At 61.9% G+C, this 115,343-nt stretch carries 96 protein-coding genes, 1 tRNA gene and 1 pseudogene (2 of these 98 cut by a window edge); 62 read left to right on the top strand and 36 right to left on the bottom strand.

The window, feature by feature from the left end:
* Positions 1 to 40: the final stretch of a multidrug transporter subunit MdtD gene (gene mdtD / locus PPN31114_RS08795; RefSeq protein ID WP_150679000.1), read on the top strand. It extends 1,373 nt beyond the left edge of the window; 40 of the gene's 1,413 nt are visible here — the last part of the coding sequence; the start codon falls outside the window, past its left edge; its stop codon occupies positions 38 to 40.
* 24 nt (positions 41 to 64) lie between these two features.
* Here the strand turns inward: mdtD and PPN31114_RS08790 are convergent, their stop codons facing one another.
* Positions 65 to 1,312: an ABC transporter substrate-binding protein gene (locus tag PPN31114_RS08790; RefSeq protein WP_150678999.1), complete on the bottom strand. Its 1,248-nt coding sequence runs from the start codon at positions 1,310 to 1,312 to the stop codon at positions 65 to 67.
* Between the two features lie 206 nt (positions 1,313 to 1,518).
* On the opposite strand from PPN31114_RS08790, the gene PPN31114_RS08785 reads away from it, so the two are divergent.
* A complete protein-coding gene (locus PPN31114_RS08785) occupies positions 1,519 to 2,472 on the top strand; it encodes a M14 family metallopeptidase (RefSeq protein ID WP_150678998.1) in 954 nt (317 codons plus the stop codon).
* Positions 2,473 to 2,482: 10 nt separating this feature from the next.
* Here the strand turns inward: PPN31114_RS08785 and PPN31114_RS08780 are convergent, their stop codons facing one another.
* Genes PPN31114_RS08780 through PPN31114_RS08765 form a run of 4 tightly spaced genes read right to left on the bottom strand, consistent with a single transcriptional unit; the run spans position 2,483 to position 6,111 of the window.
* Positions 2,483 to 3,184 (bottom strand): PqiC family protein, encoded by a 702-nt coding sequence (locus tag PPN31114_RS08780; RefSeq protein WP_150678997.1) that lies wholly within the window; start codon positions 3,182 to 3,184, stop codon positions 2,483 to 2,485.
* On the bottom strand, positions 3,181 to 4,851 hold the full coding sequence (locus PPN31114_RS08775; protein WP_150678996.1) for a PqiB family protein: 1,671 nt from the start codon (positions 4,849 to 4,851) through the stop codon (positions 3,181 to 3,183). Before PPN31114_RS08775 ends, PPN31114_RS08780 begins: the two co-directional genes overlap by 4 nt.
* Positions 4,844 to 5,488, bottom strand: a complete 645-nt coding sequence (locus PPN31114_RS08770) for a paraquat-inducible protein A (RefSeq protein WP_150678995.1) — start codon at positions 5,486 to 5,488, stop codon at positions 4,844 to 4,846. The genes PPN31114_RS08775 and PPN31114_RS08770 overlap by 8 nt, the downstream gene beginning before the upstream one ends.
* Positions 5,485 to 6,111 (bottom strand): paraquat-inducible protein A, encoded by a 627-nt coding sequence (locus PPN31114_RS08765; RefSeq protein WP_246182442.1) that lies wholly within the window; start codon positions 6,109 to 6,111, stop codon positions 5,485 to 5,487. The genes PPN31114_RS08770 and PPN31114_RS08765 overlap by 4 nt, the downstream gene beginning before the upstream one ends.
* Positions 6,112 to 6,372: 261 nt before the next feature.
* On the opposite strand from PPN31114_RS08765, the gene fdnG reads away from it, so the two are divergent.
* The 7 genes from fdnG (at position 6,373) to PPN31114_RS08730 (ending at position 15,672) form a co-directional block, all read left to right on the top strand.
* Positions 6,373 to 9,441: a formate dehydrogenase-N subunit alpha gene (fdnG, locus tag PPN31114_RS08760; protein ID WP_150678994.1), complete on the top strand. Its 3,069-nt coding sequence runs from the start codon at positions 6,373 to 6,375 to the stop codon at positions 9,439 to 9,441.
* A 10-nt stretch (positions 9,442 to 9,451) separates the two neighbouring features.
* Positions 9,452 to 10,396: a formate dehydrogenase subunit beta gene (gene fdxH / locus PPN31114_RS08755; RefSeq protein ID WP_150678993.1), complete on the top strand. Its 945-nt coding sequence runs from the start codon at positions 9,452 to 9,454 to the stop codon at positions 10,394 to 10,396.
* Positions 10,397 to 10,398: 2 nt separating this feature from the next.
* Positions 10,399 to 11,037 (top strand): formate dehydrogenase subunit gamma, encoded by a 639-nt coding sequence (locus PPN31114_RS08750; RefSeq protein ID WP_150678992.1) that lies wholly within the window; start codon positions 10,399 to 10,401, stop codon positions 11,035 to 11,037.
* 51 nt (positions 11,038 to 11,088) lie between these two features.
* Positions 11,089 to 12,150, top strand: coding sequence for a formate dehydrogenase accessory protein FdhE (fdhE, locus tag PPN31114_RS08745; protein WP_150679229.1), 1,062 nt, complete (start codon positions 11,089 to 11,091; stop codon positions 12,148 to 12,150).
* Positions 12,151 to 12,154: 4 nt separating this feature from the next.
* Complete coding sequence (selA, locus tag PPN31114_RS08740) at positions 12,155 to 13,585, top strand: L-seryl-tRNA(Sec) selenium transferase (protein WP_150678991.1); 1,431 nt, start codon at positions 12,155 to 12,157, stop codon at positions 13,583 to 13,585.
* Entirely contained in the window at positions 13,582 to 15,492 is a 1,911-nt protein-coding gene (gene selB / locus PPN31114_RS08735) for a selenocysteine-specific translation elongation factor (RefSeq protein WP_150678990.1), read from the top strand. Before selA ends, selB begins: the two co-directional genes overlap by 4 nt.
* 84 nt (positions 15,493 to 15,576) lie before the next feature.
* Positions 15,577 to 15,672 (top strand) — tRNA-Sec (locus tag PPN31114_RS08730).
* 86 nt (positions 15,673 to 15,758) lie between these two features.
* On the opposite strand, the gene PPN31114_RS08725 is transcribed toward PPN31114_RS08730, so the two are convergent.
* Positions 15,759 to 16,712: a LysR family transcriptional regulator gene (locus tag PPN31114_RS08725; protein ID WP_150678989.1), complete on the bottom strand. Its 954-nt coding sequence runs from the start codon at positions 16,710 to 16,712 to the stop codon at positions 15,759 to 15,761.
* A gap of 135 nt (positions 16,713 to 16,847) precedes the next feature.
* Here PPN31114_RS08725 and PPN31114_RS08720 point away from each other — a divergent pair, with 135 nt between their 5' ends.
* From PPN31114_RS08720 to PPN31114_RS08695, 6 genes are all read left to right on the top strand, one after another.
* Positions 16,848 to 17,636 (top strand): HpcH/HpaI aldolase family protein, encoded by a 789-nt coding sequence (locus PPN31114_RS08720; RefSeq protein WP_150678988.1) that lies wholly within the window; start codon positions 16,848 to 16,850, stop codon positions 17,634 to 17,636.
* 77 nt (positions 17,637 to 17,713) lie between these two features.
* Positions 17,714 to 18,604, top strand: coding sequence for an amidohydrolase family protein (locus PPN31114_RS08715; protein ID WP_217426924.1), 891 nt, complete (start codon positions 17,714 to 17,716; stop codon positions 18,602 to 18,604).
* Positions 18,605 to 18,623: 19 nt separating this feature from the next.
* Positions 18,624 to 19,799 (top strand): DUF5624 domain-containing protein, encoded by a 1,176-nt coding sequence (locus PPN31114_RS08710; protein WP_150678987.1) that lies wholly within the window; start codon positions 18,624 to 18,626, stop codon positions 19,797 to 19,799.
* Positions 19,800 to 19,906: 107 nt separating this feature from the next.
* Entirely contained in the window at positions 19,907 to 21,265 is a 1,359-nt protein-coding gene (locus tag PPN31114_RS08705; RefSeq protein WP_150678986.1) for an MFS transporter, read from the top strand.
* Positions 21,255 to 22,442: a hypothetical protein gene (locus tag PPN31114_RS08700; protein ID WP_150678985.1), complete on the top strand. Its 1,188-nt coding sequence runs from the start codon at positions 21,255 to 21,257 to the stop codon at positions 22,440 to 22,442. The genes PPN31114_RS08705 and PPN31114_RS08700 overlap by 11 nt, the downstream gene beginning before the upstream one ends.
* Positions 22,443 to 22,583: 141 nt before the next feature.
* Positions 22,584 to 23,720 carry a porin gene (locus PPN31114_RS08695; protein ID WP_174987805.1) on the top strand — a complete coding sequence of 379 codons (1,137 nt, stop codon included), beginning with the start codon at positions 22,584 to 22,586 and terminating at the stop codon, positions 23,718 to 23,720.
* 34 nt (positions 23,721 to 23,754) lie between these two features.
* On the opposite strand, the gene PPN31114_RS08690 is transcribed toward PPN31114_RS08695, so the two are convergent.
* From PPN31114_RS08690 to PPN31114_RS08675, 4 genes are all read right to left on the bottom strand, one after another.
* Complete coding sequence (locus PPN31114_RS08690; protein WP_174987801.1) at positions 23,755 to 24,399, bottom strand: LysE family translocator; 645 nt, start codon at positions 24,397 to 24,399, stop codon at positions 23,755 to 23,757.
* Between the two features lie 224 nt (positions 24,400 to 24,623).
* Positions 24,624 to 26,123 (bottom strand): efflux transporter outer membrane subunit, encoded by a 1,500-nt coding sequence (locus PPN31114_RS08685; RefSeq protein ID WP_150678982.1) that lies wholly within the window; start codon positions 26,121 to 26,123, stop codon positions 24,624 to 24,626.
* A gap of 88 nt (positions 26,124 to 26,211) precedes the next feature.
* A complete protein-coding gene (locus tag PPN31114_RS08680; protein WP_150678981.1) occupies positions 26,212 to 29,319 on the bottom strand; it encodes an efflux RND transporter permease subunit in 3,108 nt (1,035 codons plus the stop codon).
* A complete protein-coding gene (locus PPN31114_RS08675) occupies positions 29,312 to 30,475 on the bottom strand; it encodes an efflux RND transporter periplasmic adaptor subunit (RefSeq protein ID WP_150678980.1) in 1,164 nt (387 codons plus the stop codon). The genes PPN31114_RS08680 and PPN31114_RS08675 overlap by 8 nt, the downstream gene beginning before the upstream one ends.
* Positions 30,476 to 31,380: 905 nt before the next feature.
* Between PPN31114_RS08675 and PPN31114_RS08670 the strand changes: the two genes are divergently transcribed.
* From PPN31114_RS08670 to PPN31114_RS08660, 3 genes are all read left to right on the top strand, one after another.
* Complete coding sequence (locus PPN31114_RS08670) at positions 31,381 to 32,070, top strand: GntR family transcriptional regulator (protein ID WP_150678979.1); 690 nt, start codon at positions 31,381 to 31,383, stop codon at positions 32,068 to 32,070.
* Positions 32,071 to 32,152: 82 nt separating this feature from the next.
* A complete protein-coding gene (locus PPN31114_RS08665; protein WP_217426923.1) occupies positions 32,153 to 33,460 on the top strand; it encodes a dicarboxylate/amino acid:cation symporter in 1,308 nt (435 codons plus the stop codon).
* On the top strand, positions 33,457 to 34,551 hold the full coding sequence (locus tag PPN31114_RS08660) for a GntG family PLP-dependent aldolase (protein WP_150678978.1): 1,095 nt from the start codon (positions 33,457 to 33,459) through the stop codon (positions 34,549 to 34,551). The genes PPN31114_RS08665 and PPN31114_RS08660 overlap by 4 nt, the downstream gene beginning before the upstream one ends.
* Before the next feature lie 13 nt (positions 34,552 to 34,564).
* Here PPN31114_RS08660 and PPN31114_RS08655 read toward each other — a convergent pair whose 3' ends face one another.
* Positions 34,565 to 35,356: an AraC family transcriptional regulator gene (locus PPN31114_RS08655; RefSeq protein ID WP_150678977.1), complete on the bottom strand. Its 792-nt coding sequence runs from the start codon at positions 35,354 to 35,356 to the stop codon at positions 34,565 to 34,567.
* A 299-nt stretch (positions 35,357 to 35,655) separates the two neighbouring features.
* Between PPN31114_RS08655 and PPN31114_RS08650 the strand changes: the two genes are divergently transcribed.
* From PPN31114_RS08650 to PPN31114_RS08630, 5 genes are read left to right on the top strand one after another with little or no spacing between them, the layout of a single operon-like run.
* Positions 35,656 to 37,806, top strand: a complete 2,151-nt coding sequence (locus PPN31114_RS08650; RefSeq protein ID WP_150678976.1) for a TonB-dependent siderophore receptor — start codon at positions 35,656 to 35,658, stop codon at positions 37,804 to 37,806.
* Positions 37,800 to 38,717 (top strand): ABC transporter substrate-binding protein, encoded by a 918-nt coding sequence (locus PPN31114_RS08645; protein ID WP_150678975.1) that lies wholly within the window; start codon positions 37,800 to 37,802, stop codon positions 38,715 to 38,717. Before PPN31114_RS08650 ends, PPN31114_RS08645 begins: the two co-directional genes overlap by 7 nt.
* Positions 38,714 to 40,801 carry a Fe(3+)-hydroxamate ABC transporter permease FhuB gene (gene fhuB / locus PPN31114_RS08640; RefSeq protein WP_246182440.1) on the top strand — a complete coding sequence of 696 codons (2,088 nt, stop codon included), beginning with the start codon at positions 38,714 to 38,716 and terminating at the stop codon, positions 40,799 to 40,801. The genes PPN31114_RS08645 and fhuB overlap by 4 nt, the downstream gene beginning before the upstream one ends.
* 43 nt (positions 40,802 to 40,844) lie before the next feature.
* Positions 40,845 to 42,506, top strand: coding sequence for a cyclic peptide export ABC transporter (locus PPN31114_RS08635; RefSeq protein ID WP_150678974.1), 1,662 nt, complete (start codon positions 40,845 to 40,847; stop codon positions 42,504 to 42,506).
* A gap of 6 nt (positions 42,507 to 42,512) precedes the next feature.
* Positions 42,513 to 43,295, top strand: coding sequence for an ATP-binding cassette domain-containing protein (locus tag PPN31114_RS08630; RefSeq protein ID WP_246182439.1), 783 nt, complete (start codon positions 42,513 to 42,515; stop codon positions 43,293 to 43,295).
* A gap of 43 nt (positions 43,296 to 43,338) precedes the next feature.
* On the opposite strand, the gene PPN31114_RS08625 is transcribed toward PPN31114_RS08630, so the two are convergent.
* Positions 43,339 to 44,124, bottom strand: a complete 786-nt coding sequence (locus PPN31114_RS08625; RefSeq protein ID WP_150678972.1) for an AraC family transcriptional regulator — start codon at positions 44,122 to 44,124, stop codon at positions 43,339 to 43,341.
* Between the two features lie 406 nt (positions 44,125 to 44,530).
* Here PPN31114_RS08625 and PPN31114_RS08620 point away from each other — a divergent pair, with 406 nt between their 5' ends.
* Both PPN31114_RS08620 and ribA read left to right on the top strand, forming a co-directional pair.
* Positions 44,531 to 46,615 (top strand): TonB-dependent siderophore receptor, encoded by a 2,085-nt coding sequence (locus tag PPN31114_RS08620; protein WP_246182438.1) that lies wholly within the window; start codon positions 44,531 to 44,533, stop codon positions 46,613 to 46,615.
* A gap of 141 nt (positions 46,616 to 46,756) precedes the next feature.
* Complete coding sequence (ribA, locus tag PPN31114_RS08615) at positions 46,757 to 47,404, top strand: GTP cyclohydrolase II (protein ID WP_150678970.1); 648 nt, start codon at positions 46,757 to 46,759, stop codon at positions 47,402 to 47,404.
* 44 nt (positions 47,405 to 47,448) lie between these two features.
* On the opposite strand, the gene PPN31114_RS08610 is transcribed toward ribA, so the two are convergent.
* The 7 genes from PPN31114_RS08610 to PPN31114_RS08580 form a co-directional block, all read right to left on the bottom strand.
* Positions 47,449 to 47,727 carry a DUF3325 domain-containing protein gene (locus PPN31114_RS08610; RefSeq protein WP_150678969.1) on the bottom strand — a complete coding sequence of 93 codons (279 nt, stop codon included), beginning with the start codon at positions 47,725 to 47,727 and terminating at the stop codon, positions 47,449 to 47,451.
* On the bottom strand, positions 47,727 to 49,373 hold the full coding sequence (locus tag PPN31114_RS08605; protein WP_370865844.1) for a PepSY-associated TM helix domain-containing protein: 1,647 nt from the start codon (positions 49,371 to 49,373) through the stop codon (positions 47,727 to 47,729). Before PPN31114_RS08605 ends, PPN31114_RS08610 begins: the two co-directional genes overlap by 1 nt.
* A gap of 56 nt (positions 49,374 to 49,429) precedes the next feature.
* Positions 49,430 to 49,759: a DUF3649 domain-containing protein gene (locus tag PPN31114_RS08600; RefSeq protein ID WP_150678968.1), complete on the bottom strand. Its 330-nt coding sequence runs from the start codon at positions 49,757 to 49,759 to the stop codon at positions 49,430 to 49,432.
* Between the two features lie 12 nt (positions 49,760 to 49,771).
* Positions 49,772 to 50,518, bottom strand: coding sequence for a DUF4198 domain-containing protein (locus PPN31114_RS08595; protein ID WP_150678967.1), 747 nt, complete (start codon positions 50,516 to 50,518; stop codon positions 49,772 to 49,774).
* A 46-nt stretch (positions 50,519 to 50,564) separates the two neighbouring features.
* Positions 50,565 to 52,892, bottom strand: coding sequence for a TonB-dependent receptor (locus tag PPN31114_RS08590; protein WP_246182437.1), 2,328 nt, complete (start codon positions 52,890 to 52,892; stop codon positions 50,565 to 50,567).
* Positions 52,893 to 53,190: 298 nt separating this feature from the next.
* Positions 53,191 to 54,210 carry a FecR domain-containing protein gene (locus PPN31114_RS08585; RefSeq protein WP_246182436.1) on the bottom strand — a complete coding sequence of 340 codons (1,020 nt, stop codon included), beginning with the start codon at positions 54,208 to 54,210 and terminating at the stop codon, positions 53,191 to 53,193.
* A gap of 7 nt (positions 54,211 to 54,217) precedes the next feature.
* The gene (locus PPN31114_RS08580; RefSeq protein ID WP_150678965.1) at positions 54,218 to 54,739 is read right to left on the bottom strand and encodes a sigma-70 family RNA polymerase sigma factor; all 522 of its coding nucleotides are present in this window, start codon (positions 54,737 to 54,739) and stop codon (positions 54,218 to 54,220) included.
* Positions 54,740 to 55,338: 599 nt separating this feature from the next.
* On the opposite strand from PPN31114_RS08580, the gene PPN31114_RS08575 reads away from it, so the two are divergent.
* The 8 genes from PPN31114_RS08575 (at position 55,339) to PPN31114_RS08540 (ending at position 64,696) form a co-directional block, all read left to right on the top strand.
* Positions 55,339 to 55,686: a hypothetical protein gene (locus PPN31114_RS08575; RefSeq protein ID WP_150678964.1), complete on the top strand. Its 348-nt coding sequence runs from the start codon at positions 55,339 to 55,341 to the stop codon at positions 55,684 to 55,686.
* Between the two features lie 314 nt (positions 55,687 to 56,000).
* Entirely contained in the window at positions 56,001 to 58,766 is a 2,766-nt protein-coding gene (gene mgtA, locus PPN31114_RS08570; RefSeq protein WP_150678963.1) for a magnesium-translocating P-type ATPase, read from the top strand.
* A 45-nt stretch (positions 58,767 to 58,811) separates the two neighbouring features.
* Positions 58,812 to 59,546: a transporter gene (locus tag PPN31114_RS08565; protein ID WP_150678962.1), complete on the top strand. Its 735-nt coding sequence runs from the start codon at positions 58,812 to 58,814 to the stop codon at positions 59,544 to 59,546.
* Positions 59,547 to 59,825: 279 nt separating this feature from the next.
* Positions 59,826 to 60,461, top strand: a complete 636-nt coding sequence (locus PPN31114_RS08560; protein ID WP_150678961.1) for a PepSY-associated TM helix domain-containing protein — start codon at positions 59,826 to 59,828, stop codon at positions 60,459 to 60,461.
* 92 nt (positions 60,462 to 60,553) lie between these two features.
* Positions 60,554 to 61,078, top strand: coding sequence for a DUF2271 domain-containing protein (locus tag PPN31114_RS08555; protein ID WP_150678960.1), 525 nt, complete (start codon positions 60,554 to 60,556; stop codon positions 61,076 to 61,078).
* Between the two features lie 84 nt (positions 61,079 to 61,162).
* Complete coding sequence (locus tag PPN31114_RS08550; protein ID WP_150678959.1) at positions 61,163 to 61,984, top strand: DUF4198 domain-containing protein; 822 nt, start codon at positions 61,163 to 61,165, stop codon at positions 61,982 to 61,984.
* 10 nt (positions 61,985 to 61,994) lie between these two features.
* Positions 61,995 to 63,056, top strand: coding sequence for an FAD:protein FMN transferase (locus PPN31114_RS08545; protein WP_150678958.1), 1,062 nt, complete (start codon positions 61,995 to 61,997; stop codon positions 63,054 to 63,056).
* On the top strand, positions 63,053 to 64,696 hold the full coding sequence (locus PPN31114_RS08540) for a sulfite reductase subunit alpha (protein WP_150678957.1): 1,644 nt from the start codon (positions 63,053 to 63,055) through the stop codon (positions 64,694 to 64,696). The genes PPN31114_RS08545 and PPN31114_RS08540 overlap by 4 nt, the downstream gene beginning before the upstream one ends.
* Before the next feature lie 21 nt (positions 64,697 to 64,717).
* On the opposite strand, the gene PPN31114_RS08535 is transcribed toward PPN31114_RS08540, so the two are convergent.
* Positions 64,718 to 65,638 (bottom strand): LysR family transcriptional regulator, encoded by a 921-nt coding sequence (locus PPN31114_RS08535; protein ID WP_150678956.1) that lies wholly within the window; start codon positions 65,636 to 65,638, stop codon positions 64,718 to 64,720.
* A gap of 126 nt (positions 65,639 to 65,764) precedes the next feature.
* Between PPN31114_RS08535 and leuC the strand changes: the two genes are divergently transcribed.
* The 6 genes from leuC to PPN31114_RS08505 all read left to right on the top strand — a co-directional run bounded on the left by leuC (position 65,765) and on the right by PPN31114_RS08505 (position 71,486).
* Positions 65,765 to 67,183, top strand: a complete 1,419-nt coding sequence (gene leuC, locus PPN31114_RS08530; protein WP_150678955.1) for a 3-isopropylmalate dehydratase large subunit — start codon at positions 65,765 to 65,767, stop codon at positions 67,181 to 67,183.
* Positions 67,170 to 67,817: a 3-isopropylmalate dehydratase small subunit gene (leuD, locus tag PPN31114_RS08525; protein WP_150678954.1), complete on the top strand. Its 648-nt coding sequence runs from the start codon at positions 67,170 to 67,172 to the stop codon at positions 67,815 to 67,817. Before leuC ends, leuD begins: the two co-directional genes overlap by 14 nt.
* A 123-nt stretch (positions 67,818 to 67,940) precedes the next feature.
* Positions 67,941 to 69,281: a 2-hydroxycarboxylate transporter family protein gene (locus PPN31114_RS08520; protein ID WP_150678953.1), complete on the top strand. Its 1,341-nt coding sequence runs from the start codon at positions 67,941 to 67,943 to the stop codon at positions 69,279 to 69,281.
* A 109-nt stretch (positions 69,282 to 69,390) separates the two neighbouring features.
* Entirely contained in the window at positions 69,391 to 69,885 is a 495-nt protein-coding gene (locus PPN31114_RS08515; protein ID WP_150678952.1) for an Rrf2 family transcriptional regulator, read from the top strand.
* A gap of 306 nt (positions 69,886 to 70,191) precedes the next feature.
* Positions 70,192 to 70,500: a DUF4148 domain-containing protein gene (locus PPN31114_RS08510; protein ID WP_150678951.1), complete on the top strand. Its 309-nt coding sequence runs from the start codon at positions 70,192 to 70,194 to the stop codon at positions 70,498 to 70,500.
* A 95-nt stretch (positions 70,501 to 70,595) separates the two neighbouring features.
* Positions 70,596 to 71,486 carry an AraC family transcriptional regulator gene (locus tag PPN31114_RS08505; RefSeq protein ID WP_150678950.1) on the top strand — a complete coding sequence of 297 codons (891 nt, stop codon included), beginning with the start codon at positions 70,596 to 70,598 and terminating at the stop codon, positions 71,484 to 71,486.
* Between the two features lie 81 nt (positions 71,487 to 71,567).
* On the opposite strand, the gene PPN31114_RS08500 is transcribed toward PPN31114_RS08505, so the two are convergent.
* The 4 genes from PPN31114_RS08500 to PPN31114_RS08485 form a co-directional block, all read right to left on the bottom strand.
* On the bottom strand, positions 71,568 to 72,806 hold the full coding sequence (locus PPN31114_RS08500; protein ID WP_150678949.1) for a porin: 1,239 nt from the start codon (positions 72,804 to 72,806) through the stop codon (positions 71,568 to 71,570).
* A 174-nt stretch (positions 72,807 to 72,980) separates the two neighbouring features.
* Positions 72,981 to 73,943: a glycerophosphodiester phosphodiesterase family protein gene (locus tag PPN31114_RS08495; protein ID WP_150678948.1), complete on the bottom strand. Its 963-nt coding sequence runs from the start codon at positions 73,941 to 73,943 to the stop codon at positions 72,981 to 72,983.
* A 53-nt stretch (positions 73,944 to 73,996) separates the two neighbouring features.
* Positions 73,997 to 74,752, bottom strand: a complete 756-nt coding sequence (locus tag PPN31114_RS08490; RefSeq protein ID WP_150678947.1) for a DeoR/GlpR family DNA-binding transcription regulator — start codon at positions 74,750 to 74,752, stop codon at positions 73,997 to 73,999.
* A 120-nt stretch (positions 74,753 to 74,872) separates the two neighbouring features.
* The gene (locus PPN31114_RS08485) at positions 74,873 to 75,358 is read right to left on the bottom strand and encodes an Lrp/AsnC family transcriptional regulator (protein ID WP_150678946.1); all 486 of its coding nucleotides are present in this window, start codon (positions 75,356 to 75,358) and stop codon (positions 74,873 to 74,875) included.
* A gap of 158 nt (positions 75,359 to 75,516) precedes the next feature.
* Between PPN31114_RS08485 and glmS the strand changes: the two genes are divergently transcribed.
* The 13 genes and pseudogenes from glmS to PPN31114_RS08425 all read left to right on the top strand — a co-directional run bounded on the left by glmS (position 75,517) and on the right by PPN31114_RS08425 (position 95,798).
* Entirely contained in the window at positions 75,517 to 77,346 is a 1,830-nt protein-coding gene (glmS, locus tag PPN31114_RS08480; RefSeq protein WP_150678945.1) for a glutamine--fructose-6-phosphate transaminase (isomerizing), read from the top strand.
* 732 nt (positions 77,347 to 78,078) lie between these two features.
* On the top strand, positions 78,079 to 78,705 hold the full coding sequence (locus PPN31114_RS08475; RefSeq protein WP_217426922.1) for a Cap15 family cyclic dinucleotide receptor domain-containing protein: 627 nt from the start codon (positions 78,079 to 78,081) through the stop codon (positions 78,703 to 78,705).
* A 2-nt stretch (positions 78,706 to 78,707) separates the two neighbouring features.
* Positions 78,708 to 79,832, top strand: a complete 1,125-nt coding sequence (locus tag PPN31114_RS08470; RefSeq protein ID WP_150678943.1) for a nucleotidyltransferase-like protein — start codon at positions 78,708 to 78,710, stop codon at positions 79,830 to 79,832.
* Positions 79,833 to 80,408: 576 nt separating this feature from the next.
* Entirely contained in the window at positions 80,409 to 81,401 is a 993-nt protein-coding gene (locus PPN31114_RS08465) for a helix-turn-helix transcriptional regulator (RefSeq protein ID WP_150678942.1), read from the top strand.
* Positions 81,402 to 81,474: 73 nt separating this feature from the next.
* Positions 81,475 to 81,753, top strand: coding sequence for a hypothetical protein (locus PPN31114_RS08460; RefSeq protein WP_150678941.1), 279 nt, complete (start codon positions 81,475 to 81,477; stop codon positions 81,751 to 81,753).
* A gap of 17 nt (positions 81,754 to 81,770) precedes the next feature.
* Positions 81,771 to 81,905, top strand: a complete 135-nt coding sequence (locus tag PPN31114_RS26530; protein ID WP_281350958.1) for a hypothetical protein — start codon at positions 81,771 to 81,773, stop codon at positions 81,903 to 81,905.
* A 202-nt stretch (positions 81,906 to 82,107) separates the two neighbouring features.
* Positions 82,108 to 84,726 carry a PD-(D/E)XK nuclease family protein gene (locus PPN31114_RS08455; RefSeq protein ID WP_150678940.1) on the top strand — a complete coding sequence of 873 codons (2,619 nt, stop codon included), beginning with the start codon at positions 82,108 to 82,110 and terminating at the stop codon, positions 84,724 to 84,726.
* A complete protein-coding gene (locus PPN31114_RS08450) occupies positions 84,726 to 87,911 on the top strand; it encodes a UvrD-helicase domain-containing protein (protein WP_150678939.1) in 3,186 nt (1,061 codons plus the stop codon). The genes PPN31114_RS08455 and PPN31114_RS08450 overlap by 1 nt, the downstream gene beginning before the upstream one ends.
* Positions 87,908 to 89,371, top strand: coding sequence for a DUF3375 domain-containing protein (locus tag PPN31114_RS08445; RefSeq protein ID WP_150678938.1), 1,464 nt, complete (start codon positions 87,908 to 87,910; stop codon positions 89,369 to 89,371). Before PPN31114_RS08450 ends, PPN31114_RS08445 begins: the two co-directional genes overlap by 4 nt.
* Positions 89,355 to 90,086 (top strand): DUF4194 domain-containing protein, encoded by a 732-nt coding sequence (locus PPN31114_RS08440; RefSeq protein WP_246182435.1) that lies wholly within the window; start codon positions 89,355 to 89,357, stop codon positions 90,084 to 90,086. The genes PPN31114_RS08445 and PPN31114_RS08440 overlap by 17 nt, the downstream gene beginning before the upstream one ends.
* Positions 90,083 to 93,439: an ATP-binding protein gene (locus tag PPN31114_RS08435; protein WP_174987798.1), complete on the top strand. Its 3,357-nt coding sequence runs from the start codon at positions 90,083 to 90,085 to the stop codon at positions 93,437 to 93,439. The genes PPN31114_RS08440 and PPN31114_RS08435 overlap by 4 nt, the downstream gene beginning before the upstream one ends.
* Complete coding sequence (locus PPN31114_RS08430; RefSeq protein ID WP_150678937.1) at positions 93,414 to 94,622, top strand: Wadjet anti-phage system protein JetD domain-containing protein; 1,209 nt, start codon at positions 93,414 to 93,416, stop codon at positions 94,620 to 94,622. Before PPN31114_RS08435 ends, PPN31114_RS08430 begins: the two co-directional genes overlap by 26 nt.
* Before the next feature lie 77 nt (positions 94,623 to 94,699).
* Positions 94,700 to 95,798, top strand: a pseudogene (locus tag PPN31114_RS08425) (IS3 family transposase).
* 62 nt (positions 95,799 to 95,860) lie between these two features.
* Here the strand turns inward: PPN31114_RS08425 and PPN31114_RS08420 are convergent.
* A complete protein-coding gene (locus PPN31114_RS08420) occupies positions 95,861 to 96,736 on the bottom strand; it encodes a LysR substrate-binding domain-containing protein (protein WP_150678936.1) in 876 nt (291 codons plus the stop codon).
* A 137-nt stretch (positions 96,737 to 96,873) separates the two neighbouring features.
* Between PPN31114_RS08420 and PPN31114_RS08415 the strand changes: the two genes are divergently transcribed.
* Positions 96,874 to 97,392 carry a lipocalin-like domain-containing protein gene (locus PPN31114_RS08415; protein ID WP_150678935.1) on the top strand — a complete coding sequence of 173 codons (519 nt, stop codon included), beginning with the start codon at positions 96,874 to 96,876 and terminating at the stop codon, positions 97,390 to 97,392.
* A 2-nt stretch (positions 97,393 to 97,394) separates the two neighbouring features.
* Here the strand turns inward: PPN31114_RS08415 and PPN31114_RS08410 are convergent, their stop codons facing one another.
* Positions 97,395 to 97,748, bottom strand: coding sequence for a VOC family protein (locus PPN31114_RS08410; protein WP_150678934.1), 354 nt, complete (start codon positions 97,746 to 97,748; stop codon positions 97,395 to 97,397).
* A 50-nt stretch (positions 97,749 to 97,798) separates the two neighbouring features.
* Entirely contained in the window at positions 97,799 to 98,200 is a 402-nt protein-coding gene (locus PPN31114_RS08405; protein ID WP_150678933.1) for a DUF3224 domain-containing protein, read from the bottom strand.
* A 104-nt stretch (positions 98,201 to 98,304) separates the two neighbouring features.
* On the opposite strand from PPN31114_RS08405, the gene PPN31114_RS08400 reads away from it, so the two are divergent.
* The gene (locus PPN31114_RS08400) at positions 98,305 to 99,066 is read left to right on the top strand and encodes a YdcF family protein (protein WP_150678932.1); all 762 of its coding nucleotides are present in this window, start codon (positions 98,305 to 98,307) and stop codon (positions 99,064 to 99,066) included.
* Between the two features lie 18 nt (positions 99,067 to 99,084).
* Here the strand turns inward: PPN31114_RS08400 and PPN31114_RS08395 are convergent, their stop codons facing one another.
* Positions 99,085 to 100,416, bottom strand: a complete 1,332-nt coding sequence (locus PPN31114_RS08395) for an aminotransferase-like domain-containing protein (RefSeq protein WP_150678931.1) — start codon at positions 100,414 to 100,416, stop codon at positions 99,085 to 99,087.
* Between the two features lie 89 nt (positions 100,417 to 100,505).
* On the opposite strand from PPN31114_RS08395, the gene PPN31114_RS08390 reads away from it, so the two are divergent.
* A complete protein-coding gene (locus PPN31114_RS08390) occupies positions 100,506 to 101,138 on the top strand; it encodes a DJ-1/PfpI family protein (protein WP_150678930.1) in 633 nt (210 codons plus the stop codon).
* Positions 101,139 to 101,351: 213 nt separating this feature from the next.
* On the opposite strand, the gene PPN31114_RS08385 is transcribed toward PPN31114_RS08390, so the two are convergent.
* The 3 genes from PPN31114_RS08385 to PPN31114_RS08375 all read right to left on the bottom strand — a co-directional run bounded on the left by PPN31114_RS08385 (position 101,352) and on the right by PPN31114_RS08375 (position 103,716).
* Positions 101,352 to 101,942 carry a GIY-YIG nuclease family protein gene (locus PPN31114_RS08385; RefSeq protein WP_150678929.1) on the bottom strand — a complete coding sequence of 197 codons (591 nt, stop codon included), beginning with the start codon at positions 101,940 to 101,942 and terminating at the stop codon, positions 101,352 to 101,354.
* Between the two features lie 864 nt (positions 101,943 to 102,806).
* Entirely contained in the window at positions 102,807 to 102,887 is an 81-nt protein-coding gene (locus PPN31114_RS26385; RefSeq protein WP_246182480.1) for a hypothetical protein, read from the bottom strand.
* A 61-nt stretch (positions 102,888 to 102,948) separates the two neighbouring features.
* Positions 102,949 to 103,716 carry an SDR family oxidoreductase gene (locus PPN31114_RS08375; RefSeq protein WP_150678928.1) on the bottom strand — a complete coding sequence of 256 codons (768 nt, stop codon included), beginning with the start codon at positions 103,714 to 103,716 and terminating at the stop codon, positions 102,949 to 102,951.
* A gap of 117 nt (positions 103,717 to 103,833) precedes the next feature.
* On the opposite strand from PPN31114_RS08375, the gene PPN31114_RS08370 reads away from it, so the two are divergent.
* On the top strand, positions 103,834 to 104,067 hold the full coding sequence (locus tag PPN31114_RS08370; RefSeq protein WP_150678927.1) for a hypothetical protein: 234 nt from the start codon (positions 103,834 to 103,836) through the stop codon (positions 104,065 to 104,067).
* A 592-nt stretch (positions 104,068 to 104,659) separates the two neighbouring features.
* Here PPN31114_RS08370 and PPN31114_RS08365 read toward each other — a convergent pair.
* Entirely contained in the window at positions 104,660 to 105,871 is a 1,212-nt protein-coding gene (locus PPN31114_RS08365) for a DUF1444 domain-containing protein (protein WP_150678926.1), read from the bottom strand.
* A gap of 418 nt (positions 105,872 to 106,289) precedes the next feature.
* On the opposite strand from PPN31114_RS08365, the gene PPN31114_RS08360 reads away from it, so the two are divergent.
* Positions 106,290 to 106,517, top strand: coding sequence for a hypothetical protein (locus PPN31114_RS08360; protein WP_242560011.1), 228 nt, complete (start codon positions 106,290 to 106,292; stop codon positions 106,515 to 106,517).
* A 79-nt stretch (positions 106,518 to 106,596) separates the two neighbouring features.
* A complete protein-coding gene (locus PPN31114_RS08355; protein ID WP_150678924.1) occupies positions 106,597 to 106,878 on the top strand; it encodes a hypothetical protein in 282 nt (93 codons plus the stop codon).
* 151 nt (positions 106,879 to 107,029) lie between these two features.
* Here the strand turns inward: PPN31114_RS08355 and PPN31114_RS08350 are convergent, their stop codons facing one another.
* The 4 genes from PPN31114_RS08350 to PPN31114_RS08335 form a co-directional block, all read right to left on the bottom strand.
* Complete coding sequence (locus PPN31114_RS08350; protein WP_150678923.1) at positions 107,030 to 107,308, bottom strand: hypothetical protein; 279 nt, start codon at positions 107,306 to 107,308, stop codon at positions 107,030 to 107,032.
* Between the two features lie 305 nt (positions 107,309 to 107,613).
* Positions 107,614 to 109,038 carry an MFS transporter gene (locus tag PPN31114_RS08345; RefSeq protein ID WP_150678922.1) on the bottom strand — a complete coding sequence of 475 codons (1,425 nt, stop codon included), beginning with the start codon at positions 109,036 to 109,038 and terminating at the stop codon, positions 107,614 to 107,616.
* Between the two features lie 6 nt (positions 109,039 to 109,044).
* A complete protein-coding gene (locus PPN31114_RS08340; RefSeq protein ID WP_174987794.1) occupies positions 109,045 to 109,698 on the bottom strand; it encodes a DsbA family oxidoreductase in 654 nt (217 codons plus the stop codon).
* Between the two features lie 164 nt (positions 109,699 to 109,862).
* Positions 109,863 to 111,245: a caspase family protein gene (locus PPN31114_RS08335; RefSeq protein ID WP_150678920.1), complete on the bottom strand. Its 1,383-nt coding sequence runs from the start codon at positions 111,243 to 111,245 to the stop codon at positions 109,863 to 109,865.
* Positions 111,246 to 111,714: 469 nt separating this feature from the next.
* On the opposite strand from PPN31114_RS08335, the gene PPN31114_RS08330 reads away from it, so the two are divergent.
* The 4 genes from PPN31114_RS08330 to PPN31114_RS08315 all read left to right on the top strand — a co-directional run.
* Entirely contained in the window at positions 111,715 to 112,617 is a 903-nt protein-coding gene (locus PPN31114_RS08330) for a hypothetical protein (RefSeq protein ID WP_150678919.1), read from the top strand.
* 2 nt (positions 112,618 to 112,619) lie between these two features.
* Entirely contained in the window at positions 112,620 to 114,194 is a 1,575-nt protein-coding gene (locus PPN31114_RS08325; RefSeq protein ID WP_150678918.1) for a hypothetical protein, read from the top strand.
* A 12-nt stretch (positions 114,195 to 114,206) separates the two neighbouring features.
* The gene (locus PPN31114_RS08320; RefSeq protein WP_246182434.1) at positions 114,207 to 115,157 is read left to right on the top strand and encodes a glycerophosphodiester phosphodiesterase; all 951 of its coding nucleotides are present in this window, start codon (positions 114,207 to 114,209) and stop codon (positions 115,155 to 115,157) included.
* A gap of 67 nt (positions 115,158 to 115,224) precedes the next feature.
* Positions 115,225 to 115,343, top strand: partial view of a flavin reductase family protein gene (locus PPN31114_RS08315; RefSeq protein ID WP_150678917.1) — the start only. It continues 502 nt past the right edge of the window; 119 of the gene's 621 nt are visible here — the first part of the coding sequence; the start codon lies at positions 115,225 to 115,227; its stop codon lies beyond the right edge, outside the window.

The following is a 115,343-nucleotide window of genomic DNA, read 5'->3' as shown; positions in this document are numbered from 1 at the left end:
ATCGCAGCGTCCGGTGGTGGCCAGCGCGACGGGGCAATAACCGCCGTCGCGCCAGCGTTGCCGATTACTTCTTCACCAGCGCACACTTCGATTCGGCCAGCGGCGCGAACGCCTTATCGGCCGGAATCGTCTCGAGAATCTTGTACAGATCCCATTCCGACTTCGACTCTGCGGGCGTCTTGACCTGCACGAGCAGCATGTCGTGCACGAGTTTGCCGTCCGCACGAATCTGTCCGTTGCGAATCACCGGGTCGTCGATCTTCATCGTCTTGAGCTTCGCCATCACGGCATCGGCGTCGTCGGTGCCTGCGGCCTGCACGGCCTTCAGATAATTGAGCACGGCCGAATAGACCGCTGCCTGCATCATCGTCGGCATCTTCTTGTGCTGCGCATAGAAGCGCTGTGCAAAGCCGCGCGAGCGGTCGTCCTGATCCCAGTAGAAGCCGTTGGTGAGAATCATGCCCTGGGCGTTTTTCAGGCCCATGCCGTGCACTTCGGTAATGAGCGAGAGCAGCGGCGTGAAGACCTGCTTGCTGCCCTGAATCATGTTGAACTGCGACGCTTGCTTGACCGTATTGAGCGTGTCGGTACCGGAGTTCGCCAGCGCAATGACTTGTGCGCCCGAGGTTTGCGCGCGCAGCAAATACGACGACAAGTCGGGCGAATTGACCGGGTGTTTGACCGAGCCGACGACCTTGCCACCCTGACGCGTCAGAATCTCGCTGGCGTCTTTCTCCAGCGCCTGACCGAACGCGTAGTCGGCGGTGATGAAGTACCACGACTTCAGGCCGCGGCGCAGCAATGCCTGCGAAGTGGAGTTGGCGAGCGCGTACGTGTCGTACATCCACTGCACGCTGTGTGCCGTGCACTGTTCATTGCTGATGGCCGACGAACCGGCACCGGTGACGAGGGCGATCTTTTTCTTCTCGTCGGCAATGCGGTCGACGGCGAGGGCGACGTTCGAGAAGGTGAGGTCGGTGATCATGTCGACCTTGTCGCGGTCGTACCACTCACGCGCGATGGTCGCCCCCGTGTCGGTCTTGCCTTGCGAGTCGGCCGAGACGAGTTCGATGGGCGCGCCCAGCACCTTGTGGTCTTTGGCGAAGTCGTCGATCGCCATGGTGGCGGCGAGCACGCTCCCCTTGCCGGCGTTGTCGCTCGACACGCCCGACAGGTCGGTGAGCACGCCGATCTTGACGACGCCATCCGAAATGGCTGCCGCTTGAGCGGCCGGGGCGAAGCTGGTGGCGAGGGCGCCCAAGGCGAGCGCAGAGGCGGCGCACGCAATCGCGCGCCGGATAAGGGTGGGCATGGCTTGTCTCCGATATTCGAGTTATGTCGACCTGTTGCACCGCGGTGGCGCAGGCAAGGTCTCGAATATCTTAAACATCTCGTAATCGATTGCGCAATCCGTAAATTTTCTAAGCGTTGCGTAGAAGATTCGGCGGGCTGGCGCGCACCCCGTGAGGACATCGCGAGCCCTATAATGCCGTCGATTCGTTGGGCATTCCGGTCATCATGGACACACAAAACAGCAAGGCAATGTATCGCGATATCTCTGCCTACAAGGCGGGGAACACGGGGACCGATTACGTTCACCATTTCGACTCGGGACTGCCCGGGCCGCATCTGCTGATCAGTTCACTCATTCACGGCAACGAGTTTTGCGGCATGCACGCCGTCACCCATTTGCTCGATAGCGGGGTGCGTCCGGCGCGCGGCAAGCTCACGCTGACGTTTGCCAACGTCGCGGCGTACGAGAGTTTCGACGAATCGACGCCGTTTGCCAGCCGACAACTGGTGCACAACCTGAACCGGATCTGGTCCGACGAGTATTTGCAGGGCGAGTCGGATAGCCCGGAGGTTCGGCGCCTGCGCGAACTGGCCCCCTTTATGGACGCGGCCGATCACATCCTGGACATTCACTCAACGTCGCTCGATGTGCCGCCGTTTTGGGTGTATCCCGACGCGCAGCGCAACACCGCGCTTGCCGAGGCGATCGACGTTTGCGGCTTGCACCTGATCATGCCGAAGGGGCTTGGGTCGGGCACGCCGCTCATTCAATTCCGTCGATTCGGCGATGCTGCTACGACGACAGGGGCAGCCGTAGTGATCGAATGCGGTCAGCACTTCAAACCGTCGAGCGCTAAGGTGGCCATTGCTGCGGCCACGCGATTCCTCGCGCACTTCGAGCTGATCGATGCGGAGGAAGCGGAGAGGTTGGCAGGTGTCGAGGCGCAACCGAGCGCACGACGCCGTTTCGAGCTAGTCGAGACGCACGTCGTTCAGACGCCGGAGTTTCGCTTCTCGCGTCCGGTCGTCGGCTTCGAAGTGTTCAGCAAAGACGAGTTGGTCGCCACCGATGGCGACAAGCAGATCGTCGCGCCCTTCGATGGCTGCACCGTCATTATGCCGACGCGTGAGCCCATCGTCGGGCGAGAAGCGATGTATCTGGCGCGCGAGCGCGCCTGATCGCGTTGAATTAAGCGTCGCAGCGGGGCGTCGCCCCTTGCGCGCTACTGGCGATGGCGCGGCCGATACCGTCGGTCATCCGGTCTACCAGTTTGCGTTGGGCGGCGACGACTTCGGGAATGCCGCCCGACGCGGGTTCCGTGCCGCTGAAGCGGCACGTCAACACCACATCGCCCGGCACGCGGCGCACGGTCCAGACGGCCGTGAGTGCGGCCTGTTGCCCCGGTGCCGTCTCGAAACGCTGCACGGCGGTGGATAGGCGATACACCGTCACGCCGTCGGCGCGCGGCAATCCGTAGACATCCATCGCGCCCAAACGCTGCGTGAGTCCGCGCGAGATCGTCGACGTCAGCTCGTTCTTGAGCGGCGCTGCCCAGCGCGACGCTTCCAAAATATCGACTTGTCCACCGCCCTTGGTCACCACGATCTGCGGGCGATCGACCTGTTCGGGCACGGCCACGGGGGAGACCTCGATGGCGTAAAGCGTGGCCGGGGCGTTCGTGCCGACGGTGCTGGCGTTCGTCGAACCAGCGGTCGAATTGCCCGGCGACCCCGCCCCGGCATCGGTAAGCGTGTAGAAGCTCGACGGCGGTGACGCGCAACCCGCCAACCCCAACACGAGACTGGCCGAGGCCAGCGCGGCGGCGCGCACCGCCGCGCGGCGATCCAATAGGCGGTGGGCGCTACGGAACATATCGGTCGGTCTCGTCATGGTTGCGGATCCTTGGGTTTGCCGCGCACCAGCGCTTCAGGGTGCTGTTGCAGATAATCGGCAAGCGTGTTGAGTGAGCGCAGCGTCTTGGTCAGTTCTTGCATGGCCTGTCGCACGTCTTGCTGCAACGGCGCGTCTTCGGACAGCGTGCGCTCGGCCGCCCCGAAGCTCTTCTTCGCTTCGCCCAGCGTGGCCTTGGCTTCCGGCGCAATTTCGGTATCGAGTTGCCTAAACAGCCCTTGCACGCTGTCGAGCGTCTTGTCGAGCTTGGCCAGCGACGAGTTGAGATTCTGTCCGATGGTGTCGAACGGAATCTTGTCGAGCTTGCCAGCGATGTCGGCAATTTGAAGCTGCAACTGGTCGAGCGTGTTCGGCACGGTCGGCAGCACGAGTACGCCGTCCACTTCTTCGGCCTTCGCGGGCGTGACGTTCGGGAAGAAGTCGAGCGCCACGTACAACTGGCCGGTCAGCAGATTGCCCGTGCGCAACTGGCCGCGCAGGCCGCGTGCAACCAGCGCGTTGAGAATCTGATGGCTCGCCAGTTCGTTGCGCGGCAGATTGTTCTTCGGGTCGCGCCGGCGCAGACGGTCCGGATACAACTCCACCGTGACCGGCATCGCGATGCGCTTGGTGGCCTGATCGAACTCCACGCCGATGGACGTGACTTCGCCGAGCGTAATGCCCCGGAAGTCGATCGGCGCGCCAACGGCCAGACCGCGTAGCGACTGCTGGAAGCGGAACACCACGCGCACGGGGTGCGTGTCGGGTGCCTTCATGGCGGTCGATTCGTCGGGGGCAAGGCGGAATTCCTGCCCCGGCTTAGCCATCACGCCCGCCCCGGCATCCGCCGGTGCTTGGAAGGCAATGCCGCCGATCACGACCGACGCGAGCGACTGCGTGTTCACTTGGAAGCCACTCGAATCCAGTCGCAGATCGATGCCGCTCGCGTGCCAGAAGCGCGTGTTGGTCCCCACGTATTGATCGTAAGGCGCTTGCACGAAGACGCGCAGCGTCACGCCCTTGCCGTCCGGGTCGAGCGAATAGGCTTCGACCTGCCCGACCTGAATACGGCGGAAGTAGATCGGCGAGCCGATGTCGAGCGAACCGATATCGGCCGCGTGCAGGATGAACGGCTTGCCGGGCTGGCCGCTCGACACCACAGGCGGCACTTCCAGACCGACGAAGTGATCGGCGGAGTCCTTGGCCTTGCCCGCGTCAGCGCCGATGTACGCCCCCGAGAGCAGCGTCGACAAACCGGAGACACTGCCGCCCGCCACGCGTGGGCGCACGACCCACCAGCGCGAATCTTTCACGGCGAAGCGCTTGGCGTTCTTCGTGAGATCGACGGTCACGCGCACGTGCGAGAGGTCGTCGGACAGCTCGATGTTCTTGACCGTGCCGATGTCGACTTCCTTGTACTTGACCTTCGTCTTGCCCGCTTCGAGACCTTCGGCGGTCTTGAAGTCGATGGTCACCGTCGGGCCGCGCTCGATGAGCACTTTGGCCACGAGCGAGAGCCCGATGACGGCGGCGACGAGCGGAATCAGCCAGACGAGCGACGGCGCCCAGCGCTTGCGCCGCTCGATGGCAGGCGTGGGCAGGTCGTCCGCACCGGCGGGCGTTGGCTTCGCGTCCTTGTCGTTCTTCTCGTCTTTCGGGTCAGTCATGGTCATCCTGTTCGGTGTCGTCGTCGCGGATCTGGTCCCAGATCAGGCGCGGGTCGAACTGCATGGAGGCCAGCATGGTCAGCACCACCACGGAGCCGAAAGCCACAATGCCGGGGCCGGCCTGAATCACGGCCAGCGATTGAATATTCACGAGCGCGACCATCAGCGCCACGACGAAAACGTCGAGCATCGACCAGCGGCCGATGAACTCGACCATGTGATACAGCTTCGTGCGCTGATGCGGTTTCCAACGGGCGCCACGCTGCGCGGTGAAACACAGCAGCGACAGCGCAATGAGCTTGAGCATGGGGACCAGAATGCTGGCCGTGAACACGACGATGGCGAGATCGTATTCGCCGCTTGTCCAGAAATAGATCACGCCGCTCATGATGGTGTCGCTGGAGTTACCGAGCAGCGAGCGCGTCTGCATCATGGGCAGCAGGTTGGCCGGAATGTACAGGATGGCCGCCGCGATCAGCAAGGCCCAAGTCCGCACGAGACTGTCGACCTTGCGCTGATGCAGCACTGCGCCGCAGCGCGGGCAGCGTTCCTTTTCCACCGTTTTCACTTCGCGTGAGAGCCGACCGCACACATGGCAGGCCACCAGCCCAGCGGCTTTCGCGGTGAGGTATCTCATCGGGCCGCCGTCTCGTGTTTAGCGCCTTCGGCACGTGCAGCGCGTGCAGCACGGCCAGCCTCGACCGCCGGATCGGGCGTGTGGTCGATCAACTGCCAGAGATTGCGCAGATCGTAAGAGAGCACCATCGCGAGAAACACCGTGAGCGCGCAGAAGGCCCAGAGGGCGATGCCCGGCAACACGCTTGCCATGGCCGAGAGTTTCACCAGCGAGACCAGCACGCCCAGCATGAAGACTTCGATCATGCCCCACGGGCGGCAGAACTCGATGGCGCGCATGACCGTGAACACCGCATAAGGCCGACGGCCGATCGAGAGCGGCCAGATCAGATGCACGAGCGCGAGCAGTTGCGACAGGGGAAACAGGACCGTCGTGGCGAAGACGAGCAGGGCGACGAGCCACATGCCTTCGCGATAGAGCGCCCACGCCGCCCCGATGAGCGTGGTCTGGGTGTAGATGCCTTGCACCTCGATTTCGACGATCGGGAACGCATTGGCGATGGCGAAGACGATCAGGCACGTCACCGTAAGCGCGAGTACGCGCGACAGGCGCAGGTCGGGAGAGCGGTAGAGCACCGAGTGACAGCGCACGCAGCGGGCGGTCTCGTGCGGCGGCAGATCCATGCGACGGTGCAGAGTGTCGCAGTTGGGACACGCGATCAGGTCCGTCACATCATCATCTGGGGGCAATGTATCCATTACCTTTCGGGGGGACGGTGACCAAAGTGACGCTCAGAATACCAAATTGCTGGGGAAGTTCCCATGTTGTGCGGTGCAACGACAGTTTCGGCATGGTTTGTGCTAAGTCACGGAAAACGTTCAAGACTTTGCTCTATACTCAACAAACTCCCGCAAAGATTCCAAAGATTTGAGGAGAATTCCCCCATGCTTAATATGTCCAGGCGCCAGTTCCTCAAAGTGAGTGGCGCAACGCTGGCAGGGTCCAGTCTGGCAATGCTCGGGTTCGCACCCGACGCTGCGCTGGCGGAAGTTCGCCAGTTCAAGCTCGCGCGAGCGACCGAGACCCGAAACACCTGTCCGTACTGTTCTGTCGCTTGCGGCATTCTCATGTACAGCTACGGCGACGGTGCCAAGAACGCGAAGAAGAGCGTTTTCCACATCGAAGGCGACCCCGACCACCCGGTCAATCGCGGCACGCTGTGCCCGAAGGGGGCCAGCCTGATCGACTTCATCCACAGCCCCAATCGCCTCAAGTATCCCGAGTACCGCAAGCCGGGTTCGGATAAGTGGGAGCGCATCTCTTGGGACGACGCGCTCGATCGCATCGCCAAGCTGATGAAGGCCGACCGCGATGCCAACTTCGTCGAGAAAACCGACGACGGCATGACGGTCAACCGCTGGACGACCACCGGCATGCTGGCCGCGTCGGCGTCGAGCAACGAAGTCGGATACCTCACACACAAAGTCATCCGCAGTACCGGGATGCTGGGATTCGATAATCAGGCACGTGTCTGACATGGCCCGACGGTGGCAGGTCTTGCCCCGACGTTTGGCCGTGGAGCGATGACGAACCATTGGGTCGACATCAAGAACGCGGATCTGGTACTCATCATGGGCGGCAACGCAGCCGAGGCACACCCGTGCGGTTTCAAATGGGTGACCGAGGCGAAGGCGCACAACAAAGCGCGCCTGATCGTCGTTGACCCGCGCTTTAACCGTTCGGCATCGGTCGCGGATTACTACGCCCCGATTCGTACCGGCACGGACATCGTCTTCCTCGGCGGGTTGATCAACTACCTGCTCACGAACGACAAGATTCAACACGAATACGTCAAGAACTACACCGACTTCACCTTCTTGGTGAAAGACGAGTTCACGTTCGAAGACGGCATCTACTCGGGCTACAACGCCGAGAAGCGTACTTACGACCGTAGCTCCTGGGACTACCAGAAGGGCGCGGACGGCTATGTGCTCACCGACCCGACGCTGCAACACCCGCGCACGGTTTTCCAACTGATGAAGCAGCACTACTCGCGTTACACGATCGATATGGTCGAGCGGGTGTGCGGCACGCCGGCCGACAAGGTCGAGTACATCTTCAAGCAGATTGCCGAGTGTTCGACGCCCACGCGCACGATGACGATTCTGTACGCGCTGGGATGGACGCAACACTCCATCGGCTCGCAGATCATTCGCACCGGCGCCATGGTGCAGCTGTTGCTGGGCAATATCGGTGCGGTGGGTGGCGGCATGAACGCGCTGCGCGGTCACTCCAACATTCAGGGGCTGACCGATCTGGGGCTGATGACCGACTTGCTGCCGGGCTATATGTCGTTGCCCAAGCAAGCCGAGCAGTCCATCGAGCAGTACCTGACGGCGCGCACGCAAAAGCCGCTGCGTCCGAACCAGTTGAGCTACTGGCAGAACTATCCGAAGTTCCACGTCAGCTTGATGAAGGCGTGGTGGGGCGACGCGGCGACTGCCGAGAACAACTGGGCTTACGACTATCTGCCCAAGCTCGACAAGCCGTACGACCTGCTGCAAGTGCTCGAGTTGATGAACAAGGGCAAGATCACCGGCTACCTCGCGCAGGGCTTCAACCCGATTGCGGCGGCACCGGCGAAGGTCAAGTGGGATTCGGCGCTCGCGCAGCTCAAGTTCCTCGTCGTCATGGACCCGCTCGCGACCGAGACGTCCGAGTTCTGGAAGAACTTCGGCGAGCACAACAACGTCGATTCGAGCAAGATCCAGACCGAGGTCTTCCGCCTGCCGACGACTTGCTTCGCCGAGGAAGATGGCGCGCTGGTGAACTCCGGTCGCTGGTTGCAGTGGCACTGGAAGGGTGCCGAGCCGCCGGGCGAAGCGCGTAGCGACATCGAGATCATGTCGGGGCTGTTCCTGCGTCTGCGCAATCTGTACAAGACGCAAGGGGGCAAGTATCCCGACCCGATCGTGAATCTCGCATGGCCGTATGCACAGCCCGAGAGTCCGTCACCGGAAGAAATCGCCAAGGAGTACAACGGCCGCGCGCTCAAGGACATCGTCGATCCGAAAGACCCGACGAAGGTCACGCGCAAGGCTGGCGAACAACTGGCGGGTTTTGCCGAGTTGAAGGACGACGGCAGCACGTCGTCGGGCTGCTGGATCTTTGCGGGTTCGTGGACGCAGGCCGGTAACCAGATGGCGCGGCGCGACAACAGCGATCCGACCGGCATCGGCCAGACGCTGAACTGGGCGTGGGCCTGGCCTGCCAACCGGCGCATTCTGTACAACCGCGCCTCGGCCGACGTGGCCGGCAAGCCGTTCAACCCGAAGCACAAGCTGGTGTCGTGGAACGGTAAGGCGTGGGTGGGGGCCGACGTGCCCGACTTCAAGGTCGATGAAGATCCGGCTGGCGGCATGGGCCCGTTCATCATGAACCCCGAAGGCGTGGCGCGCTTCTTCGCGAAGGGTGGCATGGCCGAAGGGCCGTTCCCTGAGCACTATGAGCCGTTCGAGACGCCGCTGGGCTACAACCCGCTGCACCCGAAGCAGCCCAAGGCCACCAGCAACCCGGGCGCCCGCGTGTTCCCGGACGATCTGGCGACGATGGGCACCGCCGACAAATTCCCGTATGTGGCGACGACGTATCGTCTGACCGAGCACTTCCACTACTGGACCAAGCACGCGTTGCTCAACTCGATCATCCAGCCTGAGCAATTCGTCGAAATTGGCGAAGGGCTCGCGAAGGAGGTCGGAGTGGTGTCGGGCGACACGGTCAAGGTGTCGTCCAACCGGGGCTACATCAAGGCGAAGGCGGTTGTGACCAAGCGGTTGAGGGCGCTCCAGATCGACGGCAAGACCGTTCATCACGTGGGCATTCCGATTCACTGGGGCTTCAAGGGGGTTGCCAAACCGGGCTTCCTTGCGAATACGCTCACCCCGATCGTCGGCGACGGTAACTCGCAGACACCGGAAGTGAAGTCGTTCCTGGTGAAGGTCGAGAAGGCATAGGGGAGGCGCCATGGCATTGCAATCACTTGATATCAAACGGCGCTCGGCAACGACGCTGCCGTCGCCTTCCGTGCGTGAATCGCATACGGGCGACGTCGCGAAGTTGATCGATGTCTCGAAGTGCATCGGCTGTAAGGCTTGCCAGACAGCGTGCATGGAGTGGAACGATCTGCGCGACGAAGTCGGCGAGAACGTCGGCGTGTACGACAACCCGCGCGACTTGTCGGCAGACTCGTGGACGCTCATGCGTTTTACCGAGTACGAAAACCCCAAGGGCGACCTCGAATGGCTCATCCGCAAGGATGGCTGCATGCACTGCGAGGACCCGGGCTGCCTGAAGGCGTGCCCGTCGCCGGGGGCGATCGTGCAATACGCCAACGGCATCGTCGATTTTCACGAAGAGAACTGCATCGGCTGCGGTTACTGCATTACCGGGTGCCCGTTCAATATTCCGCGTATCTCGCAGAAGGATCACAAGGCGTATAAGTGCACGCTGTGTTCCGACCGCGTGTCCGTGGGGTTGGAACCGGCCTGCGTGAAGACGTGTCCGACCGGCGCGATCATGTTCGGCACCAAAGACGCCATGAAGGATCAGGCGGAAGAGCGCATCGAAGACCTGAAGTCGCGGGGCTTCGATAACGCGGGTTTGTACGATCCGGCCGGTGTGGGCGGCACGCACGTGATGTATGTGCTGCACCATGCGGACAAGCCGTCGCTGTATCACGGCCTGCCAGATAATCCGCGCATCAGCCCGATGGTCACGTTCTGGAAGGGCATTGCGAAACCGTTGGGCGTCGCCGCGATGGCGTTCACCGCGATTGCCGGCTTCTTCCACTACATCAAGACCGGTCCGAACGAGACGACCGAAGCCGATGAAGAGGAAGCGCGCCGGTACGATGCGTCCCGCAAGGGCGATGGCCCCGGCAAGGGTGTTGCCACGCACGAGGAGGTCTGACGATGTCGCAAGAACATAGCGAACATAAAGACGATCTGATCCAGCGATACAACGCGGCAGAGCGCATCAACCACTGGATTGTCGCGGGCACGTTCATCTTGCTCGCGCTCTCCGGGCTGGCGTTGTTTCATCCGTCGATGTTCTGGCTCACCAATTTATTCGGTGGCGGGCCGTGGACGCGCATTCTGCATCCATTCGTCGGTTTGGTGATGTTCGTCGGTTTTGTGTGGCTCGCGCTGCGGCTTGCCCGCTATAACAAGTTCGAGTCGCGCGACCGTGAATGGATGATGAAGATCGGCGATGTGCTGAACAATCGCGAAGAGAATCTGCCGGAAGTCGGGCGCTACAACGCCGGGCAGAAGCTGCTGTTCTACGTGATGGTGCTGTGCATGCTCGGACTGCTCGCATCCGGCATCGTGATCTGGCGCGCGTACTTCGCGTTCTACTTCCCGATCTGGGTCATTCGGCTCGCTTCGGACGTGCACGCGGTGTGTGCATTCGTGTTGATTTGCGGCATCATTACGCACATCTACGCGGCGATCTGGATCAAAGGGTCCGTGGGTGCCATGACACGCGGCACCGTGACGCGAGGCTGGGCGTGGAAGCATCATCGCGCCTGGTACAAGCAACTCAACAAGTAAGTCCGGCCCCGGTGGCTGGACGCTCCTACGAGGCCAGCCACCTTGCAACGCATCCTCCAACCCGGACAGATCGAGTCGCTCGATCGCACCGCCATCCCCCGTCTTCGCATGCCGCAACCCGCCGAGGTCTTCTCGGCGCGTGCGGCGCGTTTGCGTCAGCTCGCTGAAGGGCATCCGCTCGGTGATTACCTGCGGCTAATGGCCGCACTGGTCGACGCGCAACGCCGCGAGGCCGAAAACTTTCAAACCGATCGTCCTTCCGCCGAATTGATTGCGCAGGCGCAGCAGCACTGCATGCCGCTGGTGCCCGCCAATGGCGGTTACGAAGTCGGCCGGTGGAAGGCATTGCTTACGCCGTTGCTCGACGCGGTTGCCGTACAAACTGACGTGCCTGCGCCGGTGCGTGGCGTACTCGATCGAATTCGCAGTGCCGACGCCGCCACGCTCGATGCCGCCGCGCAGTCACTGTTGGCGGGGCATGGCAAGGGCGTCGATGCGGCGAGCGCGCCATTTCTGATGGCGGCGCTGCAAGTGCTTTGGACGGGCGTGGCGAGTACGTTCGAGGCAGGTGAAGTGCCGATGCTCGACGTGCCGAATATTTGCCCCGTGTGCGGCACGCTGCCGGTGGCGAGCGTGGTGCGCATTGGCGGCGCGCATGAAGGCTACCGTTATCTCGCGTGTGGTCTTTGCTCGACCGAATGGCATATGGTGCGTGTGAAATGCACCCACTGCGAATCGAGCGAACACGTGGCGTATCACGTCGTCGACAAGGAGGGCGAGGCGAGTGCGAAGGCCGATCTCTTCGCGCAAGCCACCCATCCCGCACGGGATGCCGAGGGCACATCCGGCGAGGATGGCAAGTCGTCGGAAGCCGCCGAGGGTGGCCGCCCCAAACTCGACGAAGCGGCCAAACGTGTCGCGTCGTCGCCGAGCCGTGCCGAGTCGTGCGACGACTGTCACAGCTATCGCAAAATCTTCTATCAGGACAAAGACCCGTTCGTGGAACCCGTTGCCGACGACTTGGCGAGCTTGGCGCTCGACGTGTTGATGGGCGAAGCGGGCTACGCGCGGGCCAACGGCAACCCGCTACTCTGGCAAAGCGCTGAGGAGTAACGACATGGCCGAGGACGATCTGGCACCCGTGAGCGCGGCGGATCTGCCGTCGCTCGACCGCCTGCTGGGCATGCCCGACTTTCAAGCGGCGCTTGCCGACTACGGACGCACCCAAGTCACCGCGGCGCTGCGTGCCGATTTGGACGCTTGCCGCGGCGAGGCACTCGCGGGAAATCTCTCACGAGAAACGTTGGCGCCTGAAGCCTTTGCAGCGCGGGTGACGCGCACGCTGGCCGCACGCAATCGTGCGACGCTGCGCCCGGTGTTCAATCTGACGGGCACGGTGCTGCACACCAATCTTGGCCGCGCGTTGTTGCCCGAGGCCGCTGTCGATGCGGTGATGCAAGCGCTGACGTCACCTGCCAATCTCGAATTCGATCTGGCGACAGGCGGTCGCGGCGATCGCGACGATCTCATCGCACCGTTGTTGTGCGAACTCACGGGCGGCGAAGCGGCCACCGTGGTCAACAACAATGCGGCGGCGGTGCTGCTCATGCTGGCGACGTTGGCGAAGCGCCGTGAGGTTGTCGTCTCGCGCGGTGAGTTGGTTGAGATTGGCGGCGCGTTTCGCATTCCGGACATCATGACGCACGCGGGCGCAAAGCTCGTCGAAATCGGCACGACCAATCGCACGCATGCGGCGGATTACCGCAACGCTATCGGCGAGAAGACGGCGTTGTTGATGAAGGTTCATTGCAGCAATTACGAAGTGACGGGATTCACGAAGAGCGTGGACGTGTCGGAAGTCGCAGCCATCGCCAAACCGCATGGCATTCCCGTCGCGGTGGATCTGGGCAGCGGCACGCTCACTCCGCTGGAGCGCTGGGGCTTGCCGCACGAAACCACGGTGCAAGAGACGATTGCCGCCGGTGCCGATCTCGTGACGTTCTCGGGCGACAAACTACTTGGTGGCCCGCAGGCGGGCATGATCGTCGGGCGCAAGGATCTCATTGCCAAGATCAAGAAGCATCCGCTCAAGCGGGCGTTGCGTGTGGGCAAGCTCACGCTGGCGGCGCTTGAGCCGGTGTTACGTCTGTACCGTGATCCTGAACATTTGCCCGAACGTTTGACGACGTTGCGCTTGCTCACCCGTACGCGCGCTGAGATGGCGGCGCAGGCGGAGCGGCTGGCGCCGGTGCTGGCGCAGTCGTTGGGCGAGGCGTACACAGTGACGGCTGCACCGATGGTGAGCCAGATCGGCAGCGGTGCCTTGCCCGTCGAGCAGCTGCCCAGCTATGGGCTGGCGATTGCCCCTGCGGGCGGCGGCAAGCGCGGTAGTGGGCGTGCATTGGCGAAGCTAGAAGCGGCGCTACGTGGGCTGCCGTATCCGGTGATCGGGCGCATTTCCGATCAGACACTGTGGCTCGATCTGCGCTGCCTTGAAGCGAGCGACGAGGCGTGTCTGACGCTGCAATTCGCGGAGCTTCGTGCATGATCGTCGGCACCGCAGGTCATATCGACCACGGCAAGACGAGTCTGGTGCGCGCTTTAACCGGCGTGGATACCGATCGTCTTAAAGAAGAAAAGGCGCGTGGCATTTCCATCGAATTGGGCTATGCCTACACGCCGTTGCCCGATGGCGAGGTGCTCGGCTTCATCGACGTTCCCGGTCACGAGAAGTTGATTCACACGATGGCGGCCGGTGCGGTCGGCATCGACTTCGCATTGCTGGTGATTGCCGCCGACGATGGTGTGATGCCGCAAACGCGCGAGCATCTGGCCATCCTCACGATGCTCGGCGTGCGTCAGGGCGTGGTGGCGTTGTCGAAGGCGGATCGCGTCGACATCCCACGTCTGGGGCGTGTCAAACGCGAGATTACGCAGTGGCTCGCGAACACGCCGCTCGCCGACGCACAGATCGTGCCGGTGTCGGCGACGACGCCGGACGATGCAGGTGTCGCGGTGTTGCGTGAGCAGCTCACGCAAGCGGCGCAGGCGCTCAAGGCGTCGGGGAATGCGGCGCGTCGTGACGACGCGTTGTTCCGCCTTGCCGTGGACCGCGTGTTCACGCTGGCGGGGCATGGCACGGTTGTGACGGGGACAGCGTTCGCGGGCACGGTGCGCGTGGGCGACACGTTGACGGTGATGCCGCAGGGCTTGCCGGTGCGCGTGCGCAGCATTCATGCGCAGAACCGAGCGGTTGAGGCGGGCCGGGCAGGCGAGCGTTGTGCGCTGAATCTAGCGGGTATCGAGCGCGATCAGCTTCACCGTGGCGACTGGATCGTTGCGCCGGGGTTGTCGGCGCCTTCCACGCATGTGGATGTCGAGTTGCATTGGCTGGATGGCAATGCGCCGCTCACGCAATGGTTTCCGTTGCATGTGCACTTGGGCACGACGCATGTACAGGCGCGCACGGTGCTGCTCGATGGCGACATGCTGGCGCCGGGCGGCACGATGCGCGTGCAGTTGGTGTTCGACACGCCGGTGTGCACGATGCCGGGCGACCGGTTCATCGTTCGCAATCCGCAGGCGACGGCAACGGTGGGCGGCGGGCGTGTGCTCGATCCGGCGGGGCCGGAGCGCAAGCGCCGCTCGGCCGCGCGTCTGGCGTGGCTCGATGCGATGGCCCGCACGCTCGATGGCGATGGGCTCGACGGTTTGCTGACGCAGTCGCCACAGGGGCTTTCGGGCGCGCAGGTGACGGCGCTCACGGGCTTGCCCTCGACAAAGTGGCAGTGGCCGACGGACGCTGTGGTGCTGACCGGCGGGGAAGGTGAATCGTTGGCGTTCGCGCCGCAGGCGTGGGAGGCGATGCGCACGCGAGTGCTCGATGCGCTACGTGACTACCATGCGCGCTTGACCGACGAGCCGGGGTTGGATGCGGGGCGTCTTGGCCGAATGACGTGGCCCGCGCTGGAAGCTGGCCGGTGGCGTGCGATCGTGCAGGCACTGGTGGCGGATGGTTCGCTGACGCGCACGGGCGCATGGCTGCATTTGCCGACGCATCGTGTGGAAATGAGCGCGGACGAGACGGCGTTGGCGGAGGCGTTGTTGCCGCGCATTGCGCAGGGCCGTTTTGATCCACCGTGGGTGCGTGATCTGGGGCGTGAGGTGAATGCGCCTGAGGAACGCGTGCGTGCGGTGTTGCGCAAATTGGCGCGACAGGGGCGAGTGCATCAAGTGGTGAAGGATTTGTTTTACGACGACGCGTGTGTGCAAGCGCTGGCCAAATTGGTGGCACAGGGCGAGGGGCGGATCGAAGCGGGAGCGTTTCGGGATGCGACGGGTTTGGGTCGCAAGCGAGCGGTTCAGATTCTGGAGTTCTTCGACCGCGCGGGCTATACTCGCCGCGTTGGCGATACGCATGTGCGGCGTCCCGGCGTAGTTTGGGGTGCGGCCTAGCAAAAGAAACGCCACGCGATGTTTCGCGTGGCGTTTTTATCGAGCACGACTCGATATCGTTACATAGTCATTTCGTTGCGCGAAGGAAGGCATCCGTATCCGGTGATGCGGCCGGGCTTCAAACCCGGTTGGGGGCGTCAGCCGTTCCCAGGTCGGTTCGACTCCGGCTGCTTTCCGCCACTTCTGCGCAGCACCAAATTCATGTCAGGCAAAAGCGGCAGAATCAGGCTAAAGAACAGGTCGTTCGCGATGTGTTTGGCGCGAAGTCATTTTTCGGCCTTGCGCTTCCGCACTGGCGCTTTCTCCGCCGCCTTCACTTCATCCACCCCCCGCAACGTCGCCGCCAACTCCACAAACAACTTGACCCGAGAATTGGCATCGCCATACCGGTGCCCGATATACAGCGTCGTCGTGGTGTCCGTATCTGCGAAGTCTCGAAACACCACACCGGGAACGGCGATGGCGTTAAGCGACTTCGGCACGACGGTCACGCCAAGCCCTGTCGCCGTCAGGCCAATGAGCGTTGACGCCTGCTGCGCTTCCTGCACGATCTTCGGCTCGAAGCCGCGTTTCGCGCACAACGCATTGATCTGCGCGAACATCACCACGCCCGCCGAGCGCGGATAAGCGATAAACGCTTCGTCCCGCAAATCTGCAATCTTCACCTTCGCCGCTTTCGCCAACGGGTGTCCCGCATGCATCGCCAACACAAGGGGCTCGACAACTAAAGGCGTGAGAACTAGCGACGACGGCGCCGGTTGCTGCGCATCGAGTCGCAGCAAAGCCACATCGATCTCACGCGCTTCAAGCGCATCCAACTGTCGCGATGACGGTAGCTCATGCAACTGCACCTGCACCTTCGGCCGCTGTTTGCGATACGCGTGAATCAATTGCGGAAACACGGGCGAGAGCGACGACGCGTTCGTGAAACCCACCCGCAACCGTCCCACCTCGCCACTCACCGTCTGCCAGACCGACTCCCGCGCGTGCTCGATGTGCGCCAGGATCGCTGGTGCCTGCGCCGCCAGGGCAATGCCCGCCTCAGTGAGCGACACCGACCGGCGCGTGCGGTGAAACAGCCGCGCGCCCAACGATTCCTCGAGCGCCTGAATCGCCAAACTCAGCGGCGCTTGTGTAATGCCCAGCCGCTCGGCGCTGCGCCGGAAGTGCAGTTCTTCAGCCAACACGGCGAAGTACTCCAAATGCCGAATATTCATCATCGCTCAGTGCTCATCCATTGATTTGTTTTGCAAATCATTAACGTGATTTCAAAGAATAAATGAAATCTATTGGCGGGGCCATACTGTGTCGAAATCAATAGAACGAGACGAAGCCACCGTGGCTTTGGAGACAGCATGGAAAGCACAGAACTCATGGCGCGCCTGCGCGCCGGTCAGCCGGTATTCGCTCTGGGCGTGCGCGCCGCTCGCTCGACCGACGTCGTGCGCTGGGCCCGTGCCGCGGGCTACGACACCGTTTGGATCGACATGGAACACAGCCCGTTGCCGGTCGACACCGTGTCGCAGCTTTGTCTTTGCGCCGTCGATAACGGTCTGATGCCTTGGGTGCGCGTACCTGAACGCGACTACGGCATGATCAACCGGGTTCTCGACGGCGGTGCGCTCGGCATCATCGCCGCCCGTATCGAGTCGGCTGAACAAGCCCGCGAGATCGTCACCGGCAGCCGTTTCGCCCCGCATGGCCAGCGCTCCCAACTCGCCACGCTGCCGTATGTCGGCTACGAGAAATTGCCCGCCGCTGAGATGAACCAGCGCGTGAATGCCGTTACCGCCGTGAAGCTGCTCATCGAAAGCCGTGCCGGTGTCGAGAACGCCGCCGCCATCGCGGCCGTGCCCGGCGTCGATATCGTGGCGCTCGGCTGCAATGACTTGTCGGCGGACCTCGGCCACACCGGCAACCCGACCCATCCCGACGTGCTGGCCGCTTGCCGACACGTGGTCGCCGCCGTACGGGCGCAGGGCAAGATCGCCATCGTCGGCGGCATGCCCGAGGGCGAAGCGCTGACTCAGTTGCGCGCCGAAGGGGCCGCCCCGTTTGTCTTCAGCGGCATCGACGGCGACCTTTTTCTCGACGCCATGCGCCGTCGCGTGGCGGCAGACCGTGAAGCACTGATGCCCGCTTGATGCCCGCCTAATACACGCTTAACGCGAGCATCCACACGAAATCCCCATTTTTTGCGACTTCAACAGCACTCACTCACATGGCAACTCAATACGCAGGCCAACTGACCTCGACGCCCATGCGCGCTGCAAGCACGCTGGCGCGCCCCACCTTCGAGATGCCCGAGAACGCGTGCGATGCGCACATGCACGTCTTCGAGTCGCTCGCGCAGTACCCGAGCGTCGGCAACCCGCAATACACCTTGCCCGACGGTCCGCTCGCCAAGTACCGCGAAGTCATGGACGCGCTCTCGATCCGTCGTTTCGCCATCGTGCAACCAAGCTTCTACGGCACCGACAACCGCTGCCTGCTCGACGCGTTGGCAAAGGCGGGAGACGCCGCGCGTGGTGTGGTCATGATCGACGAAGGACTGCCTGCTGCCACGCTCGACGACTGGCACCGTGCCAATGTGCGCGCCATCCGCCTCGACCTGTTCTCGCGGGCAGAACAACCGACGAAAGACATTCAGGCCTACATCACCCGCATGGCGGCGTTGTGCGAAAGCCTCGGCTGGCATCTCCAGTTCTACGCACCGGGCCCGATCGTGCGCAATCTGATTCCATTTCTGGCCGACGTGCGCACCCCGTTCGTGATCGACCACATGGGCTACATGACACAGGAAGACGGCCTGACGAGCGACGACTTTACGCGCCTGCTCCAACTGCTCAAGGACGGCAATTGCACGCTCAAACTGTCGGCGCCGTATCGCGTCGCGAAACTGCGACCGCTGGCGTCCGTCGCGCCGATGGCCAAAGCGATCATCGAGACAGCGCCCGACAAAGTCATCTGGGGCTCCGACTGGCCGCACATTCCGATGGGCGAGCGCGACACCGGCGAGTTGCTCAACCTGCTGGCCGACTGGACGACGGACGCTGAAACGCGTCGCAAAATTCTGGTCGACAACCCGGCGCGCCTCTATGATTTCGCGTGATTTCTGACCGAGTTCATTCATGAGCTATCAACCACACGCCGCCTTTGCTGGCCTGTTTCACGCATTCACCTCCGACCCGCAGAGTCTGGGTAACCGGCTGGCGAAAACCATGTCGGCACGCGACGCAGCACTGCCGCTGCTGGTCTCGACCGGCTCGGACATTGCGCTGTTCCCCGGTAACGGCGCACCGGCGCAGATCGAGAGTTTTCGTAAGTCGACGCGTGGGTTCATCGAGCTGACAGCGGTCTCGCACCTGCCGCTCGCGCTGGCCTACCTCGCTCGCCTGCTTGAACTTGGCGAGCTGGACGACGACGGGCAGGGCGACAGCGAAACGGCCGCTTGGCGCGCCGAAGCGAAGCGGCTGATCGAACACGCCGCAAACGTGCGCAAGGCCAATACGCTGGCACATTGGCGCGATGACGTTGCCGTGCAGAGCCTTCGCGGCAACGAGGCCAAACTGGTCGATCTGATCGACTACACGTGCGACGTTTCCAGCCGTTGGCTGACACAAGCGCTGGCCGATCCCTCGCGCCTGACGTTCGAGCGCCTTGTCGCCGATTACTTCGAAGCCCAGCCGGGCAGCGACTTGCCGGTGCCGATGAACGACGTGATGTTCGCAACGTTTGGGCTGGCGTATCTCGACATCGTCTATCGCATCGGCAACTGGCTGCGCGCGCAATCGCTCGATTGGTCGCGCGCCATGGTGATCGTCTCGGGCCGGTCGGGCCGCCCGACGGCGGGCGCGACGTGGTCGTCGAACAACATGTGCCATCTCATTTGGCGTGCTTCGGGCGAACGCTTGCCGCCGGAACGGTTGCTGGTCGCGCCGCACGCGCCGGGTTTTTCCGTAGCGAACCTTGGCACGGCGGACGACCTTCGCTCGCTTGAGGCGGGCTACCGCGAGCTGTGGCACAACACGCGGGCCAGCATCGAAGTCGCGCGCGAGATGTTCCCGCACGCGCCGGGGTTTTCGTTCGCGCCGTCGCCCGACGAGGCCATGCCGCCGCTGGCCGATGCGCAAGATCGCAAGGTCATGGCGGCACGGCTGCGACGCATCATGGAAGACCCGGCCCAGTTGCTCTCCAACTGCGTCGCGGACTACATCGTCGACGAGCTCGCGCGCTGCGATAACGATCCGTCGCGCGCCGTGATTCCCGGATTTACGCAGGTGAACTACCCGCCACACGCGCGATAAACCACACGAAGGGAAGACGCGACGGGCGGCAGGGGCGCCGCACCGTCAACTTCCCAAGGCAGTGCCGATTTCACAACGACAACCACTCGCCCCGTCAGGAGACAACCATGAACTTGATGCAAAACGAGGGGCCGTACGATACGTCCGTCGCGCTACCCGTGCGACGCATCGTTGCCATTACGCTGGTGTGTTTCGCCGTGTCGATGATCGACGGCTTCGACACGCTGATGCTCAGCTTCGTCGCGCCGCTGTTATCCAAATCGTTGAACATCGACCCGGCATCGCTCGGGCGAGTGTTCGGCGCGGGGTTTATCGGCACGGTCGTCGGCTCGCTCATTGCCGGGCCGCTGGCCGACCGGTTTGGACGCCGTCCGACACTGGTTGCCGCACTCATCATGACTGGCGTTTTCACGCTGGCCTGTGCGTGGGCGACCTCCGCGACGGAGTTGTCGATCCTGCGCCTGCTCGGTGGTCTGGGGATGGGCGGTGCCATTCCGCCCGTTACCGCTATCACGGCGGAAAGCGCCCCCGTTCGCCGCCGCTCGGCGCTCGTCATTCTGATGTTCATCGGCTTCCCGCTGGGGGCCGTCGTGGGCGGCGCGATTTCGGCGGTGCTGATGATGCGCTTCGGCTGGCCGTTCGTGTTCCAGATGGGCGGGGCTTTCGCGCTGCTCGTGATCGTGCCGGTGCTGTGGGTGCTGCCCGCGACGGCGCCGGGGCGCAATGCGCAGAAGGGTGAACGGCCGGGCGCGGTGTTGCAGCACCGTGGCATGTTGCCGCGCGTTTTTGCCGACGGACGTGGCGTGGCCGCGACCGCGCTGTGGGTGGGGGTGTTGGCGACGATGATTCTCTCGGGCTTCCTGGTGAGCTTCATGCCGACGTTGCTCCACCTGAACGGCGTCGCACCCGATCGGGCCGCCATGGGCGCGGTAACGCTCAATGTCGGGGCGATTGTCGGCGCGCTGGTGCTCTCGACGGTCGTGAGCCGAGCGGGACCATTCGTGCCGGTGGCGTGTTCGTTCATCGGCGGTGCGGTGCTGACCGTGGTGCTGGGCAATCTGATCGGCGTGGGGCACGCCACGTTTGGGATGCTCTTCGCCGTGGGGGCTTGTTTGGTCGGCGGTCAACTGACCTTTCCCGCGATTGCCAGCCGCCTGTTTCCGACTGACGTACGCGCCGCTGGGGTAGGGGCGACGATGGCCATCGGGCGGCTGGGCTCGATCATCGGACCGACCGTCGGCGGTTGGTTGATCGCGCGTCAAATGCCGTTGCCACAGATCTTTGTGATCGCCGCCTGCATGGCGCTCATCGGCGCGGCTGGCGTGAGCATCGCCCGCTGGCGTACTCCGGCACAAGCCGAAGGGCACGATGGCGCAGCGGTATCGGCGCAAGCGGCACAACCCGCGCAACCGTCTAACGCTTACGGCGCGCAGGTGCCGCACGGAGAAGTGAATCATGGCCGTTAATTTCGCCGCGAATCTCGCCGCTAATTCTGCCGATAGCGCTGCCGATAATGCGTCGAGTCGGCACGACGACAGCCGCACTACCGAGCGCCTGCTCGCTCCCGTGCAGACGTTGCCCACGAGTGCCGCCCGCGCGGTTGCCTCCTTCATCCGCAATGGCGAGCGATGGCTGGCGATTGCCCAGATGTCGAAAGATGTCGCAGGCGAGGTGCCTTACATGAATGGCGGCGATAGCGATGTCGACGCGCTTTTCTATCGCTGTGAAGCCGGGCATTTCGTTCAGGAGGAACACATCGCATTACCCGGTGGCGAGGACGTCGAACACTTCACCATCGGCGCACGCGAGTTTCTTGCATGCGTGGGTATTCGTACCGGCAGCGGGCCGTATGACTTGAATACCCACGCCGTGCTGTACGAGCGCCTTGACGGCGAATGGCGTGAGCATCAGCGGTTTGAGGTGTTCGCTGGCAAGCAGTGGCGTCACTTCGAAATCGACGGGCGGCATTTCCTCGGGCTGGCTCAGGGCGTCACCGTGGAGGGGCCCGTCGCACGTCACCCGGATCAGTCTTGCGTGTTTGTCTGGAACGGCGAGCGCTTCGTCGCGTTTCAGGCCACCGGCGGACGCTGGGGCTACAACTGGGCGCACATCGAACACGCAGGCAAACACTACGTGGCTTATGCCGATCATGTCAGCGGGTCGCGCATCTTCCGCTGGAACGGCAGTCAGTTCGAGACGCTGCAAACGTTCGACGAACCGGGTGGGCGCGCTTTCCACTTCTTTGTGGATGGCGAGACGTTGTGGCTCGTGCACGCCAACCTGCTCAGTCACACGACGCTTTACCGATTCGACGGCGTGCAGTTCATCGCGACGCAGACGCTCGACGGTGCTGGCGGGCGTGAGCTTTGTGAGATACCCGCGAGCCGCCCCGGTGCGCCGCGCTATCTGCTGCAAGTGCGCTTCATTACCGGCACGCCGAAGGCTCCCGAGCCCGTGCAGCAGTCGGTGCTGTGGCGATGGCGCGGCGACGGCTTCGATGCTGTCGAGTGGATCGGCACCTTCGGGGGCACCGACGCGTCGACCTTCGAGGCCGATGGCCAACGCTACGTCGTGGTGACCAATAGCCTCGATGCCGACGTGCGGTTCCGCGTCGATTCCGTCGTCTACCGCTTTTCCGGATGACGTGCGCGCGCAGGCGTTACCTGCTGTAGCCGACGCCTGCGCTTTCTGAAGATTCCGTTTGACCTGCTTTACCCGTCTCGCCCCGCCAGAGGGTGACGGCTTCGTTTTGCCCAAAAAAATTACGATATGGAGACAAACCTCATGACTCGCTTAGCTTCACGCCGTAAGCCGCTTGCCTCGCTTCTCGCCGCGCTCCTCACGCCCGCCTTGCTCGCTGTGGCTTCCAATGTCCAAGCGCAAAGTTCGGTGCAGTTGTACGGCATCATCGACGCTGGCCTCACGTACTTCAGCAATTTGAATGGACACGGCACGTTCGTGGCCAACGATGGGGCGATTCAGGCGAACCGTTGGGGGCTGCGCGGCAGCGAGGACTTGGGTGACGGGCGTCGCGCCATCTTCGCGTTGGAGAACGGTTTCAATCTCTACTCGGGGACGATGGTGCAGTCGGGCGTGCTGTTCAGCCGACAAGCGTGGCTGGGTCTTCAGGACAATGCATTGGGGACGGTAACGTTCGGCAAGCAGTACGACTTCTTCTGGGACAACCTCACGCAATTCACGATGGGGCAACTGGCGGGGCAGTATTCATGGCACCCGGGCGACTTCGACCATCTGGCAGGCACGCTCCACATCAATAACGCGATCAAGTACACGTCACCGAATTGGGCGGGTCTCACGCTTGGCGCGTTGTACGCCACGCCGTCGTCGACGGTGTCGGCAGGCACTGGCCGCGTGATTGCTTTTGGCGCGAAGTATGCGAACGATGGGCTGAGCCTGGGCGCGGCATATACCAACACGCACAACTCGGGGGTGAATGCGCCGACGCAAGCGGGGACGACGATCTTCCCGGATCTGCCGCCGGGGCCTGCGGTGCTGGACAACATCGCCAGTTGGGGCGTGGGCGGCAGCTATCGCTATGGGCCGAATACCACGCGGTTGCTCTTCACCAGCACGCGCTTTCGCAACGGCAACGAGAGCGTTGTGATGAACACCTACGAAGCCAACCAGATCTACCGCTGGGGACCGGCGTGGACGTTCATGGGCGGCTACTGGTATTCGAAGATGGGTTCGCAGAAGTGGCAGAACGTCACGGCGCTCGCGGACTACGCGCTGTCCAAGCGAACCGATGTCTACGCTGAAGCTACGTGGTTGTATGCAGGCGGCGGCGCAGCACCGGTGTTCCTTGGCGGCGGTGCGGCACCGACCTTCGTGAACGGCACCTACACGGGGCAGGGGCCGTCGTCGACCGCAGTGCGCATTGGCATGCGGCATACGTTCTGATTGTCGGTTCGTACCGGTGAAGGGGAGGTGTCGCTTACTTCCCCGTCCCACTCGACGTCGCCATCGCAGCCGCACCAAGGCCGATGTAAAGCAGGCCTGCAATGTATTTGCCCACACCGGACTTCGTGCCACGTTTGGCGATCGTTTTGACGATCGTACGGGCGAGCGCCGCACACGCGACGTCGCCCACACCGCCGACCAACACGAGAATGGCGCCCAACGTGACGATTTGCAGCGGCACCTGGCCCGCTGCGGCATTCACGAACTGCGGCAAGAACGCTGCAATGAACAGCCCGGTCTTCGGGTTGAGCAGATTGACGAGAAAGCCCTTGCGGATCGATGTACCAAGCGGCTGCTCAATCGCGCGCGCGGACGCTCCGCCGTCAGATGCAGCTTTGCTGCGAATCGCCTTGATGCCCAGATAGATCAGATAGCCCGCGCCCAACGTTTTGATCGCGGTGAACAACGCGGGCGATGCCATCAATAGCGCCGTCAGGCCGACCGCTGCAAAGCAGACATGCGCCATCGTCGCGAGCATCACGCCGAAGGCCGACGCCAGCCCGTGCCGAAACCCCTGGCTCGCGCTGGCCGTCAATACGAAGATCGTGTTGGGACCAGGGATGGCAACGAGAACCACGACAGTGGCGAGGAAGTAGGGCAGTACGGTGAGGTCAATCATGACGGTGATGTTCCGAGAAAGCGATTGCGTTGCACGGGCTGAGGTTATTGGGCGGCATCGTAACATCGTTGGCGGCGTCTCATTTTGTGATGCCCATACGCAATCTGACGGCAATCTGATGGCTACCTGACCGCAATCCGACACCGGATGCCGCACGGCACTGGTACTCGTCCCGAAGGACGACCACCGATGCCGCACGTCGCTTCAGTCCACCTCAATCCACTTCATCCCGCCTTGGCGACGGGCACCACCTGCATGTCGTCGCGATGCCACCACCCGCCGCCTACCGCCTGAAACAGCGCCACCGTATCGGCATAGCGATTGGCCTGCGCCTGCACCAGCGCCACACGCGTTTGCTGATACGTCTGCTGTGCGTTGAGCAACGTCAAATAGCTGATATCGCCTAGTTCGAGTTGCTTCTGCGCAATCGACAGGCTGCGTTGCGCGGCCCGTTCCGCATTGAGCGATGCCCCCAGGGCATCGGCATCCGTTCGCAACGCATGCAGCGTGTCGGCTACGTTCTGGAACGCTGTGAGCACTGTCCCGCGATATTGCGCACCCGCCTGCTCGTACGCCGCCTCGGCCCCGCGTTGCTTGTGCAGCAGTGCACCGCCCGCGAAGATCGGCTGCGTCAGGCTGCCCGCCAACGACCAGAACGCCGTGCCCGGGCTGAACAACTCCCGCGCAATTTCGGCACTCGCGCCGTAACCCGCACTCAGCGTGATGCTCGGCAAGCGCGCGGCCACTGCGACACCTACAGCCGCTGCGGCAGCATGCCATTGCGCTTGCGCCGCTCGCACGTCCGGGCGTTGCTCGACCAACTGCGACGGCAAGCTCACCGGCAAAGCCTCCGGCAATTGCAAACCGCTTAGGTCAAACTGCGCGCCGATGCGCTCGTTGGGCATGCGCCCGAGCAAGCGAGCCAGCGCGTCGCGTTGCTGCGCGAGTTGCTTCTCCAGTGGCGGCACGGCGGCCTGCGCCTGTGCCAACGACGCTTCCTGCGCCGCCACATCGGCCTGCGCCACTTGGCCGAGGTCGTACTGCTTATGCAACAAGTCGAGCGAATGCTGCTGGAGCGCCACGATTTCCTGCGTAGCGCTCAGTTGCCCGCGCAGCGACGCTTCCTGAATGGCCGCCGCCACCACATTGCTCGTGAGCGTCAGGTACGTCGCTTCCAAGGCAAAGCGCTGCGCGTCGGCTTGCGCGACGAGCGATTCCACCTGTCGCCGGTTGGCACCGAACAGATCGAGCGTGTACGACACGGAGACTTGCGCCGTATGCAAGTTGTAGAGATCGTCGCCGCTTGCCGCCGGGCTAGCCAGCGGCGCAGCGATTTTCTGGCGCGTTGGCGAGTACGACGCACTCACTTGCGGGAAATAGTCGCCTTGCTGCACGCGCACGGCTTCATGCGCGGCTTCGAGGGCGGCACGTGCCGCGTCCATATCGGGGTTGTGTTCGATGGCCTCTTTGACAAGCGCATCGAGTTCGGGCGAGTGGAATAGCGTCCACCATTGCGCCGGAATATCCATCCCTGCCACGAAGCGCTGCGCGCCACCGCCTGTCGTGGCTGCTGCCGACGTGCCCGCAGGCAGGGCGTCGACGGTGTAGCCCGCGTTCGCGGGGGCTTCCGGTGTTTTGAAGTCGGGGCCGACGGCGCACCCGGCCATCGACAGTGCGGCCGCCAGCGCCAAGGCGCCACGCGCCCCGGCATAACGATGAGTCATGACAACAGTCTCCGCGAAGCGTACGGCGCTGGCCGTGCGTCGCCAAAGGGCAGAGGGAACCGGGGTAAGGAGTTTGCGATGCATGGCGTTACCCCCGTGCCGGCTCGGCCGCGTCGAGCGCGCGCTTGGCCGCGCGTTGCTCGATATAGCGTTCGAGTACGTAGTAGTAGGTCGGCAGAATGAACAGCGTGAGCAGCGTGGCGACGATCAACCCGCCCACCACCACCGTGGCCAGTGCGCGCTGAACGTCGGTGCCCACGCCAACGGCCATCGCCGCGGGCAGCATGCCCACCGTAGCCACCGTGGCCGTCATGAGCACTGGCCGGAACCGCTCGACCGCGCCCGCGATCACTGCTTCACGTAAGCCCAGCCCATCGGCACGCACCCGGTTGATGTTGGCGATCATGATGATGCCGTTCTGCACAGCCACACCGAAGAGCGCAATGAAGCCCACGGCACTCGCAACATTCAAGGTTTCGCCCGTCAGGCGCAGCGCCATCAGACCGCCCAGCGTCGCCAGCGGCACCACGCCAAGAATCAGCGCAGCTTGACGCAGCTTGCCGAATTCGGCGAACAGGAACACCAGCATCAACGCGAGCACCAGCCCCATGATCAGCGTGAGACGCGCCTGCGCGCGCTGCTGATTCTCGAACTGTCCGCCCCACACCAATTGATATTGGCTGTGGTCGTATTTCACGTTGCTGGCGATGCGCTTCTCGGCGTCGGCGAGATAGTCGGACAACCCGCGGCCCGCATAGTCGATGCGCACGATCAACTCACGCTTGCTCATGTCGTGCGTGATGGTCGCCTCACCGCTTTGATAGCGAATGCTGGCCAGTGCCGACAACGGAATTTGCGCGCCGCCCGGGGCGTTGACGAACAAGTTGCCAAGCGTTTCCGGGCTATTGCGCGTGTTCGGCGGGAAGCGCACGGTCACGTTGTACTGCCGGTCGCCCACATAGACTTGACTTACCGACGCGCCGCCGATGGCCGTCTGGATCAGATTTGTCACGTCCGCCACATTGATGCCGTAACGAGCGGCCGCAGCGCGGTTCACATTCACCACGATTTGCGGAATCGGCGGTTCCTCGAAGATCGACGCGTCGGCAGTGCCGGGCACTTGCTTGAGCACGCCCACGACTTCCGTGCCGATACGGCGCAGTTCTTTGAAGTCGTTGCCGACGATGCGGATGACGAGCGGGCTGTGCGCACCGCCCACGGCATCGTTGATCCCGTCGATGATCGGCTGGCTGATCCCCACCGACATGCCCGGAATCTGCTTGAGCCGGTCGTTGAGCTTTTGCACGAACTCGGCCTTTGTTTCGCCATGCGGCCAGGTGTCGTAAGGCTTGAGGCCGACAGGGGCTTCGATGTGCGACGGCGTCCACGGGTCGGCCTGACTGTCGCTGCGGCCCAGTTGCGTGACGGCATACGACACTTCGGGGAAGCTCAGCAACACCGTGCGCAGCTCGCTTGCCATCTCGCTGGCCTTGTCGAGCGAGAGGCCCGACGGCAATTGCACTTGCAGCCACAACGACCCTTCGTCCAGATCGGGCAAGAACTCGCGCGCCGTCGTGGCACCGAGCGCAACGACCGCCGCCAGCGCGATCACACCAATCGAGATCGCCATGCGAGGCGCATTGAGTAGCTTGTCGAGCCAGCGCTGGAAACCCGCCTGTGCACGCAGAAGCGGCACGTTGTGGAACACCTTGCGCGGCTTACGCAGGGCCACGTAGGCCAGCCCCGGAATCAGCATGAACGTGCACAACAGCGCACCGGCCAACGCGTAGGCCACCGTGTAGGCCATCGGCGAGAACAGCTTGGCTTCGGCGCGCTCGAAGGCGAACAGCGGCAGGTAGGCCGTGATGATGATGAGCGTGGCGAACAGAATCGGGCGGGCCACCTGCGTGGTCGCACTCAGTACGTCGCCTTCGGTGAGCGTGGCGTCGGGTGCCGCTTCACGTCGCCGCAAGATCGCTTCGGTCACGACAATTGCGCCGTCGACGATGATGCCGAAGTCGATGGCCCCCAGCGAGAACAGGTTCGCGGGCATGTTCGTGAAGTGCATCATGATGAACACGGCCACCAGCGCGAGCGGAATCGTCACGGCGGCAATCAGCGCACTGCGCGGGCTGCCGAGGAACAGAATCAGCACGATACACACCAGTCCGACACCTTCGGCCACCGTGTGCGACACCTTATGGACGGTGTTCTGCACCAGATCGTCGCGGTCGATGTACGGCACGATGCGCACGCCTTGCGGCTCAAGCTGCTTGCGCAGTTCTTCCACTTTCGCGTGCACGCCCTTGAGCGTTTCGGACGGGTTCTGGTACTTGAGCATCTCGACGATGCCCTCGATGGTGTCGGGGTTGTGATCCTTGCCGAGAATGCCTTCGCGTTCCTGATGGCTATACGTCAGCCGCCCGAGATCCTTCACCAGCACGGGGACGCCATTGCGCTGCGTGACCACGATGTTGCCGAGGTCGTCGAGCGAATGCACCATGCCGATGCCCCGAATCACATAGCCTTGCTCGCCGCGCGAAATGCGGCTGCCGCCAGCATTGGCGCTGTTGTTGTTGATCGCCGTGGTGACGTCGCCTAGCCCGATGCCGTAGCGCTGCAACTGCACCGGATCGAGTTCGAGCTGGTACTGCATGGTGAAGCCGCCAAAGTTGTCGACGTTCACCACCCCCGCCACTTGTTGCAGTGCCGGAATGACGACCCAGCGCTGTAGCTCTGACAGCTCCATCAGGTTCTTGGTATCCGACTCCAGCGTGTACCGATAGATTTCGCCCGCCGGGCCGGTCACCGGATCGAGCCCGGGCGTAATACCCGAAGGCAGCGTCACGCCCGCAATGCGGTCGTTGATGCGCTGGCGCGCCCAGTAGTCGTCGATGCCATCGCGAAACACAAGCGTGATGAGCGAGAGGCCAAACGTGGACGACGAGCGCATCGACACGACGCCGGGCGTACCGCCCAGCGCGCGTTCGAGCGGCACGGTGATTTGCTGTTCGATTTCCTCGGCCGCGAGGCCGGGCGCTTGTGTGGTGACCTGCGCGGTCACGTCGCCGATGTCGGGGTAGGCTTCGACGGCCATTTGCGTCCAGCTATACCAGCCGAATGCAGCCACGAGCAGCGCCACCACCCAGATGACGACCCGCTTGCGCAGGCAGAAGGTAATGAGGCGATTAATCATTGAGCAGTACCCCGCCCTTGACGACGATGCGATCGCCTGCGGCTAGCCCGGCACCGACGCGTGCGCCATCGGGCTCGCCGTAACCCGGCTGCACCGTGCGCTTGACGAAGGTCCACGGGGCCACTTCGACCCACACCACCGTACTGTCGTTGTTCATGATCAGTGCCGAGTTCGGCACGAACACCGAACGCTGCTGCGGCACCGCAAACGTGGCGGTCGCAAACATATTCGGTTTGAGACGGCCGTCGGTATTGGGGAACGCAATGCGCACCTTGGCGCGGCGGGTATCGGGGTCGAGGACTTCGCTCACGAAGCTGACCTTGCCGTGCCATGTCTGGCCCGGATACGCCTGAAAGACCACATCGACCGGTTGGTCCTTCGCGATCAACGCCACATTGCTCTCGGGCGCGTTGGCCGTCACCCAGACGGCATCGAGATTCGAAACGGTCATGAGCGAGGCGGTCAGATCGTTGGCATAAGCGCCTTGCGACGTCGACAGCGCCGTGATCGTACCGGCGTAGGGGGCGCTCAGCGTGAGCTGACGCCCACGCGTGCGCGCGTCGGCACCAATGCCGCGCAGGCGCGTCTCCGAGCGTGTGAGTTCGGCTTGCGCTTGCGTGTAGTCGCTCTGTGCTTGTTCGAGGTCTTTGGCGGCCCCGGCCCCGGCATCTCGCAAGCCTTGCACACGTTTGAGCGTGGTGCCTGCGTGGTTCAAGGCGTCGCGCGCCTTGTCGTTGTCTGACCATGCCTGTGCGAGATCGCCGGAATCGATGGTCAGCAACGGCTGCCCCTTTTCGACGTGGTCGCCCAGATGCACCTTGAGCTCGACGATACGTCCGGCCACAGGCGGCAGGATGTTGGCCGTGCGGGCAGGGTCGGCTTCGACGGTGGCGGGCAATTGCACCAGACGCGGCTCGTCGCGCAGGCCGACGACGGCAACGGCCAGCCGCGAACGCAGCGCCGAGTCAGGGGGCACGATGATTTTGTCGCCGTCACGCAGCACGATTGCGTGCTCGGTGGCATCTGGCTTGACGGACGCGTGGCTGGTTGTCGACATCCAGCGCACGGCTTCGACCGAGAGGGCGAGCGTGGCGATCACGCCGAAGCCGGCGAGGGCGATCCGCTTGTTTGCGCCCGATAGATGGATTTTGTTCATTTCCCGAATCTCTTTTTACACGTGAGGGAGGCGATGGCATTGCACTCACGTGTAAAGACGAGTCGGGTCACGTCAGCCGGTATTTAATCCGGCAACGTAAAACGTTTTCGCCACGCGACGCAATGCCTGCCGGTAATTCAATGGAATTGCCGGTTTAAAAGGAATTTGAAGTGCGTATGTGTCAATGACATGCGACCGACATAAGCAACTGTCAGGGTCGGGCATCGATTTCTCCTTAGGCTAAGGAACCGTTGCACAGCAGCGGCGGCTCGCAAGCGAGAGCGAACGTACGCCTTGCGCTGCCGCGACATACGTCGGGGCAGCGGCGGGCAAGCGTTCACGGCAGACACGCGCGAAGCACCGCTATGGCCCGGGAAGGCAAGCGTGTTTTCAAGCGCATGACGATCAAGGAAAGGCGGGAATCTGGTTAGCGAAACCGGAAAGGATTCCGGTGGGCATCAACTAAGCGCAGATATGGCGCACCTCTCGCACTCCGGCGAGACGGCGACCAAAAGGGACGGACGTCGGGCCGGGATCTACCGTTCAAGCGGTAACGGGCAACTACAACTGTCCAATTGGGGTGTCCCCTGATGATTGATTCGTCGCGGATCGTACGCGCGTCAATTGCATGCGTCAAGCAATTATTCAGCCAATTTTTGGTGTGAATTCTTCTGGTTTTGGTGAATAAAACTGAGGGCTGTTCGTTATTGCGGGAATTGCGGCGGCATAAGGAATTGGCCGAGCTTGCGATTAATAAGTCGTAATTTAATTGTTTGCTGAATTGAGTGCGCGCTGAGCGCCTGCTGGGTGGCTCGGCGCCGATGGCTCATCGTTTACCCGCAAAAACCACCCGCCAACAGATTTTTGCGTTGACCGGTAAATTGTTTTTTGCTGGTATACCAGTTATGAACCAGACCCAACGCACCCCAGCCCTGAGCGATTCGGCCTACAACGCGATTCGTGCCCTGATCGTCTCCGGTGAGATTCGCGCCGGTGAGGCGCTCTCCGAACGCGCGCTGTCCGAGCGTTTCGGCATTAGCCGTACGCCGGTGCGCGAAGCCATCCGGGCGCTCGCCAACGACGGCCTGCTGGAGATCGTGCCGATGCGTGGCACGTTCGTGCGTCAACTGTCGGTGCGCGATCTCAGCGAAATTCACGAAGTGCGGCTTGCGCTTGAAGGCATGGCCGCCTGGCTCGCCGCACAAAAGGGCGTGACCCCTGCGCTGGAAGAAGTCGCCAAGCGCCTGCGCGCGCTCGACGCGCAAGACGAAGCCGTGCCGCTGGATGTCGACATCACGCAGCGCGTGGGCTGGCAGTTCCACGAAGCGATGTTCGCTGCGGCCGACAACGTGCGGCTGGTCGAGACCTATCACGCGTTGCGCACGCAGAACGGTTTGGCGCTGCAACGCATCCCGCATTACGACGCCGACCGCACGCGCGCCGCCGTTCGCGAGCATCTCGCGATCTTCGAGGCCATCGCTGCTGGGCGTCCCGAGGAGGCCCAGCGTTGTGTCTGGGACCACCTCACCCACGCCATGCAGACGCGTTTGCAGGCGCTCGTTCCCGCCGGTTCGCCCGGTGCGGCGCCGCGCTAAGCCTCGTTCATTGAAGCCGCCCACACCGCCCGTATCCATTGCGCCTGCTAAGCCGTCACGTCATTCATCGGAGATAGCCGTCATGTCGTCCCGTTCTGCCAGCAAGAAACGTCTCATTCCCTTACCCGTTCAGATGCTGATCGGTCTGGCCCTCGGCGTCGGGTGCGGCATGGTCGCCCCGGCACTTGCCACGAAGCTCATGCCTGTCGGCACGGCGTTCGTGCAAGCCGTGAAGATGATCGTGGTGCCGCTCGTGTTCACCGCGATCACGCTGGGCATTTACCAGATGGGGCACAACGCGCGTGCACTCGGACGCGTGTCGGCGATCAGCATGATCTACTTCTTCGTGGCGACGCTCGTCTCGATCGTGATCGGCCTTGGGCTCAATGCCATCTTCCATCCCGGGCTCGGCGCGAATCTCGCCGCTGCGCACGCGTCGGCTAAGCCGATTGCGGCGTCGGTCGACTGGACGAAGTTCTTCCTCGACATGATTCCGTCGAACATCTTCGCGGCCATGAGCGGCAGCAATCTGTTACCGGTGCTGGTCGTCGCCGTGCTGCTCGGCATGGCGCTCTCGGCCATCGGTGAGCGTGCCAAGCCGCTCGTCGGCGTGCTCGACGCACTGATGGGTGCGGTGTTCAAGCTCACCGACTGGATCATCTCGCTCTCGCCGATCGCCATTTTCGCGATCATCGCGTGGCTCTTCGCGACCCAAGGTGTCGGGACGATTCTCGCGCTGGTCAAACTCGTGGGCACGATGTATCTGGGGCTCGGCGTGCTGCTGGTGCTGTTCTGGATCTTGCTCAAGGCCATTGGCGAGAAGCCGTTGGCAACCACGCGTGCGATCAGTGAACCCGTGATTCTCGCGTTCGCTACCCGCTCCAGCGAAGCCACGCTGCCGCTGCATATGGAGAAGCTCATCGCGATGGGCGTGCCCAAGGCCATCGCGTCCGTCGTGCTGCCGCTGGGTTACGCCTTCAATCGCGATGGCTCGATCATGTATTTCGCACTGGCCGTGGGCTTTCTGGCCGACGCGTATCACGTGCCGCTCGACATGCCGACGCTGCTCTCGATCGTGCTGGTGACCACGCTGGCTAGCAAGGGCAGCGCCAACGTGCCGTCGGGTGGCCTCGTCGCCATTGCGATGGTGCTCACCACGATTGGCGTGCCGATCGAGGCGTTGGCCATCATTGCCGGTGTCGATGCTTTCCTCGACATGGGCCGCACCGCCATCAACGTTTTCAGCAACACCGTGGCCATCAAGCTCGTGATGAAGCTTGCCGGTATTCCGTACGAGTCGCCCGAGGCTGTGCAAGCGGCCCTCGCTGAGTCGGATGCCGGTCAGTCTGCTGTGGCGAGCCATGCCCACGGTCAGGAGTTTCCTGCATGACCCAACGTAATACCGAACACATCGTCGATTTGCGCAGCGACACCGTTACGCGGCCGACGGCACTGATGTGGGAGGCGATGCAAACCGCCTCCCTCGGCGACGACACGCTCGAGGGCGACCCGACCGTACGCGCACTGGAACACCTCGCGGCGGTGGCCACGGGCAAAGAGGAGGCGATGTTCGTCGTCTCCGGCACGATGGGTAACTTGATCGCCTCGCTGTGCCACGCAACACGCGGCGGCGAGGCGGTCATCGACGCGCAAGCGCATATGGCCAAGTCGGAGGCCGGGGGGATGTCGCGCTTAGCGCATTTGTATCCGGTCACCGTGCCGTCGGTGCGCGGTGAAATGGATCTCGATGCACTTGCCGGGGCACTGCGCCCCGGCTTTTCGCGTTATGGGCAGCCCACGGCGATGGTCGGCGTGGAGTCGACGCATAACCACTCCGGCGGGTACGTGCCGTCGCTGGCGTATCTGGCCGACGTGCATTCGCTGGCGTCGCGCGCGGGCGTGCCGGTGCATCTGGACGGCGCGCGCGTGTTCAACGCGGCGGCGGCGCTCGGTGTGGATGCTGCGGCCATTGCCACACATTGCGAAAGCCTGACGTTCTGTCTGTCGAAGGGATTGTCTGCGCCGATGGGGGCGATGCTCGTGGGCTCGCACGCTTTGATTGAACAGGCGCGCACGTTCCGGCGCATGGTCGGGGGCGGACTGCGTCAGGCGGGCATCATGGCGGCGGCGGGCAAGGTCGCGATGGAGACGATGATCGCGCGTCTGGCCGACGACAATCAGCGCGCGCAGCGGCTGTGGACGGGGCTTGCGGAGATCGATCCGCTGCTCGTCGATTCGGTGGCCTCGCGCAGCAATATCGTGCGGCTTCGCGTCGGTGAGCAACGTGAGAGCGATCCGCGTGCGTGGGAGGCGGCGCTTGCCGAGTACGGCATTCTGGCGCGTGCGAGCGGACAGTCGATGCTGCGGCTGGTCACGCACCGTCATATCGGCGACGACGATATCGATGAAACCGTCGCGGCTATCGCCTCGATTCGCGAAGCGTTTGCAGCGAAGGCGGCGCCGCTGATCGGCACGCATTAGATGAAGCGAGCGCCTAGCGCTCAGCCATCGCCAGATACTGCTGCGGTGCGCGTCCGAACAGGCGCTTGAACATAACGATAAACGCGCTCGGGCTTTGATAGCCGAGCGCGAGCGCCACATCGCCCACCGACGCGCCGAGCGCGAGTCGCGTAATCGCCTCCGAGGCGCGCATGTGCTGACACCACCGGCCGAAGGTCATGCCGGTCTCATCTTTGAAGCGGCGCGCCAGTGTCTTGCCGCTCGCTCCCATTTCTTCTCCCCAGCGCTCCAGCGAATAGTCGGTCGACGGCGCCATCATCATGTGCTCGCAGATCGCGAGCAACTTCGCCGAACTCGGCAGCGGCAAGCCATGTTCGCCGGGGGCGGCAGCTTCGCGCAGCAGACGCAGCAGCAACGGCACCGAGAGGGCAGTGCGGCTGTCCGGCGCGTAGTGCATGCCATCGGCGAGCATGTCGACAGCAAGCTCGCGCAATAACGGCCCCACGGTCAGCACGAGGGCATTGGGCCATAGCCACGACACCGAACCGGGCTCGATGCTGATCGTGCAGAACTGCATGCGTCCGACGGCATGCAATTCATGCGGGGTATTCGGCGGCAGCCACAGCGCGCGCGACGCAGGCAATGTCCACGTGTGCGCCGGGGTGAGCACACGAACCACACCACGCAATGCCATCACCACATGACCGTGCTGATGCTGATGCCACGGCTGACGCTCGCCGTCCTCGCACTCCACACCCACGAACGTCACATCGCGCGACAAATGCCGACGCGTTTGCGGATAGCGACGTAGTAACAGTTCCTTCATGGCGTCTTCCCAACAGGCCGTCGACCTGACCGGGCACCGCATCAAGACGGGCCAGCCAGCCAAAGCTTAGAGAAATGGACAAAAAATGTCCTTTTCTCAACATTTTTTGTGATTCACAGCAAAAAGTTCCCCGGTATTCTACCAATAGCCATGGCGGTTTAGGGACGAATACGAGTGATAATAGTAATGCGTCTCATTTATTTAAACTCATTCGAGCGGAATGGCTCTGACGCGGGAAGATCGGCAAAGTGAATCAGAACAATACGGGGAAGCGGGCCAATGCCCGACGCCTGACCACCATGGCATTGGTGATAGGCAGTGCGGTGTTTGCGCAGCAAGGTTGGGCGGCTGACGAGGCTGCTGCGGCGGCAGCGTCGGCAGGTTCGCCGGGGACGAACGCGGGCACCACCGCCACCGGACAGGCCACCACGGTCTTGTCGACCACGCAGGTGACCGACTCGGCGCTCGTGGAGAGCGCCACGGGCCCGGGACGTGGCTACGTCGCCAAGCGCATGCGCACGGCGACGAAAACCGATGCCGATACGCTCACGCAGCCGCAGGCCACTTCGACGGTCACGCGGCAGCAAATGGACGATCAGGGCGCGATCACCATCGATCAGGCACTGCGCTACACGACCGGCGTGTACACGCAAGACGGCACGGACGTGCGCTTCGACCAACTTCGTGCGCGTGGCTTCGATATCGATGCTTATCTCGACGGGCTGGCGCTGTTCCAATCGCCGCGATTTGCCACGGCACGCGTCGATCCGTACCTGCTCGATCGCATCGACGTGATGTTCGGGCCGTCGTCGGTGCTCTACGGGCAGGGCAACCCGGGCGGTCTCGTCAACTACACCAGCAAGCTGCCGACCGAACAGGCGCAGCACGAGATCACGCTGCAAATCGGCAATCACAACACGTATCAGGCCGGGTTCGACCTGAGCGGCCCCGTCAATGCCGACGGCACCGTGCTTTACCGCGTGGTCGGTCTGGCGCGCGATGCCAAAACGCAAGTCAGCGCCATCAAGGACGAGCGCTTGGCCATCGCCCCGTCGATCACGTTCAAGCCGGATCGCGACACGTCGTTCACGCTGCTCGCCGGTTATCAGCGCGACCCGGCAGGCGGCCTGTTCAACCCGGTGCCAGCGAGCGGCACACTGTTTGCGAACCCGAACGGGCGTCTCGGGCCCGATCAATACTTCGGCGATCCGAACCGCGACGGCATGCAACGCACGCAGTACTGGTTCGGCTATCAATTCGCGAAGCAACTGAACGATACGTGGCGCATTTCGCAGAACGCGCGCTATCTGCATATCGACCAGAACTACTACCAGACGTCGGTCACGAGCGGCTTCAACGCAGATCAGCGCACGGTCTACATGTGGGGCAACACCGATCACGAACACGTGAGCCAGTGGCAGATCGATACGAACGCGCAAGCCAAGTTTGCGACGGGGCCGATCGAGCACACGATGCTGTTCGGCTTCGACTATCGACGCGTGCTCGAAGGCGACAACTACGGCGGTGCGCTCGCGGGGCAACTCGACTTGTTCAACCCGAACTACGCGTCGCTCACCGGTGTGCCCGCAGATACGCGCCTCGACGTGTCGCTCGCACAGGCCGGGCTCTACGCGCAGGACGAACTTCGCTATCAGCGCTGGGTGCTCACGCTCGGCATGCGTGAAGACTGGGCGACCACGCGCTCGGTGGTCAATGGCGCGAAGAGCGAGGCCGATAACCACGCGTTCACGTGGCGTGCCGGTCTGGCCTATGCGTTCGACAACGGCTTGGCACCGTACGTCAGCTACGCAAAGTCGTTTGCCCCCGTGCTTGGCCTGACGTACTCCGGCGCGCCGCTGAACCCCACGCAGGGCAAGCAATATGAGATCGGGGTGCGTTATCAGCCGAAGCAATACAACGCGTCTTTCCGCCTGTCGGCCTTCGATTTGCGTCAAGAGAACGTGAGCGTGACCGACCCGGCGCACCCGCAGTTCCCGACGCAGACCGGCGAGATTCGTTCGCGCGGCATCGAAGCCGAGGCGCGCGCCAATCTGACGCGCGATCTCATGGTGATTGCGTCGTACACGTATCTGAATCAGGTCAATCTGCAAAGCACGACGGCACAGGGCAAGCGTCCGCAAATTGCTCCGCGCAACAACGTGGCGCTTTGGGCCGACTACACGATGCACGAAGGTCCGCTGCGCAATCTCGGGTTCGGTGCCGGTGTCCGGTACACGAGCTCGTCGGCGGGCGATGCTGCGAACTCGTTCGAAGTGCCGAGCCGCACGCTGGTCGATGCCGCGGTGCACTACGACTGGCAGCAGTGGCGCTTTGCCGTGAACGTCAGCAACTTGTTTAACCGTGAATACATCTCGTATTGCACGAACTCGTTCCTCTGTTACTGGGGCGCGACGAGAACTGTCTTAGGGACTGCCCGATATCAATGGTGATGCAACGAAAGTCGTTTGCCGCCCGACGCCGCCTCTTGGCGGCGTTTGGCGTTGGTGCGCTGATGCCGACGGTGGCGCGTGCCGCCACGGCACTGACATCGAGCGCGGAGAAAACACCGCGCGTGGTGGTGCTGGATTGGGGCTTGGCGGCGCAGGTGCTTGCGCTCGGTGTCGTGCCCGTGGGGGTATCGCGCCCGCCGTGGTACCGCGCGCTGGCAGGCACGCCGGAAATGCCGTCGAGCGTGGTGGACGTTGGTCTGCTGTTCCAGCCGAGTTTTGAAGTGGTGCAGGCGCTGCGCCCCGACCTGATCGTCATCACGCCAGCCCACGCGCCGCTGCGCGATAACCTTGCGCGCATCGCGCCGCTGTTCATGGCACCGGCACCGACCCCGCATGAGGACGGCTACGCGCTCGCATGCCGTCGTGCGCTAGCGTTGGGGGCTGCGCTCGGGCGAGCGCAACAGGCCGCGCAGTTGATCGACCAGACGAATGCGTCGCTCGCGAAATGCCGCGAGCGCATCGCGCAACACGACGCGGCGCAGCGCCCGGTCTATCTGCTGTCGCCGCTCGATACGCGCTTAAGTGCTGTTTTTGGCCGCGAAAGCGTGTTCGGCGGCACGCTGGGCGCGCTCGGTCTCACAAACGCGTGGCAGCGCCCGAGCGATGGCGAAGGCATGGCGCAGGTCGATTACACGCAACTGGGCGGCATGCCTTCGGCGCGCGCCATGCTCATCGGCACGTCGCCGATGGTGGAGACGCTGCTGGAGGGTAGCCCGTTGTGGCGAGCGTTGCCGTTCGTGCGCGGACAGCGCGTCAGCCGTCTGCCGATGATGCTGCCCACGGGCGGCACACCGACGGCGCTGCGACTCGCGGAAGTGCTGACGCAGTCGCTCACAGGAGGTGCTGCATGAGCGCGCCGAATACTTCCCGTGGACTGATGGCCGGAGCGCAAGGCACCGATCGCGCTGGCACTGAGCGTCACCTGTGGCGGCTCGCCGCAGTGATCGGCCTGCCGACACTGGCACTGATGGTCTGGACGTTCTCCTCGTTGCGACCGGTCGGTATCGACACGGCAGCGTTTGCCTCGCTCGTCTGGCAAGCGCTTGTGCATGGCGGCGCGTCGGTCGACGCGAGCGGGCAATCGCCAGCCGCCGCCATGTCGGGCTTGCTCGTGAGCTACGCGTGGCTGCCTCGACTGACGATGGCAGCGCTCGCAGGCGGCGGGCTGGCGCTCGCCGGTGTGATGTTCCAGCAAGTGTTACGCAACCCGCTGGCCGAACCGCTCACGCTCGGGGTGGCGTCGGGCGCGTCGCTCACGCTCTCGGCGGCTGCGATCTGGATGCCGTGGCTCGCGCTGACATGGCGCGCGGGCGTGGCGTTTGGCGGTGCGGCGCTCGCCATTGCCATCGTGATGGCGCTCACGTGGCGCAGCCGCTTTGCCGCCATCCCGGTCATTCTCGCGGGCATGGTCGTCAACCTGTATTTCAGCGGACTGTCGATCATGCTGTCGATGACACACGAGCGCGCGCTTGTGGGCGTGTTCGCGTGGGGAGCGGGGTCGATGGTGCAGAACGGCTGGCACGACACGTTGTGGTTGGTGCCGCGCGTGGCGATTGGCGCTGTGGCGGCGTGGCTGCTGCTGCGCCCGCTCACGCTCTTCGCACTCGACGATCGCAGCGCCGGACAACTCGGTGCACGCGTGGCGTGGATTCGATCGGCGGGACTGGGCGTGGCGGTCGTGCTCTCGGCGTGCATCGTGAGCACCGTGGGGGTCATCGGTTTCGTGGGGCTTGCTGGGCCGCAGTTGGTGCGCTTAGCCGGGGCGCGCCGTTTGAGCGATCAATTGCGCTGGGCGCCGGTCGTGGGCGCGTTGATGTTGATGTTCACCGATCAGGTGGTGCAGTGCCTGCCGTTGCTCGACGGCGCGGTGATTCCGACGGGCGCGGCGGCGGCGCTCTTCGGCGGACCGTTGCTCCTGTGGCTGTTGCGCCGCACGCGGGCTGGTGAGATCGCAGCCACTGACGTCGCCCCGCCAGCGCGCGCGCATCACCCGTGGCGCTGGCTGGCGGCAGCGCTCATCGGCGGCGCTTGCATCGTCTGGGCGACGCTGCATTTCGGACGCACGCTCGACGGCTGGCAATGGGCGACTGCCGCGCAGTGGGCGGACGTCTGGCCGTGGCGTGTGCCGCGCATGATGGCGTCGGCTGCGGCGGGGCTTGCGCTCGCACTGGCCGGGACGTTGTTGCAACGCGTGAGTGCGAATCCCATGGCGAGCCCTGAACTGCTCGGCGTGAGCGGCGGGGCGATGCTCGGCATTCTGGCCGTGACGTGGACGGTGCTCTCGCCGAGCGCGTCGCTGCTGTTCGGTTCGGCGTTTGCGGGGGCAGCGATCAGTCTCGTCGTCATGCTTGCGCTCGCGCGACGCGGCGGCTTCTCGCCGACGCGCATGTTGCTGGCCGGGGTCGCCATCTCTGGCATGGCGCAGTCGCTTGTGGCGCTGGCGACGGCCAGCGGCAATGCCAATGCGTTCTTGCTGCGCTCGCTGATGCTGGGCCTGACTTACCTCGTGGGGCAGGGCGTTGCCATCGGGGCCATCGTCGCGTCGCTTGTCGGATTGGTGCTCACCTGTCTAGCGGCGCGCTGGCTCGATTTGTTGCCGATGGGCGATGCCACGGCTCGCGCGGTCGGCGTCGACGTGCGCCGCACGCGCTTGTGGCTCTGGTGTCTCGCGGCGGCGCTGAGCGCAGTGGCGACGCTAGTGATCGGCCCGTTGTCGTTTGTCGGCCTGCTCGCGCCGCATTTGGCGCGTCTGGCCGGGTTCGGCAAAGCGCGCTCGCAGGCGGTGGCGGCAGGCGTGGCCGGCGCATTGCTCATGGTGGTGGCCGATTGGCTCGGCCGAAATCTGATGTTCCCGCAGCAGTTGCCTGCGGGCGTGCTCGCCATGCTGATCGGCGCGCCTTATCTGTTGTGGCATCTGCGTCGTCAGGTGGCATGAAGTCCCCGCAAATTACATAAGAAAAGAGAGAGGTCCTCCTCCTATGTCCTTGTTTTGGCAACTTGTGCGATCCAGCCGATGGCCTTTGTCCATCGCGTTCATCGGCAGTCTCGTGAGCGGCTTCGGCAACGCCGGACTCGTCGCGCTCATCAATCAGGCGTTGACGGCGTCGCGCGAGCAGTTGGGCGCGCTCGGCCTGCAATTCCTCGGCCTCGGCGTGCTCGTGCTGGTCACGCGCGCGCTCTCGCAAACGCTGTTCATGTCGCTGGGCCAACGGGCCAAGGCGACCCTGCGCATGCAGGTGTTGCGCCGCATTGGCGGCGCGCCCTATGCAAGTCTGGAGCGGCACGGCATTGCGCGTGCGCTTGCCGTGCTCACGCAGGATCTCGACGCCGTCGTAGTGCTGTTCGTGAGCTTGCCGGTGCTGGCTATGCAGGGGGCTGTGATCGCAGGCTGCCTCGTGTATCTCGGCTATCTGTCGTGGCAGATTCTGGTGTTTGCTGTGGTCACGATCCTCATCGGCGCGGCGGGCTTTCGCATGGCGAACACGCGCGCGCTGCTGCATTTGCGCGGCTCGCGTAAGCGGGAGGAGTCGTTGGTGAAGGACTTCCGCGCACTCTTCGACGGCGCGAAGGAATTGAAGCTGCATCGCGGCCGCCGCGAGGCGTTCATCGAAGACCGGCTTGCCGAGAACGTGGAAGCTGTGCGCGTACAGCGCACGCGTGGCTACGTGTTGTATGCCGCTGCTGCGAGTTGGGGCAGCTTCATTCTGTTTGCGTTCATTGGCCTGACGTTGTTCGTGGTGTTGCGCCATGTCGACCTGCCCCCGGCAGTGGTGTCAGGCTACGCGCTGGTGTTTCTGTACATGATCATGCCGATCGAGGGCGTGCTCTCGTCGCTGCCCGCGCTGGGTACGGCGCGTGTGGCCTTCGAGCGCATCGCCCAAGTCGAGAGCGAATTACCGCGCGAATTGCTGCCGCCGCTATCCACAGCCGAGACGCCGACGTTCCACGAGATTGCGCTCGAAGGCGTGACGCATCGCTACTACCGCGAGCAAGAGAACGAGATGTTCACGCTCGGGCCAATCAGCCTGACGTTCCGTCCCGGCGAGCTGGTCTATCTGGTCGGCGGTAACGGCAGCGGCAAGACGACGCTCGCGAAGCTGATCGTCGGGCTGTATGCGCCGGAGCAGGGCTACATCACCGTGGACGGCGAGCCGGTCGATGAAGCGGGGCGGGATCGTTATCGCCAACGGTTTTCGGTGGTGTTCAGCGATTTCTTCCTGTTCGAACACTTGCTCGGCTTACCCGCCGACGGACTGGATGCCCAAGCGAGCGCGCTGCTGAAGGCGCTGCAACTGGATCATAAAGTCACGATTGAAGACGGCCGCTTCTCCACGCTCGACCTCTCGCAAGGACAGCGCAAACGGCTGGCGCTGCTCGTGGCGTATCTGGAAGACCGTCCGTTCTACGTTTTCGACGAATGGGCCGCCGATCAGGACCCGCTCTTCAAGGATGTTTTCTACCGGCAGATGCTGCCCGCCCTCAAGGCGCGCGGTAAGACGGTGCTCGTCATCACGCACGACGACCGCTATTTCGATCTGGCCGATCGTTTGATTCAACTCGACTATGGACGGCTGCGCGCGCCCCAGTCACCTTCTGTGACTGATGGTGCAGACGCAGGCGCTGCTGGCACTCCCTCCTGAATGCTTATGACACAAACGCCAATGTTCGACCTGCACGAGGTCGCTTTCGCGGTCGAAGGCCGCACGCTGCTCGCACCGCTCTCGCTGCAACTTGCCTGTGGGCAGGTGCATGGGCTGATTGGCCATAACGGCTCGGGCAAATCCAGCCTGATCAAACTGCTTGCACGGCAACACTCCCCGACGGGCGGAGAGATCCGTTTTGAAGGCCGCGCGCTGGCGTCGTGGGGCACGCGCGAGTTTGCCCGGCGCGTGGCGTATCTGCCGCAGCAACCGCCCGCAGCCGCGGGCATGACCGTGACGGAGTTGGTCGCCTTGGGACGCTATCCATGGCACGGCGCGCTGGGCCGTTTCGACGCCAAAGACCACGAGGCCGTGCACAACGCCATGGCGCAGACCGATGTGGCGATGTTTGCCGACCGGCTTGTCGAATCGCTCTCCGGGGGCGAGCGGCAGCGCGTGTGGTTGGCAATGCTCGTGGCGCAGCAAGCGCAGTGCCTGCTCCTCGATGAGCCGACGTCAGCCCTCGACGTGTCGCATCAACTCGATGTGCTCAAGCTGGTGCGTGAACTGGCTGACACTCACGGACTTGGCGTGGTGATCGTGTTGCACGATGTGAACATGGCCGCGCGCTTTTGCGATTCGTTGCTCGCACTCAAACAAGGCAAGCCGATTGCTCGCGGCACTCCCGCAGAACTCATGTCGCCGCAGACGCTGCAAACCATCTATGGTGTGCCGATGGGCGTGCTGCCGAATCCGGACGGCGGCATGCCGGTGAGTTACGCGCGCTAAACCCGATGAACGCGATGAACGTCGCGACGGCAGGCCGATGCGTTCAGGCATCGGCCAGATAACGCTGCGGGGTATGCCCCGTAATTTGCTTGAACATGACGATGAAGGCACTCGCGCTCGCGTAGCCGAACGCGTCTGCCGTGGCGGCCACCGACGCGCCTTGCGCAAGTTGCGAAATGGCTTCGGCAACGCGCAAGTGCTGACGCCACGAGACGAACGTCATGTCGGTTTCCGCCTGAAAGTGGCGCGCCAGCGTGCGAGCGCTCACCCCGAATTGTTCACCCCAGAAGTCGAGCGTCAGTTTGCTGCCGGGGTCGTTCATCAGATGTTCGCAAATGGCTTGCAGACGCGCGTCGCGCGGCACCGGCACGCCACGTTCGGGCATCGGCGTGGCCGCTCGCAACACCCCCATCAACGGAGGCACCGACAAGGCCGCGCGGCTCGTGGGGCCATAGCTGTCGCCTTCACGGCTGACGGTCGCGGCCAACTCGCGGATGAGCGGCGTGGCGACGATCACATTGGGCCGCGTCCAGTCCCACGGAAACTGTTTCGGTTCGACGTAGACGTTGCACATTTGCGTCTCGCCCACCGCGTGCAACTCGTGTTCGACATCCGAGGGCAGCCACAACGCGCGCGTGGGGGGCAGCGTCCAGATCGCCAACGGGGTGAGGGCGCGGACGACACCGCGCAACGGGAAGACCAGTTGACCATGCCGATGACGGTGCCAAACGAGCCGCTCGCCATGGCGATAAGTCATGACCTGTGCATAGACATCGCGAGGCAGCGGGCGCACCGAATCGGGGAATCGCTTGCGTAAAAATTCGTTCATGCCGGTTGCCGTTTTCGGGTGTCGCCAATCAGACGCCGAATGTCAAAAAATCGACATTTATTGTCGTCCTTGCGTTTTCTGAACCCGATATTCTCCATAGCCATCAATGTGTTGCGCCGGATCACACGCAAATTTAGTAATGAGTCTCATTTGCGATATTTCCGCCAGTGTAGCGGGATTTTCCCTTTTGGGGCTGGCGCAGCCGTCACTACTAGTCACTACAAAACACCCAGCGTCACGAATCATCGATCAGCCGGCTTGAAGCCGGTAACAAGGGGAAGTGTTGTCAACGATGCAAACGAATCAGCATTACAAATCTCGTCGTGCGGCTCGGGGCCGCTTGTCTGACGGTGCGCAGGCAGAACCGCCGCACCGCGCGTTCCGCTACACGCCTTTGGCGTTCGCCATGTTGATGCTCACTGCGGCTGCTGCCGCGCAGGCACAGCCGTCCACCGTGTCCGCACCAGCGGACGGGGACACCGCATTGCCTGCGACCACCGTCAGTGCGCCGCGCGATATGCAAACCGAAGCCTCGGATTCGTATGGCACGTCGATGACGACGATCGGCAAGACGCCGCAGGCGCTCAAAGACATTCCGAACTCGGTGTCGGTCGTCACGCGCGCACGCATGGACGATCAGGCCATGACCTCGGTGGCGGACGCACTGCAATACACCACGGGCATTACCGCCGTGAACTATGGCGACGGCACGTATTACTTCAATGCGCGCGGTTACAACGTCGGCGTGGAGTTCGACGGCGTGTCGATTCTGAGCGGCATTCAGTACCAGCCGCAGTTCGATCTGTCGATGTACGACCGCGTGGAAGTCTTCCGGGGTCCGGCCGGTTTGCTCGACGGCACAGGCGAGCCGGGCGGGACCGTCAATCTGGTGCGCAAGCGCCCGGGCGACACCTTCGCAGTGCGCAGCGAGACGTCGCTCGGTTCGTGGGCGCACTACCGTCAGATGATCGACGTCACCGGCCCGCTCAACGAAAGCGGCACGATTCGCGGCCGTGCGGTGCTCACCGGCGACACCGGCAACAAATCGATTACGCGCGCCAGTGAACGCAAATTCCTGGCCTATGGCGCGCTCGAATTCGACCTGACGCCGCGCACGCTGCTCTCGCTGTCGGGCTCGTATCAGGTCAATCCGCTCGACGCGTTCGACTACGGGCAGTCGTTGCTGACCAACGGCAAATTCCTGACCGCGCCGGTCAATTCCAACTTCGCGCCCGACTGGAATTACAGCTGGACCGCGATGCAGGAAGTCAACGCGCGGCTCGAACATCGCTTCGACGGTGGCGTCGTGTCGACGACGACGGTCAACTATCGTCATCTGCTGAGCAACAGCAAGTACGCGTACCTCGGCCCGGGCATCAACCCCGTCACCTTCACGGCCAACTACGCCGGGCAGTCGCAGCGCATGGAGAACAACCTGTTCGGCGTCGACTCGCATCTCTCGGGGCCGGTCGAGGCGTTCGGGAGAAAGCATGAATGGATGGTCGGGTTGAACTATCAAATGACGCAGCAGCGCAGCCTGTCGGGTTATGAGAGTCTGGGCAACTTCAGCGTGTTTGCGCCGCCGAGCGTGGAGCCGGATATTCCGTTCGATTCCGGCAACAACCTGCGCATGCAGCAATTCGGGGTGTACGGGCAGGCGCGTATTCGTGTGCTCGACCCACTGACCGTCGTGCTGGGCGGACGTGAAGCGTGGTATCAGCAGCAGAGTCAGAACCTGCTCCCGACCGAGACGCCTTGGACCACGACGTCGCGTGCTAATCACAAGTTCATTCCGTACGGCGGTGTCGTGCTGGCGCTGACGCCGCAGATCAATGCGTACTTCAACTATTCGAAGATATTCGCGCCGCAAACCGCCACCACGTTCGATGGGCAGGGTTTGGCGCCGCGTGAAGGCCAGCAGTACGAAATCGGGATGAAGGGCGCGTTTCTCGACGGCCGCCTGAATGCGACCGTGGCGGCGTTCCGTATGACGGACACCAACCGCGCGGTGGCCGACCCCCTGCATCCGACCGGCTCGGTGGCGGCAGGCTCGGCGCGAAGCCAAGGGTGGGAAGCCGAAGTGAACGGCCAGATCACCCGTAACTGGAACGTTTATGCCGGTTACACGCTGCTGAACTCGCGTTTCGAAAACGATCCGCGGCAAGCCGGTCAGTCGCTCGACGGCGAAGAGCCGCAGCACTTGTTCAAGCTGTACACGACGTATCGCTTCTCGGATGGGGTGCTCAACGGGTTGCGTCTGGGCGGCGGCATGCGCGTGCAAAGCGCCACGTATCGCACGCCGGTGGCCGTGCAGGGCGGTTATGCAGTGTGGGATGCGATGGTTGCCTATCGCTTTAACCGCCGCCTTGAAGCGCAGTTCAATGTGAACAATTTGTTCGATCGTGAGTACTACGCGCGGGTGCCGTCGTCGTTCTACGGCGAGTACGGGCAGCGCCGCAACTTCATGCTTACCCTGCGGGCAGACTATTGAGCGCACCGGGATGAGCGGTCTCGCGGTGTTTCGGCGCCGCGAGACCGCGGTCGGTCGAAATTCCCAAATGGCGGTACACTCCTGCGACACGCCTAAATTTCCTATCGGCGATCCCAGATTTCTGCCAGTTTGAACGACATCATGAAGTCCCCTGGTTCTGCTTCTCCCGCACCGGCGCACGACGCCGGTGAATGCGTCACGCTCGTCGCCACGGCGACCCTGCCGACCCGTTACGGCACCTTCACTTCGCACGCGTTTCGTGTCAAAGACAGCGACAACGAACACCTCGCGCTGGTCATGGGCGACGTGACGGGCGATACGCCTGCGCTGGTGCGCTTGCATTCCGAGTGCCTGACGGGCGACGTTTTCGGGTCGTACCGCTGCGATTGCGGTGAGCAACTCGACGCGGCCATGCGCAAAATCGAAGCCGAAGGACGCGGCGTCATGCTGTATCTGCGCGGCCACGAAGGCCGTGGCATCGGCCTGAGCAACAAGATTCGCGCGTATTTGCTGCAAGAGCAGGGACGCGATACGGTCGAAGCCAACCTCGATCTCGGATTGCCCGACGACGCCCGCGAATACGACTCGGCCGCTGCCATCCTGCGCATTCTGGGCGTGAATTCGGTGCGTCTGATGAGCAACAACCCGAAGAAGTTCGACACGCTCGCCAAGCACGGCATCCCCGTGTGCGAACGCGTGGCGCTCGACGTGCCGGTGCGAGAAGAGAACCAACGCTACATCCGCACCAAGCAGGTCAAGTTCGGGCACTACTTCGAAGAGAACGAGTAAGTCCGGGCCGCGCGCCCAGCGCGCGATGCCAACCGGCCGACCGGTCAACGCGACCGGCGGCGCTCGGCGGCAATCAATGCGAGATACACCAGACCGGCCGCAGCGCTGGTCTGGCCGCTGTAGACCACCAGCCCCATTCCCCAACCCTGCCGACCCACGATCACTGCGAGTGCTGCAAGTAACGCAGCCCAACCGGTGAGCCGTAGCCATCGGGTCGTCGATGCGGCGAACGTGGCGTTGAAGAGTGTCTGCTGCTGACGTTCGGTCGCGAGCGCCAGTCCAGTGAATCCCGCCAGACAGATGAAGAGCGTGAGCAGGTGCATTACGCGCGCTCCTCGTTCAACGTGGCGTTGATCGAGACCTCCGAGACCTCCGAGACCTCCGTGGCACGCGCCGTCGAAGTCGCGGACGCTGGTGCCGATTTGCCGCGTGCCGGTTTCGTTTTCGGCCGATGACGAGCAGTGCGCACGGCCAGCCACGCATGCATTGCAGCCAACGCCCACAACATCAGATCGACGCCCGCGAACGTCCAGTCGCCCGCACCGAGGCTGTGCCACAGGCCGCGAGACGTGGTGAGCGCGTTCGCGATGGGCAACAGCGCGAGCAGGGCGGTAGCGATCCACAACAATTCGACCCATGCGCGTTTTGCTGGCCGCACGAGCGCATACAGCAGCGTCGCGGCCCACACCCAATAGAACAGATCGACCTCGGCGGCGCTGCGCCCAGGGATGCCTGCGGGCAGCAACCGGTTGCCCCACAGGAAGGCCGTCATCGCAATCGATAACCCCGCAATGGCTGCGATGTTCAAGCGCTCGACAATGTGAAATCCGAAATGCGGGCGCGTGGGGTCAGGCAGCTTGGTGCGGCGCTTGACGGTCCACATCACGAGCCCTGTGCCGACCATGGCGGTCCCGCCAAGACTCACCAGGAAGTACAGCCATCGCAGGTGCAGGTCGCTGAAGCGGCCAAGATGCAGCGCATACATGACACCGCGCGTCTCAGCCGCCGCACCGACCGAGTCGTGAGTTTCTAGCAGCTTGCCCGTCGTGCCGTCGAACAGCAGATACTGCGGGCTCATCGAGACACGCGTCGTTTCGCCTCGGGTGACGGCCACGCGCGCGGCAGCGTCGCCCGGGAGCGTGATCGTCACACGGCCCACGTCGTTGGCACCCCAGCGCGCTTGCGCCTCGCGCACCATCGCGTCGATAGGGGCGAGCGGGGCCTTTTCCCCGGTCGCCTTGGCCGGTGCTGGAAAAGCACTCAGTTGTGCGCTCATCTGCGCGCGTTCCATCGGCGTCTTGATCGCCGTTTGGGCGCCCCACGGCATATACATCGCCATGAGCGTGACGAGCCCCGTGTACGTAATCATCAGGTGGAAGGGCAGCCCGAAAACCGAGAGCGCGTTATGCGCATCGAGCCACGAGCGCTGCCCTTTACCCCACCGGAAGGTAAAGAAGTCGATGAAGATTTTCTTGTGCGTGATGACGCCACTGATGATCGCCACCAGCATGAACATCGCGCAGAAGCCAGCAAGCCAGCGGCCCCACAACACCGGCAGCGGATGGAATTGAAAGTGAAAGCGGTAGAAGAATTCACCGCCTAGTGTGTCGCGGGCCTTGAGCGTCTGGCCTGTTGCGGGATCGAACGTGGCTTCACCGAACGAACGGCTTGCCCCGTTCGTACCTGCTGCCTTCGGCGCAGGGGCGTTGCGCCAGAACACATTGGCGACCGGGTTGCGTTCGGTCGGCAGATACACGCTCCATTGCGGGCTGTTCGGCGCGAGCGTCGACAACCTATCGGTGACGTTCTGCGCCACCGCAGCCACATCGGGCGCACGTTGTTGATGCGGCACTTCCGGGCGCATCCACTGCGAAATCTCGTCTTTGAAATAGCTCACGGTGCCCGTGAGAAACATCGCATACAGCAGCCAGCCCACCAGCAGACCCGCCCAAGTATGCAGATCGGACATGGTCTGGCGGATGCCTCTGCCGGTATCGGCCGTCTTCTTTTTCTGCTTCTGGGCCATCACGCGGCACCTCCATGAAGGCCCGCCGATACCGCCCACGCGACGAGCGCGAGCGGTGCGGCCACGACAATCAAACCGGCCCAGGCCCGCCAGGCAGTGCGTACCGCAAACACCCACACCACCGCCCCCGCATAGATGGCGAAACTGGCGAGCATGCCGGTAATCACCGCTTGGGGCTTATCGATGGGCAGGGAGAGAACCGCCACGCTGGCGAGCGCGGCCACGGCGTAGCCGCCAGCGATGGCCGCGACGATGCGCGAGATAAGGGCACCGACGCGACGCACGCTGTCGAGTCGATTGAGTACGGCACCGCCGCGAACCTGAACCATGATGCGAAGGGCTTACTTGTTGGGCGTGGCGGCCGGGCCTGCCGGAATCGGCTCGACGCCGTCGGCTTGCACGAACGTGGTCGTGGTGACGTAGCTCACGCCTTGATAGCGTTCGGCACCCTTGGCACCGGTGCGCTCACCCGGCGTCTTGTCGGTATGGCTGACTTCGGCCACGTACACGCCTTTCCACGGCATTTCGAAGCTCACATGCCCTTGTGCGTCGGTATGCGCCTCTTTGGCCCAGCCCGATTGCGTGACCAGCGACACCTTCGCTTTTGCCAGCGGCTTGCCTTGGAAGAACAACTGGAACTCGCCGTGCTTGCCAGCGGGCACCAAATCGAGCGCGAGCTGCGGCTTTTGTGCAGCGAAGTCCGTCACAAGGCGTGCCGAGGGGCGGTACCAGTTAGTCACTTCCTGACCGTCGCGCTTAAAGGTGAAGAGCGGGTATTGCGCATCTTCGGCGACCAGCGCTTCGCCAGCGGTTGCCTTGAAGGGCAGGGTGAAGCCGTTGGCCGACTTCGTGGCGTCGACGGTTTTCGTGCCCGCCGCCGACGTGAGCGTCGCGCTCGGTGCGACGAACTTGTCGAGCAGACCCGGCGAGGCTTCACGCAGGTTCTCGCCAAACTCGCCGAAGCGGATCACCGCGTTCTGACCGGCAGGCTGTTCGATCCAGATTTGATGCGCTTGTGCGGCACCGGAAAGCGCAGCGAGTGCACCGAAGGCGAGCGAGGCAATAGCGTGCGGAACAGTCTTTTTCATTACGGTTTCCCTATAAAAACGAGGTGATGCATGACGGCCATCCGCCTCAGAAGTCGATTTGTGCAGACAGCAGCACCGTGCGCGGTGCCGCCACGGTGGCGTACGTGCCGCTCATGAGCCAGTAATTCGAATTGAACAAGTTCTCGACATTGGCGCGGAACACGACCGACTTGCCCGCGATGCGAGTGCGATAGCGCGCGCCGATGTCGTAGCGGGTCCAGGCGGGCAGTTCCAGCGTGTTGGCCGCGTTGAAGTACATGCGCGACGTGTTGATGATGCGACCCGAAAGCGACAGCCCTTGCACCCACGGCGTATCCCAGTCCACGCCGAAGTTGAACGCGCGCTTGGGCACGCCGTTGGCATCGTTGCCATCGTTGGTGCCGCCTGCGGTCTTCGTGAGCTTGGCGTCGTAGAACGTTGCGCTGGCCATCAGGCGCAGGCCCTTCATCACTTCGCCATAGGCTGATAGTTCGATGCCGCGATTACGTTGCTCGCCGTCGAAGCTATAGACGCGCGTGAGCGGGTCGGTCATCGCGTTCGGGCGCTGCACTTGGAACACCGAGATCATCGTCGTCACGGTGCCCCAATCGGCCTTCACGCCCGCTTCGTATTGCTTTGATTTGAACGGCGGGAACACCTGCCCGGCGTTCACCGTGCCGACCGGCGCGACGCCACCACGCGAGAGGCCCGACGTGAAGTTCGCGTAGACGGAGACGTTTTGCAGCGGCTTGACCACGATGCCCGCCAATGGCGAGATGGCGCTCTGGTCATAGCTCGACGAAAGCGCGCCGGTCGTGGTGTTGAAGTTGTCGAGCGCCACGCGTTGATGACGCAGACCGCCCGTGAGCAGCACGCGTTCGTTCAGGAACGACAACGTATCGGTCAGCGCGAAACTCGTGAGCGCCGACTCCGACGCCTTTTTCGGTTCGGTGCGTGCCGCGCCCACGGGCGGCAGCGGCACGGGGTTGTAGATGTTCGACGGGACGGACGTGGTGCCCGGGACGTACGCGTTACCCGAGTCTTGTTCGAGGCGGCTGGCCTGCACCGTGACCGTGTGACCGATGCCGAACGTCTTGAAGTTGGCGCGTGCGCCCACGTCGGCGGTGCGCGAGCGCGTGTATGAATCGTAGTACGAGTTCATCACGTTGAAGTTGCCCTGCGAGTCGGCACCGCCAATCGGGAACGTCTGGTAAGCGCTGGCGTAGTGATAGCCGACGGCACCCCACACGGTGACGTTGCGCAGCACGTCGTATTCGAGGCGGGTGGTGACGGCCGAGTCGTGCAGATGCAGTTCGCTGCCCGGATAGAAGTTGCGATAGCCCGACGGGGCATCAGGAATCTTCGTGACGGACGCTTGAAAGCCGGTTTGCGGACGGAAGTTGTCGGTGCCTTCGTGCTGCGTGTAGGCGTCGAGCGACCAACGCAGGCGCTGCCCGGTGTAATCGAGGCCGACCGACCCGAAACCGACGTTTTGCTTGCCGTCGTCGAGTGTCGTCTTGCCGTTGCGGTACACGCCGTTGACGCGAATACCCCATTCCTGCTGCTCACCGAAACGGCGGCCGACATCGGCCTCCACGCCCAACTGTGCTTTGCTCTGGAAGGTTGTCGTCAAGCGGGTGAGCGGCTCGGTGCCCGCACGTTTGGTCACGACGTTGATCGCGCCGCCGATGCTCCCGCTCGGCCCGATGCCGTTCATCAGCGTGCCCGGCCCCTTGAGCACTTCGACACGCTCGACAATGGCTGCCGGTACGCGGCTCGCCGAGGCCATGCCGTACAGGCCGTTCAGGCCCACATCGCTGCTCGAGACGGTGTAGCCGCGAATCTGGAAATCTTCGCCGAAGCCGCCGCTCGAGGTGAGCATGCGCACCGACGACTCGTTGATCACCACATCGGCGAGCGTGCGTGCCTGCTGGTCGCGCACCATTTGCTCGGTGTAGTTCATCGTGCTGAAGGGCATGTCCATGGCATCGGCCGAACCGAGAATGCCGAGACTGCCCCCGCGTGCGATCTGACCGCCAGCGTAAGCCGGTTGCAGCCCGTCGTCATAGGACGCCGTGACGCTCGTCGTGGGCAGCACCGCTGCGCCGTCGACGGCGTCGGGCGCTGCGGGCGCGATGAGGTAGCTGCCGTTCGATTGCGGGACGACTTGCACCCCCGTGCCTGCCACCAACGCTTCGAGGCCGTTACGCGGCGTATACGTGCCTTTCAGGCCGCTGCTGTGACGTCCGGCGGTGACTTCGGGTTTGAAGGACAGCATGATGCCAGCGTCGCGGCCGAAGCGGCTCAGGGCGTCTTCGAGCGTGCCCGCCGGAATGTCGTACGTGCGAGTGGTTTGCGCCGGTGCGGATTGCGCGTGGGCGGCGAACGAGGTCATCAGTGCCGGGGAAGCGATGGCCGTCCCCAGTGCGATTTGCCCTAATGCGCACGCCAAGCGCGTGCGTCGAAGTACCCAATGTGGTTGGCTCGGCTGGTGTTGCCGTCCCCGAACGTGACCCATGATCTGACCTTTCGTGTGGAAGAAGAGTGTTGGTGCTCGTCCTCCATGACCCGCGAAACGTCGAAACGGATCACCTTTGGTGAAAATATTTTGTAGGTGACGGTTGGGGCTGGCTCCCGCTGCGCTGCGGCACGTTGCCAGCGGGTGTCGATGAGTGAGGTTGCAAGTCATCGCGTCAGGCCGGTACCAGCCGAATTTCGCGGGCGCCCCAGAAGCGCGTCACCGAGTCGGTGCGCACGGCAAGCGTGGTGCCGAGGGTGTCGAGCACCTTGCCGACGTCGTCGAGCGGGAACGAGCCCGAGACACGCAAATCGGCCACGCGCGGGTCGCACGAGAGCGAGGTGTCGCTATAGCGCGCGAGTTCCGCCACGAAGTCGGCCAGTCGCATGCTGCGCGCCACGATGAACCCTTCGGCCCACGCGACCTCGCGGCTCGGCACGTCGATTGGCGGCGAAATGGTGTCGGCCGTATAGCTGGCGTGCCGCCCCGCCTGTAACACCAGTGAGCGCGACGGTTCGCGGCTTGGCCGAAGTTCGACCGCCCCTTGATAGACGCTCACATGCGTGCCGCCATCCCACTCGCGCACGGTGTAACGGGTGCCCAACGCGCGGGCGGTTCCCTGTGCGGTCTCGACGAGGAAAGGGCGTGCAGGCTGCTGCGGATCGGGCGCAGTGGTAATCAAAATTTCGCCTGCGATCAGCCGGACGCGCCGTTCATGTTCGTTAAGTGCAATGTCGATCGCGCTGCCGGTGTTCATCACCAGTTGTGTGCCGTCGGCAAGCGCCAGCGTACGACGCTCGCCAACGCTCGTGCGGTAGTCTGCGGACCATCGTTGCCACGGCACAGAATGCAGGGCGCCCCACGTGCCGCCGCCCGCGAAGAGCAGGACAGCGAGGGTCTTGATCGTGCGTCGCCGAGCAGGTGAGGCGGGCGGTGTTAACGCGGCCTGCGCGATGCTTGCTTCGACGGGCGAGGCGAGCGGCTGCAACTTGCCCCGCACCGATTCGATGCGCTTCCAAGCGCGTTCGTGATCGGGGTGCGCCTCTCGCCACTGCTGCCAAGCGGTGATCACGTCCGCCGACACCGTTTCGCTTTGCAATTCGATCAGCCACTCGACGGCGCGCTCGGCGACGTGCGTGGGTATCGTCGCGGCATTGCGGGTGGCGTCGTACCACGCTGACGACATCGCGCTCATGTGGCCGTCACCCGAGAAAGGAGAGGTCGGCGAAGTAGCAACGCTGCAATGCCTTCGCGAGATAACGCTTGACCGTGGGTATCGAGATGCCCAGCGCCTCGGCCACTTGCGCGTGCGTTTGTCCGTCGAGCTGCGAGCGCAAAAAAGCCTGCCGCACGATGGTGGGCAGGCCGTCGAGCAGACGATCCAGTTCGATCAGGGTTTCGAGCAGCATGGCGCGCGTCTCGGGCGACCATTCCACTTCGCGCGGTGCCTGTGCCAGCGCTTCGAGATACGCGCGCTCGAGCTTTTCGCGCCGCCAATGATTGGAGACGAGGTTTTGCGCCACCGTGGTGAGATACGCGCGGGGCTCGTCGAACGACGCCGGTACGCGCTCGCTGCCGAGCAGCCGCACGAACGTGTCGTGTGCGATATCCGCCGCTTGTTCGGCACTGCCCAACCGCCGATGCAGCCAACCCTTGAGCCACGAGTGGTGATGGCTGTAAAGCAACTCGACAGTGGATGGGAGGAGGGCGCCCGACGTTTGCATGATCCAGCTCGATGTTCGGTCCACTCACGACAACCCGGATCAGCGCGAACACTGGCAGGTCATGCAGCAGCTGAAACGAATGCTCAAGTAATGGTAATAAGAATCATTATTAATAACAGATGGGAAAAATCCCGTCAATGCATAACCCTTGAATGTGTGCGGAAAGCGATGGGTGTCGAAATGGCGGGGAAGGCCGTCGCACGGCCTTGTGCGGGAAGTTCGGAGTGCGATGGGGTACGCACAAATTAGTGCTTGACGGTGCATTTGGGGCTCGGCTACTATCCGCCCTGTCTTTCATCCAAGGGGTTTGTCCGTGAATTCTGATGCCAGTTGTAGTCGACCTTTGATCGACTGATTGCCTGAGGATCCACAGCCATTCCCTGTGCCGCGTCCTCAAGCAGGATGCGGTGTCTAACGCGCCACGCACGTTCGCTCGAACGTGATCACTTCGGCGCCATTCCCGCAGAAATTTCCACCGTCGTGCCCGTGATGGGCGCTGTTGTGCCGTGCTTTGCATTTGCATCGACGGCGCAGGCGCACACGCGTGCCGGCTCGCCATGCCGCTTTGGCACTGGCGTTCGCAGTTTTGCGAGGAAGCCATGCGTGCTTTTCAAACATTTCAGGCTTTTCAAAGCCAACCCACGCGCACCACGCCGGTGTCGCGCCTGACCATCGTCTGCCTGGCAGAAGCCCTCAATACGCTTCGCAAGCAGATGTTCACCGACCTGACGGCATTGGGCTTGCGGGCCACGCACGTGAGCATCACGCGCTGGAGCGATCGTGACGTGGCCTCGGCGACGGTCACCCTCGATTGCTCGCATGCGTCGCGGGCGTCGCTCACGGCACTTGTGATGCGCCTGTCGGGCGAGCATTGCGTGCGTCGCGTGTTCTGGTCCGACGACGCGAACCGGCCTGACCGCCGTGTGGGTGCCGCCGCAGCCGCATAAGCGTTATTGCCATCTCATTAGGGTGATCGCAGGCGGCCGCGTGCCGCTGGTGTCGATGATCCGTGAATCATAAGGAGTCCGATATGGAAGACGGAAGTAGTCGAATAATGCCCGTCGGGGCCGCACAGCAGACGTGCGGGGTTCCGGCGGGCGACCCCAGCCTCACCTCAGCAGAACCCATTACTCACCGACCGCGCGCAGCGCGGCGCGGCGGGGTGCGCTCGCGCTTTTTTCGGGAATCAAGAGACTTCCGGTAGCGCCTGACGACCTTGGCCGGCCGCTATGCCAGCGTAAGCCGCGCCCAGGAAATCGTCATGAACAAAAATCTTCGCTCGCGCCAGAAACAGCGTGGCTTTGTCGATCATCCGACAGCCACCGAGCGTGCCGTCATCGGCCCCGATACCGTCGCCAAGCTCGCCACCGAGCCGCTGCACGACGTGCTTCATACCCTCGGCACCGACCTTCGCGGTCTCACACTGGCCGAAGTCGGCCAGCGCCACACGCGCTACGGTCCCAACGAAATTGCCCACGACAAGCCGCCGCACTGGACCGTGCAGCTGTTGCGCGCATTCAACAATCCGTTCGTGATGGTGCTTCTCGTGCTCGCCACGATCAGTTTCTTCACCGACGTGTATTTCGCCGATCCCGACGACCGGGATTTCAAGAGCATCATCATCCTGCTCACGATGGTGAGCATCAGCGGCCTGCTGCGATTCTTCACTGAGTTCCGATCGCTGCGTGCGGCGGAGAAGTTGAAGGCGATGGTGCGCACCACGGCTAGCGTGCGCCGCCGCGTGGTGTCCTCGGGTAAGCCGGAGCGTCACGAAGTCGCCATGCGCGAATTGGTCGTTGGCGACATCGTGACGTTGCAAGCGGGCGACATGATTCCGGCCGACCTGCGACTCATCGAATCGCGCGACTTGTTTATCAGTCAGGCCGTGCTCACCGGCGAGGCTCTGCCGGTAGAGAAGTACGACACGCTGGGCGCTGTGGCGCAAAAGTCGGTGGAACCCGTGCCAGCCAAGCCTGCGCAGCAAGCCAGCACCAGCCTGCTCGATCTCTCGAACGTCTGCTTCATGGGGACGAACGTGGTGAGCGGCACGGCGATCGGCGTGGTCGTGGCGACCGGCGGCGACACGTATTTCGGTGCGCTGGCCAAGAACGTGGTCAGTCACAAGCGGGTGGAAACCAGCTTCGATCGCGGTGTGAACAGCGTGAGCTGGCTGCTCATTCGATTCATGCTGGTAATGGTGCCCATCGTCTTCATGATCAACGGTCTGACCAAGGGCGACTGGATGAGCGCGTTGACGTTCGCCCTGGCCGTCGCGGTCGGCCTCACGCCCGAAATGCTGCCGATGATCGTGAGCGCCAACCTCGCACGCGGCGCACTGGCGATGGCGCGCCGCAAGGTGGTGGTCAAGCGTCTGAACTCGGTGCAGAACTTCGGCGCCATGGACGTGCTGTGTACCGACAAGACCGGCACGCTCACGCAAGACCGCATCATTCTCGAGCAGCATCTCGATGTGGTGGGCGACGAGCAAGAAGACGTGTTGCGTTTGGGCTGGCTCAACAGCTATCACCAGAGCGGTCAGCGCAATCTGATCGACGTGGCGATCATCCGCCGCGCCAACGAAATCGGTGAATCGGTACAGCCGCGCACCTTCGCCAAGATCGACGAACTGCCGTTCGATTTTGTGCGCCGCCGCTTGTCGGTGGTGGTGGCCAACGAGCGTGGCGAGCATCTGATGGTCACGAAGGGGGCCGTCGAAGAAATGCTGGCGGTGTCCACGCACGTGAAAACCGCGCAGGGCGTGCGTGTGCTCGACGACACGGCCCGCGCCATGTTGCTCGCGCGCGCCGAGGCCTATAACGAAGACGGCTTCCGTGTGCTGGTGGTGGCCACGCGCGATATTCCGGCAGGGGAGACCAAAACCCAATACAAGACGTCCGACGAAGCGGGCCTCACGGTCTGCGGCTTCCTCACGTTCCTCGATCCGCCGAAAGACTCCGCTGCGCCTGCCATTGCCGCACTGCGCGAGCATGGCGTCGGCGTGAAGGTGCTGACCGGCGATAACCCGATCGTCACGATGAAGGTCTGCCGTCAGGTGGGCTTGGAGCCGGGCACGCCGTTGCTCGGTGCCGATATCGAGTCGATGAGCGACGACAAGCTGCGCGAAGTCGTCGAGCACACGACGGTGTTCGCCAAGCTGGCCCCGTTGCACAAAGCGCGTGTGGTCAAAGCCTTGCAGGCGAACGGCCACACCGTGGGTTTCCTTGGCGACGGGATCAACGACGCTCCGGCATTGCGTGACGCCGACGTGGGCATTTCGGTCGACACAGGGGCCGATATCGCGAAAGAGACGGCCGACATCATCTTGCTGGAAAAGAGCCTGATGGTGCTCGAAGCGGGCGTGATCAAGGGCCGCGAGACGTTCGGCAACATCCTCAAGTACCTGAACATGACGGCCAGCTCGAACTTCGGCAACGTGTTCTCGGTGCTGGTGGCGAGCGCGTTCCTGCCGTGGGAGCCGATGCTCGCGATGCAACTGCTCGTGCAGAACCTCGTGTACGACATCTCGCAGATGTTCCTGCCGTGGGACCGCATGGACCCCGAGTTCCTGAAGAAACCGCGCAAGTGGGATGCGGGCAATATCCGCCGCTTCATGCTGTGGATTGGACCGACCTCGTCCGTGTTCGACATCACGACGTATGCCCTGATGTGGACCGTTTTCGGTGCGGGCGCGCTGTATCACCTGCACGGGGGTAACGGCGGGCAAGTGATCATGAATTCGGGCTGGTTCATCGAGGGGCTCGTCTCGCAAACGCTCGTGGTGCACCTGCTGCGCACGCAGAAGATTCCGTTCCTGCAAAGCACGCCTGCGCTGCCGATCATGCTCTCGACGACCGTGGCGATCGCCATCGCCTGCTGGCTGCCGTACTCGCCGTTTGCCGAGACGCTGGGCTTTGTCAGCCTGCCGGGCTCGTACTTCTACTGGCTCGTGGCGACCATGCTCGGCTACATCGCACTCGCACAGACGGTGAAGACGATCTACATCCGCCGTTTCGGCCGCTGGTTCTAAAGCGCATTCCCACGCGAGTTATCAAAGATTAAGAGCGAAAGAATTATGAAGAAGCACATCATCTCGCTGGCTTTGGCCTGCCCGTTGAGCGCTTTCGCGGCGCATCCGCTCGTGACCGACGACACCGGCACGCAAGGCGACGGCAACTGGCAATTCGAAACCAACGGCGAAGCCACCGCCAAGCAACCCGATACGGGCCGTCAGTTTCTGTGGAACAGCACGCTCACACGCGGCTTCGGTGAAGCGCTGGATCTGTACGCTAACGTGCCGTACACCCACGTGCAGCAACGCTCAGACACCGCAGCGACTGGCGTCGCCGATCTCGAACTCGGGGCGAAGTGGCGGCTGTACGACGACGGGGCGTTTAGCATCGGCCTCAAGCCGTACATCACGTTGCCGACCGGCAACGATTCGCGCGGGCTTGGCACCGGGCGGGTCAATGCGGGGGCGACGCTGCTCGCGCAGTACGAAATCGACGATTGGACATTCCTCGTGAACGGCGGCGCGGTGTATCAACCGAACCGGCAAGGCGTACGCGAGGCGGTCTGGAAGGTTTCGGGGGCCGTGTTGTATCGCGTACTGCCGAACACTCGATTGCTGCTCGACGTCGGCACGTCGCAAAACCCGGACTTCGCGCAGCCGACCAGCCCGGCGTTCATGATCGTCGGGGCTATTTACAGCCCGAAGTCATGGCTCGACCTGGATGTTGGCTATCGCCGCGGCCTCAACCCGCAGACCTATGACTACTCGTGGCTCGCCGGGGTGACCGTGCGCTGGTAAGTCGCGGGTCGTTCGATCGTCAACTACGCCACCGCAGAAGTCGCCAAAGCTGCGGTGGTATCACTGGCCCGGGGAGGGCAGGTCGTCGCCGACCCGTCATCCCCGGGCTTTTCCTATGGTCGGATTCACTGCAAGACGATTGTTTTGTTAAATGCAAACGATTATCATTGCGTTTTTCAGTTTCCCTGAGATAGTGCGGCGCTCGGATATCACGGCGCGCCAAGACACTGCGACGACTTCGATGCCCCCCGTGCCCGCTTTGCTTTTCCGAATTCCGCAATGAACGAACTCCGGCTCGGTGCCGACCGGCAGCGGCGTGCGTTCTGGCTTAAACATCTGCACCAGTGGCACTGGATCAGTTCGGCGATCTGTTTGCTCGGCATGATGCTGTTCGCGATTACGGGCTTCACGCTCAATCACGCCGGGCAGATCGAAGCGCATCCGCAAGTCGTCAAGCGCACGGCGCAGATGCCCGACGCACTGCTGACGCAGCTTGGCGAAACCCCTCACAAAGACAAAGGCCCGGTGCCCGCAGTGTTGGCCGAGTGGCTGCACACGTCGCTCGCCATCGACGCCGAGGGGCGTGAGGCCGAGTGGTCGGCCGACGAGATCTACATTGCGCTGCCGCGTCCCGGCGGCGACGCGTGGGTGAGCGTGGACCTGCAAAGCGGCGACGCGCAGTACGAACTGACGACACGCGGATGGGTGTCGTATCTGAACGATTTGCACAAGGGACGAAACACCGGCAACGCGTGGAGCCTGTTTCTCGACGTGTTTGCGTTGGCGTGTCTTGTCTTCAGCGTGACGGGACTGTTCCTGCTCAAGTTGCATGCTGGAAATCGCGTGGCGACTTGGCCGCTGGTGGGGCTGGGGCTGGTCGTGCCGTTGCTGCTCGTCATTCTGTTCATTCACTAAGACGCCGTCGGCCCGAAATCGTAGGGTCGGCGTCGCGTCGCTTAGCACTTCAATTTGAAATCAACTCGAGGTTTGCTCGATAGGGGATAGCCATGCGTCGAATGCTCTCCGTTACGTTGACCGGTCTGGTGGCAGCACCATTCGCGGGCAATGCAGCGGCCGCCGAGATGACCGTCAAGGTCGAAATTCCGCGTCTGAACGTGGCGGAGTATCACCGTCCGTACGTCGCGATGTGGATCGAAAAGGCCGATCAGACGCCTGTGACCACGCTGTCGGTCTGGTACGACGGCAAGCTTAAGAATGCCGAGGGTACGAAGTGGCTCAAGGACATGCGCCAGTGGTGGCGCAAGGCTGGGCGCGACATGACCATGCCTGCCGACGGTATCTCGGGCGCGACGCGGGCCCCCGGTGAGCACTCGCTGACTTTTGTCGACGGCAAGGCCCCGTTGGGCAAGCTCGCCGCAGGTGAGTACCAGCTCGTGGTCGAGGCCGCACGTGAAGTGGGCGGTCGCGAACTGATTCGCGTGCCTTTCACTTGGCCGCCCGCCGACGCTAAGACGGCACAGGCCAAGGGCGATCACGAACTCGGCGCCGTGTCGCTGAGTGTGAAGCCCTAAGGCGTATGCGCGACTGACGCGGCGTCTCGAACGCCTAAAGCGCCTCGCATTCCACTTTTCCGAATCGCTGTACAGGAGTTGATCATGAAGGTCTCGCTCAAGAAGTTGTCGCTCGTCACCGCACTCGCCGTCGCCGCGCTGGCGCCGCTCGCCGCACAGGCGCACCGTCAATGGCTGCTGCCCTCGGCCACCGTGCTCTCGGGCAACGATCCGTGGGTGAGCGTGGACGCCGCCGTGTCGAACGATCTGTTCTACTTCGAGCACTTTCCGATGCGTCTGGACGGTCTTGTCGTGACCGCGCCGGATGGTAAGGCCGCCAAGGCCGAGAACGCGTCGACGGGCCGGTATCGCAGCGTCTTCGACGTGCATCTGACGCAGGACGGAACGTACAAGATTGCCGTAGTGAATCGCGGACTGACCGCCAGCTACAAGGTGGGGAACGAGACGAAGCGCTGGCGCGGTTCGCCGGAAGCGTTTGCGAAGGAAGTGCCCGCTAACGCGCAGGATCTGCAAGTGACTGAAGGGCTCTCGCGCGTCGAATCGTTCGTCACCCGTGGCAAGCCCACGACGACAGCGCTGGCCACGACGGGCGATGGCCTCGAACTCGCACCGATCACGCACCCCAACGATCTGGTCGACGGCAGCACCGCGAGCTTCCGCTTGCTGCACGACGGTAAGCCCGCCGCCAACGTGAAAGTGGAAGTGGTGCCGGGCGGCATTCGCTACCGCGACAAGCTCAACGATATGGCGGTGACGACCGACGCCGACGGCAAGTTCAGCGTGAAATGGCCCGCGCCGGGCATGTACTGGCTCGAAGCCGACGTGCGCGACGAAAAGGTCTCGATCAAACCGGCGAAGGCACGCCGCGCGGCCTATGCCGCCACGCTGGAAGTGCTGCCGCAATAAGGCAGAAATAATGCTTCACGTCGAAACCCGTGCCGAAGCGCGACCCGCCCCGCGTGTGCTCGTGCCATTACAGATGACGTCCGCCGGTGTGCTGCCGCTCGCCGGTGGCCGGTTGCGTCATCTTGCCGGGGAGACGATGGGCACGACGTGGTCGGTGGCGTTCGTGCAATCGGCAGACATTGCCGCCGACGCCGACATCGGTGAACTCGACGCGCGCATTCGTAGCGTGCTCGTGCGAGTCGACGCGCAGATGAGCAACTGGCGCGATGACTCGAACATCAGCGCGTTCAATCGCGCTTGCGCAGGGCAGTGGATCGCCATGCCCGACGAGGCTTTCCATGTGCTGCAAACGGCGCTTCGTGTCGCGCGCGAAAGCGGCGGCGCTTACGATCCGAGCGCAGGACCGCTGGTCGATTTGTGGGGCTTCGGCCCGGCACCGCGTCGAGACACGGCACCGAGCGCGCACGACGTGAGCGCCGCACGCGAGCGCTGCGGCTGGGCGCGTGTCGTGATCGATGAGGAAGCCAAGCGCGCACAACAACCCGGTGGCGTGTCGCTCGACCTGTGCGCGATTGCGAAAGGATTCGCCGTCGACGCGCTGTCGTTAGCGCTCACTGACGCGGGCATCGGTCACCACCTCGTCGAAATTGGTGGCGAACTGCGCGGCGAAGGCGTGAAACCCGACGGCATGCCGTGGTGGGTCGAGCTCGAAACCCCCGATGTGCAGGCCGCCGGTATCGAACAGGATCTCGTCGCGCTGCACGGGCTGAGCGTGGCGACATCGGGCGATTACCGTCGTTTCTTTATGGATGCGGCGCAACCCATCAAGCGCTATGCCCACACGCTAGACCCGCGCACCGGTTATCCGGCCAGTCACGCACTGGCGTCGGTGAGCGTGGTGCATCGCGAATGCATGATGGCCGACGCTTGGTCGACGGCGCTCACGGTACTGGGGCCGCAGGCGGGCATGCAACTCGCCACGTCACGCGACATCGCGGCACGTTTTGTCATGCGCGTGCCTGATGGGTTTCGCGAGACGGTCACGCCTGCCTACGAGGCCATGGGTTCATGAGCGCGACGAAGATCTCGACATTCCATTGGTCGACGCTGGGTCTGAGCGCCACGTCGGTGGCGGGGGCGGCGCTTGCGTGGGCGAGTCCCGCGCGGCCGTTGATGGCGGGCGGCGTGTTGCTGGCCTATCTCGCGGGCAGTCTCGCGGTGATCGGCGCGCATCGACGGCGCGCACACCGGCCCGCATTCGAAGCGAATCTCCCCGACGCGGCCCTCGAGAACACGACGCTGGTCGTCTATGCCAGTCAGACCGGCTTCGCGGAACTGCTGGCTGCGAATACCGTGACAGCGTTACGGAACGCTGGGATGGCAGTGCGTGCGATATCGATCGATACCTTGACGGCTGACATGTTGGCGGCTTGCCGTCAGGCGCTGTTCATCGTCAGCACGACAGGCGAGGGCGATGTGCCCGATAGCGCTTCGGGATTCACGCGCAAGCTCATGCACGACGCACTGACGCTGCCGTATTTGCGCTACGGCGTGCTGGCGCTGGGCGACCGCAGCTATGCGGACTTCTGCGCCTTCGGACACCGGTTGACGCACTGGCTGGCGGCGAGCGGTGCGCAGGCCTTGTTCGACACCATCGAGGTAGATAACGGTGACGCCGGTGCCATTCGTCACTGGCAGAACCAACTCTCGGTTATCGCTGGGGGCGCGCAGATCGCCGATTGGGAACCGCCCAAGTACACCCCATGGCGTCTGCAATCGCGCACGTTGCTCAACCCGGGGAGTGCGGGGGCGCCTGCTTTTCATCTGTCTCTCGTCCCTGAGCACGACGCCACATCACTCGACTGGCAGGCGGGCGATATCGTGGAGATCGGCCCGCGTCACTCGGCTGAGTTCGTCAGCGCGTGGTTGCGCGATACCGGTTTCCCTGCCAGCGCCCCGGTGCAATGCGATGGCGAGCCGATGATGCTCGCGCAGGCGCTGGCGTCTCGTATGCCGTCTGCGGCGGGCGCGCATGCGATGGCCGTACACACGCCGCAGGCACTCGTCGATGCGCTGGTACCGCTGCCACATCGGGAATATTCGATTGCGTCGCTGCCGGGCGATGGACAACTCGACTTGCTCGTGCGTCAGGCGCGTTACACCGACGCGGCGCAGCCCGATGGCGTTCGACTTGGCTTGGCGTCAGGCTGGCTCACACAACACGCGAACGTCGGTACATCCATCGCACTGCGTGTGCGCACTAACCGGGCGTTCCATGCGCCTCCCGACGACGTACCGCTCATCCTGATCGGCAACGGCACAGGGCTGGCTGGCCTGCGCGCCCATCTGAAATCGCGCGCGGCGCGCGGGGCTCACCGCAACTGGCTGCTTTTCGGGGAGCGCAACGCTCGCCACGATGCCTTCTTTGCCGATGACATCGCCCAATGGCAGCGCGATGGGGTGCTGGCGCGGGCGGATTTCGCATGGTCTCGCGATGCGGGCGACGTCCGCTATGTGCAGCATGCGGTGCGCAATGCTGCGTCGGATATCTGCGAATGGATCGACACCGGTGCCGCGATCTACGTATGCGGGAGCTTGCAGGGCATGGCCCCGGCAGTGCATTCGGCGCTCATCGAGGCGTTGGGTAGGGAGGGTGCCGCCACGCTCGACGCGCTAACGGAAGCTGGCCGGTATCGCCGCGACGTCTACTGAGCATCCCGAGCATCCTGAACGTCATGCCGGTAACGGATGACTGCCCCAGTGGCTGGCCTCGTGCATATGCACTTCCAAAAAATCGACGAACACACGCACCTTGGCCGACAGATTGAGCCGTTCCGGATACACCGCGTAGACGTCGGCCGGGGGCAGGTGCCAATCGGGCAGTAGCCGTGTGAGTTGGCCCGCATCGATAAACGACTGTACGTCCCATGCGGAGCGCATCAGCACACCGTGTCCGTCGAGCGCCCATTTCAGCGTGGCTTCTCCATCGTTGCTGCTCATCGCGCCGTGCACTTTCACGTGCTGCTGGCGTTTGCCTTTGTTGAAATGCCACGTGCCGTAGGCCGTATCGTTTTCGCGTAAGACGATGCAGAGATGCTGGCGCAGATCCTCCGGCGTGCGCGGCAACGTGCGGCCCGCGAGGTAGCCAGGCGACGCGCAGACGAAACGCTCGTTATGCGCGAGCCGCTTGGCGACGAGACGCGAGTCGGGCAATTCCCCCAGACGAATCCCCACATCGAAGGCCGATTCGGCGAGGTTCATGGGCCGGTCGGTCAACTCCAACTGCACTTCGACGTCGGGGTAGCGCTGCCGAAACGCCGAGAGCGCAGGCACGATGTGCCGCCGCCCGAAGCCAAACGTCGCGTTCACTTTGAGCAAGCCTTGCGGCACGTCGCGGCTGCTCGACACCATGCGCTCCAATTCCTGCACCTCTTCGAGCAGCGATGAGCCCGCACGCAGATATCGCTCGCCTTCCTCCGTCATCGTGATGCGGCGCGTGGTGCGGTTGAGCAATCGCACGCCGAGCCGTTTTTCCAGCGAGGCAAGGCGTGCACTCACGGCGGGCGGCGTCACGCCGAGATCGCGCGCTAGCGACGACAGGCTGCCGTGCCGCACCAGCCGCACGAAGAATTCCAGATCGGCGATCGCGTTCATTATTAAATTGAATTTAAGAATGGTTTAGATAAGTCTGCATTATGCATCGAACATCGTGAAATTAAACTGGCGGGACTGAATCGACGGGCGTGGCCCGTGACAGGAGACACCCGCAAGGAGGGCCCCATGGGGCAAACGATGTATCGCAAGATCGTGGACGCTCACACGGTCTTCCCGATCGATGCGCAGCACGTGGCGTTGTATGCCGACCTGCACATCATGAACGAGTACACCAGCCCGCAAGCCTTTGCCGGGCTGGCTGAGAAGCAACTTCCGGTGCGCTGCCCCGAGAAGCAGATGGGCGTGGTCGATCACGTGATTCCGACGCATCCGGTGGCGATTTCGCGCCGCACGATTGCGATTGAGGCGGCGTCGCATCAGGCGGCCAATTTCACCCGCAATTGCGAAAAGCACGGCATTCACCTGTTCGACGTACAAGACCGCGAGCAGGGCATCGAGCACGTGGTCGCCCCCGAGATCGGGTTGATTCGCCCGGGCATGGTCGTGCTGTGCGGCGATAGCCACACGACGACGTATGGCGCTCTGGGCGCGCTGGGGTTCGGTATCGGCACGTCGGAAGTCGAGCACGTGCTGGCAACGCAGACGCTCGTCTATCGCGTGGCGCAGGACATGCGAATTCGTGTCGATGGCACCTTGCCGGGCGGCACGACAGCGAAAGATCTCGTGCTGCACATCATTGCGCGCATCGGCGCGCAGGGCGCGCGCGGCTACGTGGTGGAGTACAGCGGCGAGGCCATCGGTGCGCTGAGCGCCGAGGCCCGTATGACGTTGTGCAACATGACCGTCGAAGCCGGTGCGCGCGGTGCGCTCATTGCGCCGGACGACACCACGGTGGACTACGTCGCCCCGCGCATTCGCGGCATGGATGCCGAAGCGCTGGCAGCGGCTGTCGACGCGTGGCGGGCTTTGCGTTCTGACGACGATGCATCGTTCGATATCGAGCATGTTTTCGATGCCACGCACGTGGCGCCGTTCGTGACGTGGGGCACCAGCCCGGATCAGGCGGTGGCAATCGGCGAGCGAATTCCGGAATTGTCAGCAGATGCACAGGCGGACGCTAGCGCTACAAAAGCGCTCGCCTACATGGGGCTGACGGCCGGTCAGGCGATCGATGGGGTGGCGATCGATCATGTCTTCATCGGGTCGTGCACCAATGCGCGGATCGAAGACTTGCGCGAAGTCGCGTCGGTGGTGCGCGGGCGCAAGGTGGCCTCGACGGTGCGCGCGATGGTCGTGCCGGGCTCCGGGCGAGTGCGCGATCAGGCGGAAGCCGAGGGCATTGCGCAGGTGCTGCTCGACGCTGGCTTCGAGTGGCGGCAGCCGGGTTGCTCGATGTGTCTGGCCATGAACGACGACGTGCTCGCGCCCGGGCAGCGTTGTGCGTCGACGACCAATCGCAACTTCGAAGGCCGTCAGGGGCGCGGCGCTCGCACCCATCTGATGAGCCCCGCCATGGCGGCCGCCGCAGCGCTGGCTGGCCGCATCGTCGACGTACGCAAGGAGTTTGGCTATGGCCAGTCATGACCTGTTGAGCGGCGTTGCGGCGCCGTTGCCCATCGATAACCTCGACACCGACCAGATCATGCCGAAGCAGTTTCTGCTGGGCATCGATAAGGCAGGGCTCGCGCGCGGCGTGCTGTACGACCTGCGAATGACGCCGCAAGGCGAGTCGCGCCCGGAATTCGTTCTGAATCAGCCCGAGTATCGCAGCGCCCGAGTGCTGGTCGCCGGAGCCAACTTCGGTTGCGGATCGAGCCGCGAACACGCGGTGTGGGGGCTGATGCAAGCGGGCATCGACGCCGTTATCGCCCCCAGCTTCGGCGAGATTTTCTACTTCAATGCACAGAACAACCGGCTGTTGCTGGTGACGTTACCAGCAGCCGACGTGGCGCGCCTCAACGAGATTGTGAGCGACCCGCGCCACAGTTTGCTCACCATCGACGTGCAGCAGCAATGCGTGATCACGGCGACGGGCGAGCGCTTCGGCTTCGAGATGCCCGCGCGGCAAAAGCGCATGTTTGTCGAAGGTCTGGACATGATCGGTATGACGCTCGCGGAGCGTGCCGTGATCGATGCCTTCGAGGCGCGGCACGCGGCGCAGCATCCGTGGATGTCGATCGATTTGCCCGCGCAACAGCGTCTGGGCTCATCGGAATAAGCGTGGAATAAGCGCAACACGTACTAAAACCCCGTCCGCTCAGAAGTCGGCAAAGTCCGGCAGGGCGGCGGCATAACACGTCGAACACATCGATTCGACGCATCCCTTCAAAGGAGACACCCCATGGAGATGCCCTCCGCGCAACTCGGCGCGAACCGTAACGAACACGACAAGCGCACTGGTCGTTTGTCTGTGCTGATGCAGTTTTCGATTGGCGGCCTGCCGTTGCCGATGTTCGCGGCAATTGCCGTGGTGGTAGTGCTCGCCGCCATGACGAATCGCTTGCCGAACGACATGATCGGCGGCTTTGCCGTCCTGATGCTGGCAGGTGCCGCGCTGGGCGAGCTCGGTCGGCGTATTCCGGTGCTGCGCGTGATTGGCGGCTCGGCCATTCTTTGCCTGTTCGTGCCGTCGGCATTGCTCGGCTACAAGCTCATGGATGACGCCTCGCTCAAGGCGATCACCACGACGATGAAGACGGCGAATCTTCAGTACCTCTACATCGCGTGTCTGGTGGCGGGCAGTATTCTCGGGATGAATCGCCGCGTGCTGATTCAAGGCTTTCTGAAGATGTTCGTGCCGTTGTTCATCGGCACGATTACGGCGGTGGCCGCGGGCATGCTCGTCGGGTTGTGCTTCGGTTATGACCCCAAGCACACGTTTTTCTATATCGTCGTGCCCATTCTCGGCGGCGGTATCGGCGAGGGCGTGCTGCCGTTGTCCATCGGGTATTCGGAGATTCTGGGCGAGTCGCAGGCGCATTTGGTCGCCACGCTCGTCCCGGCGGCGCTGATCGGCAACGTGGTGGCGATTCTCGCCAGTGGCTTGCTCAACCGGTTTGGCGAGCGTTACCCGAAGCACAGCGGCGACGGCATGCTGGTGCGCACGGGCGACGATCTGGAGCTGCTCAAGCTGCAAAAGGAAGACCCGCCGCTCGATCTGCGTCTGATGGGCGCGGGCTTGCTGCTGGGCTGCACGCTGTACATTCTCGGCTCGCTGCTGGCCCCGGTGACGGGCATTCCAGGGCCGGTGCTGATGATCGTGGCGGCAGCGGTGCTCAAGGTCTGCAAGGCAATTCCGGCATCGATGGAAAGCGGTGCGTACCAAATGTACAAGTTCATGTCGACGAACCTGACGTTCGCGATTCTGGTCGGGCTGGGCACGTTGTTCGTCTCGTGGGACAAGCTGGTCGCGGCATTCACGCCGGCGTACTTCGTGATCGTGACGGTGACCGTGCTCGCCATGATCGCTTCGGGCTTCTTCGTCGGCCTGTGGCTCAAGATGTATCCGGTGGAAGCGGCCATCATCACGGCCTGCCACAGCGGGCTGGGCGGTACGGGGGACGTGGCCATTCTGTCGTCGTCGAACCGCATGGGACTGATGCCGTTCGCGCAGATCTCCACGCGTATCGGCGGCGCGGCGATGATCGTGGTGGCGACGATTCTGATGAAGTTTCTGCACTGACGTGCATAGGGCAGGGCGGGGCTTTGTGGGGGCGCAGGCGGCATAAGATGCATTGCCAGGCCATGTTAAACTGGCCCGCAACTCCGCCTCCCACTGTCCCCCCTGTCGCATGCGACTGACCGACTACACCGATTACAGTTTGCGCACACTCATCTACGTCGCGGTGCATCCCGACGAGCTGGTGCACGTGCAGGCCGTGGCGGACGCCTTCGACATTCCCAAGAACCACCTCGTCAAGATCGTGCAAAAGCTCGGGCAACTGGGCTTTTTGCACACGGTGCGCGGCCGGGCGGGCGGTATTCGGCTGGGGCGGGCACCTGAGCGTATCGGCCTTGGCGAAGTCGTACGGGCGATGGAGCCCGACTTTGCCATGGTGGAGTGCTTCCATCAGGGCGATAACGCGTGCGTGATTACGTCGGCATGCAACCTGCGCGGCGTGCTCGGCGAGGCGCTGCGAGCCTACTTTGCAGTGCTCGACCGCTACACGCTGGCCGATATGGTCAACAAGCCTGCGGCCCTGCGGCGCCTGCTTGGCGATGCCGCTGCTGTCGCCGTTTCGGCCGCGATCCCCGTGCGGGATATCAAGGTCAAACGCGCCGACTAAGCTAATTGGCCACTTCTCCGTTCTGCACTTTTTCGTGACGTAATGCCGCGGGTTTCGCACGCCATTCGGGACTAATTTGCGCCCTGTTTGGGGGCGCCATCGACGGCGTCTATCGACGTCATAGCGAGCGCCAATGCCTATCGCATGAATTAGACGATTGGTCGCATCTTGCAGACGAGCAGCCGCGAAATTCCCTCTCGATTTCCCTAATCTTGAGTCGTGCCCAGTCACACCGCGTCAGGAGGTCTCTCCTAGGTACGACTGGAAAAAACATGGCTTAAGTTGCCAATCGATAGGAGTCTCATCATGAACACCCGCCTCTTTGCTGCTGCTCTGGTTGCTACCGCATCACTGGTTTCCGCTTCGGCCTTTGCTGAAGGCCCGCAAACCGCCTACAACGGCGATTCCGTCATGGTCGCCCAAGCCTCACCCGAAGGCCTGACGCGCGCTCAAGTCCGCGATGAATTGCGCCAAGCCCGTGCTTCGGGCCAACTCGACCAATCGCTGCAAACTTACCCGTCGCTGCTGCAACAACGCAATTCCGCAGGCCTGTCGCGTGCGCAAGTTCGCTCGCAGATCGGCAACGCCGCTACGGTGGGCGATAACCGGGCGTGAGATGTCTGGCTTGCCCGGTAACGCCATCGCGTGCCGAGCAAGCCTTTGCCAAATCCTCCATAATCAGCGCACTGGGTCTTCTTCATGAGTGCGCCATGGATCGGCTCTCCACCCTGATTTCAAATTTCGGCGTGCGCGCCGGTGTGTTTCACAGCGGCGGCCTCTGCGGCGTTGCCAGCTACGGCATCGATTCGCACGACGGCGGGCACATGCATCTGCTGCGAACGGGCGAAGTTGCCCTGTTATTGGAAGACGGCACGCGGCAAGACATCGTCGAACCGTCGCTGATCTTCTTCCCGCGCCGCAATCACCACCAACTCCTCTCCGGCGAAGGCGATCGCACCGAACTCGTGTGCGGCTCTCTTTCGTTCGATGGCGGGCACAACAACCCGCTAGTGGCGGCGCTGCCCGAATATCTCGTGCTGCCCACGCAGTCGCTGTCCACGCTCGACCTCACGCTCAACTGGCTGTTCGCCGAAGCGTTCGGCTCGCAGTGCGGACGGCTCGCCGTGATGGATCGGCTCTTCGAACTGCTCGTGATTCAACTGCTCCGGCACGTGCTGGAGAAACGCATCGTCAACCGCGGCATGCTCGCCGGTCTGGCAGATCCGCGACTCGCGCGCGCACTTCACGTGATTCATCACCAACCGGGCGACGCCTGGACGGTGGAATCGCTCGCGAACACGGCCAACATGTCGCGCGCCAATTTCGCCGCACAGTTCCGGGAAGTGATCGGGCAGTCGCCCGCAGACTATCTGCTGGACTGGCGGATCGGACTCGCGCAGAAACGCCTTCGCGACGGGCAACCGATTGCGCGTGTGGCGGACGAAGTCGGGTATGACAGCGCATCGGCACTGGCCCGCGCCTTCCGGCGTAAGACGGGCGCAAGCCCACGTGACTGGCTCCGCGCACAATTGCATGCCGTCACTATGCTGCCGCCGCCGCGCGTAACGCTGGTGCCGCCGCTGCCTGCGCAGGCGGCCTGAGCAGGCTGCATGAGGGGGCTGCATGAGTCCCCAAGCCAAAGGCCATTCGCGCTCGCGAATGGCCTTTTCGTTATTCCCTGCTTAGAACACGTGGCTGACGCCCAGACGCACGATCGTCTGATTGTTGGTGGCCGACGACATGCCGTTGGCCGCATCGCCCACCGACGCCGTCGCATCGATCACGTTGCCAAACGCATCGAGCGTCGCGCCCGACGCCTTCTGATAGCCCACCAGCGCATACAACTCGGTGCGCTTGGACAAGTTGTAGAACGCCGCCAAATTGAACTGGTGATACTTCGCCCCTGACGTGTTCGCGGCGGGCGCATTCACGTTCGTAAAGCTGTAGCCGCCGCCCAGTCGGAAAGCATTGGTGAAGCGGTACATGGCGAGCACACCGACGGTGTCGAATTTGGCCGTGCGCGTGAAGCGCGAATACGTCCCGGGCGAATACTCGGTGTGGCTGTAGTTCGCGCCCAGCGTCGTGTTGTTGCCAATCTGATAGGTCATGGCAGTTGCGATGATGTCGCGCGACTTCGCGCTCGCATACCCCGCATTGATCGACGAGCCGAAGGCCGATTCCGACGAGCCCGCCCAGCTACCGATGGTGGTGTCGGTGGCGCTCGCTTTGTCGTTGTTGGCGTGCGAATACGCAACGCCCCACGTGAGCGGGCCACCTGCATATTGCCCCGCCAGACCCCACGTGTTCTGACGTCCCATCGTGCCCGGCTGGCCGCCAAACCCATACATTGCGCCGAACGTGAAGCCAGCCCACGTCGGCGAGCGGTACTTCACGCTGTTGTTCACACGCGAGCTGTGGTCGAGGTTGTCGACGTCGCCCGGGTGCGCAGCCACGCCGGAGAGGAGCGCCGTGCCGCCTACCGAGCCGACCAAATCGATCAACGGGTCGTACTGACGGCCAATGGTGAGCGTGCCGAACTTCTTATCCTGCAACCCCACATAGGCATGGCGGCCGAACTCGGCACCGTTTTGGCTTGCCGTGCCGTTGCCAATGTTGAAGCCGTTCTCGAGACGGAACAGTGCCTTCAGGCCGCCCCCAAGGTCTTCCGTGCCTTGCATGCCCCAGCGGCTGCCTTGCCACGTACCGCTTTGGAATGCCGTGTTCGATGCCCCGGTGATCACCGCAGGGCGGCCCGCAGCGCCGACTCGGCTGACGCTGGCGACATTGCTGGCATAGCCGATGCCGCCGTCGACGATGCCGTAGAGCGTGATGTTCGATTGCGCATGGGCGAGCGATGCTGCGCCGCAGCCGATAACCAGCGCAACCGCGCGGGCGAGGGGGGAACGAGAGTAAGCCTTCATGGGTGCGTGTGTCCTAGCGTGGCGGTATTGGCACGACGCGTCGCACGGGTATCGTTTCCCGAGTCGGTATGCCGTGAATGAAATTAGGATTCCTAAAAATATGACGCGGAGATGTCCATTGCGGGATATCTCGGTGTCGGCAGGGCGGTTCCTGTCCTCTTTGGCGGTGTGCGGTTACTTCGCCGTAGCCACCGGCTGCGGTTGTTGCGGTTTCGCGAGCGCCGCGCGCAGACGCGACGGCGAATCGGTCATCACTGCGTCGAAGCCAAGCTGCGAGGCGGCTTCATAGTCCTGCGGCGTTTCCACGCCGAACGCGACGAGATGCACGTTGCCTTGCGATTTGAAGCACTGCACGGCGGCTGGTGTCCACCAGTTAGCGACGACCTTCGAGACCCCTTCGCCGAGAGTGAAGCGCTCGATGACTTCCACTTGACGGTGAAACTCGATGCCCGCCCACGTGCCCGGTGCCGGTGGCATGACGCATTGCCCGCCGAGCGCGGCCGCCACCAGACGGTTGCGCGTGGCATCGCGCGACTCGAACAGTTGCGCTTGCGGACGGCGTGCGCGCATGCGGTCGGTCGCTTCGGCCTCGGTCGAGTACAGGCGCACGCGCGGCCAGGCGTTGGTGTCGTCGAGCACCTGGATGACGGCTTCGACGAGCGGGGCGGCCGGTGTCTGCTTCATATCGAGCAATACCGGTACGTTGGCGGGGACGGCGGCCAGCGCTTCACGCAAGGTCGGAATCGGCAGCGGATGGTCGCGATACGGGTAGACCGTTTGTCCGTTGGCGTCTTTGCGCGAGAAGCTGTAGCCGGCGTTGAGCTTGCGGACGTCGGCGTAATCCATGTCGGCGAGCTTGCCGCGGCCATCGGTGAGCGCCGAGAGATCGGCCGGGCGGTACATCACCGGCACGCCGTCGCGCGTGACTTGCACGGTCATCCACAGCGCCTGTGCGCCGTTCTGCAATGCGTTGGTGAAGGCTTGCACCGTGTTCTCGGGCGTGTCGCCTGTACCGCCTCGGTGCGCGACGATCAGCGGTGCAGCCTGGGCTGCGGACGGCAACAACGTGCCGCCAGCGCAGGCGAGGGCGATCAGGGCGGCAGCCGCAAGGCGCGAGGTGGGCGAGGCGAGGAGCATGGGGGCGGTCTCGATAAAGAGAGTGAGCGAATGATGGGGCGAGCGGCGAAGGGTCAGACGATCTGAATTTCGGGCGATGTCAGCACGCGATCGCGCAGTGGCGCGGGCAGCGGGGCGTCGGTAATGACCAGGTCTTGCTCGTCGAGTTGTCCGCCGCGCACGTTGGGCTTGCGCGTGAACTTGTACGCGTCGGCCACGAGAATGCGATAGCGGCTCGCTTCGCGCAGCGCGTCGCGCGACGCCGCTTCTTGGCGGTCGTAATCGAGCAAGGCGCCATCGTCGTCGATGCCGCCGACGCTATACACGCCCACATCGGCGCGATATCCGCGAAACAGCCGATCGGCTTCGTCGCCCAGAATTTCCGGATTCGGCGAGCGCAGTTCGCCACCGGGGACGATCACGCGATGCTCGGGGTTCGCGGCCAGCACCAACGCGGCGCGCAGATTGTTCGTGATGACGGTTAGCCGCTTGTGGTGAACGAGTGCCACGGCGACCTGTTCAGGCGTGGTGCCGATGCCCAAGAGGACGGTGGCGCCGTCAGCGATGCGTTCGGCCGCTGCGAGTCCGATGCGGATCTTTCCTTCGAGATTGCGCACGCGTCGCACTTCGTAAGGCTGGTTCGGGCCTGGCGTGAGCAGTCGAGCCCCGCCGTGGTAGCGGCGCAGCACATTGGCGTCGCACAACGTATTCACGTCGCGGCGAATGGTTTGCGTGGCAACGCCGAAGTGTTCGGCGAGTGCATCGACACTCATTTCGCCACGTTGGCGAAAGAGCGACACGATGCGGGTCTGGCGGTCGGAAAGGTCCATCGGGCTGGCGTGGCTGGCGCATTCGTTCTGGAATGGGCGCCAGCTTGACAGCCGTGCATGACATTCAAATGACGGGTTGAAATGTTCAAATGAACATTATTGGCCTGAGGGAACGGTTCATTAGCGCGCTGCCGTCAGCCGTATGGGGGCGTTGGCTTCGAACTTGGCGCGACGGGTGGAGAAGAAGGTGCGCACGTTGCGAATGTTCGATGAGCCTTTGAAGAGGCGTCGCGCGAGCTCGTCGTATTCAGGCATATCGACGACTTCAGCAATGACGACGAAGTCGGGGCCAGGCGAGACGCGGTAGCACTGCGTCACCGCCGGTTCGGCGCAGATGAAGGTCTCGAAGGCTTCGAAGTCTTCGGCGGTTTGCCGATCCAGACTCACTTCGACCACGGCCGTGAGCGTGGGGCCAAGCTTGGCGCGATCCAACACCGCGATCTCGCGCGCGATGATGCCGCTCTCCTTCATGGCGCGCACACGCCGCAGGCACGTCGGTGCCGAAGCATGCACCCGGGCGGCCAGCGCGATGTTGGTGACCGACGAATCTTCTTGCAGCACGCGCAAGATCCGCAGATCCAGATCGTCCAGAAATACACCGGGCATAGGGGCTCCGAAAAACTGTGCTTGTGAAATTAAATTTCATTCAATCAGTGATGCGACATTTTATTTCAGATAAATTGGAAATTTGAAGGTTAATTTCGTATCGTCGGCTCTACCATCGCTTCACTGATGCTCTTGAACAACATTTTCGGAGAAGCGACATGTGTGGAATCATCGGCGCCGTTGCGCAGCGGGACATCGTGCCGAACCTGATCGACGGCCTGAAGCGTTTGGAATATCGGGGCTACGACTCGTGTGGCGTCGCGCTCTACAGCGATGCGCAGTTGGTGCGGGCGCGCAGTGTCGAGCGTGTGGCGAACTTGCAGGCCGAAGTGGCGCGTCAGGCACTGAGCGGCTACACCGGCATTGCCCACACCCGTTGGGCAACGCACGGCAAGCCGGTGACCGAGAATGCGCATCCGCACTTTTCGCCGCGAGATGACGGCGCACGCATTGCGCTTTCGCATAACGGCATCATCGAGAACCACGAAGCGCTGCATGCCATGCTTGAAGCGCAGGGATACGTGTTCACGAGCCAGACGGACAGTGAGGTGATCGCACACCTGATCGATCACCTCTACAACGGCGATCTCTTCGATGCGGTGAGGGAGGCGGTGGCGCGCTTGCAAGGCAGCTATGCGATTGCCGTGATGTGCCGCGACGAGCCGCATCGTATCGTCGGCGCGCGCGACGGCATGCCGCTGATCGTGGGCGTGGGCGAAGGGGAGAACTTCCTCGCCTCCGATGCGATTGCCCTCGCGAACGTGACCGATCAAATCGTGTATCTCGAAGACGGCGACGTGGTGGATGTGCAGTTGCACCGCTACTGGATTGTGGATGCCGCCGGACAGCGCGCCGAGCGCGCGGTGAATACAGTGGCGGCGCATAGCGGTGCGGCCGATCTTGGTCCGTATCGCTATTACATGCAGAAGGAGATTTTCGAGCAGCCGCGTGCGGTGGCCGACACGTTGCAAGACGTGACGGCGATCATGCCGGAGCTGTTTGGGGACAACGCCTGGCGGGTGTTCAACAAAGTCGACTCGGTGTTGTTGCTCGCTTGCGGTGGCAGCTTTCATGCGGCGCTTACCGCGAAGTATTGGATCGAGAGTCTTGCCCAAATTCCTGTGAGCGTGGAAATTGCCAGCGAGTACCGCTATCGCGAAAGCGTGCCGAATCCGAACACGCTCGTCGTCGCTGTGTCGCAAAGCGGGGAGACGGCGGACGTGTTGGGCGCCGTGCATGTCGCGAAGCGTTTGGGCATGCTGCATACGCTGGCGATTTGCAATGTGGCGACGAGTGCGTTGGCGCGCGAGTGTGAGCTGACGTTCTTTACTCGTGCAGGCGTGGAGATTGGCGTGGCGTCGACGAAGGCGTTCACGACGCAGTTGGTGGCGTTGTTCCTGCTGGCGCTGACGTTGGCGCAAACGCGGCAGCGTTTGTCAGACGAGGATGAGCAGCAACATTTGCGCGCGCTTCGTCATTTGCCGGATGCGATGAGCAAAGTGTTGGCACTGGAGCCACAGATCATCGCGTGGGCGGAAGAGCTCACGCGCCGACAGGACATTCTCTTTCTCGGGCGCGGCATGCATTACCCGGTGGCGATGGAGGGAGCGCTGAAGATGAAGGAGATTTCGTACATCCACGCGGAAGCCTATGCCGCCGGGGAGTTGAAGCATGGGCCATTGGCGCTGGTGAGCGATCAGATGCCGGTGGTGGCAGTGGCGCCGAACGATCGGCTGCTGGAGAAACTCAAGTCGAACATGCACGAGGTGGCTGCGCGTAATGGCAAGCTGTACGTGTTCTCGGATATGGACTGCGGCATCACACCGGGACCGGGGCTCGCGGTGATTCGCCTGACCGAGCACTACGGCATGCTCTCGCCGATTCTCCACACGATTCCGATGCAGTTGCTCTCGTTTCACGCGGCCGTCGCTCGGGGGACTGATGTGGATAAGCCGAGGAATTTGGCGAAGTCGGTGACGGTGGAGTGATGTAAGTCCGGTGTGCTATCAAGCGTGACAACGTCTATTAGTTTTACTTAAAGGCCGCCCAAAAAATTTTCCTTAAGGCTTCCGGACTGCCCGCAAACCAAAGCATGGCGGGGCTTAAGGGAACCTAATAGAATTTTTTTGGTGAAGCGCCCTGGAGGTGCCTCGGCGTGGGGAAGTCGTTCCCCCCCTCGCGTCGATGGTGGCACTTCGGAGGCTCAAGCAGTCCGCGACGCAATCCGAGCGCCGCTATCTGTCGCACCTACGGTGCACGGAGCCTGTTGGATGCTGTCAAGGAAGCGTCGACTGACGCGCGGCGTTACTCCACTGCCCTTGAATGGGGCTCGAGTGAATCACGACTCCCTCATTGCCGCCCAGAATGACGCCGTATCCAGGGCTCGCGTCCACCGGGACGAGCTACGGTTCCTGCATGCGCAGAGCTAAGCCAATGTTCGGCGAAGTCATGACCGTAGATGCCGGTAGTGTGGGCCATATCGTTGTCTCACACCTACCGGCCGTGGAGCTTCTCCTCGCGAGGTTTGTAAACTGATTAACGGTGACTCACAATTCCTGGTGATGTATGTGGCATGTACGTAAAGATTTTCCCCGAAATTTTTGTCTATCGGGTAATTAAAAAATCATGGGTGCAATATATAATTCGTAATCCGTTGTTAATAAGAAAGTACTTTTCGAAAGAAAGTTAATTAAAAAATTTTCGATTTCGGGGGGCTGTGCTTGGAACACGAATACTCCGTCCTTGGTGGGCTTAACCGTGCCGTCATTGGCCGATATCTCAGCATCATGTCAGCGGTCGTCGCTTCTGGCATTGGTGTTGTAGTTCTGTGGCTGGTGGACTTGGCCAAGCGCCTTGGAATCGCTGACAACGTGCCAGGTTTGGTGATGTGGCCCCTCACGGCCGGTCTTATCTACGCCGTGCTCTATTGGGTGTTCGACAAGTACGTCTGGAAAATCGGAGTCATCGCAAAGCTTGTGAAAGTGCCCAATTTATCTGGCAAGTGGCACTGCGATGGCCAAACCATCAATCCGGATAAAGCTCCTGGATACAAGTGGGAGGCCGAGGTCACGATTATTCAGAGCTGGGACAAGCTTCGAGTGCGTCTCAAGACTGCCCAATCAGCGTCCAACAGCATCGCAGCTGCCTTGGTGTACGACCAGGCTGATGGGCTCAGGCTTCTTTACAACTATAAGAACGAGCCCAAACTCGGCGAAGCGGAGCTTGTAGCGCATCGCGGGGCGGCCGAGTTGACTTTTGGCCCCGACCTAAAAACTGCGGATGGCGAGTACTTCAACGGGCACGGTCGGTTCACATTTGGAACTATGAAACTCACGCGGAAGAACTAGAAATGGCACGCGATATTCATAAGCGTCTGAAATCCCTGGATGCACGCCGGCGGGGTAGTGACCGAAGTGGAGTGACTTTCGACTCCGCCGGAGAGATTCTGGCGGGCGTTCCCACTATTGAGTCGTACCAGACACGCAGCGCAACAAAGGAGTTCACCAAGTATGCTCTTGGTGCGATGCAGGCTGTCGGTCCTGAGTACACCCGCGTGGGTATTGCGGAAGCAACCAGGGTCGGTGAGCAGCTTCTTTCGGGACTCGGGAAGCTCGGCATTAGCGTGAATCTTCGGCTGCAAGGCTCGGTCCCGTGCGATATCCAGATTCGCGGTGCAAGCGATGTCGATTTGCTGGTGCTCGAAGTCCGCTACCTTCACTACGACACCAACGGACAGAAGGCCCTGCAAGGAGAATACAGCCCAGTCTCATACGACACGCTGGCGTCGCTTTGCAACCTTCGGGACAAATCAGAAAAAATTCTGACCGACGCTTACCCGGTCGCGAAGGTTGATACGTCTGGAGCTAAAGCGATTCACCTGTCGGGTGGTTCGCTTCGCCGCGAGGTGGACGTCGTCCCATCCAACTGGTTCGATACCATTGATTACCAACGGACTGGCCGGGAAGCCGACCGTGGTGTTCAGATTCTGGACAAGCACGCCCGCGAGCGCATCAAGAATATGCCCTTCCGGCACATTGAACGTATCACTGACCGAGATGGGCTGTGTGGCGGGGGGCTGAAGAAGGCTATTCGTCTGTGCAAGAACCTTACGGCTGATGCAAAAGAAGAAGGGACGAATATCGGGCTGTCGAGCTTCGACATTTCTTCGATGCTGTGGCATGCGGACCTCCCAGCGCTCACCGTGGGGGTTGCTTCCGAGTTGGCTATTTTGGCCGAGGCAACACGCTTTGCGGACAATCTCGCGCGCAACCACGCTGAAGCGAGGCAACTGTACGTTCCCGACGGTTCGCGACCTGTTTTTGACGCGCATGAAAAATTGGAAGCCCTCACTTTGCTTTCACTTGAGTTGGACGACCTATCTGAAAAGGTCACTCGTGAGCAGTTTCCAAACCTGGGGCAAATTCCATTTCAGCAAATCAATGCGGAACTGCGCAAAGCCTACGTTCCTGGCTAGAGTACCTGCGAAATTAGTGCGCGCGAACTGCGGATAACTACTTGATTTTGGGGGATGACGTGCTTATGGACGAAGAGGAATGCCGGGCGAATATCGTCGATGGTATTCGCCATCTCTGCACAAAGAAGAACGGGGACGCTTACCGGGCGAAAAGCCTCAGCGTTAAACCAACGGTAGCTTCCAAACAGAGTATCTAACCCGTCCGGCACGCCCTATGACGTGAGCATTGTCCTGGAAAAGGCTTACTTCCTTGGTCTTGAGCTCAAAGTGACTCTCCCGAAACCGAGCGGCGAGTTCGAATTCACAACATGGGGCAAAGACCAAGAGCAACAGCTGCACGAGTACATCGCGCTGACCGAAAGTGAGCAACTAAAATTGAGTTCAAGATCGAGGCAGTCAAACCGGTATCTGTCAGACATACCCAGCTAGTTGGTATTGTTAATCCAAATTTGGATGAAGTTTATTAAACGACACAATTCGCTTCTGGGATGAGTGCCCTGAGTATCGCCTGACGTGATGATGCGAGAGGCTATTGCTCAATGAGATGACCAAGTTGACCACTCGCAAAAGGAAGCCATGTCGAAGATTAGCATCGAGCGTATAACGAAAATCGTGCGTCTCATCCGCCGGCACGGTGCTGTGTCGATGGCTACGTTCATAGCTGAACTGGAGGTTTCGCATGCTTCTGTAAAGCGTGACCTCGAGTTTCTTCGCGACCGGCTCGGATGCCCGGTCGAATGGGACCGCAGCCGACGCGGCTGGGTCGTCCGTGACGAGTTGGCGGATGGCGGCCGGTTCGAGCTTCCTGGGGTCTGGTTCAACGAATCAGAGATTTTTGCACTGCTGACGATGCTTCATCTGGTGGAGGGTGTGCAGCCCGGACTGTTGGAAGAGCACGTCAGCCCGTTGAAATCCCGTCTCCGCAGCCTGCTCGCCGAAGGCACCAACTCGTCCAAGTCGATAGAGCGCAGGCTTAAGCTCATCCATTTTGCGCCCAGGAAAGTTGAGTCCAAGCACTTCCAGCTCATAGCGGGAGCTCTGCTGGGCAGCAAACGCTTGCATCTGCGGTATCTGAACCGTGACCGCAAAGAGTATACGGAGCGCACCATTTCTCCCCAACAATTGGTGCACTACCGCGAAAACTGGATGTTGGACGCGTGGTGCCACACTCGCAATGCCCTCAGGTCCTTTGCGCTGGAGGCCGTTGACGATGTCCGCGTTGTAGACGAGGCCGCCCTGGAAGTCAGTCACGACGAGATGCAGGAGCACTTCCGCAGTGGCTACGGCATTTTTGCCGGCCAGGCGGCCCACCGCGCTCGCTTGAAGTTCACCCGAGAACGAGCTCAATGGGTCAGCAAGGAGACCTGGCACCACGACCAGTCTAGCGAGCATCTCGAGGACGGCAGCTACATTTTGGAGATTCCATACTCCAACGACCAAGAGCTGTTGATGGACCTTCTGCGCCACAGCCCAGAGGTCGAGATTCTTGAACCACCAGAGCTGCGTCAACGCCTTCATGCAGCGCTGTGCGCCGCTGCAACAAAAAATCTTCCTGCGGCCGTTCAGTAGGTCGTTATTTGATCCAGTGCTCTCGCAATAATGAAGCCATGCTCGACATTTTTCCGAGCTAGGAGAGTGCAAGATGAAAGTGAATTTCGCCCATATTCGGGAGCGTGCACAGAACGGCGGCTGGATTAACTTTGCCGTCTTCGACGCCCGCTCGTCCTCAGGCACCCGGGACGACAACTCCCGGTTGCTGACCCAGCTGACGGCCAAAGCACTGAATGCGAACCTTCGTATCGACCAAGCAGCCCTCGCCTTCATGTCCGGTGGGCGACTGCAGTTCTTCGGAAGCCCGTCCCTGGTGGATTTCCTTTCTCGCAGTGGGCTCCCTGCCTGGACCCACACCCTCAACGCGTAACCACGCAGGAGACTGAAATGGCCAAAAACGTCCCTGCTGGTGACAACGCCCCTCGCGGCGCTGTACGTGACCGATTGCGGATGTTCACCCCCACCAACCAGATCTGGACCAAGCGCGATACTGACAACGGCCGCTTCATGGACCAAAAGTAGGACGGCGAGCCCGCCAAGGGCGTTCGCAAGGAGCACAAGTAGCCAACGCGCTGTTCTGGAGACCGGGCAGCGTTCGACCTTCATCAGGCCAGCCAGGTTTGACACTCTGGGGAGTGGAACTCGGAACTAGCTGATGTAGCCCTTCGCTTTGACCGCGCAGGCACGGTTCCCAGACGTGCTTACGCTACTTGCTTAACGCGCCATGCATGTCACCTTTGGTCTGAATCTTGATGCCCGCCAGGGGCCCTCACCGCAGAACTCCTTCAATGCCCCGGTTGTGGGGCGGCTCGGCTTTCTGTCGTTACTTGAAACGTACCTTGGCTTGGCCAAACCCGAGGTCGCTGCAGCGCAGCGGGTTGCGGTCTACATGGGGCATCTTCAGGACCACGACAATGGCGCCCGTTTCTACAGTGCATCCATGAAAGTCGACAGCGTTGGCACTGCGGCGAAGCTCCTGTCCTGGCGAGATGAGTGGCTTCTCGGGGGCTGGCAGGGAACTGCACTGGCGTCGCATCCTGTCCGGCTTAAAGAACTGGCCATGGTTGAGTCGACAGCGTCGGCTATGCCACCGGGTGAAGCCACTCGGTTGCTATTGGTGGAGCAGGTGCTCAAGACTACAGGCCCCGGCCCGATTACCTCAGTCTCCCTCGTTGACCCCCTGGAAGATTTTTCCCCCTTGTGGCGCAGGGTGCTGGCCTGCTTGCCCGGTGTGAACGTCAGCCCTTCGGCCCCGCAGGGAGAAGGGGCACTGCGCATCCTGCAAGAAAAGGCGGTTCTCGTCATGTCGGGGCAGGAACCGCCGAACAAGATATCTCCCATTACTGATGGCAGTGTGCAGCTCGTTCGCACACTCTCCTTTTCGACAGCTGAGCACTGGCTCGGTGCTTACGCCGCCGCGCACCCCATGGACCGGCTGGTCCTCGCGGAAAACCACGGTGACTCGCTCGATACCACGTTGGTCGCCACAGGTGGAGTGAACTGCGGCTTTGAGAACCCCAGCCAACTTCGCCCTGCCTTGCAGGCGCTGGGCCTAGCCTTGGAGATGTGCTGGGAACCTCTCGACGTTAGCCGCCTGGTCGACTTCTTGACTCACCCGGTGGGACCGTTCAGCCGGAGAGCGCGAGCCGCGCTCGCGAAAGCCGTTGCTGAGCAGCCTGGGATTGGCGGAGCAGCTTGGATAGAGGCCAAGAAAAAAATTGCCGCCGGCAAAGATGGCGAAGTACTGGTGCTCGATATTGAGTTCTGGCTTGAAGGCGAACGCTGGCCACGCCAGGAGGGGGCGCCCTTGGGCCCCTTGCTCGCGCGGGTCGACAGGCTCAAGGAAGCGATGCGACGCAGGTTGTCCGGCGACCCCGAGATAGCGGCCACGTTCGCACCTGCGCATCGGCAATGCGCAGCTGTTTTCGACAGTCTCTCTGAACTTTCCCGACAGGGCATCACCACGCTGATGCCCCGGCAAATTGAACAGCTTGTGGCCCATGCGACGCCAACAGGCGCATCCAATCCTGGTGCCGTTTCACAGGTCGGGTGCATGCGCTCTGCAAACAGCGCAGCAGCTTGCATTGAGCCGGTTGATGAGGTTATCTGGTGGATGCCTTCCACGCCAATGCTGGTACAGCAACTCCCTTGGTCAAGCGCGGAAGTCCAAGCATTGAAGGAGTTAGGGGTAGAACTGCGGGATCCAGTGAGTCAGTTGGCGTCCTTGTCCATGCAATGGCTACGCCCTTTGTTGGCAGCCCGCAAACGCTTTGTGCTGGTTGCACCCCCTCCTGGCCGGGAAGTCCACCCTGTACGACAACTTCTCCAACAACTCATCCCGGACTTTGAAGCGCAGGCCATGGACCTCGAGGCAGCATGTGGCAGCCAGCTTCTAGGATCACTGACCGAACAGGTGGTGCCGCTCCCGTTTCCTGACGTGCAACGCCATATCCAGCTCCCCGGGCCGCTGAAGCTGTCCACCAATCAACAGTCGTACACGGCACTCAACGAGTTGTTCAATGCGCCTGCGCTCTTTGCTCTCAAGCGGATTGCCCGGTTGAACCCGACGTCCATTCTTGCGGTAGAAGAAGACAACCGCCTTCTAGGCATCCTTGCCCACCGCGTCTTCGAAATGCTCTTTGCGCATGCAGATGCTCTGACCTGGTCGAACCAAAAAGCCAAGGACTGGTACCGAGCTCAGGCCGATGAACTGCTCCGCACAGAGGGAGCGGTCCTACTGATGCAGGGCGCTGGCATCAGCCTGCAGCGCTTCCAGATGACCTGCGAAGGCGCAATATGCTCGCTCTTGGACCATTTACGCGCAGCCAAAGCTGTACGCGTTCAGACCGAGGCCGAGTTTGATGGTGCGCTTGGTCCAATACCGTTGACAGGCAAGATTGACCTCCTGGTCGAACTGCCCGACAACAAAGCTGTCGCCCTTGATATGAAATGGCGCGGGGACAACTACTACTCTCGGATGCTCCGCGAGGGCGGCCATCTTCAACTGGCACTGTACTCCAGCCTGGTCGAGCAAAAGACTGGAATTGCGCCTGTGGCACTGGGATTCTTCATCCTGGAAAGCGGCGCGTTGTTGATTTCGCACCCCGGAATCTTCCCGCAGGCGCAACTCACATCGCCACCCGACAACGTTACGGTGCGCACTTTGCTCGAACGGGCAAAGGCGACTTGGACCTGGAGAACTGACCAGTTCGCAGCAGGGGAAATTGAAGTCGTCCCGCAAGAGCCAACTGACGACTACAACGGTCCCGATGGCACTTTGCCGGTTAAGGGACCCAGCCGGTGGGACCGAGACTATCTCGTATTGCTGGGAGGGTGGGAGTAATGAACAACATCGAATTTGTGAGCGCGGGCGCCGGTAGCGGCAAGACCTACAAACTGACCGAAACCCTCGCCCAAGCACTCGAGTCTGGGTTCGCCCGGCCTCATGCCATTCTCGCAACGACATTTACGGTGAAGGCCGCCACGGAATTGCGCGAACGCGCTCGGTCATGGTTGCTGGAGAAAGGCCGTGTCGACCTTGCCACAGCCATCGGACAAGCCAGGCTGGGAACGGTCAACGGTGTCTGCGGCCATATGCTCAAGCGGTTCTGCTTTGAGCTGGGACTATCCCCCGATCAGACCGTTCTGAGCGAAGGGCAGACGAAACGGTTGCTCGAAACGTCGCTTGCCGAGACTCTCGACGCCGTGGGCCAGTCCGAATTGGTTCGGCTCACCCGCAGATTTGGAATCGAGCAGGAAGACTGGGCCAAAACCGTCAAGGACGTCGTCAAGGCGGCCCTGGACAACGATATAGCGCCAGCAGCGCTGCGGACGATGGGGCCTCACAACGCAGATCAGATGCTTGCGAACTGGCCAGCCCCAACCGCAGGTACAGACCCGACAACGGTTCTAGTCGCGGCCGTGGCAACGGCGCGACAGGAGGTCTCTTCCTATGTCGAGGCGCAAGTTGCTGCTGGCGCAAAAGTGGCCAAGAACCTTCAGGACGGTTTGGCCTACTTGCAACAACTCGAGCGTGCGTTCCGCGAGGACCGATGGTCTTGGCCTGATTGGATTGGTGCTGCAGGCATCGACGCAGGCGCCAAGGTCAAGGACCTTCTCGAACCCGTGAAAACTGCGGCTCAGGTGCACGAATCCCATCCAGCCTTCCACTCCGAAGTGAGGCGGTATCTGGAGTTGATATTCAATCTCGCAGCCGATGCCCTGGACGCCTACGCGGAGGCCAAGAAGGCCATGGGAGCCGTGGACTTCAGTGACCAGGAAGTGCTGTTATTGCGCGCGATCCGAGAAAACACGAGCGTCCGTGAAGCTCTGGCTGACGAACTGGACCTCGTGATGGTTGATGAGTTCCAGGACACGAGCCCTCTCCAGCTTGCGCTGTTCGTGGAGTTCGCTAATCTGGCCAAGCGTTCAATTTGGGTTGGCGATCCCAAGCAAGCCATTTATGGCTTTCGCGGGACCGATGCCAGCCTCATTGCTGGAGTCATCGGAGCCATTCCGGGCTGGGGCGGCACTATCGGACAGCCCCTGACGACATCGCGACGGTCCACCCCAGCTTTGGTCTCGCTCACGAATGCAGTGTTTGGAGGCGCCTTCCAGGCGGACCTGACACCTCAGGACGTTCAACTACAACCCGCTCGCAAGGACCTGCCCGGCCAGCGTTCGCTGTTGAACTGGAACTTTGAGAGCAGCAAAAACGGCACGGACTACCTGGCATTGGGCCAGGCTGTTGCGGAGCTACTTGCCTCCGGGGCGCAGGTGGAAGACAGGGTGACCAAGACCCTTAGGGCAATCCGACCCAGTGACATTGGGGTCCTTTGCCGGAGAAACGACCAAGTGGACCTGGCCGTCACATCGCTCACCCGATGGGGTATTCCTTCCGAAAGTCCACGCGCCGGCCTGCTGGGAACAGCAGAAGCCATCTTTGTCCTGGCTTGTCTTCGTCGCATGAACGACGTCAGCGATACGGTTGCATCCGCAGTGGTGCTCACGTTGGCAGACGGCACCCCGATAGACATTTGGCTCGCGGACCGCCTCGATTATCTTGGGCAGGCCGACGCCAAAGCTCATGAGTGGAAGACGCATGGTGAATCAGCACACCCCCTCCTTGCACGTCTCGAAGGACTGCGGCCAGCCTTCACGTCCCTGACACCGCTGGAAGCTCTGCGTCTGGCAACTGCGGAATCGCACGTTGCTCAGCTTGTCGCCCAATGGTCCGGCTCTCCGCATGAGGCCCGCAACCGATTGGCCAACGTAGAGGCCCTAGTCGAACTGGGAAAAGCCTACGAAGACGAATGCGTTGCGGCCAAGCGGCCTGCGACGGTCAGTGGGATGCTGAGATGGCTCGATGCGGCGGCGGAAGCTGAGGATGATAGCCGGGCGGCGACAGCGGACAACGCCGTCACAGTTCTTACCTACCACGGTTCCAAAGGTTTGGAATGGCCAGTGGTTGTACTCACCTCGCTTGGGGACACCGCTAGAAGCGCCATTTGGAGCGTGCGCGCACGAACGGAAGGTGCCTTTGATCCGCAACTGCCGCTTGGTAATCGCTTCATTCATTGCTGGCTGAAGACCTGGGGCAAACGCTCTCCGCCCCAAGCTGCGGCAAACGCGGAGGCAAGCGCTACCGGGGAGGCAATGCAGAAAGATGCAGTGGCGGAGAGCAAGCGCTTGCTCTACGTCGGGTTGACTCGAGCCAGAGATGTGAACGTCTTGGTGTCGTTCTCCAGAAAATCTGGACCGGTACGCAGCTGGGTGGATGAGGTACCGGGGGCAAGTCCGCTGCTATTTGGCCCAACTGAGGAGCTGGTACTTCCTGATGGCCAGCGGTGCTCAAGAGCCTCCAAGGACTGGAGCAAAGACGAATGCGCAATGGAGCCGCCAGCGCGGGCACCGCAGGACCGTCATTGGTTCACCCGTCGCCCTCACGCATCGGCTGTGCCCTTGTGGTACGGGCCTAGTAGCGCTGTTGGCGGCCAGTTCGACATTGCTGAGACCGCGGATGTCGGCATTCGCATTGCGCTGACGGGAAAGCCCGACATGGCGGACCTGGGGACGGCAGTGCATCACTGCATTGCTCGGGCTGGTGCACGGGGAGCGGTGGAGCAGGGCGATGTCAGCAGCATTCTCAGCAATTGGGGCGTAGGCAATACTGTCGACAACGCCGCAGTCGTCGCGCAGCTCACCGCCTTCCGTGCGTGGTGCCACGAGCGCTGGCCTGGGTGTCCGACCTTTGTCGAGGTCCCGATTGAGGCGAATCGTCCCGACGGAACGCGCGTCAGGGGCCGTATCGACCTACTGGTGCAATCCTCTAAAGGATGGATTCTTGTCGACCACAAATCCAACCCAGGTGGCTCCGATCGGAATGAGCAGTTGGCCCTTGAGCACGGTCCGCAACTCGCTGCGTACGCTGAGGCTCTGGTTGCTGCAACGGGAATATCGGTCGCCGAGCAGTGGCTCTATTTTCCGGTTGCTGCGCGTGCGTTGCGTCTCGCGCGGGAGTGCACATGAAGGCGTTGCGGGGCGCTGCTGCCTTTCGTACTCTACGTGAGCAGCCACTCTGGCGTTTGCTCGCGGCCACCAAAGGGCCTGTTGTGATCGCCTTGCTGCAGTCTCTGTTCATGGACGCTGAAAAGGAGCTCCCAAGCTCAGTGCTCCATGAAAGGCTGACCCGGGACCTTGAGGCGTTGCGCGCAGTAGGAGAAGAGCTTCCGCAAACACCACAGGCATATGTCGCGGAATGGCTCAACCAAGGATGGTTGACCCGTCGATTCCCTGTGGGAGTGTCTGAAGAGGAGTACGAGCTGTCGGCTGACGCACTGACAGCACTGCGCTTTGTCACTGGGCTTTTGAAGCCACGTACCACGGCAACCGAGAGTCGCTTGTCCGTCGTTATTCACCAGCTATCGCGACTGGCTGAGGAAACAAACACCAATCCTCAAGCGCGTTTGGCTGCGCTGCGCGCTGAGCGCGACCGTATTGACTTGGCGATTCAGGAGATCGAGCGTGGCGGAGTAAAAGCGCTTGCTGCAGACCGCGCTGTGGAGCGTGCGCGCGAAGTCATAGCTTTGGCGCAAGAGCTCGCAGCCGACTTCCGAAGCGTTCGTGATGAATTCGAGAGGTTGAACCGAGGTCTTCGTCAGAGCTTGATGGAGAATGAAGGTAGCCGCGGCGACGTGTTGGAGCAACTCTTCGCGGGCGTCGACCTCATTGGCGAGAGTGACGCGGGTCGAACCTTCCATGCGTTCTGGCGTTTGCTGACCGACAGCGAGCAGGCTGCAACGCTACGAGAGTCGCTTGATGAGGTGACCGGCCGCCCCTTTGCACGACAACTGGAGTCGCAGGAGCGCAAATTCTTGCTGGGACTGACGGGAGCCTTGTTGAATGAAGGACGGGGTGTGCACGATGTGCTGCAGCATTTCGCACGTAGCCTCAAGAGCTTTGTGCAGAGCCGAGAATTCCTCGAGCACCGGCGGCTGCATGGCCTCATTAAAGCGGCCACGCAGGCCGCGCTGGGTGCCAAGAACGAGGTTCGGCCAAACGAGCAAGTGGGCTTCGAACTCATGCAGTCTAGCAGTCGAATCAGGTCGGTGTCCCAGTGGGCACTGTATGACCCAGCTGAGCGCGTCACCGACTCGTCGATGCAGGCGGCGGAGCCTTCCGAACTGGACCTCGAAATTGTGAGCGAGCTGGTTCGGCAATCGGAAATCGACTTCCGTACGCTCAAGGCCCACGTTCGGTCCATCCTGGCGCGGCAATCTCAGGTTTCCATTGCGCAAATTCTCGCTGAGTACCCTGCGGAGCAGGGCTTGGGAAGCGTTGTCGGCTATGTTGCGCTTGGCTCCAAGCACGGGGAAGTGACCGGCGGTACAGAAATTGTGCTCTGGAAAGGGGACGACGAGGTGCAGCGCCGTGCCAAAGTTCCCGCCATCTATTTCATGAGGGAGCGCTATCTTGAACTCGTTGACTGACACGATGGATGAGTCTCTTGCTGACGATATGGCGGCGGATTCCCCTGTTGCCGAAGTTGAAACCTTCCAAGGAGATACAGGGACGCTACCCATCGATACCCGACGGGTCCTAGTTCAACTCCTTCTGGGGCCTTCGGTGGATGCCCGGCGTCAGTCAAAGCTATGGCCGGTTCTGCTGCGCGACGAGGCAGCCATCCGCTCGCGTATGCATGACCTTTTTCTTGAAGTCGTCATCGACCATGAGCAGAAGGTCGCCTTCACACGACAAGTCGTCTCCGATGACTTGGATGTCCCAATTTTGCTGCGTAAGGCTTCGCTCACATTCCTGGAAACGGCACTGCTGCTATTCCTGCGACAGCGGTTGACGCAGGCCGATGCACAGGGCGAACGTGCGGTCGTGTCGCGCGAAGAAATGCAAGAACATCTGGATGTGTTCGAGAAAGAGAACAACCCGGACCACGCCAAGTTCGGACGGCAGGTCATCAATGCTGTGGACAAGGCGAAGAAGCTGAGTCTGCTGCAGTCAATTCGCGGTTCAGGGGAGCGCTACGAGGTCTCGCCAACACTCAAACTCCTTTTCTCCGCTGAGGAAATTCAAGATCTCACGCGCACGTATGCCAGTTTGGCTGCCGCCTCTGGAGGGGGCGGTGCCAATGGGGAACCAGGTAGCGATGACGATGCATTACTGGCGGATGATGAGGAGGACGCCCAGTGAACCTGTTCAGTCAAGCCGAACTGCTGGGCGGCAGCCCCGACCAATTCCGTCTCGCGCGGATTCAGACATTCAACTGGGGGACGTTCTCGAACGTATTCGACTTCCCCATCCCGAAAGAAGGCTATCTCTTCGTCGGCCCCTCGGGTTCTGGCAAGTCGACGGTCTTGGATGCACATGCCGCACTTCTGACGCCTCCGAAATGGGTGGACTTCAACGTTGCTGCGCGTGAGGCGGAACGCAATGGCAGGGACCGTAGCGTCATGACCTACCTTCGCGGAGCTTGGGCGCAGCAGACAGGCGAGGCGGGCGAATACGTGTCGCAGTATCTGCGCAGCGGCACGACCTGGTCTGCCATCGCGGAGACCTATTGTGATGAGTTGGGGCGGGTGGTGGTGCTCGCTCAAGTTCTATGGGTGAAGGGGAACTCGACTGCGCCCGGCGATGCCAAGCGGGTGTACCTGACGCTTGAACGGGAGTTTGATGTTCAGGAGCTGGAGTTTTTTGCGAAGAACGAATTTGATGCGCGCCGCTTCAAGCACGACTTACCTGATGCAAAGGTGCACACGGAGTTCAGTGCTTATCAGGAGCGTTTCCGCCGGCTGCTGGGCATCGAGAACGAGCGCGCATTGCGCTTGCTGCACAAGACGCAGTCTGCCAAGAACCTGGGTGACCTCAATGCTTTCCTGCGGGACTTCATGTTGGATGAGCCCGAAACCTTTGGCATTGCCGCAAGCCTGGTCAACGAGTTCGGGGAGCTGAACGAAGCGCACCAAGAGGTAGTGGCGGCGCGCAGGCAGATTCAGACGCTAGCCCCAGCGCGCGACGAACACGCGGAGCTGGACAGGGTAAAGCTCGAGAGTAATGGCTTGCAGGCGATACAGACCGCAATTGACCAATATCGAGAATACCGTCGAAAGCTTCTCCACGATGAGCGTATCGCCGAGCTGGACGTGGACAGGGAGGTTTCGAGGCAGGAGTCGTTGCGCCTTGCGGGCGTTGTCGAGAATGAGTTCGAGAAGCTGACTGACCTTCAGAGGCAGAAACTCAATATGGGCGCCGATGTCCTTGTTCGACTTGAAGAGGACATCAAGGCAGCCGATGCTGAAAAACCTATCCGTATCGGTAAACGCGACATCGCTGCAGCGGCATGCCGAGCCATGGGGTGGGCCGTTCCTGATTCTGTGGTGTGGTTTGTCCAGCGAGTCGAAGCCGCCAAGCAGCGGGTGTTGAAGGCCCGCGAGTTGAAGAACGAGGTGGAAGAACGGAAAGACGGTGTAAAGGAAGAGCTGCGCAAGGCAAATGAGGGGTTTCTGAAGGTCGTCGCTGAGGTCAATGCGCTTGAGCGTCAGAAATCGAACTTGCCGGCACGGTTGGTCGACCTGCGGGAGCGCATGGCTCGGGACCTCTCGATTCCTGAGGAGAAGCTGCCGTTCGTTGGCGAACTGGTTGAGGTGCGTTCCGAGGAAGCGGCGTGGCGTGGCGCCATTGAGCGTGTCCTCGGTGGCTTCGCTCGCTCCATCCTTGTGGACGAGAAACACTACTCGGCAGTGTCGGCATACCTGAACGAGCGAAACATCGGTGAGAGGTTGGTGTACTTCCGGACCATCCCCCAGACCTCGGGACGCTCCCCCGGGCCCAATTCCTTGGTGCGCAAGCTCAACCTGGGATCAGGTAGTTTCGGGGACTGGGTTCGGGAGGAGCTCAAGCACTCCTTCGACTTCGAGTGCGCTGACACCCTGCAGGCGTTCCGCAATGCTTCGCGAGCGGTCACCCGCGAGGGGCAAGTCAAGCACAGCACCATGCGGCATGAGAAAAATGACCGCCACTCAGTCAACGACCGCAATCAGTGGGTCCTGGGGTTCGATAACAAAGAAAAACTGGCGCTGTTCAAGCAGCAGGCAGCGGAACTCGGTGGTCGCATCAGCGAGCTGGAAGAGACTGTTCGCAAGATTGGAAAAGAAGAGGATGCCCAACAGGAACAGATGCTGCACTGCCAAAACCTGTCGAACCTGACTTGGAACGATGTGGATGTCGGGTCGCTGCTGACGAGAATTGACGACCTGACCATCCGGTTGAAAGCTGAGCGAGACGCTCGCCCGGACCTTGCGGCGTTGAACGACAGCATTGCTAAGCAAGAGCAAGCGCATTCCCATGCTGTTGATAAAAAGAACGATGAAGAAGGGAAGGGTCGCTCGATAGCAGTTGAAATTAATCGATTGAATGGGACGCTGGCTGAGCTCGCCCGTCTGTGGCCGACCTCGGACCGTCCGCCTGCATTTGCCGAGCAGATTTCTGCTAGGTATAAAGCCACGGAGAAGGTCGTTACCTTAGAAAGCCTTGACCATGTGACCACACTGGTTGAGCGCGGCCTGAACTCGGAGTTGCGGGCACTGGAAAGTAGGTTGTCGGACCTTCGAAATTCCATCGTGCAGCGTTTTGCGGATTTCAACCGTTTGTGGCCTGCGCTTGCTGGTGGTCTTGATGCTACGCTCGAAAGCGCCGACGACTATCTGGCGAAGCTCCAGCGTCTGGAGGACGACAATCTGCCTGCGTTCGAGGACCGATTCTTCAGCCTTCTACGGGAGCAGAGTGACCAAAATCTCACGCTGCTCTCTACTAAGCTGGATGAGGAGCGCTCGGCCATTCGGGCGCGCATGGAGCTCGTTAATGAAAGCCTACGGACGGCGCCGTTCAATCCGGGAACGCACCTCGTCATCGACACGACCGATAAGGCCATTGAGGATGTGCGCCTGTTCCGCGTGAGCCTCAAGGAATCGCTCAGCCACTCGTTCTCCAACGACCGCGAGTTGGCCGAGGAGCGCTTTAAGGCGTTGGCTGCCCTTGTGAAACGTCTTGCGAGCCAAGAAACCGTAGACAAGAACTGGCGAAATTTCGTGCTCGACGTGCGGCAGCACGTGGAGTTTGTCGCCCGGGAGCTAGACGAGGACGACCTGGAGGTCGAGGTCTACCGCAGTGGTGCGGGTAAGTCTGGTGGCCAACGCCAGAAACTAGCTGCGACCTGTTTGGCGGCAGCGCTTCGGTACCAGCTTGGCGGCCAGGACAGGGCACTCCCCAGCTACTCTACCGTTGTGTTAGATGAGGCTTTTGACAAGGCTGATGCGGAGTTCACGGCCATGGCCATGAACATCTTCAAGACATTCGGATTCCAGATGATTGTGGCGACGCCGTTGAAGTCCGTGATGACGCTGGAGCCGTTCATCGGTGGTGCATGTTTTGTGCACATCAAGGACCGCAAGAAGTCTGCGGTCATCCCCATCGAATACGACAGTGAGTATCATCGACTGAAACTGAACCAGGACGTGCGCAATGTCGAAGAAGCTACTGTCTCCTGAGGCCCTGCGCGATTTCTTGGTTCGTCGCTTCAACAACCAGCATCAGAACTGGCTGTCCGGCGAAGGAACGTGGCCGCTGGTTGTGGCGCTGGGAGTTCCGACCGACAAGGACATCGCGGAGGATGCTTCGGCGGTCAGGGCTTGGGCGGACGCTTGGCAGTCACGGACTGGCCCTGGAGATGTTCTGTTCGAAGAGCGGCAGTTTTCGAGGTTCGGCAGGCATCGGCTACCCAGCAGACTGAGCTTTGAAAGCGCTGAAGTAGTGGCCGCTGCGGTTGGTCAGTCCAGGCGCTGGGAGATTGCCAGCGAGCGATACCAGCGGATGTCGAGCCGGTGGCCGGTACTTGTTCAGGGCAATGCATTGGCCTCTCGGTTCAACGTGCTCGCGGACTATTCTGCTGAGGACTTTGACCGCTTGGTGACCCTGCTCGAGTGGTTGAACGCTAATCCGGCGTCGAACTTGTATCTACGACAACTTCCAGTGGAAGGTCTAGATACAAAGTGGTTGGAGAAGCGGACCGGCTTAGTTGCCGGTCTTCTTCGGGTGATATGGGGTACAGGGGATGAGGGTGGCGACTTCCATACGTTGGTTGGTCTCAAGAAGCCCGCTCATCGAGTACGCATCCGATTGCTCTGTCCTACGTTGCGCAGCCTAGTCGGCGGCTTGGGTGACATTGAAGCACCGGTAGGGGAGCTCGGGAGATTGCCAATTTCTCCTGTGACTGTGGTGATTGTCGAAAACCTCGAAACAGGGCTAGCGCTTCCTGATCTCGAGAACACCGTGCTCGTTATGGGACTCGGGAATGCGGTGAGCGCTCTAGGGGCACTGCCGTGGTTGCGGAGAGCTGAGGTGCTGTACTGGGGCGATATTGACACCCACGGATTTGCAATCCTGGACCGCGCGCGCAGGACTGTTCCGCAGATCCAGTCGGTGCTTATGGACGAAGCAACGCTTCTTGCGCATCAGTTGCTCTGGGTGCAGGAGCCCGTGCCGTGTTCCAACGTTTTTTTTGAAGGACTAACTGCGGAGGAGACGTCGGTCTACGACAATCTGAAGGTCGGTACGTGGGGCGTGCGCATTCGCCTAGAGCAGGAGCGGCTGGACTGGACAACTTCGTTGCAGACGTTGATGGATGTCCTCAATAGCGACCCTATCCCAGAAAACAGTACCGATGAAAAATAGAAAATCCGGCATGATTTTGAGAGTTTGAAACGGAAGACATGCCATGAAGGAAGACGAGCAAGTTCACGGAAGCACAGATCGCGTTTGCTTTGAAGCAAGCGGAGCTGGGTACGAAGGTCGAAGAGGTGTGCCATAAGCTGGGAATCAGCGAGGCGACCTTCTACAACTGGAAGAAGAAGTACGGTGGCGTAGGGCCGTCCGAGCTTCGCAGAATGCGCCAGTTGGAAGAGGAGAACATGAAGCTCAAGCGCTTGGTTGCCGATTTGAGCCTGGACAAGGCGATGTTGCAGGATGTCCTGTCAAAAAAGCTCTGAAGCCTTCTCGCAAACGGGCACTGATCGACGAGTTGCGTGATCGGTATCGGGCAAGCCTGACCAAAGTGTGCGCGTTATTTCGCATGTCGAGGTCACTGTACGGATACCAATCGGTGGCTCGGGACTCGTCGGCATTGCTTGCGCGAATCAAAGAGATTGCCGCGACTCGCGTGCATTACGGCTATCGCCGTGTTCGTGTGATGTTGCAGCGCGAAGGCTCGCAGGACAACCACAAACGGGTCTATCGGCTCTATCGGGCCGAGGGCTTATCGCCGCGGCATAAGCGGCCGAAGAGAAACAAATCAGCGCGGTTGCGCCAACCCAAGAGCGTCGTCACGGCCATCAATGAGATATGGAGCATGGACTTCGTCTCTGACGCATGACGCTACGTGCTCAGACAGTGGTCGACAACTACACGCGGGAGAGCTTGGCCATCGATGTCGGGCAGAGCTTGAAGGGGGAGGACGTCGTGCGAGTCCTGACGATGATTGTGGCCGAGCGCGGTGTGCCGCAGACAATCAAAGTCGATAACGGCAGCGAATATATCTCGAAGTCGATGGACCGGTGGGCTTATGAACACGGCGTCGAGCTCGATTTCAGTCGACCGGGAACACCCACCGACAACGCCAAGGTCGAGAGCTTCAACGGGCGCTTCCGACAGGAATGCCTGAACGAGCATTGGTTCTTGTCGCTGGACGACGCCCGAGGCAAAATCGCCGCTTGGCGACAGTACTATAACGAGAGCCGTCCCCACTCCGCATTACAGTGGGAGACCCCCGCCGAATTCGCCCGTCGGGCGCGGCAGCGCGCCCCGACGGACGGAACCCCGAAGCCGGAAATTTCTACTTCTGATCGGTACTAATTCGGGTGTAGGGTCACGATAATTTGCCGCTAGGTCATTCTCGGAAATCGATTGAGGCACACTTAAGCACGGAGATTCAGCGTCGCGTTTTCAACGATGCTGCGCTTCAGATTAGCCAACGCCGGTGGCATCTCGGGAGGGGCGCCGTGCAGGCAGAGTTCGACGGATGGCAGAGACGGGAGGCCTTCGGCTTTGCCTAGTCGTCGGAGTGTCGATGGAAGGCCCGCTGCCGTTCGCAACGTGATTCCCAAACCCGCCGCAACGCCTGACCAAAGACTCTGGAGGCTGGCGGTCGTATAGGCTAGCCGCCACGAAATGTTGGCGTTATCGAGGGCCTCGATGCCTGCGCGGCGGAAGAAGCAGGGCGGATGGTAGAGCGCTAAGTCCAATGGCGCACCGGAGCGCAGGACAACTTCGGTATCCGCTGGGCCGATCCATGTCATCGGGAGCGTCGCGAGTGGTTCGGCGTCTGCGCGGGTTTCGTAACCCATCGCCAGCACAAGGTCGAGTTCGCCGCGATCGAGCCGCTCCAGCAACACGCCGTTTCGCTCTACCGCCACTTCCTCACGCACACCGGGATGGGTCTTCTTGAACTGTCCCAACGCCTTAGGCAGCCAACTCTCGGCGAAATCGCCCGGCAAACCGAAACGCACCATCCCTTCCACCGACGCGCCCCGTACCGCGTGTACCGCCTCGTCGTTGAGATCCAGAATGCGATGCGCGTAAGAGAGGATCAGTTCACCCGATTCCGTCAGCGCCACGCCACGACCCTGCCGACGAAACAACGGCGTGCCGACCTGCTCCTCAAGCTTGCGCATCTGCTGACTCACGGCCGATTGCGACCGGCCAATCCGCTCGGCCGCACGGTTCAAGCTGCCAAGTTGCCGCGCGATAAACAGCGTGCGCAACGCATCCATATCGAGATTGGGGATAGACATGATTCAGTAATTCTGAAGTGTCGATGGCGAATTATCGCATCCACTGAACATTCATATCTTTAGTATCGATGTCAGCGGGTCATCGCGATTCGCACGAATTCTCGATCCACTAACCGCTTTTGCGAGGCGAGCACGGTATGAATGGGCAGACGATTTTTAAACACGGGATATTGGGGACTATCTTTGCCGCCTGCGCGGTGACGTCGCATGCGGTGCCGGCGGATGTTGCCGCAGCAGGGCGCTCGCTGGCCGGGACTTGGACGTTGGTCGCCGCCGACGTGCAGCACCCCGACGGCACTCGTACCCGCGACTATGGCGCCGCGCCGAAGGGCGTGCTGTTCATCGACGCCGAAGGGCACTACTCGCTACAAATTTTCAAGTCGGAGCGCGCCAAATTTGCGTCGGGCGATAAAAGCGCCGCGACGCCCGACGAATACAAATCTGCCGTTATGGGCTCCAGCACGCACTTCGGCACGCTGAGCATCGACCCGGCCGCAGGCACGCTGACCTTCCATATTCAAAACGCTTCGTTTCCGAATTGGGAGGGTGAACAGCAGATGCGAAGTTACGCGCTAAAAGGCCGCGAACTGAGCTACCGCGTCACACCCCGCCCGAACGGCGACGTGCCGATTTCCGTGTGGCAACGTCTCGACTAGGCTTACGCCGCCGTCCACACCGCCAGCTCGTAGCCGTCGGGGTCGAGGAAATGAAAACGTCGGCCGCCCGGAAACTCGAATACCGCGCGGCTGATCGTGGCGCCTGCGGCTTCAACGCGCTGCTGTGTCTGCGCGAGGTCGTCGGCGTAAAGAATGACCAGCGGGCCACCCGGGCGGACCGCTTCGCCCGTCGTGAAACCACCGGTGAGGCGACCATCGGTGAATTCGGTGTAAGCCGGGCCGTAGTCGGTAAATGTCCATCCGAAAACGCTGCCGTAGAAACGTTTGCTTCGTTCAATGTCGCCAACGTTGAATTCAATGTTGTCGATCTGTCTGTCTTTGCCTCGAATGCCCATCGTTGTCCTTTTTTCAGTAGTCGATAAATGGCGGGATGACGCCGTGAACGTTAGCCTTCCGGCAGCGCGTAGTCGAACACGTAAGTGTGTTTGCCGTCGGCGATGGTAATCACCAAACTCCCGGTCAGGCCCGACAACGCGTCGGTGCCGGAATCGGGAACCACAGTAATCGACTGCGCAGGCACGCCTCGCGTCATCGTCGAACTGTGTTGCAACACGAAGCTGCCGCTACGCCCATGCAACGTGCCATGCACGGTTTCCATCGCCACGTAGCCAGCAGACCCCTGAACGCTGCTGCGAAACGCCAGCATCTCGCCCTGACTCGTCGCGACGAGATCGCCCCGAAATGTTTTATCGAGGGACATTCGTCCAAGTCCGGTTTTTTCGGCCACGCCGCTAAGCTGCTGTGGGGCGAGTTGGACATCGAAGGAACCACTTGCGCAATGTTTCAATTGAAACTCCTTTACCCGAAGCCTCCGGGGAATTCATACCGGTTTCATCTCGATGGGGTATTAAGTAGTCTTTTGGCAGACCGATACCCGCACCGAGGAGTTGTATGACGTTGGCAGCACTGATCGTAATTGCAGCACTCGCGTGTTTCTTTCGCGGGATCAAGTGGCGGCGCACTAGCGTAACGCTATTTTCCGCCAGCGCCATCCTCTTCCTTGCGATAGGGTGCGGGGTCGTGCCCAAGTGGCTCCTCGGTACGCTCCAATCGCGCTATGCCGCCAAGCCCGCAATAGCGTGGGGCGAGCACAACGTGATCGTGCTGTTGGGCGCAGGAACGCAGCGAGTTGCCGGTGTTGAGGGCGTAGAGCCGGGGTCGTTCTCGTATCCCCGCTTTGTGGCGGCTGTCGAGGAATATCAGGCCTGCCACCAAGCCAAACCGAATTGCGTCATTCTCGTGAGCGGCGGCGATGCGAGAAAGACCGGCCAATCGGAAGCGGCCGTATATCAGGATTCCCTCGCGAGGATGGGCGTGCCCGTCGCGGATATTCGCCAGGAACCCAAGAGCATGAACACTTGGCAGAACGCGCAGTTCACGGCCGACCTGCTCAAGGAATACGGCGCGGACCGTGTGGTGATCGTCTCGTCCGGTTTCCATCTGCAACGCGGCGCGCTTTACTTCTCCCATTTCGGTGTGAAGGCCACGCTGGTTCGCGGCGACTATCTGCAAGCCACGTCGTCGTTCATGCCGGTGGCCTACAACTTCACCCTGACCGATGTTGCGCTGCATGAATACATCGGCATCGCCCGCTACCACGCCTATAACGCGTTGGGCTGGAATCCAGAGCGCACGCAGCCCGGTCAGGCTTGACGGCCCGCAAGCCCCCGTTCAGTAGGTGTGATCGGCGATCACACGCGCCACCGTTTGCAGCGCTTGCGATAACGCGGGAATGGCAACGGAGCCCAGTGCGAGCCGAATCGCGTGCGGCACCTGCGGTGATGTCGCAAACGGTTCAGCCGTCGAGACCGCGATGTTCTCGTGCATCAACGCCGTGGCGATGGTGTCGGCGCGCACTTCGTTCGGTAATGGCAGCCAGACGAAGTACGACGCTGGATGCCCGACGCGCGTGAGTCCTCCCAACAGATCGGCCGCGAGCGACTGGCGCATCGCGGCATCGCGGCGCTTGCCGTCTTCCATACGCACTACGGTGCCGTCTTCCGCCCACGCGCAGGCAATCGCCGTCATCATCGCGGGCGTGTTCCATGTTGTTGCGCGAACGGTGCGTTCGAGTTTCGGCACCCATGCAATCGGCGCGACGAGAAAACCCACGCGAAGCCCCGTCGCGACACTCTTGGAAAAGCTCGAGACGTAGACGGTTCTCTCCGGCGCGAGCGCAGCCAACGGCGGGGGCGCATCGGTGGCGAGATACGCGTATGCCGCGTCTTCGATCAAGATCAAGTCGTGCCGACGGGCGATGGCGACCAACGCCTCGCGTCGTGCTGCGCTCGTCACCCAGCCCAGCGGGTTGTGCAGCGTCGGCATCGTGTACACGGCACGCACACGGCGTTGTCTGCACAGCGCGGCCAATGCGTCGAGATCGGGGCCGTGGCCTGCTGCGGGAATGGGCGCTAGCTCCAATCGGCAGGCTTCCGCCACCAACTTGAACCCGGGGTAGGTGAGGGCATCTACCGCCACGACATCGCCGGGCTCCAGCAGCGCCATGGCCGTTGTCGCCAAACCATGTTGCCCGCCACTCACGACGAGCACGGACTGCGGCGATGCGCTAATGCCGCGCAGTCCCACGTGACGCGCCACGATTTCCCGTTCATGGTCGCGGCCGCTATGCGGTTGATAGCGCAAGAGGGCTTCCACGTCTCCGCCAGCCGCCAACTGACGCAGCGCCGTACGCAAGAGGCCCGCTTGCTCGGGCAACGTCGGCGCATTGAAGCTCAGATCGACGCGCTCAGTACTCCAGCCGTACAGGTAGCTGCCCTGCGCACTGGGCAGCGCTTCGCGCACGAACGTGCCACGCCCCGCCTCGCCACTCACCAAGCCCATCGCCTGCAACTCTGCATAGACGCGCGTCGCCGTGACGAGCGCCAACCCTTCACGCGCGGCGAGCTCTCGGTGCGTGGGCAGACGCGTGCCCGGGCGCAGCCGTTGGGTGCGAATGTCGTCGGCCAGTCGATCGACCAAAGCCTTGTAGCGCGATTGCGGCATGGGAAAGTGTATCCATGACAATTATTTGATTGTCATGATTATCGGTTCTACGATGCCGCAATACAACGTCGCTACCACCGAGGCCCCCCATGCGTTCCACTCACGTCGCAATTCTGACTTTTGAAGGTTTTAATGAACTCGACTCGCTCATCGCGCTCGGGATTCTCAATCGCGTGAAACGCCCGGGATGGCGCGTGTCGATTGCAAGCTCGACGCCGAAAGTGCGTTCGATGAACGGGGTGGTGCTCGAAGCACAGGCGTCGTTGGAGGACGCCTGCGAGGCCGATGCCGTGCTGGTCGGCAGTGGCATGCTCACTCGCGACGTGGTCGCCGACGCGGCGCTGATGTCGCGGTTGAAGCTCGATCCGGCGCGTCAGATGATCGGCGCTCAGTGTTCAGGAACGCTGGTGCTCGCGAAGCTGGGGTTGTTGAACGGCGTGCCGGCGTGTACCGATCTCACGACGAAGCCTTGGGTCGAGGAGGCGGGCGTGGAAGTGCTGGCGCGGCCTTTCACGGCAAAGGGCAACGTCGCAACGGCGGGCGGATGTCTCGCCTCGCAGTATCTGGCAGCGTGGTTCATCGCTGGCTTGGAGGGCTTCGAGGCCGCACGCAGCGCCATGCATTACGTGGCGCCGGTGGGCGAGAAAGCCGATTACGTGACGCGCGCGATGGCGAACATCACGCCTTATCTGGCGGAGATTCCGGAGATGATCCGCTGTTAAGCGTAATAAAAGCGGTGATTGGGAATTAGCAAGGTAACGGCGTGGTGGAGTTGGGGTGTCTTGTGAGGTGTGTCACCGGGCGCAGGCCGGGTGGGGCGGAACGAGTGCAAGCGGGCTAAGGGCGGCGACTGTTTTCGGCCAATTGTGGCCACTGACCTACCCGCAAAGCCGCCATTGAACGGGCAGGTTCGCTCTGGAACCTGCCGCACGAGCTCAACGTTCCGAATCAATATTGAACCAAGGCCTCAAATACCCGACAAGCCGGTCCTCGGCGAAAAAACGCTCGGCGACCGCGTTCTCCGGAAACGTATCGCACCAGGAATAGCCCATGGCCTCATTGATAAGGGAAAGCGGATCAACTTCCATCGGGAAAATGTGCTCGATACCGAACCGCAACTGGCACGCCGTAGTCTTCGCTTTCCCTTTTTCGTTGTCCGGTGCCGAGTGATGCGCGCGGTCGGGCGTGCCGCGCATCAGGTGCTGCCCAAATCGTTTCTTTAGATTGGTCGCCTTGCCAACGTATAAGCACGGAAACGGAGCTTCGCTCGGCCACCAGTCGTGGTACTCCACATCGACCCGACCATTGTTCGGGCCGTGTAGGCGAATGTGGCGATTGGATGACAGCAACCGCTCTTTACTCGCCATCCACCAGAATGCATAAACCCCGGCACTGCTTGGCACGGCGATCTTGCCGCTCGCATTCACGAGCGATTTCACCGGATGAATCGTTTCGTTTGCCAGCATAGCCGCCGTTAGTGATTGCCAAGCAATCTCAACTTCTCCGGCGCGATTTCTATCGTTCATGTCGTTTTGGCCGTAGCCGTTCCTCGAGTGGCGCGATTTTAACGCTGGTCCGCGATGGTGGCACTCGCATGACCGAGCTACCTGCGAGCCGCGCACCCAGACAAGCTGTGAGGAAGTAGGAAGGCGATCGACAGGTGGCTTGTGGCCAATTTCGGTCGTTCGACGTTGAAGCCAAAATCGTCGAAAATCAATGTCCGATCTCCGATGCCGTCCCGTTTGAGCGTGCTTTATCACGCGAAAAATCATAAAGCGTCTTATGCGAACACCTCACTACTTTCCGCTTCTGCTCCTGCTTCTCGCAAGTTCGACATGGGCCGACAACTTTTCCAAAGACAACCAAGTTGTCATTGTCATGGACTACGGAAGTAGAGACTTGACGCAGTTACACCAGCTTGAGGACGAACTAGATGCCGTAGCAAAGCAAACACACTCAGGAGAGCTCGATGGAGACGAAGTTTCGATCGACGGACGAAAGGCGACCATATACATGAAGAGCATGGATGCCGATCGACTAATTAAGGCAATACGTCCGGCCCTACAAGCCCACGATTTTTCACGCGATGCGCACATTAGCGTCGACGAGTGAGAACTCACGGCCGTGGCAAACGAAGCGTCTATCTAAGCGTCGCTTTCCGGGCGCAAGTGGTCCGTAGCGGCCGGCGAAAATCGGCCATGAAGCATAGTTCGGCAAGGTCGCCGTATGGATATGCGAGCGGCTGCTCATCACTCGAGACCGGCCGCCTTACCACCACTGACTCGGTAGGCTGTCAAGCGGGTCAGCATGTAATAAGCACTTGCCAGCCTCACGTCGTCTTTGCAGTTGGCCCCTGAGCCCCGAAAGCTCACCGGTTCCGAAGCCGGGCACTATGCCGATGCGCAGCGCCTCGCACCCCGCATCATTTCGCCGCGGTGGGCTAGTGCGAAACCACCGTATCTACGGTCCAACGCACCTTCAAACGATTCAAGCGCGACATAAGTTGCCTCGTCGGTTGGGCGCTCAGGTCCGTCACTTCACAGCAGCATTCCCTCCGTCGGCAAAGAGGGCCGATCCGGTGACGAAGCTGGACATGGAGCTGGCTAAAAAGAGCGCGGCAGATGCGATTTCTTCAGGTTGGGCAATGCGCTTCATGGCATGCAATCCAGCCGCCCATTCTTTTTGGCTCTGGTCGCCCGCCATTCCAGTATCCGCGCCCCCCGGCAGCAGTGCGTTGGCCCTGATGCCTTGGGCGCCGTAGTCGGCGGTGATGCCTTTCACCAATCCCATTAACCCGGCCTTCGAGGCGCCATAGGCCGCCATACCAGGCAAGCCCACGCTGGTGCCAACGAAGCTGGAGGTGAATACGATCGAGCCGCCCGAGACGCCCGAGCCGCCATTACGTGCGAGCATTGCGGGTATCTGACTGCGGGCTCCCAGATAGGCCGCCGTAAGGTTGATCGTCAGGGTTTGCTGCCACTCTTCCGGCGAGATGTCGGCAAGCGGTTTAATCGCTCCGACAGTTCCCGCGTTATTGATGGCAATGTCGAGACCGCCGAACTCGTGCATCGCCGCTGCTACACACTCTTCGTGGGTGTCGGCCTGGCCAACGTCGCCAGCGAACACATATGCCCGCCCGCCTTTCCTGCGAATCTCATCGGCAACCTGATCCAGTCGCACTTGATCTCGCGCCGTCAGAACAACTGCGGTGCCTTGCGAAGCGAACATCAGCGCTATTGCCCGCCCGATACCAGCCGATGCACCGGTAACGATGGCCACCTTTCCGTCTAGTAGAGACATGATTAAGACCTTCATCCGTCGTTGAAGGCCGCATTCTGCTTGTCCCCGCTACACTTGGCACTCCGTTTCTTGCGGTCGAATATGGGAAGACCCATCGACCGTCAAAAGAGTCTGCCGATGACAAACATTTACGACGCTGTTGAAGTTCTAGCCCGTTCGCTTGCTGACGCTGATTTTTCGATGCACGCAGAGGGGCTTCGAGGCGCGCTATCCGAAGGGGCGACCGGGACAGAAATTTTTATGATTCTGCGCTCACGACTCTCTGGAATTATTGATGATGAAGTCGTACCGCGCAGACAAAAAGATGAGGCTGAAAGGTTGTGCGACATTGTCGTCCACGCACTGAAGTAATCCATCTCGATCACTGCCCGCGGAGTACCCCACGATTTCCGTCCGATTTTTGATGCAGTTTGCATAAGGCAGCGCGCGGCCAGATGCGGTCTGTCTAAGTCGCCATCTAATTTGAATATCAAACGTCTCGTTCACCCTCGCTGAATTTCAGGTCCCCATTAGCGAATTGCCGGTGGAACAGCCCCGCCCAGGCTATGAACAACCGGTCCGCACCGCATACTGATCGGTAACAATTTAGGGCTGTGGATGCCGACTAGCCACCCTCGCATCCAACACAATCCATTGCGCTAAAGAGTGCAGTTGTCGTTAGGAACAAGCCTAGCAACAGGTGCAGGAGGAAAACTGAATGGGCGATCTTGAGTTGTTCACGACGCCGCCGCGAGTATCCCGGCGGATGATGTGACCAAAGTCCCAAGCCAGCCAAAGTGTATGAGACTGGATACGTTGAATAGCAGATTTCCCAAGAGGTTAAGGTGAGCGTGAGAAGAAGCCAAACCGATTTTTTAGTCCAATTTGGGCGGGTGCGGAAGGCTCTTCGGGTGTGGGGTGATCAGTGCAGAACGTTTGAAACGAGAGCGGCAATTGAATGATGTCAAAAAGTCGGAAAGCGTGTCTGTAGCACCTCGAATTTATCCGCTGGAAAGGCCACAACCTCAAATCGAGTTGGGAGATGCTCGGTCCAAGCTATGCTCTCCGAGCATTCACGAAGCAGTTCAGGCGTCGGAACGCATGCGCGCTCATTCGAAGACGGTCGATATAGAACCGTGAAGTCAGTAACTGGCAGCAGCGTATGGACGCCTTCCGTCCAAACACTGTACGTGAGCACCCCACCTGCATCGCGTTTGACGCCAGTGTACTCAGCGATAAAAATGTCCAGCGCTTGCTTCTGGTGGACATTTTCCAACAGCTTTTGTTGGTCGCCATAGTCAGCGGCAAGCTCTTGAATGCGAAGCAATGACAGCCTCTCTTCGAGCCCCTTAGGAACAAATCGCTCCCATTGACTTCCGTTCCACTTCAGCATCAACGCGGGTAGTGGACGTGGCTGAGCACGTGCCTGCTCGGCAAGCTCGACCATGGTCTGTAGACCCGCTGGATTTCGATCTCCTGTCAACAGCAAGGCAGTTCGATTTGGAGCCATCACCACGGGTGCCCCGGAGAACGGAATGCGATGAAGAACATCGGGCAACAATATTCTGGCCGCATCATAGTAGTCGCCATACTGCGACAGATAAACGCCATCCCTCAACTGCAACCATGGCTTGTTTGACTCCAAGCGGAGGTTATCGAGAGCCACGTCCAGAACGTCATCGAAAGCCATCCCCCACTGAGTCAGGTGATCCTCAGTCAAGCGAAGAATATTCACGCTACCATCGTAAGCGAGGCCAAGCTCCAAATTCTCACAGAGATGTTTGAACGCAGGCTCCTGAGGCGTCTTGCCCAGCTCGGCCATCTGCAAACTCAACACCCCTCTTTCCGTGGTGCTACGAACTATCGGGCGCAGCCGGTCTTTGGCTTCGTCAAATGTGGTCGGCAGCGACCATGGCAGCACGGCTTGGGCTTGCCGTTGTAATACGTCGAGCCGCTGGTCCGGCTTGCGTAGGAGGTAGTCGGCGAACATGTTCACCAGATTAACGATGCCTGGAGCCGAGTTGGGAAGCACGTCCGACTGCACCAACCGCTGATTCTCCGCCTCATAAACCCACGAGCGCGTGTCACCCGCCTCCTTGAGTGCCCCGATGAGAAGTTGGGCGAATTCACTCTCGGTAGGTTCGTTGCGATTGCGAAAGCGGTTAAAAAAGCTCATGGTCGGTATATCAGGACGTGATTAACGTGATAAAGGCACAGGGAGCATAACAATGTTTTGAGGTCGCACAAAATTATGCTGTTGACTAATCAGAACGATTCCGTGATGCCGGCATTCGATACGATACGCCCATATGCTAAAGCAGCCATCAACCGGAAGTTGATCGCCTGACCGACCAACCGCGGTCTATGAGTTGCGAAATCGGTGCGGCGGGCCTTAGCAAGCGAATGCATGACCGCTTCTGGGCCACTCAACAGCCCGCTTTGGGTCGCAATCGGTCCGTGGTGACCGGCAGAAATCGGCCAAGAGCGGTCTTTGCGAAAATTTTGATTGATTATTTTTTGCTTTTCTACGCCAAATGTTTGGAATGTTCAGAAAACGGCAAGCGCCAACGTCCCCGTCCGAAGACCCTCTCTGCTTGGTTTTCATCCCTGCGCTTGTGACCGTTCTTCTACACGCTGAAAAGGCACAGGGCAGGCCATTGACTGAGGCTGAAGTCATTGCCATTCGTGACACAGCGGTTTGCATGGCGATGCCCGCTTCAAAAGCTGCAATGATGGAAGAGAAACGCGGCTACCCGGACATTGTTGCAGAGGCTGTCTGGCCTGAATGGCAATCGGCGCGCCTGCAACTCGGTCAAACATGACAGACCAACTTAAAAGCAGTTTCTTTCCAACGTCCGCAATGGGTCGAAAGCGGCCTTTCATAAATGGCCGGAGTAGGTCATGAACAGTCATCCATCCATAAACATCATGGAAACTCGTGTCTTCGGAAACATACAGCACGAAGGACTTGAGGTGGTCGAACGAGAAGGCCGCTACTTTGTGCGCTATGACGCCGGTGCGCACCAGATTGCGTGGCGCGAGGACGAGATTTCGGCGGAAGAATTCGTGATGTTGAAGAGCGGTACGGCTGGCCAATATCAATGCATCATTGGCATGCAGAAAAGGCTACGGTTACTCGGGATAGACCCATACCAACAAAACTGGGTACCGAGTGGCGTCTAACATCACGGGGCATCATCGGTTTTCCGCTTTTTGACCGGTGGCTGAAATGGGTCGAAAGCGGCCCTTAACGAACGGCGACTACCGGCCAGAAGCGAAAACTCGGATACCAATCTCCACTCAGACAAGTCACGGAGATGCTATCGGGATAGCCCTATTCGGCCATACCCCTCAAGGGGTGTGTGGTCGGCAATTCACTCGCTGGGACATCCGCCATCGACCGGAACGGCAGCGAGTGCGCGCGATCAACGAGTTCTTCATTCGTCATGGGGTCAAGGCACTCGACGATGAGCCAGCGCGCCTTTACAGGGTCGGGACATCCTGCGCAGAACGTCAGCAGAAGGTCGTCGCAGGCCTGCTCAGAAAGTCCGTTCGGATCCATCAGTGCCTCGAGTATCTGGAGCAGCTTTTCCTTCGGAAGCTTTGCAGTCATTGGAATCCTCTGACGTCTGATTTTTATTGCGATAACTGATCGCCTACTCTCGACGTCCGTCGCACAGAGTTCTCAAACAGTCAAAAAACTCCTCAGCACGATTGCGATCGTTCGCTGTAGCGTGATCGTAACCGTTTGAATGAGGAGTCGCTATCCCGCTTTCCTTGAGCAGCTATGTCGCGCCGAAATCAACGTTCTTATTTTTAATATCAACGCGTTGCTTGAACGACCGGATAGGGGGATTAGCGTGCGAGCAGAGAGGGCACGGGCGCTGCATCAGCGCCACGTGCCAATCAAACCACGACTCAGGCCGTCCGGCGCACCAGACGCATTCCGCTCGCAATACACCCGGCCGCGGAGAACGCGGCACCCCAAGCGAGCGCCAGCGTGGAGCCGTGTGTACCCACGAGTCCAAAAGCGAGCGCGACGAGCGCCGCACCCGTCGCTTGGCCCAGCAAGCGCGACGTACCAACCATGCCGCTTGCGCCGCCACTGCGCTCCGGCGGCGCGCTGTGCATGAACGCCTTCAGGTTGGGCGACTGGAAGAACCCAAAGCCCAGACCACACAAGGCCATGCGCCAACTGATGTCCCAAACCTCGGCGTGCGCCGGCATCAACGCGAGCAAGGTCATCCCCGCGCTTAACATCGCGAGGCCGATGGCACCAAGCGCACCTGCCGGGTAACGATCCGACAGGCGGCCCGCGACCGGCGCAATCGCCGCCACGAAGAACGGCCACGGCGTCATCAGGAAGCCGGTCTCGATCGGGCTTCGATGCAAGACATTCTCGAAATAGAACGGCAACGACACCAGCCCGAGGCCCTGCGTCGCAAACGCACAGATGGCCGTGACCGTCGACAACGCGAACGCCGGCAAGCGCAGCAAATCGACCGGCAGCATCGGTGCGCGATGGCCGCGTTCTCGGCGAATCAGCGCCCACCCGCAGAACACGGCACCCACGAAACAGGCCAGCGTCAGACGCCAGTCGGCCTGCTGTGCGCTTTGCCCCAGCGCGAAGATCAGCAGGGAAAACGTGACGACGTTAAGCAGTGCCGCCACCATGTCGGGCTTGTGCTCGCTGCGCGGTGTGTCGGGCAAGTTGCGACGCCCGAACGCGAGCGCTAGCAAGCCCGTCGGCACATTGATCAGGAACAGCCACGGCCAGTTGCCCACCGATAGCACCAGCGACGCAATGGTCGGCCCGATCGCAAACGAAATTCCCACGATCAGCGCGTTCAACCCCACACCGCGTCCCAACTGATGCGGCGGGTACAGGAATCGGATCAACGCGATGTTCACGCTCATCACCGCTGCCGCGCCCACACCTTGCAGCACCCGCGCACCGGCGAGAAAACCGAGCGATGGCGACAGCGCGCACAGCACCGACGAGATCAGAAAGACCGCGACGCCCGCCATGAACACGCGCTTGTGGCCCACACGCTCGCCCAGCGATGCGAAGGGCAGCAACGTCGCCACCATCGCCAACTGGTAGGCGTTGACGATCCATACGGACGCCGACGGGGTGGTGTTCAGATCGATTGCCATCTGCGGCAAAGCCGTGTTGCAGATGGCCGTGTCGAGGCTGGCGAGCGAGACGGCGAGCAAGATCGCCGTCATGGCCAGGCCGCGGCCGGTGGCCGGCGGCTCTTGCGTCTGGGCCGCGCCGGTGACAGCAGGCGCGGTGCGGGCGCTCGCCGCCGAAGTGTCGGCGGCAGGGGGCAGCGATGACATGGCGGATCAGCCCTCGGCCAGAATTTGGCGAATGGCCTGTTCGAACACTTCCGGCGGCTGACCGCCGCCCACGAGATGGCGATTGTTGAAGATGATCGCGGGCACCGAGCGAATCCCCAGATTCTGATAGTGACGCTCCAGCGCGCGCACTTGCTCGGCGTATTCGTCCGTCGAGAGAATTTCGCGCGCACGGGCGGGATCGAGCCCGGCCTGCGTGACCGCGTCGATCAGCACTTCCGGATCGCTCGTGCGCTTGCCGTCGGCAAAGTACGCACGGAACAAGGCTTCCTTGAGCGCGAGCTGCTTGTCGTTACCGACCGTCTGCGCCCAGTGCAGCAAGCGATGCGCGTCGAACGTGTTGTAAGCATGCGTGCGCAAATCCATGCGCATCGGAAAGCCTTCGGCCTGTGCGCGGGCACTGATGTTGGCCTGATTCTGCGCGAGTTGCTCGGGCGACAGGCCGTACTTGCGCGACATGTAATCGGCCAGCGCCACGCCTTCGACCGGCATGTCGGGGTTGAGCTCAAACGGGCTGAAGTGGAGGTCGACGTTGACCTCATCGCCCAGACGGCCAAGGGCGGTCTTCAAGGAGGCAAGGCCGATGGCGCACCAAGGGCACGCGACGTCGGAGACAAAGTCGATATTGAGGGTGGCTGGCATGGGCTGAGCGCGCCGCGGCGGCGCGTGCAATGAAAAACGCGCCGCTTTGGCGCGACGCAACATCGCAATCGTCGCACAAATCGCCAGATCGCGCCGGGACGTGCCACGCCGCATAACACGGGTTCACGGTGCGAAACACGGCGTGCCGCTCGATGCCTGTTCGCCTACGGCTTTGGCGGCACCATCCGCTGCTGCTGGCGGTTGAGCGAATCGATCATGATCTTGGCCGCGTCGCCCCAGTTCTGCATGCCACCGCCTGCACCTTGTCCGCGGATCGCCCGCACGTGGGCCAGATCGAGCCGGGCGCGCGTGTAGTCTTGCGACGCGGCCCTGGCAAACCACTTCTCCGCCTCGGCATAGTCGCGTTGCACGGCCTTGCCTTCGAAGTAGGCTTCGCCCAAGAGCGTTTGGGCGATGGGGTATCCCATGTCTGCCGCGCGGCGGTAGAACGTCATGGCCGACTTGCGGTCTGCCGTCACGCCGTAGCCTTCCTCAAAAATCATGCCCAACGTGGTGAGGGCCGACGGATCGGTCTTGCGGGCGCGCAACGTGGCAATGTCGTTGCGGTCGGCGCGTTGTGCGGCGGTAGTTATCCGGTACTCGGCGTCGTCCCAGGCGTTGGCGCGCTGCGCTTGCGTGCCGTCGTTCGACGGCCCCCCGACGCTGTTGGTATTGGAGGTACCGCGCACGGCGCCCGCCTGTGGCGCGTTGTGCGGCGTAGCGGGGTTGGAAGCAGGGTTGGAAGCGACCAAATACTGCGCGGCCAGCGGGACGTCGCCAATCAAACCGCTGGCAATCCATGGGCGTTGATGCCCGCCGGTGATCTCGGTGACTTGCTGCTGCGTGAGTTCGAGGGCGTGTTTGATGGTCGCGCCCGGGGCCTTCACGTTCATGGCGAGGTAGTAGGCGAACGGGCTGTTGTCGATGGCTTGCCCGAACGTGCGCATCGAATCGTACGCCGCTGCCTGATCGGCCGTCGAAAAGGCGATCAACTCGCCCTGACCGACTTTTTCTGGCTTGAGGCCCGGGCCCGTCGCGCCGCGTGACGGCACGCGGCAAGCATCGATCAGCGCGATAAACGACGCGGGCGACGACGCCATCACTTTCATGCGAACCGCAGCCAAACGCGACGCGCGCTCCAGCAGGAGCTTGCGGGTCATGGCAGAGACCGGCACACCCGTGTGCACGGGCACGAGGAAGTTGTCGCCCCCCGACTCGAAGCCGTGACCGGCGTAATAGAGCACCGCCACCTGCGCGCCGCGCGCCCGCTGGGCGAGCCAGTCGGTCGAGGCATTGAATTCTTCCAACGACAGGTCCTGCGCGACCTTCGTTTCAAAACCGAGTTGGCGGAATGCCTCGCCCATCAATTTGGCGTCGCCTGCCGGTGAGACAAGCCGGTCGCCGCCGTCGTAGCCGCTATTGCCGACAATGAGCGCGACTTTGCGGGCGGGCGCGGGGGCAACGGGCGAGGCGGCGCTCGACGCCGTTGCGACAGTCATCGCACAGAGGAGGGCGAACAGGCAACGGAGCAGCGAGGCAGACGTCATGGTGTGTGGCTAAGGGGGAAGCGACAGCGTCAGGGATGGCGCGTAAGGAACATAACCGCGCATGGCGTGCATCGAGTACATCGCGCGCATCGAGTGCACGAGCATACCCATGCAAACGCGGTATGCAACCACGAAATCGCGCGTACGCCTACCTGTACTTTCTGACAGATGTTGCACGGCGCTGACATCGGTACGATGCCTCGCGGGCATAGGCTCGCGCGCGCTGGCCCGCTTCTGGGCCGCTTCTGACCGGTTTCGTCATGCAGCGGCGCGATCATTTATGCGAGAATGCGCCGCTCAGGATGCCGAAGCGTACGACGTAATTGCGTAATCACGTAAGCGCGCTGTCATCGACGTCCTGCCGGGGAGGATTCGCACGACAGGCCGCGACATTCGAGACGTTTGAGATCGAATTGCATCGCCCTGCGGACGGATCTGGCACACAAAAGAAGACGACCAGATAACAAGAATGAATCGACTTGCAGGCGGATGGCACGCCCTCGTCGCGATGCGGCGTGCACGCGTCATGGCCCTTGGTGCCATCGCGATTTCTCTGGGGTTGGGCGGCTGCGCCGTCACCCGCAATCAAAACGGCAACATGACGTACGGGTTCGACGAAGCCAGTGTGTTTGGCACGACCGTCGACACGTTCAAACTCGCCGATGGCTCCGAAGGGGTGTTGCGACGTAGCAACGGCAAGTACACCGTCAAGCTCGAACGCTACATGCGCGTGCTGCCGCTGGGCAACGCGATGACCGCGCGACTCGTGCGATCGGAGACGATCGGCGACCGCTCTGTTGTGGTGTTCGAAACACAAGAGAACAACTGCCCGTTCAAGTACGTGCTGTACGCCATTCAAGGCAGCGACGTGCTCGGCTGGACCTTCGGCAACTGCCAGGACCGCCCGCGCGCCGACTTGGTCGACAACGGCCGCGCCCTCGTGTTCGATTTCCCCGGGAATGGTCGTCTCGTGCGTCACACGTATATGGATAGCCGTCTGCTTCAGTCGGCCATTCCGGTGCCGCCCGGCGTCGATATCCGTCGCAAGCCGTTCGCCGATGGATCGCTCAAGGCCATCGACGATCCGGCCGATGCCAATCGCTTCGCGCCGCTGCCGCCGCAAAACGCCAACACCAACGTGACGCGCCCGGCTGCCACGAATACCCCCAAGCGTCGTCAGAAGACGCCCGCGCCGACACAGGCCCCCGCGCCCACGGTACCCACGGCACCTGCCGTCGCGAGCAATTCGCCGCCGAGCAGCACGTCGGGTGGCCGCACCATTCCGGCGCCGCCCGCTGGTCCCGTCACGTCGAACTCGCTGTCGTTCGCCACTGAAGAAGTCAAACCCGTTCGCGTCGACCTTCGGAACTGATCGTGCGCAATACCTTGCTCAAGCAGACGGCGTTTCTGATCGCCGTCACCGTGGTGTATCTGATTTTCGAACTTGGCTTTAACGGGCGGCTGCTCGATGTGGTGGGCGGGGCGGCAACGCCCGACGACGTGCATCACATCGAATACTTCGGCCGCACGCTCTCGGGCATTGCGGCGGCGCTGGTCGTGTTGCAGCTCATGCTCACGCGCCGTGCCAAAGGCGGGCAGGGTAAGCCGTCGTATCGAAGCATCGTGATCGCATGCGCAGTGACGATCGTGGTGGTGTTCCTCGCGATCAAGACGCTGGTCGATGTGCTGGTGAACACGCGCGACGCCCAGTTTCGCCGCACGGCGGCGAATACGGTGCTCATGCAGCGCTCGCTGGTCGATGGCCGTTTGCAGCTCGATGGCCTCGGCGTGGACGATGGCGTTTTCGCCCGCCCGGAAGGCAAGGCTTTCCTCGCGTTGTTTCCGGTGATGGCGGTTTCGGTCGATCGGCTCGACGAGAAAACGCGCACCGTGAAGACCACGCTCGTGCGCGACAAGGTGCGCCGCGAAATGGGCGGCGTGCAGTCGTACTACGACAAGTACACCGACGGCATGAAACGTCTGCGTAAGGACTGGAACAAGTACGCGGCAGTGATCTCGGACGGCGATCCCGATCTGTTGCAAGAGCAGCAAAAAGCCTGGAACGACTATCGTGCGCGCCTGAGCCGCCGGGGCTGGCAGCCTGAAACGGTGCCGTTCTATGCCCGCGGCAAGGTGTCGGCAAGTGTGCGGCGCGATCTGCCTGCGCTGCCGTCGAACTGGCGTCCGGACGACATGCTCAACTTCTATCGCGCCGTGGGCGTGAAGTACCGCCAGCAGGCGGCACGTCGCGTGCAGTCGGTGGAAGTGGGCGGCGAGACGATTCCGCCGGGCTTGTCTTACGAGGCCTTCGTGGCGCGCCGTGGCGTGCAGAACAAACTGCGCGAAGAGATGCACCTGCCCGCGAGCGCCGTGGTGCAGGCGAGCTACACGAGCGCGGCGTCGTTCGAGCAATTGTTCGATCAGGCGGTCGACGAGGAAACCCGCAAGATGATGGTGCAGCTCGACGCGCCTGCCAGCGACTACGCCGACGGCGGCAAGTGGGCTAAGGAAGGGCTCGATGCCACGCGTGCGGCGATTGTGCCTGCGGTGGCGTTGTTCTTCTCGTTGTTGGGCGCTATCGGCCACTTCTCGAAATTGCTGTTTCTCTCGGCGAAGGGCGTCATGCTCTCGCGTGCCGGTGCCGACGGGCAACTGAGCAAACGTGCTTCGCGCGCGACGCTCGCGGTGTTGTTCTCGGGACTGATCGGCGTGTGGGCCGTGTTTTCCTTCTCGTCGAACGCGATTACCCGCAGCGATCTGTTCCACCAGATGATGGCGTGGTCGAGCGGTGGGACGACGGCCGGTCATTTGCTTACCAACATCGCCCATGTCGTCGTGGTGGGGCAGGGGTATGGGTATCCGCTCAACGAGGCGATTCGGCAAGACGTGCTGATGGGCTTCAAATACGGCTACGACCCGCTGGCCAACGCGGCTAAGCCGTCGAAGTAAGGACCGCACGTCATGATGAAACCCTTTGTTTTGCCGCGCGTGCGGCGCATTGCCGTGGCGGCGCTTGCCGTGACCGTCGGCACGTTGACCACGATGGCGCCGGTGTCGGCAGCCTGTCTGGGCATGCAGATTCATGCCCATCGCGGATCGGCCACCGCGCCTGAAAACTCGGCCCGTGCCTTGCAAACGGGCTATGCCGGTGCGTGGGACGGCGTCGAAACCGACATGCAGCAACTGAGCGACGGCACATGGGTACTGCACCACGACATGCAGACGGGGCGCTCGGTACTCGCCGGTGCCCCTCGGCCCGTCGCGCAACTCACGCAGGCCGACTGGCGTAACGCGCGCATGACGCTCAACGGTCGCGCCACCAACGAACCGCCGCCGTTTCTCTCCGACGTGCTCGCCATCGCCAACACGTTCCCCGGCAAGACGCTTAACGCCGAGATCAAGGAAGTGGTGAGCAACTGCACGCCGATTCAAGGGCTGGTCGCCCAGATGAAGCAGGGCGTACCCCATGGCAATTGGTTTCTGACGTCCGGGCTGCTACAGAACCTGCGCTGCGCGCGCACGGCCGACCGTCAGGGGTATATGGGGCTGATCGTGTTCGACGGGCGCAACGCGGAAGCCGTGGGGTCGAACAAGCTCACGAAGTTCGTCGCGAAGCATGCGAAGGCCCCGGTTCTGAATCGCGCGTGGATGGACCATCTCGTCGCGCAGCTCGGCTTGCCTGCGGGCGTTCACGTCGACGCGCGCACGATGGACGCGAATCCGTATTTGCTCGACGACGCGGCCGATACCCGGCTCGCCGTGTTCGCGTACGCCGTGCAGGGCGACGAGGCGCTCGCCGAGGCGATCGGTCATGCCAAGGCACGCACGGGCAAGCTGCCCAGCGGGGCGGTGATCGATGGCGATGCGCAAGCTTTCTGCCGCCGTGTGACGCAAGTGATCGGGCAGCGTTGATTGCGTCAGCAGGCACGGGCCGGATGCGTTAGCATCGTCGGGTCATTGCCTCTACTCTCCCCCGCCCATGTCAGACGACGTTCATTTCTACGACCCGGCCAAAGGCCACGGGTTGTCTCACGATCCGTTCAAAGCGATTGTCGCGCCCCGTGTGATCGGCTGGATTTCCAGCCGCGACGCGCAGGG

It is taken from the genome of Pandoraea pneumonica (genome assembly GCF_902459645.1).
GTDB classification, from domain to species: domain Bacteria; phylum Pseudomonadota; class Gammaproteobacteria; order Burkholderiales; family Burkholderiaceae; genus Pandoraea; species Pandoraea pneumonica.
This window is presented reverse-complemented; position numbering and strand designations above follow the sequence as displayed.

Coding starts and splice junctions, on each gene's coding strand:
- PPN31114_RS08515 (WP_150678952.1), top strand. CDS start 69,391: ATGCGACTGACCGACTACACCGATTACAGTTTGCGCACACTCATCTAC.
- PPN31114_RS08510 (WP_150678951.1), top strand. CDS start 70,192: ATGAACACCCGCCTCTTTGCTGCTGCTCTGGTTGCTACCGCATCACTG.
- PPN31114_RS08505 (WP_150678950.1), top strand. CDS start 70,596: ATGGATCGGCTCTCCACCCTGATTTCAAATTTCGGCGTGCGCGCCGGT.
- PPN31114_RS08770 (WP_150678995.1), bottom strand. CDS start 5,488: ATGAGATACCTCACCGCGAAAGCCGCTGGGCTGGTGGCCTGCCATGTG.
- PPN31114_RS08775 (WP_150678996.1), bottom strand. CDS start 4,851: ATGACTGACCCGAAAGACGAGAAGAACGACAAGGACGCGAAGCCAACG.
- PPN31114_RS08535 (WP_150678956.1), bottom strand. CDS start 65,638: ATGAACGCGATCGCCGATCTGGAATTCTTCGTGCGGCTGGTGCGGCAC.
- PPN31114_RS08580 (WP_150678965.1), bottom strand. CDS start 54,739: ATGCAAACGTCGGGCGCCCTCCTCCCATCCACTGTCGAGTTGCTTTAC.
- PPN31114_RS08600 (WP_150678968.1), bottom strand. CDS start 49,759: ATGGTTCAGGTTCGCGGCGGTGCCGTACTCAATCGACTCGACAGCGTG.
- PPN31114_RS08565 (WP_150678962.1), top strand. CDS start 58,812: ATGAAGAAGCACATCATCTCGCTGGCTTTGGCCTGCCCGTTGAGCGCT.
- PPN31114_RS08585 (WP_246182436.1), bottom strand. CDS start 54,210: ATGAGCGCGATGTCGTCAGCGTGGTACGACGCCACCCGCAATGCCGCG.
- PPN31114_RS08400 (WP_150678932.1), top strand. CDS start 98,305: ATGACGTTGGCAGCACTGATCGTAATTGCAGCACTCGCGTGTTTCTTT.
- PPN31114_RS08675 (WP_150678980.1), bottom strand. CDS start 30,475: ATGAACAAAATCCATCTATCGGGCGCAAACAAGCGGATCGCCCTCGCC.
- mgtA (WP_150678963.1), top strand. CDS start 56,001: ATGAACAAAAATCTTCGCTCGCGCCAGAAACAGCGTGGCTTTGTCGAT.
- PPN31114_RS08545 (WP_150678958.1), top strand. CDS start 61,995: ATGCTTCACGTCGAAACCCGTGCCGAAGCGCGACCCGCCCCGCGTGTG.
- PPN31114_RS08340 (WP_174987794.1), bottom strand. CDS start 109,698: ATGCCAGCCACCCTCAATATCGACTTTGTCTCCGACGTCGCGTGCCCT.
- PPN31114_RS08630 (WP_246182439.1), top strand. CDS start 42,513: ATGACACAAACGCCAATGTTCGACCTGCACGAGGTCGCTTTCGCGGTC.
- fhuB (WP_246182440.1), top strand. CDS start 38,714: ATGAGCGCGCCGAATACTTCCCGTGGACTGATGGCCGGAGCGCAAGGC.
- leuD (WP_150678954.1), top strand. CDS start 67,170: ATGGCCAGTCATGACCTGTTGAGCGGCGTTGCGGCGCCGTTGCCCATC.
- PPN31114_RS08455 (WP_150678940.1), top strand. CDS start 82,108: ATGCATGTCACCTTTGGTCTGAATCTTGATGCCCGCCAGGGGCCCTCA.
- PPN31114_RS08335 (WP_150678920.1), bottom strand. CDS start 111,245: ATGACGTCTGCCTCGCTGCTCCGTTGCCTGTTCGCCCTCCTCTGTGCG.
- PPN31114_RS08595 (WP_150678967.1), bottom strand. CDS start 50,518: ATGAAAAAGACTGTTCCGCACGCTATTGCCTCGCTCGCCTTCGGTGCA.
- PPN31114_RS08685 (WP_150678982.1), bottom strand. CDS start 26,123: ATGACTCATCGTTATGCCGGGGCGCGTGGCGCCTTGGCGCTGGCGGCC.
- PPN31114_RS08485 (WP_150678946.1), bottom strand. CDS start 75,358: ATGCCCGGTGTATTTCTGGACGATCTGGATCTGCGGATCTTGCGCGTG.
- PPN31114_RS08695 (WP_174987805.1), top strand. CDS start 22,584: ATGACTCGCTTAGCTTCACGCCGTAAGCCGCTTGCCTCGCTTCTCGCC.
- PPN31114_RS08365 (WP_150678926.1), bottom strand. CDS start 105,871: ATGAGCTTTTTTAACCGCTTTCGCAATCGCAACGAACCTACCGAGAGT.
- PPN31114_RS08650 (WP_150678976.1), top strand. CDS start 35,656: ATGGCATTGGTGATAGGCAGTGCGGTGTTTGCGCAGCAAGGTTGGGCG.
- PPN31114_RS08785 (WP_150678998.1), top strand. CDS start 1,519: ATGGACACACAAAACAGCAAGGCAATGTATCGCGATATCTCTGCCTAC.
- PPN31114_RS08490 (WP_150678947.1), bottom strand. CDS start 74,752: ATGGACCTTTCCGACCGCCAGACCCGCATCGTGTCGCTCTTTCGCCAA.
- PPN31114_RS08555 (WP_150678960.1), top strand. CDS start 60,554: ATGCGTCGAATGCTCTCCGTTACGTTGACCGGTCTGGTGGCAGCACCA.
- PPN31114_RS08665 (WP_217426923.1), top strand. CDS start 32,153: ATGTCGTCCCGTTCTGCCAGCAAGAAACGTCTCATTCCCTTACCCGTT.
- PPN31114_RS08450 (WP_150678939.1), top strand. CDS start 84,726: ATGAACAACATCGAATTTGTGAGCGCGGGCGCCGGTAGCGGCAAGACC.
- PPN31114_RS08345 (WP_150678922.1), bottom strand. CDS start 109,038: ATGTCATCGCTGCCCCCTGCCGCCGACACTTCGGCGGCGAGCGCCCGC.
- PPN31114_RS08500 (WP_150678949.1), bottom strand. CDS start 72,806: ATGAAGGCTTACTCTCGTTCCCCCCTCGCCCGCGCGGTTGCGCTGGTT.
- PPN31114_RS08725 (WP_150678989.1), bottom strand. CDS start 16,712: ATGATGAATATTCGGCATTTGGAGTACTTCGCCGTGTTGGCTGAAGAA.
- PPN31114_RS08395 (WP_150678931.1), bottom strand. CDS start 100,416: ATGCCGCAATCGCGCTACAAGGCTTTGGTCGATCGACTGGCCGACGAC.
- PPN31114_RS08720 (WP_150678988.1), top strand. CDS start 16,848: ATGGAAAGCACAGAACTCATGGCGCGCCTGCGCGCCGGTCAGCCGGTA.
- PPN31114_RS08660 (WP_150678978.1), top strand. CDS start 33,457: ATGACCCAACGTAATACCGAACACATCGTCGATTTGCGCAGCGACACC.
- PPN31114_RS08655 (WP_150678977.1), bottom strand. CDS start 35,356: ATGAAGGAACTGTTACTACGTCGCTATCCGCAAACGCGTCGGCATTTG.
- PPN31114_RS08465 (WP_150678942.1), top strand. CDS start 80,409: ATGTCGAAGATTAGCATCGAGCGTATAACGAAAATCGTGCGTCTCATC.
- PPN31114_RS08635 (WP_150678974.1), top strand. CDS start 40,845: ATGTCCTTGTTTTGGCAACTTGTGCGATCCAGCCGATGGCCTTTGTCC.
- PPN31114_RS08445 (WP_150678938.1), top strand. CDS start 87,908: ATGAAGGCGTTGCGGGGCGCTGCTGCCTTTCGTACTCTACGTGAGCAG.
- PPN31114_RS08385 (WP_150678929.1), bottom strand. CDS start 101,942: ATGAACGATAGAAATCGCGCCGGAGAAGTTGAGATTGCTTGGCAATCA.
- PPN31114_RS08605 (WP_370865844.1), bottom strand. CDS start 49,373: ATGTCCGATCTGCATACTTGGGCGGGTCTGCTGGTGGGCTGGCTGCTG.
- PPN31114_RS08420 (WP_150678936.1), bottom strand. CDS start 96,736: ATGTCTATCCCCAATCTCGATATGGATGCGTTGCGCACGCTGTTTATC.
- PPN31114_RS08715 (WP_217426924.1), top strand. CDS start 17,714: ATGGCAACTCAATACGCAGGCCAACTGACCTCGACGCCCATGCGCGCT.
- PPN31114_RS08460 (WP_150678941.1), top strand. CDS start 81,475: ATGAAAGTGAATTTCGCCCATATTCGGGAGCGTGCACAGAACGGCGGC.
- PPN31114_RS08610 (WP_150678969.1), bottom strand. CDS start 47,727: ATGCACCTGCTCACGCTCTTCATCTGTCTGGCGGGATTCACTGGACTG.
- PPN31114_RS08700 (WP_150678985.1), top strand. CDS start 21,255: ATGGCCGTTAATTTCGCCGCGAATCTCGCCGCTAATTCTGCCGATAGC.
- PPN31114_RS08560 (WP_150678961.1), top strand. CDS start 59,826: ATGAACGAACTCCGGCTCGGTGCCGACCGGCAGCGGCGTGCGTTCTGG.
- PPN31114_RS08355 (WP_150678924.1), top strand. CDS start 106,597: ATGAACAGTCATCCATCCATAAACATCATGGAAACTCGTGTCTTCGGA.
- leuC (WP_150678955.1), top strand. CDS start 65,765: ATGGGGCAAACGATGTATCGCAAGATCGTGGACGCTCACACGGTCTTC.
- glmS (WP_150678945.1), top strand. CDS start 75,517: ATGTGTGGAATCATCGGCGCCGTTGCGCAGCGGGACATCGTGCCGAAC.
- PPN31114_RS08670 (WP_150678979.1), top strand. CDS start 31,381: ATGAACCAGACCCAACGCACCCCAGCCCTGAGCGATTCGGCCTACAAC.
- PPN31114_RS08470 (WP_150678943.1), top strand. CDS start 78,708: ATGGCACGCGATATTCATAAGCGTCTGAAATCCCTGGATGCACGCCGG.
- PPN31114_RS08520 (WP_150678953.1), top strand. CDS start 67,941: ATGGAGATGCCCTCCGCGCAACTCGGCGCGAACCGTAACGAACACGAC.
- PPN31114_RS08705 (WP_150678986.1), top strand. CDS start 19,907: ATGAACTTGATGCAAAACGAGGGGCCGTACGATACGTCCGTCGCGCTA.
- PPN31114_RS08415 (WP_150678935.1), top strand. CDS start 96,874: ATGAATGGGCAGACGATTTTTAAACACGGGATATTGGGGACTATCTTT.
- PPN31114_RS08550 (WP_150678959.1), top strand. CDS start 61,163: ATGAAGGTCTCGCTCAAGAAGTTGTCGCTCGTCACCGCACTCGCCGTC.
- PPN31114_RS08645 (WP_150678975.1), top strand. CDS start 37,800: ATGGTGATGCAACGAAAGTCGTTTGCCGCCCGACGCCGCCTCTTGGCG.
- PPN31114_RS08780 (WP_150678997.1), bottom strand. CDS start 3,184: ATGACGAGACCGACCGATATGTTCCGTAGCGCCCACCGCCTATTGGAT.
- PPN31114_RS08390 (WP_150678930.1), top strand. CDS start 100,506: ATGCGTTCCACTCACGTCGCAATTCTGACTTTTGAAGGTTTTAATGAA.
- PPN31114_RS08540 (WP_150678957.1), top strand. CDS start 63,053: ATGAGCGCGACGAAGATCTCGACATTCCATTGGTCGACGCTGGGTCTG.
- PPN31114_RS08410 (WP_150678934.1), bottom strand. CDS start 97,748: ATGGGCATTCGAGGCAAAGACAGACAGATCGACAACATTGAATTCAAC.
- PPN31114_RS08625 (WP_150678972.1), bottom strand. CDS start 44,124: ATGAACGAATTTTTACGCAAGCGATTCCCCGATTCGGTGCGCCCGCTG.
- selB (WP_150678990.1), top strand. CDS start 13,582: ATGATCGTCGGCACCGCAGGTCATATCGACCACGGCAAGACGAGTCTG.
- PPN31114_RS08590 (WP_246182437.1), bottom strand. CDS start 52,892: ATGACCTCGTTCGCCGCCCACGCGCAATCCGCACCGGCGCAAACCACT.
- ribA (WP_150678970.1), top strand. CDS start 46,757: ATGAAGTCCCCTGGTTCTGCTTCTCCCGCACCGGCGCACGACGCCGGT.
- selA (WP_150678991.1), top strand. CDS start 12,155: ATGGCCGAGGACGATCTGGCACCCGTGAGCGCGGCGGATCTGCCGTCG.
- PPN31114_RS08710 (WP_150678987.1), top strand. CDS start 18,624: ATGAGCTATCAACCACACGCCGCCTTTGCTGGCCTGTTTCACGCATTC.
- fdxH (WP_150678993.1), top strand. CDS start 9,452: ATGGCATTGCAATCACTTGATATCAAACGGCGCTCGGCAACGACGCTG.
- PPN31114_RS08320 (WP_246182434.1), top strand. CDS start 114,207: ATGATGAAACCCTTTGTTTTGCCGCGCGTGCGGCGCATTGCCGTGGCG.
- PPN31114_RS08350 (WP_150678923.1), bottom strand. CDS start 107,308: ATGACTGCAAAGCTTCCGAAGGAAAAGCTGCTCCAGATACTCGAGGCA.
- PPN31114_RS26530 (WP_281350958.1), top strand. CDS start 81,771: ATGGCCAAAAACGTCCCTGCTGGTGACAACGCCCCTCGCGGCGCTGTA.
- PPN31114_RS08575 (WP_150678964.1), top strand. CDS start 55,339: ATGCGTGCTTTTCAAACATTTCAGGCTTTTCAAAGCCAACCCACGCGC.
- PPN31114_RS08790 (WP_150678999.1), bottom strand. CDS start 1,312: ATGCCCACCCTTATCCGGCGCGCGATTGCGTGCGCCGCCTCTGCGCTC.
- PPN31114_RS08620 (WP_246182438.1), top strand. CDS start 44,531: ATGTTGATGCTCACTGCGGCTGCTGCCGCGCAGGCACAGCCGTCCACC.
- PPN31114_RS08330 (WP_150678919.1), top strand. CDS start 111,715: ATGAATCGACTTGCAGGCGGATGGCACGCCCTCGTCGCGATGCGGCGT.
- PPN31114_RS08765 (WP_246182442.1), bottom strand. CDS start 6,111: ATGGATCTGCCGCCGCACGAGACCGCCCGCTGCGTGCGCTGTCACTCG.
- PPN31114_RS08680 (WP_150678981.1), bottom strand. CDS start 29,319: ATGATTAATCGCCTCATTACCTTCTGCCTGCGCAAGCGGGTCGTCATC.
- PPN31114_RS08690 (WP_174987801.1), bottom strand. CDS start 24,399: ATGATTGACCTCACCGTACTGCCCTACTTCCTCGCCACTGTCGTGGTT.
- PPN31114_RS08430 (WP_150678937.1), top strand. CDS start 93,414: ATGTCGAAGAAGCTACTGTCTCCTGAGGCCCTGCGCGATTTCTTGGTT.
- PPN31114_RS08750 (WP_150678992.1), top strand. CDS start 10,399: ATGTCGCAAGAACATAGCGAACATAAAGACGATCTGATCCAGCGATAC.
- PPN31114_RS08375 (WP_150678928.1), bottom strand. CDS start 103,716: ATGTCTCTACTAGACGGAAAGGTGGCCATCGTTACCGGTGCATCGGCT.
- PPN31114_RS08370 (WP_150678927.1), top strand. CDS start 103,834: ATGACAAACATTTACGACGCTGTTGAAGTTCTAGCCCGTTCGCTTGCT.
- PPN31114_RS08495 (WP_150678948.1), bottom strand. CDS start 73,943: ATGCTCCTCGCCTCGCCCACCTCGCGCCTTGCGGCTGCCGCCCTGATC.